This window comes from Streptomyces sp. NPDC058691 (assembly GCF_042714775.1).
Classification (GTDB): domain Bacteria; phylum Actinomycetota; class Actinomycetes; order Streptomycetales; family Streptomycetaceae; genus Actinacidiphila.
The window spans coordinates 55,349-165,524 of record NZ_JBHXSO010000004.1 but is presented as its reverse complement, the minus strand read 5'-3'; the positions used below and the strand labels follow the sequence as shown (position 1 = coordinate 165,524).

The 110,176-nt window shown below is 73.5% G+C and carries 112 protein-coding genes and 1 riboswitch (2 of these 113 cut by a window edge); of the genes, 47 read left to right on the top strand and 65 right to left on the bottom strand.

Going from position 1 to position 110,176, the window contains the following annotated elements; translation table 11 throughout:
* The 3 genes from ACFWVC_RS04850 to ACFWVC_RS04840 all read right to left on the bottom strand — a co-directional run.
* Positions 1-273 carry the 5' portion of a GNAT family N-acetyltransferase gene (locus tag ACFWVC_RS04850; RefSeq protein WP_384277355.1) on the bottom strand. It extends 258 nt beyond the left edge of the window, so the window shows 273 of its 531 coding nt (coding positions 1-273); the start codon lies at positions 271-273; the stop codon falls past the left edge of the window.
* 359 nt (positions 274-632) lie between these two features.
* The gene (locus ACFWVC_RS04845; RefSeq protein ID WP_384277353.1) at positions 633-2,306 is read right to left on the bottom strand and encodes a DUF885 domain-containing protein; all 1,674 of its coding nucleotides are present in this window, start codon (positions 2,304-2,306) and stop codon (positions 633-635) included.
* A 48-nt stretch (positions 2,307-2,354) separates the two neighbouring features.
* Positions 2,355-2,837, bottom strand: coding sequence for an Lrp/AsnC family transcriptional regulator (locus ACFWVC_RS04840; protein WP_319660717.1), 483 nt, complete (start codon positions 2,835-2,837; stop codon positions 2,355-2,357).
* Positions 2,838-2,896: 59 nt separating this feature from the next.
* Between ACFWVC_RS04840 and ACFWVC_RS04835 the strand changes: the two genes are divergently transcribed.
* On the top strand, positions 2,897-4,078 hold the full coding sequence (locus ACFWVC_RS04835; protein ID WP_384277350.1) for a trans-sulfuration enzyme family protein: 1,182 nt from the start codon (positions 2,897-2,899) through the stop codon (positions 4,076-4,078).
* Here ACFWVC_RS04835 and ACFWVC_RS04830 read toward each other — a convergent pair.
* The 3 genes from ACFWVC_RS04830 to ACFWVC_RS04820 all read right to left on the bottom strand — a co-directional run bounded on the left by ACFWVC_RS04830 (position 4,032) and on the right by ACFWVC_RS04820 (position 7,765).
* A complete protein-coding gene (locus ACFWVC_RS04830; RefSeq protein ID WP_384277347.1) occupies positions 4,032-5,390 on the bottom strand; it encodes a GNAT family N-acetyltransferase in 1,359 nt (452 codons plus the stop codon). The genes ACFWVC_RS04835 and ACFWVC_RS04830 overlap by 47 nt on opposite strands.
* A 76-nt stretch (positions 5,391-5,466) precedes the next feature.
* Complete coding sequence (locus ACFWVC_RS04825; RefSeq protein WP_384277344.1) at positions 5,467-6,000, bottom strand: DUF1990 family protein; 534 nt, start codon at positions 5,998-6,000, stop codon at positions 5,467-5,469.
* A 178-nt stretch (positions 6,001-6,178) separates the two neighbouring features.
* Positions 6,179-7,765, bottom strand: a complete 1,587-nt coding sequence (locus ACFWVC_RS04820) for an alkaline phosphatase D family protein (protein WP_384277341.1) — start codon at positions 7,763-7,765, stop codon at positions 6,179-6,181.
* 306 nt (positions 7,766-8,071) lie between these two features.
* On the opposite strand from ACFWVC_RS04820, the gene ACFWVC_RS04815 reads away from it, so the two are divergent.
* From ACFWVC_RS04815 to ACFWVC_RS04805, 3 genes are all read left to right on the top strand, one after another.
* On the top strand, positions 8,072-9,910 hold the full coding sequence (locus tag ACFWVC_RS04815) for an HSP90 family protein (RefSeq protein ID WP_384277337.1): 1,839 nt from the start codon (positions 8,072-8,074) through the stop codon (positions 9,908-9,910).
* A complete protein-coding gene (locus ACFWVC_RS04810) occupies positions 9,907-12,855 on the top strand; it encodes a tetratricopeptide repeat protein (RefSeq protein ID WP_384277330.1) in 2,949 nt (982 codons plus the stop codon). The genes ACFWVC_RS04815 and ACFWVC_RS04810 overlap by 4 nt, the downstream gene beginning before the upstream one ends.
* Positions 12,856-13,007: 152 nt before the next feature.
* The gene (locus ACFWVC_RS04805) at positions 13,008-14,864 is read left to right on the top strand and encodes a glycoside hydrolase family 15 protein (protein WP_384277325.1); all 1,857 of its coding nucleotides are present in this window, start codon (positions 13,008-13,010) and stop codon (positions 14,862-14,864) included.
* Between the two features lie 51 nt (positions 14,865-14,915).
* Here the strand turns inward: ACFWVC_RS04805 and ACFWVC_RS04800 are convergent, their stop codons facing one another.
* Together ACFWVC_RS04800 and ACFWVC_RS04795 are read right to left on the bottom strand one after the other, a co-directional pair.
* The gene (locus ACFWVC_RS04800) at positions 14,916-16,130 is read right to left on the bottom strand and encodes an MFS transporter (RefSeq protein WP_384277318.1); all 1,215 of its coding nucleotides are present in this window, start codon (positions 16,128-16,130) and stop codon (positions 14,916-14,918) included.
* Positions 16,131-16,531: 401 nt separating this feature from the next.
* Complete coding sequence (locus tag ACFWVC_RS04795; RefSeq protein ID WP_384277314.1) at positions 16,532-17,980, bottom strand: NCS2 family permease; 1,449 nt, start codon at positions 17,978-17,980, stop codon at positions 16,532-16,534.
* A gap of 262 nt (positions 17,981-18,242) precedes the next feature.
* Between ACFWVC_RS04795 and sigJ the strand changes: the two genes are divergently transcribed.
* Positions 18,243-19,160 (top strand): RNA polymerase sigma factor SigJ, encoded by a 918-nt coding sequence (gene sigJ / locus ACFWVC_RS04790; protein ID WP_384277308.1) that lies wholly within the window; start codon positions 18,243-18,245, stop codon positions 19,158-19,160.
* An 80-nt stretch (positions 19,161-19,240) separates the two neighbouring features.
* Positions 19,241-21,052 (top strand): tetratricopeptide repeat protein, encoded by a 1,812-nt coding sequence (locus tag ACFWVC_RS04785; RefSeq protein ID WP_384277302.1) that lies wholly within the window; start codon positions 19,241-19,243, stop codon positions 21,050-21,052.
* Between the two features lie 16 nt (positions 21,053-21,068).
* On the opposite strand, the gene ACFWVC_RS04780 is transcribed toward ACFWVC_RS04785, so the two are convergent.
* Positions 21,069-21,815, bottom strand: a complete 747-nt coding sequence (locus ACFWVC_RS04780; protein WP_384277297.1) for an SDR family oxidoreductase — start codon at positions 21,813-21,815, stop codon at positions 21,069-21,071.
* Between the two features lie 283 nt (positions 21,816-22,098).
* Here ACFWVC_RS04780 and ACFWVC_RS04775 point away from each other — a divergent pair, with 283 nt between their 5' ends.
* The gene (locus ACFWVC_RS04775; RefSeq protein ID WP_384277290.1) at positions 22,099-22,863 is read left to right on the top strand and encodes a GntR family transcriptional regulator; all 765 of its coding nucleotides are present in this window, start codon (positions 22,099-22,101) and stop codon (positions 22,861-22,863) included.
* A gap of 22 nt (positions 22,864-22,885) precedes the next feature.
* Here the strand turns inward: ACFWVC_RS04775 and ACFWVC_RS04770 are convergent, their stop codons facing one another.
* The gene (locus ACFWVC_RS04770) at positions 22,886-24,508 is read right to left on the bottom strand and encodes an alpha/beta hydrolase (protein ID WP_384277282.1); all 1,623 of its coding nucleotides are present in this window, start codon (positions 24,506-24,508) and stop codon (positions 22,886-22,888) included.
* Positions 24,509-24,720: 212 nt separating this feature from the next.
* Positions 24,721-25,878, bottom strand: coding sequence for an ROK family transcriptional regulator (locus ACFWVC_RS04765; RefSeq protein ID WP_384277276.1), 1,158 nt, complete (start codon positions 25,876-25,878; stop codon positions 24,721-24,723).
* A gap of 128 nt (positions 25,879-26,006) precedes the next feature.
* Here ACFWVC_RS04765 and ACFWVC_RS04760 point away from each other — a divergent pair, with 128 nt between their 5' ends.
* The gene (locus ACFWVC_RS04760; protein ID WP_384277271.1) at positions 26,007-26,405 is read left to right on the top strand and encodes a hypothetical protein; all 399 of its coding nucleotides are present in this window, start codon (positions 26,007-26,009) and stop codon (positions 26,403-26,405) included.
* Between the two features lie 214 nt (positions 26,406-26,619).
* Complete coding sequence (locus tag ACFWVC_RS04755) at positions 26,620-27,978, top strand: glycoside hydrolase domain-containing protein (RefSeq protein WP_384277267.1); 1,359 nt, start codon at positions 26,620-26,622, stop codon at positions 27,976-27,978.
* A 16-nt stretch (positions 27,979-27,994) separates the two neighbouring features.
* On the opposite strand, the gene mug is transcribed toward ACFWVC_RS04755, so the two are convergent.
* From mug to ACFWVC_RS04725, 6 genes are all read right to left on the bottom strand, one after another.
* Complete coding sequence (gene mug / locus ACFWVC_RS04750) at positions 27,995-28,483, bottom strand: G/U mismatch-specific DNA glycosylase (RefSeq protein ID WP_384277263.1); 489 nt, start codon at positions 28,481-28,483, stop codon at positions 27,995-27,997.
* A gap of 59 nt (positions 28,484-28,542) precedes the next feature.
* Positions 28,543-29,985 (bottom strand): adenylosuccinate lyase, encoded by a 1,443-nt coding sequence (gene purB / locus ACFWVC_RS04745; RefSeq protein ID WP_384277257.1) that lies wholly within the window; start codon positions 29,983-29,985, stop codon positions 28,543-28,545.
* Between the two features lie 88 nt (positions 29,986-30,073).
* Positions 30,074-30,853: an SGNH/GDSL hydrolase family protein gene (locus ACFWVC_RS04740; RefSeq protein ID WP_384277250.1), complete on the bottom strand. Its 780-nt coding sequence runs from the start codon at positions 30,851-30,853 to the stop codon at positions 30,074-30,076.
* Positions 30,854-30,890: 37 nt separating this feature from the next.
* Positions 30,891-31,916 (bottom strand): hemolysin family protein, encoded by a 1,026-nt coding sequence (locus ACFWVC_RS04735; protein WP_384277242.1) that lies wholly within the window; start codon positions 31,914-31,916, stop codon positions 30,891-30,893.
* Entirely contained in the window at positions 31,913-33,286 is a 1,374-nt protein-coding gene (locus tag ACFWVC_RS04730) for a hemolysin family protein (RefSeq protein WP_384277236.1), read from the bottom strand. The genes ACFWVC_RS04735 and ACFWVC_RS04730 overlap by 4 nt, the downstream gene beginning before the upstream one ends.
* A gap of 108 nt (positions 33,287-33,394) precedes the next feature.
* On the bottom strand, positions 33,395-33,850 hold the full coding sequence (locus ACFWVC_RS04725; protein WP_384277230.1) for a GNAT family N-acetyltransferase: 456 nt from the start codon (positions 33,848-33,850) through the stop codon (positions 33,395-33,397).
* 298 nt (positions 33,851-34,148) lie between these two features.
* On the opposite strand from ACFWVC_RS04725, the gene nagB reads away from it, so the two are divergent.
* A complete protein-coding gene (nagB, locus tag ACFWVC_RS04720) occupies positions 34,149-34,931 on the top strand; it encodes a glucosamine-6-phosphate deaminase (protein WP_384277222.1) in 783 nt (260 codons plus the stop codon).
* A 92-nt stretch (positions 34,932-35,023) separates the two neighbouring features.
* On the opposite strand, the gene ACFWVC_RS04715 is transcribed toward nagB, so the two are convergent.
* Together ACFWVC_RS04715 and ACFWVC_RS04710 are read right to left on the bottom strand one after the other, a co-directional pair.
* Positions 35,024-37,591, bottom strand: a complete 2,568-nt coding sequence (locus ACFWVC_RS04715) for an ABC transporter permease (protein WP_384277215.1) — start codon at positions 37,589-37,591, stop codon at positions 35,024-35,026.
* 9 nt (positions 37,592-37,600) lie between these two features.
* Positions 37,601-38,386 carry an ABC transporter ATP-binding protein gene (locus tag ACFWVC_RS04710; RefSeq protein ID WP_384277208.1) on the bottom strand — a complete coding sequence of 262 codons (786 nt, stop codon included), beginning with the start codon at positions 38,384-38,386 and terminating at the stop codon, positions 37,601-37,603.
* Positions 38,387-38,543: 157 nt separating this feature from the next.
* On the opposite strand from ACFWVC_RS04710, the gene ACFWVC_RS04705 reads away from it, so the two are divergent.
* Positions 38,544-38,771 (top strand): toxin-antitoxin system HicB family antitoxin, encoded by a 228-nt coding sequence (locus ACFWVC_RS04705; RefSeq protein ID WP_384277203.1) that lies wholly within the window; start codon positions 38,544-38,546, stop codon positions 38,769-38,771.
* Positions 38,768-39,139 (top strand): fic family toxin-antitoxin system, toxin component, encoded by a 372-nt coding sequence (locus tag ACFWVC_RS04700; RefSeq protein WP_384277198.1) that lies wholly within the window; start codon positions 38,768-38,770, stop codon positions 39,137-39,139. Before ACFWVC_RS04705 ends, ACFWVC_RS04700 begins: the two co-directional genes overlap by 4 nt.
* A gap of 31 nt (positions 39,140-39,170) precedes the next feature.
* Here ACFWVC_RS04700 and ACFWVC_RS04695 read toward each other — a convergent pair whose 3' ends face one another.
* From ACFWVC_RS04695 to bioB, 6 genes are all read right to left on the bottom strand, one after another.
* Positions 39,171-39,761, bottom strand: a complete 591-nt coding sequence (locus ACFWVC_RS04695) for a DUF4865 family protein (RefSeq protein ID WP_384277193.1) — start codon at positions 39,759-39,761, stop codon at positions 39,171-39,173.
* Between the two features lie 19 nt (positions 39,762-39,780).
* Positions 39,781-40,356, bottom strand: coding sequence for a TetR/AcrR family transcriptional regulator (locus ACFWVC_RS04690; RefSeq protein WP_384277186.1), 576 nt, complete (start codon positions 40,354-40,356; stop codon positions 39,781-39,783).
* Between the two features lie 22 nt (positions 40,357-40,378).
* Positions 40,379-41,044: a class I SAM-dependent methyltransferase gene (locus ACFWVC_RS04685; RefSeq protein WP_384277180.1), complete on the bottom strand. Its 666-nt coding sequence runs from the start codon at positions 41,042-41,044 to the stop codon at positions 40,379-40,381.
* Positions 41,045-41,178: 134 nt separating this feature from the next.
* Positions 41,179-41,904 (bottom strand): dethiobiotin synthase, encoded by a 726-nt coding sequence (gene bioD / locus ACFWVC_RS04680; protein WP_384277172.1) that lies wholly within the window; start codon positions 41,902-41,904, stop codon positions 41,179-41,181.
* Positions 41,901-43,202 (bottom strand): adenosylmethionine--8-amino-7-oxononanoate transaminase, encoded by a 1,302-nt coding sequence (locus tag ACFWVC_RS04675; RefSeq protein WP_384277166.1) that lies wholly within the window; start codon positions 43,200-43,202, stop codon positions 41,901-41,903. The genes bioD and ACFWVC_RS04675 overlap by 4 nt, the downstream gene beginning before the upstream one ends.
* A complete protein-coding gene (bioB, locus tag ACFWVC_RS04670; protein WP_384277159.1) occupies positions 43,195-44,436 on the bottom strand; it encodes a biotin synthase BioB in 1,242 nt (413 codons plus the stop codon). The genes ACFWVC_RS04675 and bioB overlap by 8 nt, the downstream gene beginning before the upstream one ends.
* Positions 44,437-44,583: 147 nt before the next feature.
* Here bioB and ACFWVC_RS04665 point away from each other — a divergent pair, with 147 nt between their 5' ends.
* A complete protein-coding gene (locus ACFWVC_RS04665) occupies positions 44,584-45,732 on the top strand; it encodes an 8-amino-7-oxononanoate synthase (protein ID WP_384277151.1) in 1,149 nt (382 codons plus the stop codon).
* A gap of 2 nt (positions 45,733-45,734) precedes the next feature.
* Here the strand turns inward: ACFWVC_RS04665 and ACFWVC_RS04660 are convergent, their stop codons facing one another.
* Together ACFWVC_RS04660 and ACFWVC_RS04655 are read right to left on the bottom strand one after the other, a co-directional pair.
* Complete coding sequence (locus ACFWVC_RS04660) at positions 45,735-45,986, bottom strand: DUF397 domain-containing protein (RefSeq protein WP_384277142.1); 252 nt, start codon at positions 45,984-45,986, stop codon at positions 45,735-45,737.
* 14 nt (positions 45,987-46,000) lie between these two features.
* Positions 46,001-46,855: a helix-turn-helix domain-containing protein gene (locus ACFWVC_RS04655; RefSeq protein WP_384277135.1), complete on the bottom strand. Its 855-nt coding sequence runs from the start codon at positions 46,853-46,855 to the stop codon at positions 46,001-46,003.
* Positions 46,856-47,130: 275 nt separating this feature from the next.
* Between ACFWVC_RS04655 and ACFWVC_RS04650 the strand changes: the two genes are divergently transcribed.
* Positions 47,131-47,568, top strand: coding sequence for an ATP-binding protein (locus tag ACFWVC_RS04650; RefSeq protein WP_384277131.1), 438 nt, complete (start codon positions 47,131-47,133; stop codon positions 47,566-47,568).
* Positions 47,569-47,716: 148 nt separating this feature from the next.
* Here ACFWVC_RS04650 and ACFWVC_RS04645 read toward each other — a convergent pair whose 3' ends face one another.
* The 4 genes from ACFWVC_RS04645 to ACFWVC_RS04630 all read right to left on the bottom strand — a co-directional run bounded on the left by ACFWVC_RS04645 (position 47,717) and on the right by ACFWVC_RS04630 (position 50,405).
* Entirely contained in the window at positions 47,717-48,358 is a 642-nt protein-coding gene (locus ACFWVC_RS04645; RefSeq protein WP_384277126.1) for a GNAT family N-acetyltransferase, read from the bottom strand.
* Positions 48,359-48,429: 71 nt separating this feature from the next.
* A complete protein-coding gene (locus tag ACFWVC_RS04640; RefSeq protein ID WP_384277120.1) occupies positions 48,430-48,903 on the bottom strand; it encodes a C40 family peptidase in 474 nt (157 codons plus the stop codon).
* A 4-nt stretch (positions 48,904-48,907) separates the two neighbouring features.
* Positions 48,908-49,067: riboswitch (cyclic di-AMP (ydaO/yuaA leader) on the bottom strand.
* Between the two features lie 384 nt (positions 49,068-49,451).
* On the bottom strand, positions 49,452-49,757 hold the full coding sequence (locus ACFWVC_RS04635) for a hypothetical protein (protein ID WP_384277114.1): 306 nt from the start codon (positions 49,755-49,757) through the stop codon (positions 49,452-49,454).
* Between the two features lie 6 nt (positions 49,758-49,763).
* Positions 49,764-50,405 (bottom strand): ATP-dependent Clp protease proteolytic subunit, encoded by a 642-nt coding sequence (locus ACFWVC_RS04630; RefSeq protein ID WP_384277110.1) that lies wholly within the window; start codon positions 50,403-50,405, stop codon positions 49,764-49,766.
* A gap of 78 nt (positions 50,406-50,483) precedes the next feature.
* Between ACFWVC_RS04630 and ACFWVC_RS04625 the strand changes: the two genes are divergently transcribed.
* The 8 genes from ACFWVC_RS04625 (at position 50,484) to ACFWVC_RS04590 (ending at position 56,028) form a co-directional block, all read left to right on the top strand.
* Positions 50,484-50,777, top strand: coding sequence for a type II toxin-antitoxin system Phd/YefM family antitoxin (locus ACFWVC_RS04625; protein ID WP_384277105.1), 294 nt, complete (start codon positions 50,484-50,486; stop codon positions 50,775-50,777).
* Positions 50,778-51,033: 256 nt separating this feature from the next.
* Positions 51,034-51,336: an urease subunit gamma gene (locus ACFWVC_RS04620; protein WP_384277099.1), complete on the top strand. Its 303-nt coding sequence runs from the start codon at positions 51,034-51,036 to the stop codon at positions 51,334-51,336.
* Between the two features lie 8 nt (positions 51,337-51,344).
* Entirely contained in the window at positions 51,345-51,656 is a 312-nt protein-coding gene (locus ACFWVC_RS04615) for an urease subunit beta (protein WP_384277092.1), read from the top strand.
* The gene (locus ACFWVC_RS04610) at positions 51,649-53,370 is read left to right on the top strand and encodes an urease subunit alpha (RefSeq protein WP_384277085.1); all 1,722 of its coding nucleotides are present in this window, start codon (positions 51,649-51,651) and stop codon (positions 53,368-53,370) included. The genes ACFWVC_RS04615 and ACFWVC_RS04610 overlap by 8 nt, the downstream gene beginning before the upstream one ends.
* 11 nt (positions 53,371-53,381) lie before the next feature.
* A complete protein-coding gene (locus tag ACFWVC_RS04605) occupies positions 53,382-54,110 on the top strand; it encodes an urease accessory protein UreF (protein ID WP_384277079.1) in 729 nt (242 codons plus the stop codon).
* A 9-nt stretch (positions 54,111-54,119) separates the two neighbouring features.
* Entirely contained in the window at positions 54,120-54,821 is a 702-nt protein-coding gene (ureG, locus tag ACFWVC_RS04600; protein ID WP_384277073.1) for an urease accessory protein UreG, read from the top strand.
* Positions 54,818-55,579, top strand: a complete 762-nt coding sequence (locus ACFWVC_RS04595; protein WP_384277066.1) for an urease accessory protein UreD — start codon at positions 54,818-54,820, stop codon at positions 55,577-55,579. The genes ureG and ACFWVC_RS04595 overlap by 4 nt, the downstream gene beginning before the upstream one ends.
* A 5-nt stretch (positions 55,580-55,584) precedes the next feature.
* Complete coding sequence (locus tag ACFWVC_RS04590) at positions 55,585-56,028, top strand: type II toxin-antitoxin system PemK/MazF family toxin (RefSeq protein WP_319660749.1); 444 nt, start codon at positions 55,585-55,587, stop codon at positions 56,026-56,028.
* Positions 56,029-56,119: 91 nt separating this feature from the next.
* Here ACFWVC_RS04590 and ACFWVC_RS04585 read toward each other — a convergent pair whose 3' ends face one another.
* Both ACFWVC_RS04585 and ACFWVC_RS04580 read right to left on the bottom strand, forming a co-directional pair.
* A complete protein-coding gene (locus ACFWVC_RS04585; RefSeq protein WP_384277061.1) occupies positions 56,120-56,437 on the bottom strand; it encodes an antibiotic biosynthesis monooxygenase family protein in 318 nt (105 codons plus the stop codon).
* Positions 56,438-56,729: 292 nt separating this feature from the next.
* Entirely contained in the window at positions 56,730-57,638 is a 909-nt protein-coding gene (locus tag ACFWVC_RS04580; RefSeq protein ID WP_384277053.1) for a LysR family transcriptional regulator, read from the bottom strand.
* Positions 57,639-57,716: 78 nt separating this feature from the next.
* Here ACFWVC_RS04580 and ACFWVC_RS04575 point away from each other — a divergent pair, with 78 nt between their 5' ends.
* Complete coding sequence (locus tag ACFWVC_RS04575) at positions 57,717-58,481, top strand: hypothetical protein (RefSeq protein WP_384277047.1); 765 nt, start codon at positions 57,717-57,719, stop codon at positions 58,479-58,481.
* 107 nt (positions 58,482-58,588) lie between these two features.
* Entirely contained in the window at positions 58,589-60,181 is a 1,593-nt protein-coding gene (locus ACFWVC_RS04570; protein ID WP_384277040.1) for an alpha/beta hydrolase, read from the top strand.
* A gap of 78 nt (positions 60,182-60,259) precedes the next feature.
* Here ACFWVC_RS04570 and ACFWVC_RS04565 read toward each other — a convergent pair whose 3' ends face one another.
* From ACFWVC_RS04565 to ACFWVC_RS04550, 4 genes are all read right to left on the bottom strand, one after another.
* Positions 60,260-60,415: a hypothetical protein gene (locus ACFWVC_RS04565; RefSeq protein ID WP_384277037.1), complete on the bottom strand. Its 156-nt coding sequence runs from the start codon at positions 60,413-60,415 to the stop codon at positions 60,260-60,262.
* Between the two features lie 9 nt (positions 60,416-60,424).
* Positions 60,425-61,252, bottom strand: coding sequence for a TIGR02452 family protein (locus tag ACFWVC_RS04560; protein WP_384277031.1), 828 nt, complete (start codon positions 61,250-61,252; stop codon positions 60,425-60,427).
* 26 nt (positions 61,253-61,278) lie between these two features.
* Positions 61,279-62,352: an NAD-dependent epimerase/dehydratase family protein gene (locus tag ACFWVC_RS04555; RefSeq protein WP_384277025.1), complete on the bottom strand. Its 1,074-nt coding sequence runs from the start codon at positions 62,350-62,352 to the stop codon at positions 61,279-61,281.
* Positions 62,353-62,480: 128 nt separating this feature from the next.
* Entirely contained in the window at positions 62,481-63,200 is a 720-nt protein-coding gene (locus ACFWVC_RS04550) for a lysophospholipid acyltransferase family protein (protein WP_384277019.1), read from the bottom strand.
* Positions 63,201-63,474: 274 nt separating this feature from the next.
* Here ACFWVC_RS04550 and ACFWVC_RS04545 point away from each other — a divergent pair, with 274 nt between their 5' ends.
* A complete protein-coding gene (locus ACFWVC_RS04545) occupies positions 63,475-64,680 on the top strand; it encodes a S1 family peptidase (RefSeq protein WP_384277014.1) in 1,206 nt (401 codons plus the stop codon).
* A gap of 10 nt (positions 64,681-64,690) precedes the next feature.
* Here ACFWVC_RS04545 and ACFWVC_RS04540 read toward each other — a convergent pair whose 3' ends face one another.
* On the bottom strand, positions 64,691-66,148 hold the full coding sequence (locus ACFWVC_RS04540) for an MFS transporter (protein WP_384277007.1): 1,458 nt from the start codon (positions 66,146-66,148) through the stop codon (positions 64,691-64,693).
* Between the two features lie 134 nt (positions 66,149-66,282).
* On the opposite strand from ACFWVC_RS04540, the gene ACFWVC_RS04535 reads away from it, so the two are divergent.
* Positions 66,283-66,987, top strand: a complete 705-nt coding sequence (locus tag ACFWVC_RS04535) for a TetR/AcrR family transcriptional regulator (RefSeq protein WP_384277001.1) — start codon at positions 66,283-66,285, stop codon at positions 66,985-66,987.
* Positions 66,988-67,014: 27 nt separating this feature from the next.
* Here ACFWVC_RS04535 and ACFWVC_RS04530 read toward each other — a convergent pair whose 3' ends face one another.
* The 6 genes from ACFWVC_RS04530 to ACFWVC_RS04505 all read right to left on the bottom strand — a co-directional run bounded on the left by ACFWVC_RS04530 (position 67,015) and on the right by ACFWVC_RS04505 (position 72,614).
* Positions 67,015-67,176, bottom strand: coding sequence for a hypothetical protein (locus tag ACFWVC_RS04530; protein ID WP_384276995.1), 162 nt, complete (start codon positions 67,174-67,176; stop codon positions 67,015-67,017).
* Positions 67,177-67,247: 71 nt separating this feature from the next.
* Positions 67,248-68,294, bottom strand: a complete 1,047-nt coding sequence (locus tag ACFWVC_RS04525) for a hypothetical protein (protein ID WP_384276991.1) — start codon at positions 68,292-68,294, stop codon at positions 67,248-67,250.
* Between the two features lie 32 nt (positions 68,295-68,326).
* Complete coding sequence (locus ACFWVC_RS04520) at positions 68,327-69,280, bottom strand: cytochrome c oxidase assembly protein (RefSeq protein ID WP_384276985.1); 954 nt, start codon at positions 69,278-69,280, stop codon at positions 68,327-68,329.
* Positions 69,281-69,421: 141 nt separating this feature from the next.
* Positions 69,422-70,447, bottom strand: coding sequence for a 6-phosphofructokinase (locus tag ACFWVC_RS04515; RefSeq protein WP_384276980.1), 1,026 nt, complete (start codon positions 70,445-70,447; stop codon positions 69,422-69,424).
* 168 nt (positions 70,448-70,615) lie between these two features.
* On the bottom strand, positions 70,616-71,344 hold the full coding sequence (locus ACFWVC_RS04510; protein WP_384276976.1) for a type 1 glutamine amidotransferase: 729 nt from the start codon (positions 71,342-71,344) through the stop codon (positions 70,616-70,618).
* 31 nt (positions 71,345-71,375) lie between these two features.
* Positions 71,376-72,614, bottom strand: coding sequence for a MurT ligase domain-containing protein (locus ACFWVC_RS04505; protein WP_384276971.1), 1,239 nt, complete (start codon positions 72,612-72,614; stop codon positions 71,376-71,378).
* A 163-nt stretch (positions 72,615-72,777) separates the two neighbouring features.
* Here ACFWVC_RS04505 and def point away from each other — a divergent pair, with 163 nt between their 5' ends.
* Positions 72,778-73,323, top strand: coding sequence for a peptide deformylase (gene def, locus ACFWVC_RS04500; protein ID WP_384276967.1), 546 nt, complete (start codon positions 72,778-72,780; stop codon positions 73,321-73,323).
* Positions 73,324-73,337: 14 nt separating this feature from the next.
* Here def and ACFWVC_RS04495 read toward each other — a convergent pair whose 3' ends face one another.
* Positions 73,338-73,988 carry a TetR family transcriptional regulator gene (locus tag ACFWVC_RS04495; RefSeq protein WP_384276962.1) on the bottom strand — a complete coding sequence of 217 codons (651 nt, stop codon included), beginning with the start codon at positions 73,986-73,988 and terminating at the stop codon, positions 73,338-73,340.
* Between the two features lie 125 nt (positions 73,989-74,113).
* On the opposite strand from ACFWVC_RS04495, the gene ACFWVC_RS04490 reads away from it, so the two are divergent.
* Together ACFWVC_RS04490 and ACFWVC_RS04485 are read left to right on the top strand one after the other, a co-directional pair.
* Entirely contained in the window at positions 74,114-75,337 is a 1,224-nt protein-coding gene (locus tag ACFWVC_RS04490) for an acyl-CoA dehydrogenase family protein (protein WP_384276959.1), read from the top strand.
* 143 nt (positions 75,338-75,480) lie between these two features.
* A complete protein-coding gene (locus ACFWVC_RS04485) occupies positions 75,481-75,627 on the top strand; it encodes a hypothetical protein (RefSeq protein ID WP_384276954.1) in 147 nt (48 codons plus the stop codon).
* A gap of 372 nt (positions 75,628-75,999) precedes the next feature.
* On the opposite strand, the gene ACFWVC_RS04480 is transcribed toward ACFWVC_RS04485, so the two are convergent.
* A complete protein-coding gene (locus ACFWVC_RS04480) occupies positions 76,000-78,087 on the bottom strand; it encodes an FUSC family protein (protein WP_384276949.1) in 2,088 nt (695 codons plus the stop codon).
* Positions 78,088-78,666: 579 nt separating this feature from the next.
* On the opposite strand from ACFWVC_RS04480, the gene ACFWVC_RS04475 reads away from it, so the two are divergent.
* From ACFWVC_RS04475 to ACFWVC_RS04445, 7 genes are all read left to right on the top strand, one after another.
* Complete coding sequence (locus ACFWVC_RS04475) at positions 78,667-79,203, top strand: winged helix-turn-helix domain-containing protein (RefSeq protein ID WP_384276942.1); 537 nt, start codon at positions 78,667-78,669, stop codon at positions 79,201-79,203.
* A 187-nt stretch (positions 79,204-79,390) separates the two neighbouring features.
* Positions 79,391-81,559, top strand: a complete 2,169-nt coding sequence (locus tag ACFWVC_RS04470) for a SpoIIE family protein phosphatase (protein WP_384276935.1) — start codon at positions 79,391-79,393, stop codon at positions 81,557-81,559.
* A gap of 137 nt (positions 81,560-81,696) precedes the next feature.
* Complete coding sequence (locus tag ACFWVC_RS04465) at positions 81,697-82,320, top strand: SRPBCC family protein (protein ID WP_384276929.1); 624 nt, start codon at positions 81,697-81,699, stop codon at positions 82,318-82,320.
* Positions 82,321-82,418: 98 nt separating this feature from the next.
* On the top strand, positions 82,419-83,858 hold the full coding sequence (gndA, locus tag ACFWVC_RS04460; RefSeq protein ID WP_384276923.1) for an NADP-dependent phosphogluconate dehydrogenase: 1,440 nt from the start codon (positions 82,419-82,421) through the stop codon (positions 83,856-83,858).
* Between the two features lie 81 nt (positions 83,859-83,939).
* A complete protein-coding gene (locus tag ACFWVC_RS04455; RefSeq protein WP_384276917.1) occupies positions 83,940-84,572 on the top strand; it encodes a uridine kinase in 633 nt (210 codons plus the stop codon).
* 52 nt (positions 84,573-84,624) lie between these two features.
* Positions 84,625-85,653, top strand: coding sequence for a GNAT family N-acetyltransferase (locus tag ACFWVC_RS04450; RefSeq protein WP_384276910.1), 1,029 nt, complete (start codon positions 84,625-84,627; stop codon positions 85,651-85,653).
* A gap of 252 nt (positions 85,654-85,905) precedes the next feature.
* The gene (locus ACFWVC_RS04445; protein WP_384276904.1) at positions 85,906-86,499 is read left to right on the top strand and encodes a lytic polysaccharide monooxygenase; all 594 of its coding nucleotides are present in this window, start codon (positions 85,906-85,908) and stop codon (positions 86,497-86,499) included.
* A gap of 119 nt (positions 86,500-86,618) precedes the next feature.
* On the opposite strand, the gene ACFWVC_RS04440 is transcribed toward ACFWVC_RS04445, so the two are convergent.
* The 3 genes from ACFWVC_RS04440 to ltaE all read right to left on the bottom strand — a co-directional run bounded on the left by ACFWVC_RS04440 (position 86,619) and on the right by ltaE (position 90,097).
* Entirely contained in the window at positions 86,619-87,854 is a 1,236-nt protein-coding gene (locus ACFWVC_RS04440) for a ricin-type beta-trefoil lectin domain protein (protein ID WP_384277684.1), read from the bottom strand.
* A gap of 316 nt (positions 87,855-88,170) precedes the next feature.
* Positions 88,171-88,818: a L,D-transpeptidase family protein gene (locus ACFWVC_RS04435; protein ID WP_384277677.1), complete on the bottom strand. Its 648-nt coding sequence runs from the start codon at positions 88,816-88,818 to the stop codon at positions 88,171-88,173.
* Between the two features lie 169 nt (positions 88,819-88,987).
* Positions 88,988-90,097, bottom strand: a complete 1,110-nt coding sequence (ltaE, locus tag ACFWVC_RS04430) for a low-specificity L-threonine aldolase (RefSeq protein WP_384276897.1) — start codon at positions 90,095-90,097, stop codon at positions 88,988-88,990.
* A gap of 295 nt (positions 90,098-90,392) precedes the next feature.
* Between ltaE and ACFWVC_RS04425 the strand changes: the two genes are divergently transcribed.
* Positions 90,393-91,361 (top strand): DMT family transporter, encoded by a 969-nt coding sequence (locus ACFWVC_RS04425; protein ID WP_384276891.1) that lies wholly within the window; start codon positions 90,393-90,395, stop codon positions 91,359-91,361.
* 19 nt (positions 91,362-91,380) lie between these two features.
* On the opposite strand, the gene ACFWVC_RS04420 is transcribed toward ACFWVC_RS04425, so the two are convergent.
* From ACFWVC_RS04420 to ACFWVC_RS04410, 3 genes are all read right to left on the bottom strand, one after another.
* Positions 91,381-92,166 carry a hypothetical protein gene (locus ACFWVC_RS04420; RefSeq protein ID WP_384276884.1) on the bottom strand — a complete coding sequence of 262 codons (786 nt, stop codon included), beginning with the start codon at positions 92,164-92,166 and terminating at the stop codon, positions 91,381-91,383.
* Positions 92,167-92,286: 120 nt separating this feature from the next.
* Positions 92,287-92,475, bottom strand: a complete 189-nt coding sequence (locus ACFWVC_RS04415) for a hypothetical protein (RefSeq protein ID WP_384276880.1) — start codon at positions 92,473-92,475, stop codon at positions 92,287-92,289.
* A 38-nt stretch (positions 92,476-92,513) separates the two neighbouring features.
* Entirely contained in the window at positions 92,514-93,239 is a 726-nt protein-coding gene (locus ACFWVC_RS04410; RefSeq protein WP_384276873.1) for a hypothetical protein, read from the bottom strand.
* A gap of 96 nt (positions 93,240-93,335) precedes the next feature.
* Between ACFWVC_RS04410 and ACFWVC_RS04405 the strand changes: the two genes are divergently transcribed.
* Positions 93,336-94,325 carry a hypothetical protein gene (locus tag ACFWVC_RS04405; RefSeq protein WP_384276868.1) on the top strand — a complete coding sequence of 330 codons (990 nt, stop codon included), beginning with the start codon at positions 93,336-93,338 and terminating at the stop codon, positions 94,323-94,325.
* Here ACFWVC_RS04405 and ACFWVC_RS04400 read toward each other — a convergent pair.
* Positions 94,298-94,513 carry a hypothetical protein gene (locus ACFWVC_RS04400; protein WP_384276863.1) on the bottom strand — a complete coding sequence of 72 codons (216 nt, stop codon included), beginning with the start codon at positions 94,511-94,513 and terminating at the stop codon, positions 94,298-94,300. The genes ACFWVC_RS04405 and ACFWVC_RS04400 overlap by 28 nt on opposite strands.
* 112 nt (positions 94,514-94,625) lie before the next feature.
* Positions 94,626-94,835, bottom strand: a complete 210-nt coding sequence (locus ACFWVC_RS04395) for a hypothetical protein (RefSeq protein ID WP_384276856.1) — start codon at positions 94,833-94,835, stop codon at positions 94,626-94,628.
* A 166-nt stretch (positions 94,836-95,001) separates the two neighbouring features.
* Here ACFWVC_RS04395 and ACFWVC_RS04390 point away from each other — a divergent pair, with 166 nt between their 5' ends.
* Complete coding sequence (locus ACFWVC_RS04390) at positions 95,002-96,039, top strand: CobW family GTP-binding protein (protein ID WP_384276849.1); 1,038 nt, start codon at positions 95,002-95,004, stop codon at positions 96,037-96,039.
* Here the strand turns inward: ACFWVC_RS04390 and ACFWVC_RS04385 are convergent.
* Positions 96,024-96,485, bottom strand: coding sequence for a hypothetical protein (locus tag ACFWVC_RS04385; RefSeq protein WP_384276843.1), 462 nt, complete (start codon positions 96,483-96,485; stop codon positions 96,024-96,026). The two genes, ACFWVC_RS04390 and ACFWVC_RS04385, sit on opposite strands and share 16 nt — an antisense overlap.
* Before the next feature lie 102 nt (positions 96,486-96,587).
* Entirely contained in the window at positions 96,588-97,547 is a 960-nt protein-coding gene (locus ACFWVC_RS04380; protein ID WP_384276837.1) for a GlxA family transcriptional regulator, read from the bottom strand.
* Between the two features lie 119 nt (positions 97,548-97,666).
* Here ACFWVC_RS04380 and ACFWVC_RS04375 point away from each other — a divergent pair, with 119 nt between their 5' ends.
* From ACFWVC_RS04375 to ACFWVC_RS04365, 3 genes are all read left to right on the top strand, one after another.
* A complete protein-coding gene (locus ACFWVC_RS04375) occupies positions 97,667-97,966 on the top strand; it encodes a putative quinol monooxygenase (RefSeq protein ID WP_384276831.1) in 300 nt (99 codons plus the stop codon).
* A gap of 4 nt (positions 97,967-97,970) precedes the next feature.
* Positions 97,971-98,279, top strand: a complete 309-nt coding sequence (locus ACFWVC_RS04370) for a DUF4326 domain-containing protein (RefSeq protein ID WP_384276825.1) — start codon at positions 97,971-97,973, stop codon at positions 98,277-98,279.
* 150 nt (positions 98,280-98,429) lie between these two features.
* Positions 98,430-99,068, top strand: a complete 639-nt coding sequence (locus tag ACFWVC_RS04365; RefSeq protein WP_384276820.1) for an HD domain-containing protein — start codon at positions 98,430-98,432, stop codon at positions 99,066-99,068.
* Between the two features lie 26 nt (positions 99,069-99,094).
* Here ACFWVC_RS04365 and ACFWVC_RS04360 read toward each other — a convergent pair whose 3' ends face one another.
* Together ACFWVC_RS04360 and ACFWVC_RS04355 are read right to left on the bottom strand one after the other, a co-directional pair.
* On the bottom strand, positions 99,095-100,111 hold the full coding sequence (locus ACFWVC_RS04360) for a GlxA family transcriptional regulator (RefSeq protein WP_384276812.1): 1,017 nt from the start codon (positions 100,109-100,111) through the stop codon (positions 99,095-99,097).
* 105 nt (positions 100,112-100,216) lie between these two features.
* A complete protein-coding gene (locus tag ACFWVC_RS04355) occupies positions 100,217-100,666 on the bottom strand; it encodes an ATP-binding protein (protein ID WP_384276805.1) in 450 nt (149 codons plus the stop codon).
* 110 nt (positions 100,667-100,776) lie between these two features.
* On the opposite strand from ACFWVC_RS04355, the gene ACFWVC_RS04350 reads away from it, so the two are divergent.
* Complete coding sequence (locus tag ACFWVC_RS04350; protein ID WP_384276798.1) at positions 100,777-101,280, top strand: metallophosphoesterase family protein; 504 nt, start codon at positions 100,777-100,779, stop codon at positions 101,278-101,280.
* 28 nt (positions 101,281-101,308) lie between these two features.
* Here the strand turns inward: ACFWVC_RS04350 and ACFWVC_RS04345 are convergent, their stop codons facing one another.
* The gene (locus tag ACFWVC_RS04345; protein ID WP_384276792.1) at positions 101,309-102,898 is read right to left on the bottom strand and encodes a hypothetical protein; all 1,590 of its coding nucleotides are present in this window, start codon (positions 102,896-102,898) and stop codon (positions 101,309-101,311) included.
* 97 nt (positions 102,899-102,995) lie between these two features.
* Complete coding sequence (locus ACFWVC_RS04340) at positions 102,996-103,190, bottom strand: hypothetical protein (RefSeq protein ID WP_018534760.1); 195 nt, start codon at positions 103,188-103,190, stop codon at positions 102,996-102,998.
* Positions 103,191-103,560: 370 nt separating this feature from the next.
* Here ACFWVC_RS04340 and ACFWVC_RS04335 point away from each other — a divergent pair, with 370 nt between their 5' ends.
* From ACFWVC_RS04335 to ACFWVC_RS04320, 4 genes are read left to right on the top strand one after another with little or no spacing between them, the layout of a single operon-like run.
* On the top strand, positions 103,561-103,974 hold the full coding sequence (locus ACFWVC_RS04335; protein WP_384276780.1) for an ankyrin repeat domain-containing protein: 414 nt from the start codon (positions 103,561-103,563) through the stop codon (positions 103,972-103,974).
* 47 nt (positions 103,975-104,021) lie between these two features.
* Positions 104,022-105,557: a glucose-6-phosphate dehydrogenase gene (gene zwf, locus ACFWVC_RS04330; RefSeq protein WP_384276776.1), complete on the top strand. Its 1,536-nt coding sequence runs from the start codon at positions 104,022-104,024 to the stop codon at positions 105,555-105,557.
* Positions 105,554-106,549, top strand: coding sequence for a glucose-6-phosphate dehydrogenase assembly protein OpcA (gene opcA / locus ACFWVC_RS04325; protein ID WP_384276770.1), 996 nt, complete (start codon positions 105,554-105,556; stop codon positions 106,547-106,549). The genes zwf and opcA overlap by 4 nt, the downstream gene beginning before the upstream one ends.
* 30 nt (positions 106,550-106,579) lie before the next feature.
* Complete coding sequence (locus ACFWVC_RS04320; protein WP_384276763.1) at positions 106,580-106,972, top strand: hypothetical protein; 393 nt, start codon at positions 106,580-106,582, stop codon at positions 106,970-106,972.
* Positions 106,973-107,005: 33 nt separating this feature from the next.
* Here the strand turns inward: ACFWVC_RS04320 and ACFWVC_RS04315 are convergent, their stop codons facing one another.
* The 5 genes from ACFWVC_RS04315 to ACFWVC_RS04295 form a co-directional block, all read right to left on the bottom strand.
* The gene (locus tag ACFWVC_RS04315) at positions 107,006-107,629 is read right to left on the bottom strand and encodes a TetR/AcrR family transcriptional regulator (protein WP_384276757.1); all 624 of its coding nucleotides are present in this window, start codon (positions 107,627-107,629) and stop codon (positions 107,006-107,008) included.
* Positions 107,610-108,458 (bottom strand): oxidoreductase, encoded by an 849-nt coding sequence (locus ACFWVC_RS04310; protein WP_384276750.1) that lies wholly within the window; start codon positions 108,456-108,458, stop codon positions 107,610-107,612. The genes ACFWVC_RS04315 and ACFWVC_RS04310 overlap by 20 nt, the downstream gene beginning before the upstream one ends.
* Before the next feature lie 27 nt (positions 108,459-108,485).
* Complete coding sequence (locus ACFWVC_RS04305; RefSeq protein WP_384276743.1) at positions 108,486-109,358, bottom strand: aldo/keto reductase; 873 nt, start codon at positions 109,356-109,358, stop codon at positions 108,486-108,488.
* Positions 109,359-109,521: 163 nt separating this feature from the next.
* Entirely contained in the window at positions 109,522-110,058 is a 537-nt protein-coding gene (locus tag ACFWVC_RS04300) for a GNAT family N-acetyltransferase (RefSeq protein ID WP_384276737.1), read from the bottom strand.
* Between the two features lie 14 nt (positions 110,059-110,072).
* On the bottom strand, positions 110,073-110,176 hold the 3' end of the coding sequence (locus ACFWVC_RS04295) for a helix-turn-helix domain-containing protein (RefSeq protein ID WP_384276733.1). It continues 475 nt past the right edge of the window; the window shows 104 of its 579 coding nt (coding positions 476-579); the start codon falls outside the window, past its right edge; the stop codon is at positions 110,073-110,075.

The window sequence follows — 110,176 nt, the reverse complement described above, 5'->3', positions numbered from 1 at the left end:
GTGGAAGCCTATGCCGCCGAGAGCGAGGCCGTCCCCGGACCGCTGGATCACGAACAGGCCCCACCCGGGTGCGTACACCCCGGCGGCAGCGGCGATCGTGAGCATCCCCGCGGCGATGATCGTGCCCTCGCCGGGGCCGCCGTCGATCCAGGACAGGCCGGCCGGTTTGCCGTCGGCGAGCCGGGCCGCCTCCTGGGGGAGCTGTTCGCGCAGGACGATCCGGCCGTGCGTGAGCACCAGGCGGCCCTCGTCATGGCAGGCGTGCGGGATCATCGGGTGGCACCGTTCTTTCGGGGACCGGGAGTGCCGCGGAGGTGGCGCGGGCGGCGCTGACGCGGGCCGGACGGCCCATGGCGCCCGCCCCGGCCGGGCGGCCGGGATGTCCCGGGGATCCCGCGGATCCCGTGCACCCGCACGGTGTCCGTCCGCGCCGCCGGGGTCACGTGGCGACGGCACGCCGGATCCGCACAGAAGTCGAGCAACACCCCCATATGTGCAGCCTATCCGCCCCGCGTACCGTCAACAGGGCGTTACCGGACAGTCACTCGAAGGAACCCGCCACTCCGTCGCCGGCCGCCGTCCGGTGGCTGTCCGGTGGGGAACCGCCAACGGACAGCCACCGGAAGGCGCGGTCAGAGCCGGGACAGCTCGTCGACCAGGTCGTCCAGGCCCAGGGAGCCCTGGGACAGGGCGGCCATGTGCCAGGCCTTGGCGTCGAAGGCGTCGCCGTGGGCCGCGCGGGCGGCCTCCCGGCCCGCGAGCCAGGAGCGCTCGCCGAGCTTGTAGCCGATGGCCTGGCCGGGCATGCCGAGGTAGCGGATGATCTCGCTGTCGAGCATGGCGGCGCTGAGGCCGTTGTACGCGCCGAAGAAGTCGCGGCCGAGCTCCGGGGTCCAGGTCTCGCCGGGCCGGTACGGGCTGTCGTCCGGGATGCGCAGTTCCAGGTGCATGCCGATGTCGAGGATCACGCGGGTGGCGCGCAGCATCTGGGCGTTGAGGTAGCCGAGGCGGCGGCCCGGGTCGGTGAGGAAGCCGAGCTCGTCCATGAGGCGCTCGGCGTACAGGGCCCAGCCCTCGGCGTTGGCGCTGACCTGGCCGAGGGTGGCCTGGTAGCGGGAGAGCCGGTCGGCGACGTAGGCCCACTGCGCGAGCTGGAGGTGGTGGCCGGGCACACCCTCGTGGTACCAGGTGCTGACCAGGTCCCAGACCGGGAAGCGCTCCCGGCCCAGCGTCGGCAGCCAGGTGCGGCCGGGCCGGGAGAAGTCGAGCGACGGCGCGGTGTAGTAGGGCGCGGCGGCGCTGCCGGGCGGGGCGATGCGGGACTCGACCTGCTTCACCGGATCGGCGAGGTCGAAGTGCGTGCCGTCGAGCGCGCTCATGGCCTCGTCCATCAGGGCCTGCAGCCACTCGCGGACCGCCTCGACGCCCTCGATGGCCTCGCCGTGCTCGTCGAGGTGGGCGAGCGCCTCCATGGGGGTGGAGCCGGGCAGCACCTTCTCCGCCTCGGTGCGCATCTCGGCCTCGATGCGGCGGAACTCCTCCCAGCCCCAGGCGTACGCCTCGTCCAGGTCGAGGTCCGAGCCGGTCCAGTAGCGCGCCCAGGTCGCGTAGCGCTCCCGGCCGACCGCGTCGGAGGTGCCCTCGACGGCGGGGGCATAGGAGTCGCGCAGCCAGTCGCGCAGCGCGGCCACGGCGCCGGTCGCCAGGGCGGCGCCCGCGTCCAGGTCGGTGCGCAGCGACTGCGGGCCGTCCTTGACGAACTGGGTGAACCAGCTGCCCGCCTCGTCCTCCAGCCACTCGCCGAGCTGGACGACGACGGTGGCGACCTGGCGAGGCCCGGCAGGCAGCTTGCGGTCCAGGCCCTCCTCCAAGGAGGCCCGGTAGCCCGCCAGGGCCTCCGGGACCGCGCGCAGCCGGGCGGCGACGGCGGCCCAGTCCTCGTCGGTCTCCGTGGGCATCAGCATGAAGACGCCGCGGACGGAGTGCACAGGGGAATGCAGGTTGCTGACGGCGCGCAGGCCTTCGCCCGCCTCGTGGACCGCCAGTTCCGCGGTGAGCCGCTCGCGCAGCAACCGGGCGCAGCGGCGCTCGTCGTCGTCCGGCACCTCGGCGGCATCGAGGGCGGCCAGGGTGCGCCGGGCAAGGTCCGCCTGGGCCTCCAGGCCCGCCGGCGAGAAGTCCGGTAGCCGGTCCTCGCCGGTCCGGACGCCCAGGTACGTGGCGGTGATGGGGTCGAGTTCGGCGGCCGCGTCGACGTAGGCGTCGGCGACCGTGCGGGGCAGCGCGCTGCCGGTGGTGTCGGACATGGTGACATCCTGGTACGGAGCGCCGTGCCGCGTCATCACCATTGCGGATCATATTGCTGACGCGGGCGGGAGCAGCGGCCCGCAGTCCCAGTGCTGGAAGATCAACCGGGTCTCGACGCGGGCGACTTCGGGCCGCGAGGTGAACTCGTCGACGACCAGGCGCTGCAGATCGCCGGTGCTCGCGACGGCGACGTGGACGAGGTAGTCGTCCGGGCCGGTGAGGTGGAAGAGCGACCGGGACTCGGCCAGCGCCCGCACCCGGTCCACGAAGGGGCCGATCAGCTCCCTGCGGTGCGGCCGTACCTGGACGGACAGCAGCGCCTCCAGCGGCCGTCCGAGCCGCGCGGGGTCGACCCGCAGCTCGTGGCCGAGGATCACCCCGGTGCGGCGCAGCCGGTTGACCCGGTCCAGGCAGGTGGACGGAGCGACCCCGCAGGCGGCGGCGAGGTCCCGGTAGGTCGTCCGGGCATCGTTCTGCAGGAGGCGCAGAATCTCGAGGTCGACCGGATCCAGAAGCACAGAATCGGACACCGGCCGAAATTAACACGGGCGATCACCACTACGGACCGGTAGCTGTTCAGCATCGGGCCATGGACACGACAGCCCAGCACCCATCCCGTTCCCGTGCCCTCGCCACCGAGGCCGTGCACGCGGGCCGCGAGGACCTCACGGACCTCGGCCTGCACGCGGTCCCCTTGGACCTGTCCACCACCTACCCCTCCCGGGACAGCCGCGCCGAGGCCGCGCGGCTGGACGACTTCGCCGCCACGGGCGCCGCGTTGCAGGGTTCGCCGGTCTACTCGCGCCTGGACAACCCCACCGTCGCCCGCTTCGAGACCGCGCTGGCCCGCCTGGAGGGTGCCGAGGCGGCCGTCGCCTTCGCCAGCGGCATGGCCGCGCTCACCGCCACGCTGCTGGCCCGCGCCGCCATGGGCCTGCGCCACGTGGTGGCCGTCCGCCCGCTGTACGGGTGCAGCGACCACTTGCTGACGGGCGGGCTGCTGGGCACCGAGGTGACCTGGACCGACCCGGCCGGCATCGCCGACGCCATCCGGCCCGACACCGGCCTGGTGCTGGTGGAGACCCCGGCCAACCCGACCCTCGCCGAGGTCGATCTGCGGGCCGTCGCCCACTCCTGCGGCACGGTGCCGCTGCTCGTCGACAACACTTTCGCGACGCCCGTCCTGCAGCGCCCGCTGGAGAGCGGAGCCCGGATCGTGCTGCACAGCGCCACCAAGTACCTCGGCGGGCACGGGGACGTGCTGGGCGGGGTCGTCGCCTGCGACGAGGAGTTCGCGCGCGTGCTGCGCAAGGTGCGCTTCGCGACCGGCGGCGTGCTCCATCCGCTCGCCGGGTACCTGCTGCTGCGCGGCCTGTCGACGCTGCCGGTACGGGTGCGGGCCGCGTCGGCGACGGCGGCCGCGCTGGTGGAGCGGCTGGCCGCGGACCCGCGGGTGGCACGGGTGCACTACCCGCGGATCGGCGGCGCCATGGTCGCGTTCGAGGTGCACGGCGACCCGCACGAGGTGATCGCCGGGGTGCGGCTGATCACCCCGGCGGTCAGCCTCGGCAGCGTCGACACGCTGATCCAGCATCCGGCCTCGATCAGCCACCGCATCGTGGACGAGGGCGACCGGCACGGCGCGGGCGTCAGCGACCGGCTGCTGCGGTTGTCGGTGGGCCTGGAGGACGCCGACGACCTCTGGGACGACCTGGACCGGGCGCTCAGCGCAGCGGAGCGCTCGCCTCGGCCGGCGACAGCGTCGCGGTGATGACCAGCGTGCCGTCCTCGACCTGGTAGTCCAGCGGCAGTCCCAGGCGGCGCATCATCGCGATCATCCCGGTGTTGGTCGCCCGGGTCACCGCGTACACGCTCTCGCAGTCGGCCTCGACGGCCTGGGCGACGAGTCGGCGCAGCAGTTCCAGCCCGATGCCGCGGCGCTGCCAGGCGTCCTCGACGAGCAGCGCGACCTCGGTCTCGTCGCCGTCCCACAGCAGGTGGGCGAGGGCGACGACGCGGCCGGAGACCGTCTCGACGGCGAGGGTCTGGCCGAACCGCGGGCTGAGCAGGTGGTTGAGGTAGCGGTCCACATCGGCCACCGGACCGTGGTATCGGTGGGCCAGTGTGGCCGGTGAGCAGCGCCGGTGCAGGTCCCGGGCGGCCGCGAGGTCCTCGGGGCCGGCCCGGCGGACGGTGATCTCGTTGCCCTCGGGCAGGGTCAGGACGTCCCGGTGCTCCGGGACCCGGACGCCCAGCCGGTCGTCCAGCTCGACCAGGGCGCGGGCGCGGGCGAACTCGGTCGGGGTGAACGGCAGATAGGCGCGTTCCACGGTGATCGTCCCTCCGGCGGGGTCGCGCAGCCGCATGACGGTCTCCTCCAGCGCGTCCTCGGCGATGTCGCCGCCGGGCCGGCCGGAAGGGATGGACCTTATGGTGCAGCGGCCGAACAACTGGCGCAGTGCCAGGGGGAGTTCGGCGGCGTCCATCGCGGTGCGGGTGGCCAGGGTCAGCATCCGGGTCGGGGTGTCGACGAGGTCGTGGGCGTCGGCCCGCTCGATCCAGGTGTCGCGGCCGCCCGCGGCGCCGGCCGCGCGGGTCAGTTCCCCGGCGGGCAGGCCCGCCGGGGCGCGCAGCAGGAACTCGTCGACGGTCCCGTCGGTCAGCGGGTGCGTCTGGAGGGTGAGGATGTCCACGCCGCGGGCGGCCAGTGCCGTGGTCACGGCGGCGAGGCTGCCGGGCGTGTCGCGCACGGTGGTCCGCATGCGCCACAGCGTCGTTCCGGCGTCCGGACCGGTGGCGGCGGAGCTTTCCCCCGGCTCCGCCGCCTCGGTGCCGATGGCGCCGCTCACGGGTGGCGAATGGCTGTGGTGGCGTGCCCACCATGTGTGGAAGCCGGCCGTGGCGATCAGGGCGGCGGCCGAGGCGCACAGCAGGACAGGGCCGTCCGGGCCGTGCCCGACAAGGTTGGCGATCAGGTCGGCGGTCGCGACCGCGACGAAGAGCGCGGCGAGCTCGACGACGTCGCGACGCCAATGGTGGCGTTGCCGACGGGAGTTGGTCGTGGCAGACGTCAGATCTGGCATGCAAACACCATGCCGAACACGTGTTGCGCGATCACGAACGCGCTGTGACCGACGGGTAAAGGGTGTCCCATGTCGGTTAACTCCCCTTTTCAATAGTTTCGTCCTGCGACAATCGGCGTAGGCATCGTCCGTACCGGCGAGCGACGACACGCTGAGTGACGCGTCCCAAAGGGCCCAGTAGACGCACGTACCACGCGGCGGGTCCACTGAAGGCCGTGACATCAAGCCACACGGAGCCGTCCGGCTCCCGGCTGACGACGAACGACTCCTCGCCGCGCTCCGGGTGCCCGGGGAGCGTCCCGTACGCGAAACCGGCCCGTTCCGGGCCGAGTTCGGCCCACACCACCTCGCACGGCGCGCTCAAGGGGCCGATCCGCAGCGGCACGCGTACCCCCGGGGCGGCGTCCGGGGTGTCCGCGGGCACCTGCAGCCCCGTCGCGCGGTGCATGCGCCAGCCGAGCAGGGCGCGCACGGCCGCCGTCTGGACGTCAGGGCCCTCGCCGAGCCGTACGCGTTCGTGCAGCCGGTGGAACCCGGGCGGCGGCGCCGCGCCGGGGTCCCGGGTGATGCCGGCGTGGTCGTAGGTCAGTCCGTCCGTCACGACTCGCATGTGTACCGCCCGGCGGGGACGTACGGCCCCAACGAGGCGCGAATTCGCCCTCTTGCCTGGGGGATTTGCGAATGCTAAGCCCAGGGGTGCAGGTCGGCCGCGGTCGCCGGTCCCGGCGGCGGGCGGGACGGCCGCCGCCGGGACGCTCCTCGCTGCCGGCCTGCTCCTGCCCGGCCCGCTACTGCCCGACCAGGCCCGGCCGGAGCACCTTGGTGAACAGCACGCTGCCGTCCTGCTCCCGCAGACGGACCGTCAGGTCCCCGGAGTGGCCGTCGATGTCGACCTCGCCGAAGAACTGGTAGCCCTCGGCCGGGGAGACGTTCGAGGCCGTAGGCGCCTTCACGAAGACCCGCTCCGGGCCGAAGGTGCCGTCCAGAGCGCTCGCCGGGAAGGCGCCCGCGTTGAGCGGGCCGGACACGAACTCCCAGAAGGGCTCGAAGTCGGAGAACGCGGCACGCGAGGGCTGGTAGTGCTGCGCCGAGGTGTGGTGGACGTCAGCGGTCAGCCACACCGTGCCCGTGATCCGGCGGTGCTTGACGAAGCGCAGCAGCTCGGCGATCTGCAGCTCGCGCCCCAGCGGCGCGCCCGGGTCGCCCTGCGCCACGGCCTCGATGTTCGGCAGCCCCTCGGTGGTGTCCGGGACGACCAGGCCGATCGGCATGTCGGCGGCGATGACCTTCCACACCGCGCGCGACCGCGACAGCTCGCGCTTGAGCCACTCCAGCTGCTCACGGCCGAGGATGCCCTGCGGGTCGTGGGCCTGATCGTCGGAGGAGTTGGCGTTGCGGTAGGTGCGCATGTCGAGCACGAAGACGTCCAGCAGCGGGCCGTGCCGCAGCACGCGGTTGACGCGGCCGTCGGAACCCGGGCGCAGCGTCGAGATGGGGAAGTACTCGCTGAAGGCGCGGCGGGCGCGGGTCGCGAGGACGTCCACGCTCTTCTCGGTGTAGCGGGGGTCGGAGGCCGCGATGACCTCGCCCGGGTACCAGTTGTTGCGCACCTCGTGGTCGTCCCACTGGATGACCGAGGGCACCTGGGCGTTGAACCGCCGCAGGTTCTCGTCCAGCAGGTTGTAGCGGAAGTTGCCGCGGAACTCGGCCAGGGTCTCGGCGACCTTGGACTTCTCCACCGTGGTGACGTTCCGGTAGGCGCGGCCGTCGGGGAGCGCCTGGGTCGCGGCGATCGGCCCGTCCGCGTAGATGTTGTCGCCGCTGCACAGGAAGAAGTCGGGGTCCAGCGCGCCCATCGCGTCGAAGATGCGGTAGCCGCCGATGTCGGGGTTGATGCCCCAGCCCTGTCCGGCCAGGTCGCCGGACCACACGAAGCGCACCCCGGCCCGCCGGCCCTGCGGCGTGGTCCGGAAGGTGCCGGTGACCGGCTCGCCGGTGCGGCGCGGGTCGTGCGGGTCGGCCAGCACCACCCGGTAGTGGATCTGCTCGCCCGGCGGCAGGCCGTGCAGCCGGGTCACGCCCGTGAAGTCGGTGTCCGGGCCGACCAGCGGGCCGGTCCAGCGGCGCGCGTGGCGGAACGACCCGGTCGCGGAGGTCTCCACGACCATGCGCGCCGGACGGTCCGAGCGCACCCACACCAGGCCGCCCGTCGCCGTCACGTCACCGCTCTGCACACCGGACGTCGCCGTCGGCCGCCCCGACAGGGCCAGCGCGGGAGCGGCCACCGCGGCCGGCACCAGAAGCGCCCCCGAGGCGGCGAGACCGCCCCGCAGCACCGCGCGCCGCCCGACGCCGCTCTCCGTTCCGTTTGCCATTGTGACCTCCAAAGTCCGCAACCGAGTGGGCCGTTGAGTGTCCGCCACCGTTCCTACTCGCGCCGTGTGCCATCGGCTCGAACGACCGGTGAACAACCGGCCGGCGCCTCGCCGCGGGCGGCGACCGGCGACGCCCCCCACTGCCCTCCCACCGGCCCCCCACCGGCCCCCTCAAGTCCCGCCGCGCACGCGGAATCCGCTGGTCGCCCCGGACCGCACAGACGTACGATGTCCGGCATTCGGCCGCCGCGATCACCGGATCGCCCTACCCGCGCCGCCCCCCGGGGCCTTGCCGGCGCAGACGCGATGACTGCAGACGAGACACCGCACACCTTCCAGGTCGACCTGCGCGGCCTGGTGGACCTCCTCTCCCACCACCTCTACTCCAGTCCCAAGGTGTACCTGCGGGAACTGCTCCAGAACGGCGTCGACGCGATCACCGCGCGGCGTGCCGAGCAGCCCGGGGCACCCGCGCGCGTCGAGCTGTTCGCCGACGGCGAGCGGCTGCGCGTGGAGGACACGGGCATCGGCCTGACCGAGGCCGATGTGCACAATCTGCTCGCCACCATCGGCCGCAGCTCCAAGCGCGACGGACTGGAGTCCGCCCGGGCCGAGTTCCTGGGCCAGTTCGGCATCGGCCTGCTCGCCTGCTTCGTGGTCGCCGAGCGGATCCGGGTCGTCAGCCGCGCCGCCTGCACGCCGGACGCGCCGCCCGTGGAGTGGACCGCCCGCGACGACGGCTCGTACACCGTCCGCACGCTGCCCGACGAGGCCCGCCCCGAGCCCGGCACCACCGTGCACCTCACCGCCCGTCCCGGCAGCGGCGAATGGCTCACCGAGGAGCGCGTGCTCGCGCTCGCCAAGGACTTCGGATCGCTGCTGCCCTACGACGTACGGGTCGGCGGCGCCCCCGTCACCGAACGGCCCCCGGTGTGGGAGGCCCCGCACCCCGGCCCCGCCGCGCGCCGGGTGGCGCTCGCCCGGCACTGCCACGAGCGGTTCGGCTTCAGCCCGCTGGACGTCATCGACCTCGACGTCCCGCTCGCCGGGGTGCGCGGTGTCGCCTTCGTGCTGCCCGCGGCCGTCAGCCCCGCCCAGCGCGCCGGGCACCGCGTGCACCTGAAGGGCATGCTGCTCACCGACCGGGCCGAGGACCTCCTGCCCGACTGGGCGTTCTTCGTCCGGTGCGTCATCGACACCGACAGCCTGCGGCCGACCGCCTCCCGCGAGAGCCTGTACGCCGACGAGACCCTGGCCGCCGTCCGCGAGGCGCTGGGCGAGCACATCCGCGCCTGGCTGACCGGCCTGGCCGCCGGGGACCCCGCGCGGCTCGCCCAGTTCCTGGCCGTGCACCACCTCGGCGTGAAGTCGCTGGCCCGGCACGACCCGGACATGCTGCGCACGATGCTGCCGTGGCTGCCGTTCGAGACCACCGACGGACAGCTGTCGCTGGAGGAGTTCGCCCGCCGCCACCCCGTCGTCCACTTCACCCGCACCGTCGAGGAGTTCCGCCAGGTCGCGCCGATCGCGGCGGCCCAGGGCATCGGCGTCGTCAACGGCGGCTACACCTACGACGCCGACCTGCTGGAACTGCTCCCCACCGTCCGGCCCGGCACCGCCGTCGCCGAACTCGACGCCGACACCGTCACGGCCCACCTCGACGCCGTCGACCCGGCCGAGGAACTGGCCCTGTCCGGCTTCCTGACCGCCGCCCGCGCCCGGCTCGACGCGCTCGGCTGCGATGTGAGCCTGCGCGCCTTCCACCCCGTCACCGTCCCCGCCCTGCACCTGGACGACCGGTCCGCCCGGCACGAACGCGCCCGCGCCGAGGAGGAGGAGCAGGCCGACGACCTGTGGGCCGGCATCCTCGGCGCCCTGCGCGGCGGCGCGCCCCGTGCCCGTCTCGTGCTCAACCACCTCAACCCGCTGGTCCGGCGCATCAGCGCCTTCGGCGACGCCGAACTCGCCGGCACCGCCGCCGAGGCGCTGTACGGGCAGGCGCTGCTGATGGCCCAGCGCCCGCTGCGGCCGGCCGACTCCGCGCTGCTCAACCGCGCCTTCCTCGGGCTGCTCCAATGGGCCGCCCAGGCCACGCACGACTCAGACCCCGACGCCGCCGACAGCGAACAGGAGGACGGCCGATGAGCACCCAGGACCCGGCGGTCACGGCCGTGCGCCGCTCCCTGGCCCAGAACCGCGACGAGCCCGAGGGCCGAGCCCGCAACGCGGGCGCCGAGCGCCTGGTCGCCGAGGCCGAGGCCACCGGCGACACCCCGCTGCTCCTCGACGCCCTCTTCAACCTCGCGAGCGCCTACGCGTACAGCAGCGAGAAGAACAAGTTCTTCGTGCCCTTCGCCCGGCTGCTGCGCATGTGGGACGAGCGGCCCGGCGACTTCGACGGCGCGAACACGAGCCAACTGCACTGGATCTTCAAGTGGGTCGCCAACGGGATGCTCGACCAGCCCGACGTCCCGCTGGCCTCCATCGAGAAGTGGCAGCGCGAGATGGAGCACCGGTACCGGCTCGCCGGGCACTCCGAACGCGCCGTGCGCCAGGGCGACTTCCGTATCGCGCGGCATCTGGGCGACACCGTGCGGGCGACGGCCGCCTTCGCCGCCTGGCTCGCCGCGGACCGCGACGCCATGGCCGACTGCCACGCCTGCGAGCTGCACAGTCAGGGCATCTGGCAGGTGGACCGCGGGCAGGACGCGGAGGCCCTGGCCACCTGGGGGCCCGTCCTCCAGGGCCAGTACACCTGCGCCCACGAACCGCACAACGTACTGGCCTCGTCCCTGCTGCCCATGGTCCGGCTCGGCCGGCTCGACGAGGCGCGCGCCCACCATCTGCGCGGCTACCGCATGGCACGGTCCATGGAGAGCATGCGCGGCGCGGTCAGCGGTCACGTCGAGTTCTGCGCGCTGACCGGCAACGAGGCCCGTGGCCTGGAGATCCTCGCCGAGCACCCCGCGTACTTCACCGACATCGGCGACCCCGACACGCACATGGAGTTCCTGGCGGCCACCGCGCTCCTGATGCGCCGCCTCGTGGACCTCGGCCACGCGGACCGTCCCGTCCCGGGCCCGGCCGGCACCTCCTGGACCGCCGGCGAACTGCTCGCCCACGCCGAGCGCGAGGCCGGTGCGATCGCCGCGCGCTTCGACGCCCGCAACGGCACCGACGCCGTGAGCCGCCGGCTGCGCGAGCGTCTCGACGGGCGCCCGCTCGTGGACCGGCTCCCGCTGGGCGTACGGGCGCAGCGCCTGACGACGCCCGGCCGGCCGCTGACCGCCGCGGCTCCCGAGTCGCCGGCGGCCGTCCCCGGCGACGTGCCCGCGCTGCTCGCCGAGGCGCGACGGCTCACCCGGACCCAGCACCCGGGGGCGGGCGCCGCGTGGGCGGCCCTGTCCCGCGCCGCCGAGCGCACCGGGACGGAACTCGACACCCGCACCCGCGCGGAGATCGCCGACCACGCCGGTATCGACGCCTTCGAGGACCCCGCCGCGGCCGTGCCGCTCTTCGGTACCGCGGCCGCGCTCTTCGAGTCCGCCGGTGATCCCGGCGAGGCCGCCGCCTGCCGTGCCCGGGCCGCCTGCGCCGCCGCGCTCGCGGACCCGGGCGACGAGACGCTGGCGGCCTTCGACGCCGCCTGCGACGCCTTGCGCGCGCTGCACGCCGCCGGGCGGGCGACCCCGCGCCAGCTCAGCGGGGCGCTGCTGGCCCGCGTCCGGCTGCGGGACCCCGGCCCGGACGGGGGGACGGAGGAGGAGGTGGCCCGGATCGTCGCGTTCGCCGAGGAGCACGGCGACGCGGAGCGCATGGCCTCCCGGCTCGCGGACGCCGTCTTCCTGCAGGCCCGGCTGACCGCCTCGCGCGGCGACGCGGAGAGTGCCGCGGCGCTGTTCGCCCGGGCCGCGCGCATCCGGCACGAGGCCGGACTGCCCTGGTACGCGGCCGAGGCGGAGGCGATGCTCGCCGACCTCTCCCTGCACTGCGACGACCACGCCACCGCCGAATCGGCGGCCCGCGCCGCGCTCGACCACGGCGAGTCCTTTTTCGAACCCGTGCAGCGCGCCCATCTGCACACCGTCCTCGCCGCGGCGCTCGCCGCCGGCGAACGGGACGCCGAGGCCGCCGAGCACGCCCTGGAGGGCGCCCACTGGGCGGACGAGGCCGGGCAGGCCGAGGGCCTGGGCGCCTGGGCACGGCTCGTGCTGGGCGGCGCGCAACTGCGCCAGGGCCGGGCCGCCGAGGCGGCCACCGTCCTGGAGACCGCGCTGCCCGACCTGGAGGCCCTGCACCACGAGGGCCGCGTCGTCCAGGCCCGCTGGTGGCTCGGGGAGTGCCTGCAGGACCTGGGCGAGCCGCGGGCGGCCGCGGAGCAGTTCCTGCTCGCCGCGGAGATCGCCAAGGGCTGGGAGGAGCAGCGGGACCACGCCGTCCTCGCCCATCTCGCCGCGGACTGCCTGGAACGGGCCGGCCTGACCGGCGAGGCGGTGCGCGCCTACGCCCGGGCCGAGGAGCTGTGGCGCGGCCTGGAGCGCCCCGCGCAGGTGGTCAGGACACTGCGGGCCCGTGCCTGGATCACCCTGCGCGACGGGCAGGGCGGCGTCGCCGAGGGGCGTCGCCTGATGGCGCTGGCCGCCGCCGAGGGCGAGGCGGCGCTGGCGGCCGCCACGGCGGCCGGCGACCAGGGCGAGGCACGCCATCTGCGCACGGAGCTGGCCGGCACGTACCGGCAGAGCGGTGAGCTGGTCGTGCGTGCCTGCGCCCACGAGCCGGGAGACGAGGACGAGGACGACGACGGCTCGGCCCGCGCCGCGTACGAGGAGGGCGTGGCCTTCGCCGACCGCGCCGCGGCGACCTTCGGGCCGGGCGACGACCGCAGCGCCGTCCAGCTCATGGCGGCCTGGCTGGAGGTCGATCTGGGCCTGCCCGAGCGGGCGGTGGCCCGCGCCGGGGAGGTGCTGGCCGCGTACGAGGGGCAGGAGGGCGCCGTCGCCGAACGCCGGGTCGCCGAGGCACGCGCGGTCGTCGAGTACGCGGAGCCCGACGAGGCGGCCGGTCCCGCGGGCGCCCCGGAGCCGGCGTAGGGCCTGGGGCACGCGGAGGACCTGGCGCACGCGGAAAACCCGGCGCACACGGAGGCCGGGGAGCACAGCGAGAGCGGAGACGTCCAGGGGGACTAGTCTGAATGGTGGCTTTTGTCGCTTAATCCGGTTCGCCGGCGACCGAGGAGGCCACCGTGACAGCAGAAGCCCTCGCGTCCCCGTCCGCAGCCGCGGGCGGCGACCGGTACCTGCCGATCGCCGCCCACGGACTCATCGGCGACCTGCGCAGCGCCGCCCTGGTCGGCACCAACGGCACGATCGACTGGTACTGCTGCGGCCGGTTCGACGCGCCCAGCATCTTCGCCTCGATCCTGGACGCCGACCGCGGCGGCAGCTTCGAGCTGGCCGCCGACGTGCCCGCGATGACCAAGCAGTTCTACTTCCCGGACACCAACGTCCTCATCACCCGCTTCTTCGCCGAGGAGGGCATGGGCGAGGTCCAGGACTTCATGCCGGTCATCGACGACTCCGACGACGAGGGCCGCCACCGGCTGATCCGCCGGGTGGTCTGCGTCCGCGGGATGCTGCCGTTCCGGGTGCGCGTCGCCCCGCGCTTCGTCTACGGCACGGTGCCGCACACCACGCACATCCACGGCGTGCAGGCGATCTTCGAATCCGCCGTCCAGACGCTCTCGCTGACCTCGGGAGTGCAGATGGAGACCGACGGCACCGACGTGTGGGCGCAGTTCAAGCTCGCCGAGGGCGAGACCGCGGTCTTCGCACTGGACCAGATCGCCGAGGGCGTCGAACTGCGCGGCTGCCCGCTGACCGAGGCCGAGGACCAGTTCGAGGCCACCGTCCGCTACTGGCGGCGCTGGCTCGCCAAGTCCCGCTACCGGGGCCGCTGGCGGGAGATGGTCCACCGCTCGGCGCTGACGCTCAAGCTGCTCACGTACGCGCCCACCGGGGCCATCGTGGCCGCGCCCACCACCAGCCTGCCCGAGCGCATCGGCGGCGAGCGCAACTGGGACTACCGCTACGTGTGGATCCGCGACGCCGCCTTCTGCGTCTACGCCCTGCTGCGGCTGGGGTTCACCGACGAGGCCGAGGCCTTCATGGGCTTCCTGTCCGAGCGGGTGGCCCTCGGTCCCTGCGACGGCACGGCCGGGCCGTGCGACGGCCCGCTGCAGATCATGTACGGCATCGACGGCCGCACCGAACTGCCCGAGCACGAGCTCCCGCACCTGGAGGGCTACCGGGGCTCGGCGCCGGTCCGGATCGGCAACAGCGCGGTCGGCCAGCTCCAGCTGGACATCTACGGAGAGCTGATCGACTCGCTCTACCTCTACGACAAGTGGGGCGCGCCGATCTCCAGCGCCCACTGGGACACCGTCTGCGGCATCGTCGACTGGGTCGTGAAGAACTGGGACCAGCCCGACGAGGGCATCTGGGAGACTCGCGGCGGCCGCAAGAACTTCCTCTACTCGCGCGTGATGTGCTGGGTGGCGATCGAGCGGGCCATCCGCATCGCCAACCACCGCGGGCTGCCCGCCAACCACGTCCGCTGGTGCGGGGCCCGGGACGCGATCTACCGGCGGATCATGAGCGAGGGCTGGTCCGAGAAGCGCGGCGCCTTCACCCAGAGCGAGGGCGAGGACGTGCTCGACGCGTCCGTGCTGATGATGCCGCTCGCGAAGTTCATCTCGCCGACCGACCCCAAGTGGCTGTCCACCCTCGACGCGCTCGGCAAGGACCTCGTGTCGGACTCCCTGGTCTACCGGTACGACCCCATGGCGAGCCCGGACGGACTGCGCGGCGAGGAGGGCACGTTCTCCATCTGCTCGTTCTGGTACGTGGAGGCCCTCACCCGCGCCGGCCGCGCCGACGACGCGCGCCTGGCCTTCGAGAAGATGCTCACGTACGCCAACCACGTGGGCCTGTACGCCGAGGAGATCGACCGCACGGGCGAGCAGCGCGGCAACTTCCCGCAGGCCTTCACCCACCTCGCCCTGATCAGCGCGGCCTTCAACCTCGACAAGGCGCTGGGCTGACCGGGCCGCGGCGCCCGGAGCCGACGGTGCCGAGCCGGTCGGCGCTGCCCGTCAGGCGGCCCGGCCGAGTTCGGAACGGGCCGCGACCGCCGCGCTCCTGCGGCGGCGAACGGCCACCGCGACGCGCCCGCGGCCACCCGCGGCGGAGCCGAGGGCGACGGCGGTGAGCGGCACGGCCGTGACCAGGAGCAGGCCGGCCAGCACGCCGCCCATGGCCGGGAATCCGAGCCGCGCGCCGAGCAGGGCACCGGTGAGCGGGCCGCAGGCCACCCCGAGGGACGAGGCGGATCCGGCGTACACAGCCCACCGGCCGCGGCCGTCCAGCGCGGCGGCCAGGCCGATCGCGTACGAGAGCACGACCGGGTAGAACGTGTTCCACAGCACCTCGCCCGAGGCGAAGGCCGTCGCGTCGCGCGCCGAGGAACTGACCGCCACACACGCGGCGATCAGTGCCGTCCCCGCGCCGACCGGCAGCGCGCGACCGAGCCGCGGGCCGAGCGCGCCCGCCGCGGTGACCCCGAGGAGGCCGCCGCCGAGCGCCACCGCGAAGACCGCCCCGAGCGCCGCCTCCGACAGCCCGACCCGGTCCAGCCCGATGCGCCCGCTCACGCCCCACAGCGCGTTCTGCGCCAGCGACCAGCACAGCATCGACGCCGCCAGCACCATGCCGGATCGCCGGTGCGGCAGCGGTCCGCAGGTCCCGGACCGCGACGGTACGACGGGCGCGGCCGGCAGCCACCGGGTGAGCGGGAGGACGAGCAGGGCCGCCCCCGCGATGGCCGCGAACGGCAGGGCGTGGCCGCCGCCGAGCGCGGGCAGCACGAGGTAGAGCGCCCCGGCCACCGCGGACGTGGTCAGCAGGCCGAGCACGGTCACCCGGTGCGGTTCCCGCTGCCCGGCGATGCCCACGGCGGCCACGGCCGTCGCCGTGCCGGAGCCGAAGCCTCCGGCGACGCAGCCGGCCACCACCAGGGCGACGTGATGCGTGGCCGCGGCCGTCGTGAAACCGCCGGCGACGAGCAGCAGGCCGCGCCTCGCCAGCCGTGCCCGGCCGATCCGGTCGACCCTCGACGCCAGCACGAACCCGGCGCAGGCGGAGGCCAGCAGCAGGGCGCTGCCGACGGCCCCGGCCCGCGAACCGCTCAGGGCGAGCCCGGTGGAGAGCCGGCCCACGACGGTCGGCATCAGGTACGGGGCGAGGTAACCGGCGCAGAAGAGGCCGACGAGCGGCAGCAGGGCGCGCGAGGGCGCGGTCCGCGAAGACATGGGCGTTCCTGATGGACGGCCGAGGACTCGGCGAGCAAGCGTGGGGGAGGGGCGACCGTCGACGGACAGGAACGCGCAACCATGTGTATCAAGCATCTAGGCGCGCCGTTAAGGGGGCGTATGCAACTCAAACCTGTCGTTGCCGAATTGAGATCAAACGCTCGCGTGAACCGCACGCACGCAAACCGCCCGCGGCGGGGTGCGGCACCTCACACCGCACCCCGGGTCTCGGCGGGAACTACGGCGGTCCGCCCGTAGTTCGAACAGATACGGGCCGTCGCGCAAAGCGCCGGCCCGGCCAGCGGCCCCGACCGGGGGCCCCCGTCCCGGTCGGGGTCAACACCCGCCGCGACCGCCGCGCGGCCCTGCCGCGCGACGGCCGCCCCGCGGTCGCCGGACGATCACTTCACGCCGAGCAGCTGCTCCAGCGGATCGATCGCGAAGTAGACCGCGAAGAGCGCCGAGACCGCCCACAGCAGCCAGTGCACCTGCTTCGCCTTGCCCAGCACGGTCTTCAGCACGACGTAGGCGATGAAGCCGGCGCCGATGCCATTGGTGATCGAGTACGTGAAGGGCATCACGGCGATCGTGAGGAACGCGGGGAGGGCGATCTCGAAGTCGTCCCAGCCGATGTTCTTGACCTGCGTCATCATCAGGAAGCCGACCGCGACCAGCGCGGGCGCGGCCGCCTGGAGCGGCACGATGGTCAGCAGCGGGCTGAGGAAGAGGGCCACCGCGAACAGTCCGCCGGTGACGAGGTTGGCGAAGCCCGTGCGCGCCCCCTCGCCGACACCGGCCGCCGACTCGATGTAGGCGGTGTTGGAGGAGGCGGAGGCCGCGCCGCCGGCGACCGCCGCGGCGCCGTCGATCAGCAGCACCCGGCCCAGGTTCGGGACCCTGCCCTCCTCGTCCAGCAGCCCCGCCTCGGCGGTGATGCCGACGACCGTGCCCATGGTGTCGAAGAAGTCGGACAGGATGAGGGTGAAGACCAGCAGCACGACGGTGATCGCGCTGATCTCGCCGAAGGCCCCGAAGAGACTGAAGTGGCCGAGCAGCCCGAAGTCCGGCGCCGAGAACACGTCGTCCGGCACCTTGGGCGTGGTCAGGCCCCAGCTCTTGATGTCCGCCACCGCGTCGATGACGATCGCGATCACGGTCATCGTCACGATGCTGATGAGGATGGCGCCCTTCACCTTCCGCGCCAGCAGTGCGACCGTCAGCAGCACGCCGAGGCAGAAGACCAGCACCGGCCAGCCCGACAGCGCTCCGGTGCCGCCCAGTTGCACCGGGACCGTGGTGTTGGCGGCGTCCGGGATGCGGCTGACGAAACCGGCGTCGACGAAGCCGATGAAGGCGATGAACAGACCGATGCCGACGCTGATCGCCTGTTTCAGCGGCTGGGGTATCGCGTGCATCACCGCCTCGCGCAGTCCCGTGACCACCAGGACGCAGATCAGCAGACCCTCCAGGACCACCAGGCCCATGGCGTCGTCCCAGCTCATCAGGGGCGCGATCTGGAAGGCCACCACCGCGTTCAGACCGAGGCCGGCCGCGATGGCCAGCGGCAGATTGCCGCCGACGCCCATGATCACGGTCATCACCGCGGCCACCAGGGCGGTGGCGGTGACCAGCTGACCTGTGGACAGGGCGTGGCCGAACTTGTCCTTCGCGCTGCCCAGGATGATCGGGTTGAGGACGAGGATGTATGCCATCGTGAAGAAGGTGGCGAAGCCGCCGCGGATCTCCCTGCCGAAGGTCGACCCGCGCTCCCCGATGCGGAAATAGCGGTCAAGAGGGTTGCTCGGTGCGGGCGGTGAGCCCTTCGCCACGTCGGTGGCCTGCGCGGACATGGTGCCTCCTCGGAGTGTGGCAATCGGTCGGGCCTGCTGATGGTTGGGGGGATTGTGTACGCCGGGAGGACGGTTCGGGTTTTGGAATTGTTTCCTTGCGCTAACGAATGTGTACCGCTCAACGAGCTGCTCGCGGTGGGAGGTTGACCTCGTGTACCCGGTGTCCGGATCGTGCGGTACCGCCGCGCGGTCACGGGTGCGGGCCGGGCCCGGAGGACACCCGCGGTGTCGCTCTCGAACACGGCCCGGGACAATGGGGAGGGTGGGAGACGACACCGCCGCGGCAGCGGTCTTCGAGGAGCACCGGCCGGTCCTGACCGGCGTGGCCTACCGCATGCTCGGCCGCTTCGCCGACGCCGAGGACGTCGTGCAGGACGCCTGGCTGCGCTGGGCCGGCGCCGATCGGGACGCGGTGCGCGACCCACGCGGCTTCCTGGTGACCGTCACCACCCGGCTCGCCATCGACCGCTTGCGGCAACTGGGGTCACGGCGCGAGGCGTACGTCGGGCCGTGGCTGCCCGAGCCCGTCGCCACCGACTTCGCGCACACCGTGCCCGACACCGCCGAACGCGTCGTCCTCGCGGAGTCCGTCTCCCTCGCCGTCCTCGTCCTGCTGGAGTCGCTGTCGCCCCTGGAGCGCGCCGTCTTCGTCCTGCGTGAGGCGTTCGACTACCCGTACGCCCGGATCGCCGCCGTCCTCGACCGCGCCGAGCCCGCCGTGCGGCAGCTGGCCGGACGCGCCCGGCGGCACGTCGAGGAGAAGCGCGCCCGCTACGACGCCGACCCGGCCGAGACCGCCAGGATCACCGAGCGCTTCCTCGCCGCCGCCGTCGGCGGCGACATCGACGGACTGCTCGCCCTCCTCGCCCCCGACGTGCGCCTCATCGGCGACGGCGGCGGTGTGCAGAAGGCCCCGCGGCGCGTCATCGAGACCGCCGGGAAGGTCGCCCGGTTCCTCCACGCGATCGCGCCCACCCCGGTCCCCGACCCCGCCTTCACCCTCCGCGAGGTCAACGGCGTCCCGTCCCTCGTCCTCACCTCCCGGGGCCTGCCCCACACCGTCATCTCCCTCGAACTCACCGACGGCCTGGTCACGACCGTCTATGTGCTCACCAACCCCGGCAAGCTGACCGGCGTCGCATCCCCGGGCCCCGTCCTGAGCGAAAGCGACCGCCTCTGACCACCCCCGCGCGCCGGGAGGGGGAGAACGGCCGGTTAGGGTGCCGGAGTCGGCGCAGGGGCGAGGGTGGGGAGCTGGCGGTGGCAGATCGGTCCGGGGAGCGCGGGGACGCCGAGCGGCTGGAGGCCGAGGGGGAGGTGGCGACCGCCCGGATCGCGCTGGCGGACGGTGATCTGACGCACGCGGCACGCCACTTGGAGGACGCCCTCGCCCGGGACCCCGGGCTGCCGGAGACGCACGAGGCGCTGGCGGAGTTCGCCGCCCTCGCCGGGGGCGCCGAGAAGGCCCTGGACTGGTTCGAGCCGGCGGAGCGGGCGTACATCGGGACGGTCGCCGCGCGCGGCCACCTGTGCGCGGTCGCGGGCCGGTGGGACGAGGCCGTCGCCCTGCTCGCCCAGTGCGCGGGCCACGAGCCGGACCGGCCGTGGCTGGACGTCGCCTGGCTGCGCCGCCCCGGCATCGCGGAGCTCGTCGAGCCGGACACCGTCGCCCGCGCCGCGGCCGGCGTGGCCCCGCGGCTGCCGGACCCGGTCGACGAGGCGCACCGCGCGCCCCTGAGGCCGCTGCTCGACCTCGTCAGCGCGAGCGTCGGCCGCCATCCCGACCACACCATGCTGCTGTGGTGCGGCTCCACACTCGCCCGCCGCATGGGCCGCGCCGAGGACGCCGTCGCGTGGGCCGAGCGCTCGTACGCGCTGGAGCCCTGCCATCCCGCCGCGGTGATGCTGGGTTACGCGCTGCGCAGCGCGGGCCGCCCCGAGCGGGCACTGGAGGTGTGGCTGCGCGAGGTACGGCGCGACCCCTCCGACCTCGACCTGTACGTGGACATCGCCGAGCTGCTGCAGACGCTGGGCCGGCCGGCCGAAGGCCTGGAGTGGGCGGAGCGCGCCGTCGCGGCCGACCCCGCCCACCCCAAGGCCGGCCCGGCCACGCACGCCCTGCGTCACGCGCTCGACGGCGACACCCGCCATCTCGTCGCGCTCGCCGACCACCTGCGCGGCGCGCCGGACCACGAGTACGCCGGCGAACTGCTGGCCCGGCTCGGCCGCGGCCGCCCCTGGCTGAACTGGATACCCGGCGGCAGCGAGGCGATCGTCAGCCTGCTCCACCAGGCCCTGCGGCAGTCGGTCGCCGCCGACGCGGAACTCGGCCTGACCGTCTCCGCCCTGGAGCCCCCGAGCGCGCTGCTCGCCCTGCGCACGGCCTTCCCCCGCGCTTCCCTCGATGTCGAGGACGTCCCCGCGCCGGACCTGCGGGTGCCGCCCCGCCCGGTGGCCACACCGCTGTGGGCGTACGAGGACACCACCGCGCGCCCCGCCGTACCACCCCCCTCACCCGAGGCCGCCGAGGCGGTGCGCCGGGTGGCGTGGCACGGCTGGCAGCACCTGCCCGCCGCCTACGACGACGCGGTGGTGCTGTCCGGCCTCGACCCGCGGGACCTGCTGGGCGTCCTGGTCCACCCGCCCGCCCCGCGCGAGGACGAGCTCGGCCGGGCGCTCGCGGCCCAGGCACCCGACCTGTGGATCCGCGCCGCGCAGGTCTGGGCGTGCCTGGGGCTCGCCCACCACCGCACCGACGAGCCGTGGGCGGTGTCCCGGCGCCGCGCGCTCCTGGCGGACGTGCTGGGCAACGCCGAGGACTGGGTGTGCGAGGCGGCCGCGCTCGCGATCGTCGCCACCGCCTGGGTCGACCCCGCGGCCCGCGAGGACGCCGCGCAGTTGGTCTCCCGCCGTCTCCTGGACGCCCTGGAGGCCCGCAAAACCCGTGTGGTGACGCTCACTTGGTCGCTGTGCCACCTCGCCCTCGCCACCCCGGGCGTCATCCCCGAGGTCGCGGCGCTGGCGTCCGACGTGATCCGCGCCATCGAGGCCGAGACGGCGGCGGACGCCTAAGCCGTCCAGCCGGTCCTTACAGCCCGCCCGTGACGCGCAGCACCGCGCCGGTGGTGTACGACGCCTCGGGCGACATCAGCCACGCCACCGCGCCGGCCACCTCCTCCGGCTCCCCGGGCCGCCGCATGGGCACGCGGTCCGGGTTCCGCCACGGCCGCTCGGGGTCGCCCATGGCCGCGTGGATCCCGGTCACGATCATGCCGGGCTGCACCGAGTTGACCCGCACGCCGTCCGGGGCGAGCTCCTTGGCCAGGCCCACCGTGAGCGCGTCCACGGCGGCCTTGCTGGCCGCGTAGTGCACGTACTCCCCGGGGCTGCCCAGCGTCGCGGCGCCCGAGGAGATGTTGACGATGGCGCCGCCTCCGCCCCCGTACCGCGTGGACATCTCCCGCGCGGCCCGGCGCGCGCACAGGATCGCGCCCATCACGTTGACGTCGACGACCCGGCGGATCTCCTCCACCGGCGTCTCGGTGAAGCGGCCGAGCGGCCCGGTGACGCCCGCGTTGTTGACCAGCCCGGTGATGGCGCCCAGCCGCTCCCGCACGGTGTCGAACAGCCGCTCCACCTGGGCCTCGTCACTGGTGTCGGCCTGCACGGCGACGCACTCGGCGCCCGCCTCGCGCACCTTCCGGACGACCTCCTCGGCCGCCTCGCGCGCCCGCTCGTAGCCGATGCCCACGGCGTGCCCGTCCCGAGCCAGCCGCAGCGCCACGGCGGCGCCGATGCCGCGCCCGCCGCCGGTGACCAGCGTGACGCCCGCCATGAACCGCTCCCCCGCTCGTCGGGCCGTGTACCCGTGTGTCCGTGTACCCCGTGTCGATCACGAACGCTACCAGCGTGCGAACGGCCCGTGACGGGCGCGAACACCTTGTGAACGCTGCGCGGCGACCGCGGCCGGATCGCGACCGGGCGGCGAGCATTGGTCTTGACCAGGCCGCAGGGGCGGCCCTATCGTCCCCTAGTAGTGCAAGAACCTTTAATAAAGAGCCGTTCGGAAACAAGGCTGAACAAACCCCGGTGGGGTCAGGCCGATTGCGGAGGACAGGGTGGGGACCACGCAGCTCGAGAAGGTGCCGGAGCCCAAGTACTGGCACCTCAAGACCGTGCTCGTCGACGCCCTCGACTCGGAGTTCGCGGTGGGGGAGATCCTGCCGAACGAGCGCGACCTCGCCGCCCGCTTCGGCGTCGCCAGGGCCACCTTGCGCCAGGCGCTGGAGCAGCTGGAGCTGGAAGGCCGCCTGCAGCGCCGCCGTGGCGTCGGCACCACCGTCGCGCCGCCGCGCGTAGGTGTCTCCGTCGGCCCCTCGCACGGCACCTGGCCGGGCGCCGCGGGTGACGCGTGGCGCACCGTCGGCTGCGCCGAGGCCGCCGCGCCCGCCGCGGTCGCCACCGCGCTGGGCATCACGGCGGAGGAGCCGGTCCACACCGTCCGCCGGGTCCGCGCGATGGGCGGCCAGTCCGTCGCCACCGAGTTGCTGTACGTGCCGCGGGCCTCCGTCCCCGGCCTCGGCGACGACCTGACGCCCGCCGGACACGCCCCGGCCGTGCTGCGCGCACTGCACTCCCTGGAACTCGACGGCGACGACCGCGCGGTGGAGCTGGGCTCCGCCCGCGCCGAGGACGCCAAGCAGCTCGACCGGCTGCCCGGCGCCCCCGTCCTCGTCGTCACCACCCGGTACTTCTGCGGCGGCCGCGTCGCCGCCGTGGCGGTCGCCACCTACCGGGCCGACACCTGCCGGCTCACCTTCGGCGACAGCGGTGCCATGGAGATCACCCACCACGAGAGCGAGCGGCACGCGGCCGCCTCCTGAGGCACGGCCGCGGCCCGTCGGCTCAGTAGTAGCGGCCCGTGTTGGCGTCCTTCGCGCCCAGCGTGCCGGACGGCACGGGCACCGGGTGCCCCGCGCAGCGCACGTCCGCGTCGCCTGTGTCGCCCGACGTCAGGTAGCGGTCGACGCGTGAGACCAGGCACGGGTTCCAGATGCTGACCAGGCCGTGCGAACCGCGCCCCACCTCGGTGACCAGCCGCGAGCCCTGAAGCCTGCGGTGCAGCTCCAGTGCGCCTTCGTACGGCGTGGCGGCGTCCCGCTCGGACTGCACCAGGAGCACGGGCGGCAGTTCGGCGGCCCAGGCGCCGACGTCCACCGGCTCGCCGGCCTGTGCGGGCCAGGTGGCGCACGGCAGGTTCATCCAGGCGTTGGGCCAGGTCTCGAAGGGGTGCCGGAGCGCCAGCCGCGAGTTGTCCCGGTCCCAGACCCCCCAGTCCCGCGGCCAGGCGGCATCCGAGCACTGCACCGCCAGGTAGACCGCGTCGCCGTTCTCCGCGGCCTTCGCCCCGGACCGGTCCGGCGCCTCCGCGGCGACCAGGGGCTTGTCGTCGCCGTGCAGATAGCGCGACAGCTGGTGGGCGAAGGTCACCCAACGCTGGTCGTAGTAGGCCGCGTTCTCCGCGGCCGAGTGCAGCTCGCCGGGGCCGACCGAGCCTCCGGCGGGCTTCTTGGCCAGCTTCCGCATCGCGAGGTCGAACGACGCCTGCACCCGGGCGGCCGTGGAGCCGAGCTTGTACACGGAGTCGTAACGGGCGGCCCAGGCACGCCAGTCGGCCCAGCGGCCCTCGAAGGCGACGTCCTGGTTGAGGTTGGCGCCGTACCAGACACCCTGCGGGTCAGGGTTGACGACGCTGTCGAGCACCATCCGGCGCACATGGCGGGGGAAGAGCGTCGCGTACACCGCGCCCAGGTAGGTGCCGTAGGAGACGCCGTAGTAGTTCAGCCGGGTCTCGTGCAGGGCGGCGCGGATGACGTCGAGGTCGCGCGCCATGTCCGCGCTCGTCATGTGGTCGAGCATGGCCCCCGAGCGCTTTCGGCAGCCGTCCGCGGTGGTGCGGGCCTTGGTCCGCTCCCGGTTCTTGGTGGCCGGTGACGGGTGGCGCGGGTCGGGGGAGGGGGCGTGGATGTAGGTCTCGGGGCGCACACAGGAGATGGGCGCCGAGTGGCCGACCCCGCGCGGGTCGAAGCCGATCAGGTCGTACGTCTTGGCGGACGTCGTCCACAGCTTGCGGGTCACCGGGCCGGCGCTCTTCAGCCCGACGGCGGGGAACCACAGCCCCGGGGAGCCCGGGCCGCCCGGGTTGAAGACCAGCGCGCCCTGCCGCCCGGAGGCCGGGCCGGTGGCGCGCAGCCGGCTCACCAGCAGATTGATCCGCCGGCCGCCCGGATCGGCGTAGTCCACCGGCACCGCGACCTTGCCGCACTGCACCGGCGCGGTCAGGCCGCTGTCCTTGGGGCAGGTGCCGAAGGTGATTCCCGCGTCCGCGGCGGCGTCGGCGGCCAGGGCGACACCCGCCGTCCGCAACGGGTCGTCCACAGGACCGGGCACGTAGGCCGAGGCGGGTGCCGCGGCAAGCGCCCCCGCCGCCAGGACCACGGACACACCCAGGATCACAGCTCGCCGCACGCGGGACGCCCTTCCACCGGCCGCGCCACCGCGGCGCGGCGTCAACTGCCGATGACAGGGATCGTCGGCTGGTCGGACAAACCGGCAAAACAGGCAGGCCGATGCGTCATGATTTTTCCCCCGAATTGCCCTCGAATCGCCCCCGCATTGTCCTCGAGTCGGCTTCGAATCGGCTTCGAATCGGTCGGACAGCTCCGGCCCCCGGTCGTCGCTCAGCGATTGAGCCGGGAGGTGCGCGCCACCGCGAAAAGCTGCTCCTCGACGTGGTCCAGGGCCAGCCGCAGCGCGCCGGTCGCCACCGCCTCCTGCCCCAGTGCCGACAGCGCCACCTCGGGCGGCCGCAGGCAGTATCGGGCCAACTCGGCGCGCAGCGGCTCCAGCACGCCGTCCAGCCCAGCCGCCCAGCCGCCGATCACCACGAGTTCGGGGTCGATGGCCAGCACGAGCGCCGCCACGTCGTGCACCAGGCGGTGCAGGAAACGGTCGAAGGCCTCGCGGGCCTGCAGGTCGCCCGCCTTGGCCAGCGCGAAGACCTCGGCCACCGCGGGCTCGTCCAGCGGGTGCAGCGGCGTTCCGGTCGTCGACAGCAGGCGTTCCGGCGTCGCCTCGCGGCCGAGCAGGTGGAGGGCGCCGATCTCGCCGGCCGCCCCGCCGAAACCCCGGTGCAGCCGGCCGCCGATCAGCGAGCCGGCACCCGGGCTGAGCCCGGCCAGTACGAAGACGACGTCGTCCGTGCCGACGGCCGCGCCTTTCCAGTGCTCCGCCACCGCCGCCGCGTTCGCGTCGTTCTCCACCAGCACGGGGCAGCGGAAGGACCGGCGCAGGCGCTCGCCCAGCGGCAGGCCCGTCCACCCCGGAAGGGCCGTGCTCAGCCGCACCGCGCCGTCCGTCTCCACGATCCCCGGGCTGCCCACGCCGACCGCCCACAGCGTGCTGCGCGCCACTCCCGCCTTGCGCAGCAGTTCGGCGACCGCGCCGCGGACCCGCTCCAGCCGCTCCTCCGCGGGGGTCGCGTCGGCCACGTCGTGCGCCAGGGAACCCAGGACCCGGCCGCTGAGATCCGACAGCAGTGCCCGAACCTGGCGGGCCCCGATCTCGATGCCCAGCAGATGCCCCGCCTCGGCGTGGAACCGGAACCTGCGCGCGGGCCGCCCCTGTTTGCGTGCGTCCCCCGGCTCCTGCGGCGCCTCGACCACCAGGCCCGACTCCATCAGACCCTCGATGACGCCCTCGACCGTCGGCCGCGACAACCCGGTGCTGTGCACCAGTTCGGTCAGGCTCGGCCCGGGGGCGCCACGCAGCGCGTGCAGCACCACAGCGGAATTGATCCGCCGGAGCAGGGACGGATCCCCGCCGGTGAGCCGCCCCAACGTACGTCCTCCCAGCTTGTGCGCGTGTTGGCCGGATCGTACCCGTCCCGGCCGTCCGCGGCGAGTGGCCCGGCGGTGGCTTCCGTGACAGGACGTCAAGTGTCAGAGCCGGGGAGTTTACTGTTCCCATGGATCTCGTACGTCACCTCGCCGCCGTGGAGGCGCTGCGCGCCCGCCTCGACGCGGCGGGCGGCCCCGGATTCCACCTCGCGGACCTCGCCGCCTCGGACGGCTGCCACGACCCCGACGAGGGGCTGCTCCCGCAGTGGGAGGACGATGTCGGGGCGGCCTGCGAGTCCCTCGTGGGGGCCCTCACCACCCGTTACGGCATGCCGCCGTTGACGGTCGACCTCGGGCCCTACCTGGAGCGTTCCGCGCTGGGCGAGCCCGTCCCGGCGCCGCTCGCGGCCCTGAGCGGCCACGCCGACGAGGCCTTCACCTGGCGGGTCGGCGGGCACTGGATAGCGATAGCCGACGCCGCGCCCCATCTGCTCGTCGCCGTCGCCGGCACGGATCTCGTCCCTTAGCGCGGCTTCTTGCCCGCAGTGCTCGACGGCGGGGTGAGCCGACGATTACGCTGCGTGCAGGACAGTCTGACGCGAGATCATGCGCGACGGCACGCGTCCGGAGGGTCCCGGAGCCGATCCGGGGAGTCCGTCCGGCGAGCCGGTCGTCCCGGCGGGCGGACGGCCGGACGCCCACCGAGCCCGACGCCGCGTCGCGCCACCCAGGGGGACCACCATGCCGCACCCGCGCCGCTTCGTTCACCGCCCGCCCCACCGTGCCCTGCGACGTCTGTTCGCCGCGTCGTCGGCCGGCGTCCTCGCCGCCGTCACCGCTCTGGCGCTCGCCCCGGCCGCCGTCGCCGAACCCGCCACCAGCGCCGGCTATCCGGCCGGAGCCACCGCGACCCGCTACTCCGGACTCGCCTTCGACGCCTGCACCGCCCCGCCGCTGACGACCATCCAGGCGTGGAGCGCTTCTCCGTACCGCGCCCTCGGCGTGTACATCAGCGGCGTCAACCGCACCTGCGCGCAGCCGCAGCTGACGGCAGCGTGGGTCACCTCCGTGTCCCGGCTGAAGTGGCGTCTGCTGCCCATCCACAAGGGCCTTCAGCCGCCGTGCGGCGGACGTCCCACCGACGCGAAGATCAGCCGTACCGCCGCGACCGCCCGCGCCCAGGGGATCGCCGCGGCCGGGGACGCCATCGCCGCGGCCAAGGCGCTCGGCATGCGGCCCGGCAGCGCCTTCTACAACGACATCGAGAACTACACGCAGACCGACACCGGATGCCGCACCGCCGTGCTGAGCTATCTGTCCGCCTGGACCAAGGAGTTGCACCGCCTCGGCTACGTCTCCGGTGTCTACATGAACCTCAATCTCGGGGCGCAGCAGCTGTCCGACGTCTTCACCTCGGCCTCCTACGCCCGTCCCGACGCCCTGTGGATCGCGCGCTACGACGGTACCGACACCCTCAAGGGCTGGGCCGGCGTCGCGGACACCAAGTGGGCCGTCCACCAGCGGGCCAAGCAGTACCGCGGCAGCCACGACGAGACCTACGGCGGCGTCACCGTGAACATCGACAACGACCGCCTCGACGCCCCGGTCGCCACCGTCGCGCACGCCTACTCCGTGACCAGCCCCCGCGCGCTCAACGCCCGCTCCGGGCCGTCCGGCAGCCACCCCGTCGTGCGGACCCACCCCTCCGGCTCCACGCTCCAGGTCGTCTGCCAGACGCCCGGCGCGAAGGTCGGCGCCACCACGGTCTGGGACAAGCTCAGCGACGGCACCTACGTGACCGACCACTATGTGAGCACGCCCTCGTCCACCGGCTACAGCGCCCCCGTCCCGCGCTGCGCCTACCCCTACCAGGTCACCGCGAGCGGCGGCCTGACCGAACGCAGCGGCCCCGGCGCCTCGTTCGCCGTGCGGGGCAAGTCGCCGAACGGGGCGCTGGCCTGGGTGGTGTGCCAGAAGAGCGGTTCCACGGTCGGCACCACGAAGATCTGGGACCGGCTCGACAACGGCCACTACGTCTCGGACCACTACGTGGCCACCCCGAGCGGCACCACGTACAGCAAGCCGGTGCCGCGCTGCTGAGCCGCGCTGCTGAGACTCAGTCGCCCGCCGCGGCCCGCAGGCGCCCGAACTCCTCGACCATCGCCTCGGTCGTCCATCCGGCGTTGAGCCCGCTGGGATTGGGAAGCGCCCAGATCCGCGTGTCGCCGATCGTCCGCTCCTGCGAACCGATCACGGCACGCGGATCGGCGAACGCGACGCGGTAGGCGGTGACGCCCACCACGGCCAGCCAACGCGGCCGGTGAAGAAGCACCCGCTTGGTCAACAGCGCGCCGCCCTCGACCAGTTCGGCCCGGCTGAGCTCGTCCGCCCGGGCCGACGCCCGCGCCGCGACATTGGTGATCCCGAGCCCGTACGACAGCAACTCCGCCTGCTCGGACGGGTCCAGACGGCGCGGGGTGAACCCGGAGCCGTGCAGGACCGGCCAGAACCTGTTGCCCGGACGGGCGAAGTGGTGGCCGGTGGCGGCGGACATCAGCCCGGGGTTGATGCCGCAGAAGAGCACGCGCAGGCCGTCCGCGATCACATCCGGGACGGTGCGGTCGCGGGCGGCCTCCAGTTCGTCGTGCGTGGGCCTGTGCGTGGTCAGAGGATGGCCCCGGGCCGGTAGGAGGCCGCCAGCGGATGACGCTCCGTGACCTCCTGCACGCGGCGGACGACCTCGGCGACCTGCGCGGACGCGGCACCGGTGAAGGAGAGCCGGTCGGCCATCAGTGCGTCCAGCTGCGCGCGGTCCAGCGGGATGCGCTCGTCCTCGGCGAGCCGGTCCAGCAGCTCGTTGCGGTCGGCCCCCTTCTCGCGCATCGCCAGCGCGGACGCCACCGCGTGCTCCTTGATGACCTCGTGCGCGACCTCGCGGCCGACCCCGGCGCGGACGGAGGCCATCAGCACCTTCGTGGTCGCCAGGAACGGTAGGTAGCGGTCGAGCTCGCGGGCGATGACGGCCGGGAAGGCGCCGAACTCGTCCAGCACGGTCAGGAAGGTCTCCATCAGCCCGTCCAGCGCGAAGAACGCGTCCGGCACCGCCACTCGCCGCACCACCGAGCAGGAGACGTCCCCCTCGTTCCACTGGTCGCCGGCCAGCTCGCCGACCATCGAGGCGTAGCCCCGCAGGACGACGGCGAGGCCGTTGACGCGCTCGCAGGAGCGGGTGTTCATCTTGTGCGGCATGGCCGAGGAACCGACCTGCCCGGGCTGGAAGCCCTCGGTGACCAGCTCGTTGCCGGCCATCAGCCGGATCGTCTTGGCCAGCGACGAGGGCGCGGCGGCCAGCTGCACCAGCGCGGTGACGGCGTCGTAGTCCAGCGAGCGCGGATAGACCTGGCCCACCGAGGTGAACTCGTGCGAGAAGCCCAGGTGCTGCGCGACCCGCCGCTCCAGCTCCGCGAGCCGGGCCTCGCCCTCGGATCCGCCGCCCAGCAGGTCCAGCATGTCCTGCGCGGTGCCGACCGGGCCCTTGATGCCGCGCAGCGGGTACCGGCCGAGCAGGTCCTCGACGCGGGCGAAGGCGACCAGCAGCTCGTCGGCGGCGGTCGCGAAGCGCTTGCCGAGCGTGGTGGCCTGGGCGGCGACGTTGTGGGACCGCCCGGCCATGACCAGCTCGCCGTACTCCGCGGCCAGCCGGCCCAGGCGGGCGAGCACGGCCACCGAGCGGTCGCGCACGAGCTCCAGCGACAGCCGGATCTGCAGCTGCTCCACGTTCTCCGTGAGGTCGCGCGAGGTCATGCCCTTGTGGACCTGCTCGTGGCCCGCGAGCGCGTTGAACTCCTCGATACGGGCCTTCACGTCGTGCCGCGTGACCTTCTCGCGCTGCGCGATGGACGCGAGGTCCACCTGCTCCAGCACCCGCTCGTAGTCCGCGATCGCCTCGTCCGGCACCTCGATCCCGAGGTCCTTCTGCGCCCGCAGCACCGCCAGCCACAGACGGCGCTCCAGCACCACCTTCTGCTCGGGGGACCACAGGGTGGCGAGTTCCACGGAGGCGTAGCGGCCGGCCAGGACGTCGGGAATGCGGGGCTTGGAAGTCACGTAGCGAGATTCTACTGCGCGTCCGCGCAGGTCAGCGTCCCGTGTGGTCTATGCGCGTAGCGCGTGGCCCCGCCCCGGGGGCCCGGGCTCAGGCCTCCACGGGAGGCAGTGGCAGCAACTCCGCCCGCTTGGGCGCCAGCCCGTCGCCGGAGGAGCGCCCGGTGAGCCGGCGGCCGATCCACGGCACCAGGTGCTGCCGGGTGAAGCGCAGGTCGGACGCGCGCCGGGCGGCCCAGGGCAGGGGCATGCCGGCGGGCAGGGCCTCGGTCCAGTCGAACCCCGGGGTGTGGCCGAGGGTCTGCCAGACCGCCTCGGCGACCCGGCGGTGGCCCTCCTCGTCCAGGTGCAGCCGGTCGTCCGCCCACAGCCGCGGGTCACCGAGCACATCCGCGCCGTACAGGTCCACGACGAGGGCTCCGTGCCGGGCGGCCAGCTTGTCGATGAAGCCGAACAGCTCCTCCATGCGGGGCAGGAAGCGCACCGCGACCGGGCCCCGGCGGGCGGGGCTGCGCATGAGGACGAGCTGCTGGCAGTTCGGCGCCAGCCGCTCGACGGCCTCCTCCAGGAGCGCGCACACCCGCGGGACGTCGCACTTGGGCCGCAGTACGTCGTTCAGCCCGCCGACCAGGGTCACCAGGTCCGCGCCCATCGAGGCCGCGGTCTCCACCTGCTCGTCGACGATCTGCTGGATGAGCTTGCCGCGCACGGCCAGATTGGCGTAGCGGAAGTCCGGGCTGTGGGCGGCGAGCCGGCTCGCGAGGAGGTCGGCCCAGCCGCGGTAGGTGCCGTTGGGCAGCGCGTCCGACATGCCTTCGGTGAAGGAGTCGCCGAGCGCGACGAAGCTGGTGTGGGTGGCGTTCATCTCCATGGCGGCCGTGATCCTACCGGGCGGCCTCGCGGGTGCCTCAGGCGGCCGGTGTGCGCCCCACCAGCTCCTTGAGCACGTCCTCCATGGTCACCAGACCCATGCCGCGCCCCTCGTCGTCGACCACCGCCGCCAGATGCGCGCCGCTGGCCCGCATCGCGGCCAGGACGTCGTCCAGCGGGGTCGCCGCGCCCACGCGGGTGATGCGCCGCAGCGCGCCGCGCGGGAACGGCAGGTCGCGGTGGTCCACGCCGGAGGCGAGGGCGTCCTTGACGTGGAGGTAGCCCAGGATGCGGCCGGATTCGTCGGTGACGGGGAAGCGGGAGAACCCCGATCGCGCGCTCAGCCGCTCCAGGCCCTCGGGGGTGATGCCCGAGTGCGCCGTCACCACCCGGTCCGCGGGCACCACGACCTCGCCCACCGGGCGCCGGCTCAGTTCGAGGGCGTCCTGCAGGCGGGTCGCGGCCCGTTCGTCCAGCAGCCCGGCGGCCCCGGCGTCGGTGACCATCCGCGCCAGTTCGTCGTCGGAGAACACGGCGGCGACCTCGTCCTTCGGCTCCACCCGCAGCAGCTTCAGCAGGCCGTTCGCGAACGCGTTGATCGCGAAGATCACCGGGCGCAGCGCCCGGGCCAGCGTCACCAGCGGCGGCCCGAGCGCCAGCGCGGTGCGCTCGGGCGCGGCGAGCGCGATGTTCTTGGGCACCATCTCGCCCAGCAGCATGTGCGCGTAGGTGGCCAGGGCCAGGGCGATGGCGAAGGACGCCACGTGGATCGCGTTCTCCGGGACGTGCAGCGCGTGGAAGAGCGGCTCCAGCAGGTGCTCGATCGCGGGCTCGGCCACGATGCCGAGCACCAGGGTGCACAGCGTGATCCCCAGCTGCGCCGCGGCCAGCAGCGGCGAGAGGTGTTGCAGGCCCCACAGGACGTGGCGCGCGCCGCGCTCCCCGGCCTCGGCGCGGGGCTCGATCTGACTGCGCCGGACGGAGATCATGGCGAACTCGGCGCCGACGAAGAACGCGTTCACCACCAGCGTCAGCAGCCCGACGAGGATCTGCAGGAAGGTCATCGCACCTCCGCCGCGCCGTCGCCGGTCCCGTCCTCCGCCGCCGGACCGGTCGGCGCGTCCTCGCCCGGCGGCGGCGAGATCAGCCGCACATGCGCGGCCCGGTGCCCGGAGTCGTCGGTGACCTCCAGCACCCACCCGGCGGCCTCGGCGATGTCCCCGGTGACGGGGATCCGGCCGAGCCGTTCCGCGATCAGGCCGGCCAGCGTCTCGTACGGGCCCTCGGGCGCCCGCAGCCCGATCTCGGCCAGCTGGTCGGTGCGGGCGGCGCCGTCGGCGTCGTAGACGCGGCGGCCGGTGCGGTCCTGGTGGATGAAGGCGAGATCGGGCGTCTCCTGAGGGTCGTGCTCGTCCCGCACCTCGCCGACGACCTCCTCGACGATGTCCTCCAGGGTGACGACGCCGGCCGTGCCCCCGTACTCGTCGATGACCACGGCCATGCCGGTGTCGCCGGAGAGCCGGTCCAGCAGCCGGTCCACGGTCAGCGACTCGGGCACCAGCAGCGGTTCGCGCAGCAGTGGGGTCAGCGGATGACCCGGCCGGCGCTCGGCCGGCACGGCCAGCACGTCCTTGATGTGGACGATGCCGATCACGTCGTCCAGGCCGCCCCGGTGCACGGGGAAACGGGACAGCCCGGTCGTCCGCGTCGCGTCGGCGACGTCCTGGCAGCTCGCGCGCTCGTCCAGGGAGGTCACCTGGACGCGGGGCGTCATCACGTTCTCCGCGGTCAGTTCCTTCAGGCCCAGGGTGCGGACGAACAGTTCCGCGGTGTCCGCCTCCAGGGCGCCGGCCCGTGCCGAGTGCCGGGCCAGCGCGACCAGCTCCTCCGGGCTGCGGGCGGACACGAGCTCTTCCGCGGGCTCCATCCCGAGGCGGCGCAGAATGCGGTTCGCGGCGTTGTTCAGATGCCTGATGAGCGGCCCGAAGGTGGCGGTGAACGCCCGTTGCGCCGGGGCGACCGTCTTGGCGACCGGCAACGGGCTGGAGATCGCCCAGTTCTTCGGGACCAGCTCCCCGACCACCATCAGCACGACCGTCGAGACGGCCGTGCCCAGGACCAGCGCCAGTGACGCCGCCGCCGGCCGCGGCATTCCGAGCGCCCGCAGCGGCCCGGCCAGCAGCTTCGCGATGGAGCCCTCGGCGAGCATGCCGATCACCAGGCCCGTGACGGTGATCCCGAGCTGGGCCCCGGACAACTGCAGCGTCAGGGTGCGCACGGCACGCAGCGCGGCCGACGCCCCCCGCTCACCGGCCCGCGCGGCGCGTTCCAGGTCGGTGCGCTCGACGGTGGTCAGCGAGAACTCCGCGGCGACGAAGACCGCGCACGCAAGGGTGAGCAGCAGCGCGACGGCCAGCAGGAGCACTTCGGTCATCGGGACACCTCGATCCCATGATCGGTCAGCGGGCGGTGGCGCGCGCGATTTTGCTGCCGTCGGTGGAGCGGTCGCGTGCTCGTGCCGTCGCCGGCGACACCGGGCCCGCTACCCGGCGGCCGGAGGGCCGGGCGGGCGTACGTCGACCAGCGGCTTGGTCCAGCGCCGCCATTGCTCGTTCGGCAGGTAGCCCGCCGACCGCCAGGCGTGGTGGGCCCGCTCGTTGCGCACGAGCACCATGGCGTCCCCGCGGCGGCCGCCGAGCGCGGCGAAGCGGCGCTCGGCCGCGGCCAGCAGTGCGGTGGCGACGCCCTCGCGGCGCCGCCCAGGGTGCACGGCGAGGCGGTAGAGGTGGCAGCGCCAGCCGTCGAATCCGGCGATGACGGTGCCGACGAGTTCCCCGCCGCGCTCGGCGAGGAGCAGCGCCTCGGGGTCCCGGGCGATGAGGCCGCTCACCCCGGCCAGATCGTCGCTGACGGTGGTGCCCTCGGCGGCGTCCTTCCAGAACGCCAGTACCGCTTCGGCGTCGGCAGGTGCGGCGCCGCGTATCCGCAGATCGTTCACGGCCCCCACCCAAGCAGGCCGGCGGTGCGCAGGTCGAGGGGTTTACGGATCGTTCCGGCGCAGTTCCGCGATCACCTCGGCGAAGTCCTCCATCGCGGGCTCCAGCACGGTGACGTAGCCGAAGCCGAGGCGTTCCCGGCCACGCCGCAGCGGCCGTCCAGCCCGCCTTCCCGTTGGCCCGGACGGATGTTCGGTCCCTGCTGATCTCGCCTGTGCCATCCAGCCGGGCACGGACGCCGGCGCCCTTGGTAAATTGGTCTATACCGCTAGTGACCCTCTTTTGATCGGCAGGCCCAGCGTGGAAGTTGTCATCGTTCCGGATGCCGTCGCGGGCGGCGAAACCGTCGCCGAGACGATCGCCGTCCTGCTGAGGCGCAAACCCGACGCCTTGCTCGGCGTGGCCACCGGATCAAGCCCGCTGCCTGTCTACCAGGCGCTGGCGGCCAAGGTCCGTGCCTCGACCGTGGACGCTTCGCGGGCCCGGATATGCCAGCTCGACGAGTACGTCGGACTGCCCGCAGGGCACCCCGAGTCCTACCGCTCGGTGGTGCTCCGTGAGGTCGTCGAGCCACTCGGCCTGACCGAGGAGTCCTTCATGGGGCCCGACGGCTCCGCCGAGGACATTGCCGCCGCCTGTGCTGAGTACGACCGCGCGCTGGCCGAGGCCGGGGGTGTGGACCTGCAGCTGCTCGGCATCGGCACCGACGGGCACATCGGCTTCAACGAGCCCTGCTCCTCGTTCGCCTCCCGTACCCGGATCAAGACCCTGACGAGGCGGACCCGGGAGGACAACGCCCGGTTCTTCGACAGCCCCGACGCGGTGCCTCACCATGTCATCACCCAGGGCATCGGCACCATCCTCGACGCGCGTCACCTGGTGCTCCTGGCCACGGGCGAGGCCAAGGCCGAAGCCGTGGCGTTGGCGGTCGAGGGGGCGCTCTCCGCGCTGGTACCGGCCTCGGCGCTGCAGCTGCACCCGCACGCCACGGTCGTCGTCGACGAGGCGGCGGCGTCCCATCTCAAGCTCGCCGACTACTTCCGCGCCACATACGCCGCCAAGCCCGCTTGGCAAGGGCTCTAGAAGCCCGGCCACGTGGCAGCGGTGGGGCGATCCCGCCCGGGGTGCCGACGAGGGGGGCGGTGGGCACGACCCGCTGGACGAGCACCCGGGCGTCATTCGTGCGCGATGGCCGCCAGCACGTTCATCCGCGACGCGCGCAGCGCCGGCAGCAGGGCCGCGACCAGGCCGACGACCACCGAGCCTGCCATGACCGCCCCGACCGTCGTCCAGGGGATCGTGAGCGCCCGGATGCCCTCCAGGGCGAGCACCTCGTGCGCCACCAGCCCCCACACGAGCCCGAGACCGAGGCCCAGCACCGCGCCGAAGACGGCGATCACCACCGACTCCAGGCGGATCATGCGGCGGAGCTGGAGGCGTGACAGGCCGATGGCCCGCAGCAGGCCGATCTCGCGGGTGCGCTCGACCACGGACAGGGCGAGGGTGTTGACGACGCCGAGGACCGCGATGAGGATCGCCAGCCCCAGCAGCGCGTAGACGAGGGTGAGGAGCACGGAGATCTGGGTGCGCACCAGCTTCTTGTAGTCGGCCTGGTCGCGGACCTCGACCTGGGGATAGGGCCTCAGCGCCTTCTCCAGCCCGGCGCGGAGCGCCGCCTTTGCCGTGCCGGGTGCGGCGTTGACGTACAGCGCGGCGTCCTGGCTCCGCGGCAGATGACGCTCGGCGGTGACGAGGCCCATGGTCAAGGTGGCGTCGTCACCGAAGAGGGTGCTTTGGCTGGTGGTCAGGGCCCGCAGGGTGAACGTGGCCCCGCGCGCGTCGGCGAACCGCACGGGCAGCCTGCTGCCGACCCGCAGTCCGTGCCGGGCCGCGTACTCCTGGGAGAGCGAGACGCTGTCCGGGGCGAGCGCCTGGGCGGTGTCGCCGCGGGCGTAGTCGAGGTTGAGCACATCGTCGGCGCCGGGGCCGATGGCGGCGCCGGTGAGCTTGACCGTGCGGCCGCCGGGCAGGGTGACGAGGAGCGGCACGTAGCGCATCGGGACGACCTGGCCGGCGCCCCGCACCTTGCGCACCGCATTGCCGACGGCGGGGGAGAAGGGCGCGAAATGGTCGCCCTGGACCACGAAGTCGGCGCCGAGCGCCTTGTCGATCTCGTGGTCGAAGGAGCTGGCCATCGAGGTCCCCGCCATCGACATGCCGGTCACCAGGGCGAGCCCGATCATGAGCGCCGAGGCCGTCGCGCCCGTACGCCGCGGATTGCGCAGCGCGTTGCGCTGGCTCATCCGTCCCACCGGGCCGAACACCCGCGGCAGCGCCCCGCCCACCACGCGGATGACCGGGCGGACCAGCAGGGGGCCCGCCACCACCGCGGCGATCAGCGAGAGCCCGATGCCCAGGCCCAGGAGGGACGCGGCGGCACCGATCGACCCCGCGGCCGAGGCGCCCGCGAGCGCGCCCGCCGCCGGCAGCGTGAGGAGCCCGCCCGCGATCGCCCGCCCGCGCAGCGACCTGTCGCCGTCCGTGACCTCGACGTCGGCCAGCGCGGCCATGGGCGAGACCCGCGAGGCCCGGCGCGCCGGCAGATAGGCCGCGACGAGGGTCACCACCAGCCCGACCGCGTACGCCGCCACCGGTACCAGCGCGCGCAGCACCATCTGCGAGGCGTCGACGTTCATGCCGAACGCGCCCAGCAGCCGGATCAGCCCGGACGCCAACCCGATCCCGCACAGCAGCCCCACGGTGGAGCCGGCCAGCCCGAGGAGCGCCGCCTCCACCAGCACCGAGCGCCGCACCTGCCGCCGGTCCGCGCCCAGCGCCCGCAGCAGCCCGAGTTCGCGGGTGCGCTGCGCGATGAGCATGGAGAAGGTGTTGACGATCAGGAAGACGCCGACGAGGACCGCGACCCCGGCGAAGCCCAGCATCACGTACTTGATCACGTCGAGGACGGTGGCCAGTGACTCGGCGGCCGACTTCGCCTGCTCGGCCTGGGTCGTGTACGTGTAGCGGGGACCCAGTTCGGCGGCGATCCGCCGCTTCAGCACCGCGTCGGACACGCCGGGCGCGGCGTCGGCCTGCACCGAGGTCGCGACGCCGGCCCGGCCGACGAGGCGGGTCTGCGCGGTGGGCGTGTCCACGAACAGCAGGGCCGCGCCGGGGTTGGTGGTGGTGAACGTGGCGATGCCGACGAGCCGCACGGGGAAGGCGCCCGGCTGCGCGAGCACGCGCAGGGTGTCGCCGATCCGCAGCCCGCGGTTCGCGGCGGTGTCGGCGTCGATCAGCGCCTCGCGGTCGCCGTGCGGCGCGTGGCCGCTCGTCAGCCGCACCGAACTGCGTGCGCCGCCGGACCAGTTGGTGGCCAGGGTCGGTGCCCCGGTCGTCGGCCCGACGGGGCGGTTCCGGGCGTCGACGACGGTGACGTTCTGGACGGTGACGTCGATGCGCGCGCCGGCGACCCCCGGCACTGCTTTGACCCGGGTCAGCAGCGACGCCGGAAGCGTCCCCACCTGCCCCGAGGCGTAGTTCTGGTTCTCGGCGAAGGCCTCGGGCGGACCCACCGTCACATCGGCCGCCGTCGAGGCGAAGAGCCGGTCGAACGTGTGGTTGACGGTGTCGGAGAAGATCATGCTGCCGGTGACGAAGGCCACCGACAGCAGGACGGCGAGCGCGGACAGCAGCAGCCGGCCCTTGTGGGCCAGGAAGCTGCGCAGCGTCGCCCGGAGCACGGGACGGGCCTAGCCCTGCTTCCGCAGCGCGTCGAAGCGCTTGAGCCGTTCCAGCACGCCGTCGGCCGTGGGCTGGGAGAGTTCGTCGACGATGCGCCCGTCGTTGAGGAAAAGCACCAGGTCCGAGTGCGCGGCCGCGGTGGGGTCGTGGGTCACCATCACCACCGTCTGGCTCAACCGGTCCACGGCCTCCCGCAGGAAGCGCAGTACCTCCGCACCGGACTGCGAGTCCAGGTTGCCGGTGGGTTCGTCGGCGAAGATCAGCTGCGGGCGGGACGCGAGCGCGCGGGCGCACGCGACGCGCTGCTGCTGTCCGCCGGACAACTGCGACGGGCGGTGCCGGAGCCGGTCGCGCAGGCCGAGGGTGTCGATGACACGGTCCAGCCACTCCTGGTCGGGCTTGCGGCCGGCGATGTCCATCGGCAGCGTGATGTTCTCCGCGGCGGTCAGTGTCGGCAGCAGGTTGAAGGCCTGGAAGACGAAGCCGACCTGGTCCCGGCGCAGACGCGTCAGCTGCCGTTCGCCCAGGCGCGTGATCTCGGTGTCGCCGATCCACACCTGGCCGGAGGTGACGGAGTCCAGCCCCGCCAGGCAGTGCATCAGCGTGGACTTGCCGGAGCCCGACGGCCCCATGACCGCCGTGAACCGCCCCCGTGCGATGTCCACGTCCACCGCGTCCAGTGCCACCACGCGGGTCTCGCCCGTACCGTACGCCTTGGTCAGCGCCAGGGCCCGGGCGGCGACCTCGGCGCCCACCACGGCGTCCTCCGGGTCTGTTGTGGCCGGTGTCGACACGTTTGTCCCCCATCGTCGTGATGTGCGCGCAACCGTATGGGGCGAGGGTAGGTCGTCGTGGGCCCGACTGCATCGTCCGGCGGTCGGGCTCCGGATCGTCCGTGTAAGGGGCACTTGTCACTTGTCGCTGCTAGCACCTGAGCGCTAGCCTGGCGGTATGGCCAAGACCCAGTTGAACGTGCGGGTCGACGAGACCACCGCCGCGACCGCCCGGGAACGGGCCGCGCAGCGGGGGATCAGTGTGAACCGCTACATAGAGGAACTCGTCCAGCAGGACGCCGGCGAGAACGGCCGCGCCTTCGTCGAGGCGGCCGCCGATTTCATGAAGCAGTACGAGTCCGTCTTCGCCGAGGAGTTCGGCGCGGAGCACGAAGGCCGTCGTTGACCCTGCGGATCGATCTCGCCTGGCTTCTCATGGTCGCCGAGCACAACACCCCCGGTGACCCCCAGGTCGCCGACTGGGGCGCGCTCGTCGCCGCCGTCAGTCGGCACCAGGCCGAGATATTCGGCGTGCCCGTGTACGGCGACCCGTACGAGTGCGCAGCGTCCCTCATGCAGTTGCTGGTGCACGTCCCCGCCCTGGAGCGGTCCAACGTCATGTTCGCCTCGGCCGTGGCCTACGCCTATCTGGTCGCGAGCGGGCTGAAGGTCGCCACCTCGCCGGAGCGGGTGCGCGAACTGGCCCGGCTGGTCAAGGGCGGCACTGCCGACGTGCTGGAGATCGCCGAGGTACTGCGCGGCTGGAGCGCCTGAACGGGGGTGCCCGGCGCCGCCGGACCCGCGGCTACGGCCACCGCCGGCCGACGGGGAGTTCGTCCCAGTGCGGCGTGGACAGGTGCAGGAGCGCGTAGCGGTCGGGGTCGTCGCCCGCCGCCGCGTCCGCCCACAGGGTGAGGCGGACGATCTCCCAGTGCCGCGGGTCGACCGCGAGCACGGTCGCGTGCACGCCCGGGGCCGCCGCGCGCTCCTCCCAGCGTTCCAGGGCACGGGCCACCGGCTCACGCGGGTCGGCGCCCGCCGGCAGGGGCTCACGCAGGCGAGTGGCCGCCCGGGGCGCGGAGCCGTGCGCCGGACCGGGCCGGAAGGCGGCACCGGTCCAGTGGTGCACGGACGGGCGGCCGAAGTCGCCGACGATCCCCCCGAAACCGCCGCCGCCCCACAGGAAGCGGTTCATCCCGCCGGTGTCGCCCCAGAGGTAGAAGGGCGCGTACTGGTTGACCGGCGACCCGTCACTGCCGCGCTCCCGCACGAGATAGGCCTTGAAGCCGAGGCCCTCGTAGGCGTCGGTGAGATGGCCGCGGTTCGCGACACGGTCGTGGACGATCTTCATGTCGTAGTCGGCGGGCAGAGTGATCTCGTACTGCATCGCGTACACGGTTCCCCCCGGATGCGGCCTAGGCGTGATGGGACAGCAGCGCCAGCACTCCGCTGACGGCCTGGTCGAACGGGGCGGCCGAGCCGGCCGCGCGGGCGAGGACGTAGCCGCCCTGGAGCACGGCGACGACGGTCGCCGCGATGTCGTCGGTGTCGAGCCCGAGGGCGAGTTCGCCGCTCGCCTGGCCGTCGGCGAGGACGTCGGCGAGCCGGCCGCGCAGCCATTCGAAGGTCTCGTCCACCGGCGCGCGCAGCAGCGGGCTGGAGACGATCTCCGGGTCCTGGGTGAGCCCGCCCACCGGGCAGCCGCGCAACACCTCCCGCTCGCGGCGCAGATAGCGGGTGATCCGCTCGACCGCCGTACCGGGCACGGCCAACTGCTCCTCGGCCGCGGCCCGCATCTCCATCGCGGTACGCCGCACCGCGGCGAGGGCGAGCTCCGGCTTGCCGGAGAAGTGGTGGTACATGCTGCCCTGGCCGACACCGGAGCGCTGCTGGATGGCCTTGGGGCTGGTGCCGACGTATCCGCGCTCCCAGAGCAGCTCGCGGGTGCTCTCGATCAACCGGTCGGGGGTGTCCACGCGCCGACTGTACATACCAGTAGGTACAACGGCAAGATCAGTCCGGACGGCGCGCCACGGCCAGCACGTGCGGGGAGCTCGGAAGCGGCAGTCCGCGCTCCGGGATGCGGAAACGGCGCAGTTCCAGCAGTTCGAAGCCGCTCGCCGCCACCGCCGCCGGCGTGTCACGTCCGGTGCGGCAGCCCCCGAAGAGCAGAGGCCAGAGCGTGTGGTCCGCCGCCCACTGCACCGCCGCCGCCCTGCGGCCCGGGGCCCGGCAGTGCTCCAGCAGCCGCAGTTCACCGCCGGGCCGCAGCACCCGCAGCAACTCGCCGAGCGCCCGCGCCTGGTCCCGCACGGAGCACATCACCAGCGAGGACACCGCCGCGTCGAAGCCCTCGGTCTTGACCGGCAGGGCCTCCGCCACGCCCGGCACCACGTCCACCGGCACCTGCGCGTGCCGCGCCTCGTCCACGGCGAGCCGGCGCAGGCGCCGTTCGGGTTCGATGGCGACCACTTCGGCGACCGTGTGCGGATAGTGACGGAAGTTCAGCCCCGGGCCGGCGCCGATCTCGATCACCCTGCCGGACAGTCCGGCCAGGAGTTCCCTCCGCAGCTCCGCCAGGCCCAGGCGGTTCTCGGCGCTCTGGGCGCAGCGGGCGTAGAAGCGGGCGAACACCGGGTGGCTGACGGGTTCGCGCGTGACGCTGGAACGGATGGGCATGGCAGGCCCCTTGCCTCGTCGTGCCCCCCTCTTCCGGAGTGTGCCGCCGGGGCGGGGCCGCCATGCCTCCTGGCGCGTATTTCCCGCCGCGGGGCGGCCCCGCCGGCGCGTCTCCTCGCCGTACTGATGAGGTGTCAGATGACGGACGTCCAGATCGCGGTGAAGGCGTCCGCGTCCCACAGGCCGCCGATGCGGGGCGCGAGCCACCCCGGTGCGGCCTGCCGGAAGGCGTCCGGCGTGAGCGCCGAGGCCCCCGCGGGGACGGCACCGAGCAGCGGGTTGCGGGTGTAGGCGGGGAGGTCGGCCAGGTTGCTGCGGGCCGGCATGTCCGGGTTGTCGGGCCAGCTGCCGATGACGAAGCCGGCGCACGAGAGCGCCCGGGCCCGCAGCGCGTCGGCCGTGAGGGCGGCCGTGTTGAGCGCGCCGAGCCCGGCCGGCGTGACGACGAGGACCGGCGAGCCCAGCATCTTCGCCGCGTCCGCGAGCGTCGAGCCCTCCTCGTCGAAGCGGACCAGGAGTCCGCCCGCGCCCTCGACCAGGACGATGTCGTGGACGGCGGCGAGCTTCGCGGCGGCCTCGGCGATCTCGGCGGGGCCCACGGTGGGCAGGCCGGCGCGCCGGGCCGCCGTGGCCGGGGCCAGGGGGTCGGGGTAACGGGCCAGCTCGACGCCGGTGAGCTCGAACCCGACCAGCCGCGACACCTCGTCGGCGTCGCCCGGCTCGTCGGGGCCGATCCCGGTCTGGGCGGGCTTGAGATAGGCCACGCTGAACCCCACCGTGAGCGAGGTCGCCGCGATGGCGGCCGTGACCACCGTCTTGCCGATCTCCGTGCCCGTACCGGTCACGAACAACACCGTCATGCCGCCTCCGCCGCCGCACACACCGCCGCGCAGATGCGCGCGACGTCCTCGTCCCCCGTCACGTAGGGGGGCATCGTGTAGATCAAGTCCCGGAACGGCCGCAACCATACCCCCTCGCGTACGGCGGCCCGTGTGGCGGCCGCCATCGCGTCCGGGCCCAGGGCGGCGCCGAGCTGGACGACCCCGATCGCGCCCAGAACCCGTACGTCCCGCACCCCGGGAAGGGCGGCCGCGGGTGCCAGCCCGTCCCGCAGGCCGGCCCCGATGCGCTTGACCTCCTGTGCCCAGTCCTGCCCGAGCAGCAGGTCGATCGAGGCGCAGGCGACGGCCGCGGCCAGCGGGTTTCCCATGAAGGTCGGCCCGTGGGCGAGGACGGGGACCTCGCCCTGGGAGATGCCGTCGGCGACCCGCGCGGTGCACAGCGTCGCGGCCATCGTCAGATAGCCGCCCGTCAGGGCCTTGCCGACGCACATGACGTCGGGGGAGACGCCCGCCTGCTCGGCGGCGAAGAGCGTGCCCGTCCGTCCGAAGCCGGTGGCGATCTCGTCGAAGACGAGCAGGACGTCGTGCTCGTCGCACGCCTCGCGCAGCACCCGCAGATATGCGGGGGAGTGGAAGGACATGCCGCCCGCGCCCTGCACGACGGGCTCCACGACGACGGCGGCGAGTTCGTGCGCGTGCCGGGCCACGGTCTCCCGCAGATGGTCGGCGTACGCCTCCTCGTAGGCGGCCGGTGGGGCGTCGGCGAAGACCTGACGGGGCAGCACCCCGGACCACAGCCCGTGCATGCCCCCCTCGGGGTCGCACACGGACATCGGCTGCCAGGTGTCGCCGTGGTAGCCGCCGCGCCAGGTCATCAGGCGCTGCTTGGCCGGCCGCCCGAGGGAGCGCCAGTACTGCAGGCACATCTTGACGGCGACCTCGACCGACACGGAGCCGGAGTCGGCGAGGAAGACGTGCCGCAGCGGCTCCGGGGTGATCTCCACTAGGCGGGCGGCGAGCCGGACGGCGGGCTCGTGCGTGAGCCCGCCGAACATGACGTGGCTCATGCGGTCCAACTGGCCGCGCGCCGCCTCGTTGAGCACCGGGTGGTTGTAGCCGTGGATCGCCGACCACCACGAGGACATGCCGTCGACGAGTTCGGTCCTCCCCTCGACCGGTTCGGCGAGCCGCAGCCGGACCCCGGCCGCGGACTCGACGACCAGGGGTTCCTGGCGGCCCGGCATGGGCCCGTACGGATGCCAGACGTGCTCCCGGTCCAGCGCCAGGAGCTCTGCCGGGGTGAGCGGATCAGGCATTGGGCGGCAGGTCCGTCCCGGCGCCGCGGCGGCGCACCGCCACCAGGTCCGTACGCGCGGCACCCGCCGTGGCCGACGCGGCCGCCGGGATCGCAGTGCCCGCCGGGACCGGGGCGGACGCGGTGTGGCCGCCGCAGGGCCCGCAGCCGCCGCCGTCCCCGGCTCCGTGCGAGCCGCAGCCGCCGGTGTGCGAGCCGCATCCCGCGGCCGCCACGGCGTCCGCGACGTCGGCCCGGTGCTCGGGGAGCGTGACCGTGCCGGCGCCCTCCACCTCGAAGCCGGCGTCCGCGATCATGTCGAGGTCGGCCTTGCCGGCCTGGCCCTCACTGGTGAGGTAGTCGCCCAGGAAGATGGAGTTGGCCAGGTGCAGCGCCAGCGGCTGCAGGGTGCGCAGGTGCACCTCGCGGCCGCCCGCGATACGGACCTCCACGTCGGGGCAGACGAAGCGCACCATCGCCAGGATGCGCAGGCACCGCTGCGGGGTGAGGTTCCACTCATCGGCCAGCGGTGTGCCCTCGAAGGGGATGAGGAAGTTGACGGGCACCGAGTCCGGGTCCAGCTCCCGCAGGGCGAACACGACGTCGACCAGGTCCTCGTCGCTCTCGCCCATGCCCGCGATCAGGCCGGAGCAGGCGGACAGGCCCGCGGCCTGGGCCTGTTGCACCGTGTCGACGCGGTCGGCGTAGGTGTGCGTGGTGGTGATGTCCCCGTAGACCGCCTCGGAGGTGTTGAGATTGTGGTTGTACGCGTCGGCGCCCGCGCCGCGCAGCCGGCCCGCCTGTCCCTCGGAGAGCAGGCCGAGGCAGGCGCAGACCTCCACGCCCTCGTTCTGGTCCTTGATGGCCTCGATGGTCTTCGAGACCCGGTCCACGTCGCGGTCGGTCGGGCCGCGTCCGCTGGCCACCAGGCACACCCGCTTGGCACCGCCGGCGACCCCCGCCGCCGCGGCGGCCGCCGCCTGTTCGGGCTTCAGCCAGGTGTACTTGAGGACGCCGGCCTCCGAACCGAGCCGCTGCGAGCAGTACGAGCAGTCCTCGGGGCACAGCCCCGACTTGAGATTGACCAGGTAGTTCAGCTTCACCCGGCGGCCGAACCAGGCGCGGCGCACCTTGCCGGCCGCGGCCACCACGTCGAGCAGCTCGTCGTCGGAGCCGGCCAGCACGGCGAGGGCCTCCTCGCGCGTGGGCAGCTCACGGCGCAGCCCCTTCTCCACCAACCCATTGAGCAGATCCATGCGGCGATCCTGACGCACACGGCGACCGTGAGCCAATGAGGCACCCCACAAGACCGCTCGCGCAGGGTGTGTGGATCACCACACCGTGCGAAGCGGCGAGGCAGACTACGGTGCTGAGGACATCCGACACCGACCCCGGGGACGACCATGGCCCGCGACCCGTTCGACTGGATCGACGCGCACGCCGAACGGCGCGACGCGGCGGGGCTGGTACGCACCCTGCGGCCCCGGCCCTCGGACTCGGCCCTGCTCGACCTCGCCTCCAACGACTACCTGGGCCTGGCCCGGCACCCGGAGGTCACCCGTGCGGGTGCCGACGCCTGCCTGCGCTGGGGTGCCGGGTCCACCGGTTCGCGGCTCGTCACCGGCAGCACCGAACTGCACGCGGAACTGGAGGCCGAACTGGCCGCCTTCTGCGGCTTCGAGGCGGCTTTGGTCCTCGCCTCGGGGTACGCCGCCAACCTCGCCGCGGTGACCGCGCTGACCACCGAGCCCGGCACCCTGATCGTCTCCGACGCGGGCAACCACGCCTCGCTCATCGACGGCTGCCGGCTCTCCCGGGCGGCCACCGAGGTCGTCCCCCACGCCGACCTGGGCGCCGTGCGCAAGGCGCTGTCCGGGCACGACGGGCCGGCCGTGGCCGTCACCGACTCGGTCTTCTCGGTGGACGGCGACGCGGCACCGCTCGGTGAACTGGCGGCGGCGTGCGCCGAGGCGGGGGCCGCACTGCTGGTCGACGACGCGCACGGGCTCGGCGTCCTCGGTGACGGCGGCCGGGGAGCGGCGGCGGCCGCAGGGCTCGCGGGGGCGCCGGGGCTGGTGTGCACGGCCACGCTGTCCAAGGCGCTGGGCAGCCAGGGCGGCGTGGTGCTCGGCCCGGCCCGGGTCATCGGGCATCTGGTCAACGCGGCGCGGACGTTCATCTTCGACACCGGCCTCGCGCCCGCCGCCACGGGTGCCGCGCTGGGGGCGCTGCGGCTGCTGCGCCGGGAGCCGGACCGCGCCGGGCGGGCCCGGGAGGTGGCCGGTGAACTCCACAAACGGCTGGCGGCCGCGGGGCTGGACGCCACCGCGCCGGACGCGTGCGTGGTGTCGGTGCGGGCGCCCTCGCCGGAGGCGGCGGTCCAGTGGGCCGCGGACTGCCGGGAGGCGGGGCTCGCCGTCGGCTGTTTCCGGCCGCCGTCGGTGCCGGACGGGATCTCCCGCCTGCGGCTCACCGCGCGCGCCGACCTGACGGACCGGGAGATCGGCGACGCCGTCGGGACGATCGTCCGTACGGCGCCGCCACGCCGCTGAGCTCAGGGGCGTTCGGTGAGGGTTCCCGTCCGCACGGCGGTCAGGAACGCGTTCCATTCGGTGGGGGAGAAGAGCAGGGCCGGGCCGCGCACATCCTTGGAGTCGCGGACGGCGAGCTGTCCCGAGAGCGGCCCCGAGGGGACGAGTGCCGTCTCGACACAGTTGTTCGCCGCCGTGCTGTAGCTGCTGCGTCGCCAATTCACGCCGAAGAGGGACGCACTGGAGGAAACGTACTGAGGCAGTGCGCTGGACATGGGGGTGTGCCTCCTTACGCGCCTTTGCCGATACCGGTGATGAAGGACAGCGACTGTTCACTCGACAGGGCATGGGAGCGCAATCGATTGAAGGCAGCACCGTACGCCCTGATGTCCTCTTCCTGATCCAGATAGAGACTACTCGTCAACTGGTCGAGAACGACAACATCCAGATCAGCAATGCGCGGAAACGAGAAGATGACGAAAGGCCCCGTGACGCCGATATGGCCCCCGGCCGAGAAAGGCAGTACCTGCAGATGCACATGAGGCAGGGAACCGAGCTCCACAAGATGGCTTAATTGCGCCGCCATCACTTCCGGGCCCCCCACCCTGCGCCGCAGCACCGCCTCGTCGAGCACCGCCCACAGCTCCAGCGGCGGCGACGCCCGCAACACCGCCTGACGCGTCATGCGGACGTCCACCAGCGTCGCGATCTGCCGCGGACCCAGCTGGGGCAGCACCGAACGGGTCAGCTCACGGGCGTAGTCCGGGGTCTGCAGCAGCCCCGGCACGACGGTGGTCTCCAGGGTGCGGGCGCGGCAGGCGTCGGTCTCCAGACTGATGAAGTCCCGGTAGGTGGAGGGCAGTTCCTCGCGGTACTCGTGCCACCAGCCGCGCCGGACGCCCTCGCCGCCGGCCAGCGCCGCCAGCATGTCGCGCAGTCGCTGATCGCGGACGCCGTACGCGTCCAGCAACGCGGTCACGTCCTCCGGGCGCACGCCGCTGCGACCCGTCTCGATGCGGCTCACCTTGGACTGATGCCAGCCCACCCGGAGGGCGACCTCGCCGCTCGTCAGTCCGGCCGTGTCCCTGAGACGGCGCAATTCGGAGCCGATCTTGCGGCGGCGGACCGCCGGCACCTGCTGCATGACTGTGTACCTCCTGGTTCCCCGGCAGCCCTCGCCGGTCCCCGGGCGAAGTCTGCCGCGCAAATACGTTCTCTCGTAGCAGAGTTCACCGCTTTGAGCGACAGATATATGCATATAGCTGTGGTGGCACCTGTTTAACGGCACGATGAGTGGCACTCTGGCGCGTGGAAGCCGGTGGGCCCGTATGGGAAGTACGGGCCGCCGGCGGCCGGGCGCGCGGCCCGGACAGGCGCGCGCCGGAGTCCCGGTCACGGCGGGAAAGGGACAGCGTCGCCATGGCAGACCACCAGGAAGCATCCGTCACCCTGCCGAGCGACCCTGCCTCGGTACCCACGGCCCGTCGTTATGTGCGCGACCTGTTGGCGGAGTGGGGGATGACGGAGGACTCGTCGCCCGCCGACGCCGTCCGGCTGATCGTCTCCGAACTCGCCACCAACGCCGTGCTGCACACCCTCGGCCAGTCGCCCACCTTCACCCTCGACGTCCGGCTCGACCGCGACGAGCAGTTGCGGATCGGGGTCACCGACAGCCACCCCCGCTGGCCCCAGCGGCTGCCGGCCGCCGTCCAGCAGGACAACGGCCGCGGCATGGTGATCATCCGTCATCTCACGGCCGAGGCCGGGGGCCGGCTCCATGTCACGCCCACCGTCGATGGCGGCAAGACCGTCTGGATCACCCTGCCGTGGGTGGCGGCTGCCGCCCCGGTGGAGTGAACGCCGCGCCCCGAGGGGCACCACCGGGGACTCCGCCGTCATCCTGGGCACCAGACCCACCCGAGCCCCGCACTGACCAGGGCGCCGGCGGCGGCATGCGGGCGGCCCTGGGCGCGGAGCTGCCGGCCGGTGCCCGGCCCTGAGGCGCTCAGTCGTGTGCGGGCACCAGCAGCGCCTCGGCGCCGACGGGCGTGAAGCCGGCCGCCAGCAGTGCCCGTACGCTCGCCGCGTTGCCCGGGGCGATCTGCGCCCACAGCGTCTCGCCGCCCGGCACCAGACGGCGCGCCTCCAAGGCCAGCCGGCGGCCGAGCCCGGCGCCGCGTGCCGCGGGCTCGACCTCGACGGCCATCTCCCACCGGCCCGCCACTCCGCGCCCGATGAGCACCGTGCCGCCCGGGACCGTCCACACGCGTACCTCGTCCCGGTGCCGCAGCGCCCGCGCGGCGCGGGGATGCTCGCGGCCGGTGGTCTCCCGCAGGGCGAGCGGGGGTCCGGCCGGCGGGCCGGGCAGGGCGGTGGCCGTCGCCAGCAGGTCGATGTTGTTCACCCGGCGCCCGAGCAGCCCGCACAGGGCGGTCAGGAACGGCGGGTTGAGCGGTGCCGACAGGTCGCCGGGCGGGAGCAGCTCCCGGATGCGCCCGGGGTCGGCGTCGGCGAAGACCACGGAATGCGCCGTGAAGGCCAGGACGCCCGCGTCGCGTGCCGAGGGCTGCGGCACGATCGTCACCGAGCCGTCGGCGGGCGGGAGGACGCCCTTGGCGGCATCGGCGAGCAACTGCTGCAGCGTCATGGCCCCACGCTAGCCGGGCCGGTACGCCGCGGGGCCCCCGGGTGGGCGGCCCGGGACCCCGCGGCGCCGGGTCACTTCACACGGCCGTACCAGACGCTGCGGGTCCAGATCTTCTCCAGCCGCACCCGGCCGCCGGGTTTGGGGGAGTGCCAGATCCGCCCGTGCCCCGCGTATATCCCGACGTGGTAGATGCTGCTCCCGTAGTGGAAGAACACCAGGTCACCGCGGGTGCGGTCGGAACGGTGGATGTGGCGTGTGCTGTTGTACTGCGCGGCGGCGGTGCGGGGCAGTTTCCTGCCCACCTTCTTGAAGGAGTAGAGCGTCAGGCCGGAGCAGTCGAAACTGCGGGGGCCGGTGGCCCCGTACCGGTAGGGGGAGCCCTTCTTCGACGCCGCGACCTTCAGTGCCTTGGCCCGGATCGTCACGGCTTCGGCGTGCTGGGCCATGTCCGGCAGGACCGCGGGACCGGCGACGGCGGCCGCCGTGAGGGCGGAGACCGCCCCGAGCCGGGAGAGAACCGCGGACATGGCTGATGGCGCGATCATGCGCAAACCCTTCGTCGTCCGCCTGCGAAGGATGACCTGTCGGGTTCGGGCAGGCGAAGATGCCCGGCCGCTGGTGCGGCTTCACCCCAAGGAATCGGCCCGTGGGCCGGTCCCGTCGTACTCGGGTCCTCCGCTCCTGCCGTTGCGTTCGGTGTCGACCTGGCGTCCGCGACGGCGGCAGGACTCGGCGTCCGCGCGGACCGCCCCGCCGGATGACGGGGGCTTGTCGTCGAAGGGATGGTTACTCACAGAACTGGTCAGGACATAGCTCATCCGGTCGAATGTGAGTCTCTTCACGACTCACCTATTCGGGTGGACTCGGGTCTCAGGAGTGCCGTCTGACGACTCGAAACCAGTCGAACACCTGCGATGGAGCGTCAGATTCCGGTTGTGTGCGGCCGAAGCGCGCAAGTCGGGACCGTTCGCGTGTCGACGTGACGTACAACGATCGGGCGAGTCCATTCGGTGCTACTTCGTGTCGAGCCTGTGGCGCCGCGTGACAGACCGGTGGATGACCCGATCTGACGTCGACTCAAGATGACGGTCCGTCAGTGCGACGGTGGAAGGGGCAGGGTGACCAGCCGGGTACGCCGCTCCCCGTCGAGCACGCGCAGGGCGCGCTCGATCGTCGTGGTGTGCAGCTCGCTCTCCCCCCGCAGGTGCATCGTGGTCAGCGCGTCGCGCAGCTCCGCCGCGCGTCCCGCCAGGGCCTGGGCGGCCCGCAGCGCGCCGTAGGTGTCCCGGACGCGGGCGGGGTTGATCCTCCCCAGCAGATCCACGACCTCCAGATATGTGTCGATGAGTTCGCCCTCCGCGCGGGTCAGGGCGGGCAGCGGCGGCAGTTCGGGCAGCACGGCCGGTCACCGCACGGCGCGCGGGCCGGTCCCGCCGTCGCCCTTGCGGCTGACGGTGAGCCGGTCCACCAGTCCGTACGCGAGCGCGGACGGGGCGTCGAGGATCATGTCGCGCTCGATGTCGGCCCGGATCCGCTCCGCGTCCCGTCCGGTGTGCCGAACCAGCAGTTCCTCCAACTGGTCACGACTGCGCAGTAGTTCCCTGGCCTGGATTTCGAGGTCGGCGGTGGTGCCCTGGACGGCCTCCGGGAAGGAGGGCTGATGGATCAGTACCCGCGAGTGGGGAGTCGCCAGCCGCTTGCCCGGAGTCCCGGCCGCCAGTAGCACGGCCGCGGCCGACGCGGCCTGGCCGACGCACACGGTCGAGACGTCGCAGTTGACGAACTGCATGGTGTCGTAGATCGCCGTCATGGCGGTGAGCGACCCGCCGGGGGAGTTGATGTAGAGCGAGATGTCCTGCTCCGGGGCGGCGCTCTCGAGGTGGATCAGCTGGGCGATGACGTCGTTGGCGGACGTGTCGTCGATGGGCGTGCCCAGCAGCACGATCCGTTCCCGGAGCAGCTTGGAGTACGGATCCAGGGAGTGCACACCCTCACTGGTGCGCTCGGTGAACTCGGGCAGGACGTGGCGGGCGGTCGGTCGAAGCATGGCGGCACCTCCGTCGGGGCACGGGTCCCCGTCTCTGTAAAAAATGTACAGGACGTACATCCCGTTATGATGGGGAGCATGGCCCATGAAGTCCCCGTGACACAAGCGAGAGCGGAGCTCGCCGAGCTCATCAACCGCGTCGTGTACGGCGGTGAACGCGTGGTCGTAACGCGTCACGGCAAGCCGCTCGTCGCCCTTGTCTCCGCCGCTGACCTGCAACGACTCCAGGAACTCGACGAGGCCGCGGACGAGGCCGTGGTCAGTACGGTCTCCTCGGTGCGGCCCACGGTGTCCGCCACGGGCGAACGGCGCCGCTTCGGCATCGCGGCCGAGCACCGCGGCACGACGAACGCGCGCCACGACGGAGCCTGAGCGGCCGTCGCGCCGGGCGCCCGCTCGTGTCGCGCATCGAGGGCCCGCGCCCCCGTGGCATGCTGCCGGGGCGGCGGGCCGGAGCAGGGCGCCCATACCCGATCCCCCGCGCTGACGGGCTTCCGATCCGGGGCGGCGAGTTAACGCGGACGAAACGCCGCCGAACTAGCCTGCGACTTCCGGCAGACGGAGAACGGAGTCGCAGGTCAGGACGCCCTGCGGACCCGCTCACCCGGGACGACTGCGAGGTGTGGCCATGCAACTGACCCCTCATGAGCAGGAACGCCTGCTCATCCATGTCGCCGCCGACGTGGCGGAGAAGAGGCGGGCCCGGGGCCTCCGGCTGAACCATCCCGAGGCCATCGCCCTGATCACCTCTCACATCCTGGAGGGCGCCCGCGACGGCCGGACCGTCGCCGACCTCATGGCCTCCGGCCGCAAGGTCCTCTCCCGTGCCGACGTCATGGACGGCGTGCCCGAGATGATCCACGACGTCCAGGTCGAGGCCACCTTCCCGGACGGCACCAAGCTCGTCACCGTCCACGAGCCGATCGCATAGGGGCCCGCGTGATTCCCGGAGAGATCCTGTACGGCGACGAACCGGTCGAGCTCAACGCGGGCCGGCCGGTCACCCGGCTGGTCGTGCTCAACGCCGCGGACCGCCCGGTCCAGGTCGGCTCCCACTACCACTTCGCCGAGGCCAATCCCGGCCTCCGCTTCGACCGCGCCGCCGCCCGGGGCAAGCGGCTGTCGGTCGCGGCCGGTACCGCGGTCCGCTTCGAGCCGGGCATCCCCGTCGAGGTGGACCTCGTGCCGATCGGCGGCGCGCGCGTGGTCGAGGGGCTGCGCGGAGAGACCGGAGGTGCCCTCGATGGCTGAGATCTCCCGCGCCGTCTACGCGGACCTGTTCGGCCCGACCACCGGTGACCGTATACGACTCGCCGACACCGACCTGCTCGTCGAGGTGGAGAAGGACCTGTCCGGCGGTCCCGGCAACTCCGGGGACGAGGTCGTCTTCGGCGGCGGCAAGGTGATCCGCGAGTCGATGGGGCAGTCCCGGGCCACCCGCGCCGAGGGCACCCCCGACACCGTCGTCACCGGCGCGGTGATCCTCGACCACTGGGGTGTGGTCAAGGCCGACATCGGCATCCGGGACGGCCGCATCGCCGCGATCGGCAAGGCGGGCAACCCCGAGACCATGGACGGGGTGCACCCGGACCTGGTCATCGGCCCGGAGACCGAGGTCATCGCCGGCAACGGCAAAATCGTGACCGCGGGCGCCATCGACGCGCACGTCCACTTCATCTCCCCGACGATCGCCGACGAGGCTCTGGCGTCGGGGATCACCACCCTCGTCGGCGGCGGCACCGGCCCCGCCGAGGGCACCAAGGCCACCACGATCACCCCGGGACCCTGGCATCTGGCCCGGATGTTCGCCGCGCTGGAGCACTACCCGGTCAACATCGGCCTGCTGGGCAAGGGGAACACCGTCTCGCACGAGGCGATGCACTCGCAGCTGCGCGGCGGGGCGCTCGGCTTCAAGATCCACGAGGACTGGGGCGCCACGCCTGCCGCGATCGACGCCTGCCTCACGGTGTGCGAGGCCACCGGCGCACAGCTCGCGCTCCACACCGACACGCTCAACGAGGCCGGTTTCGTCGAGGACACCCTCGCCGCGATCGCCGGGCGCGGCATCCACGCGTACCACACCGAGGGAGCGGGCGGCGGTCACGCGCCGGACATCATGACGGTGGTGGCGCACCCCAACGTCCTGCCCTCGTCGACGAACCCGACCCGGCCGCACACCGTCAACACCGTCGAGGAACACCTCGACATGCTGATGGTCTGCCACCACCTCAACCCCTCCGTGCCGGAGGACCTGGCCTTCGCCGAGTCCCGGATCCGGCCCGGCACCATCGCGGCCGAGGACTTCCTGCACGACATGGGCGCGATCTCGATCATCTCCTCGGACTCGCAGGCGATGGGCCGGGTCGGCGAGGTCGTACTGCGGACCTGGCAGACCGCGCACGTGATGAAGAAGCGGCGCGGCGCGCTGCCCGGTGACGGACGGGCCGACAACCTCCGCGCGCGTCGCTATGTCGCCAAATACACGATCAACCCGGCGGTCGCCCAGGGCCTCGACGGCGAGATCGGCTCCGTCGAACCCGGCAAGCTCGCCGACCTCGTCCTGTGGGACCCCGCGTTCTTCGGCGTCAAGCCCCAACTGGTGATCAAGGGCGGCCAGATCGCCTACGCGCAGATGGGTGACGCCAACGCCTCCATCCCGACCCCCCAACCCGTCCTGCCCCGGCCGATGTTCGGGGCGCTCGGCCGGGCGCCCGGCCTGAACTCCGTCAACTTCGCCACCGGCATCGCGCTGGAGGACGGCCTGCCGGAACGGCTGGGCCTGTCCAAGGAGTTCGTCGCCATCCGCAACACGCGGCGGATCACCAAGGCCGACATGCGCGAGAACGACGCCATGCCCCGGGTCGAGGTCGACCCCGACACCTTCACCGTCCGCATCGACGGCGACGTCGTCGAGCCCGCCCCGGCCACGGAACTCCCCATGGCCCAGCGCTACTTCCTGTTCTGAGCACGGCTGCCATGACCACGACCACGACCACGACCCAGGCGACGGCGCCCGGTGCCGTCGCCACCGCGACCCGGGCCGCCCTGCTGGTGCTGGCCGACGGCCGCTTCCCCGCCGGCGGGCACGCCCACTCCGGTGGCGCGGAGGCGGCCGTCAAGGCGGGGCGCATCCGCTGCCCCGCCACGCTGGAGTCCTTCTGCCGAGGCCGGCTGCACACCTCAGGACTGGTCGCGGCGGCACTGGCCGCCGCCGCGGCCGCCGGCCTCGACCCGCTCGCGCTGGACGAGGCCGCCGACGCGCGGACCCCCTCGCCCGCGCTGCGCGCCACCGCGCGCCGGCTCGGCCGGCAACTCACCCGGGCCGCCCGCGCGGCCTGGCCGTCGGACGCCCTCGACGCGCTCGCCGCCGCCCGGCCCCGGGGCGCCCACCAGCCCGTCGTCCTCGGCCTGACCGCCCGCGGCGCGGGCCTCACTCCGCTGGACGCCGCCCACGCGGCGGCCTACGAGTCCGTGACCGGCCCGGCGACCGCCGCCGTACGCCTGCTGAGTCTCGACCCGTTCGCCGTCACCGCCGTGCTCGCCCGGCTCGCCCCCGACCTGGACGAGGTCGCACGGCAGGCCGGCGCCGCGGCGCGGGCCGCCCTGACCGAGGGCACCGGCGCGCTGCCCGCCGCGAGCGCGCCCCTGCTGGACGTGTACGCCGAGCAGCACGCCACCTGGCCCGTACGCCTCTTCGCCTCCTAGGACGCCGCCATGCACCTCGACCACGACCACCACGACCGCGAGTTCCCCGAGCGCCACGCGTACACCACGCCCGCCACCCGTCTCGACGGCAGCCGCCGCGCGCTGCGCGTGGGGCTCGGGGGCCCCGTCGGCTCCGGCAAGACGGCCACGGTGGCCGCCCTGTGCCGGGCGCTGCGCGACCGGCTGTCCCTCGCCGTCGTCACCAACGACATCTACACCCGCGAGGACGCCGACTTCCTGCTCCGCAACGCCGTCCTGCCGCCCGAGCGGATCACGGCCGTGGAGACGGGCGCCTGCCCGCACACCGCGATCCGCGACGACATCTCCGCCAACCTCGAGGCCGTCGAGGAGCTGGAGGAACGTCTCGGCCCGCTCGACCTCGTGCTCGTCGAGTCCGGCGGCGACAACCTCACCGCGACCTTCTCCAAGGGCCTGGTGGACGCCCAGATCTTCGTCATCGACGTGGCCGGCGGCGACGACATCCCGCGCAAGGGCGGCCCGGGTGTGACCACCGCCGACCTGCTCGTGGTCAACAAGACCGACCTCGCCCCCTACGTCGGTTCCGACCTCGGCCGGATGGCCCGCGACGCCAAGGCGCAACGCGGCGAGCTGCCCGTCGTCTTCACCTCTCTCGTCGCGGAGAACGGAGTGGCCCCCGTCGCCGAGTGGATCGGCGCCCGCATCGCCGCCTGGACCGCGGTCCCGGCGTGACCGGTGTCCGCGCCACCGCCCGGATCACCGCCGCCCCCGACGGCCGCGGCGGCACCGCGCTCCCCGAACTCGTCGGGGACGGCCCGCTCGCGCTGCGCCGCACCCGGTCGTCCGGGGCCGGCACGGCACGGGTCACCGTCGTCGGCGCCATGAGCGCGCCGCTCGGTGGCGACCGCCTGGCGATCCACGCGACGGTGCTGCCCGGCGCCGCGCTGCGCGTGGACGCCGCGGCGGCGACGGTGTCCCTGCCCGGGCGGTCCGGGGAGCCGGCCCATTACGAGGTGCGGCTGACCGTCGGCGAGGACGCCGAACTGCACTGGCTCCCCGAGCCCCTCATCGCCGCCGAGGGCAGCGACCTGCGGATGACGACCACGGCCGAACTCGCCCCCGGCGCCCGGCTCGTGCTGCGCGAGGAGCAGATCCTCGGCCGGGCCGGGGAACGCCCCGGGCGGCTCGTCTCCCGGCTGGTCGTACGGGTCGGCGGACGGCCGCTGCTCGACCAGGAACTGTCCTTCGGCCCCGGCGCGCCGGGCTGGTCGGGCCCCGCGGTGCTGCACACGCACCGGGCGGTGGGTCAACTGCTCGTCGTGGACCCTGCGTTCGAGGAGAAGCCGGCGGCCGCGCGGGTCCTGGGTGAGGACCCGGAGCGGGGCGAGGCCGTGCTCACCCCGCTGGCGGGTCCGGCCGCCCTGCTCACCGCGGCCGCGCCGGACGGGCTGGCCCTGCGGGGGCTGTTGTCGGCTAGCGTGGGTCCGTGAGTTCGATAGACACCGATGACACCGAGAGCCCGGGCCGCTACGGCCCCGGCGCGACCACCGAGGCCGAGCCCGAGCAGGTCGGTCCCGTCCGCACCGAGTACTCCCCGGACCACGACGGCGACCCCGACCCCGGGGAGATCGTGTGGACCTGGGTCCCGTTCGAGGAGAACGACGGCCGCGGCAAGGACCGCCCGGTCCTGGTCGTGGCCCGCGAGCCGGCCGGAACCCTGCTCGCCGTCCAGCTCTCCAGCAAGGAGCACAACGACGACCGCGAATGGGTGCCCATCGGCTCCGGCCCCTGGGACAAGTCCGGCCGTGCCTCCTGGGTCAACGTCGACCGCGTCCTGCGGGTGCACGACGAGGGCATGCGGCGTGAGGCGTGCGCGCTGGACCGCGGCCGTTTCAACATCGTGGTGAACCGGCTCAAGGAGCTGTACCGCTGGCGCTGAGCCCGGCGGCGACGCGAGGCGAGGGCCCCCGGGCGGTCATGCCGCCCGGGGGCCCTCGTGTGCGCGGTCTCCGCGCGGCTGCGTCAGCGGGTCACTCCGCGACGATCGAGTACTGCGAGGAGTCGTGCTCCAGCACGCACTTGCGCATGCCGGCGCGGCGCGCCGTGAACTCCTCGCTCGCGACGAACGCGAGGTACTGCTCCATGGACGCCCATTCGCTGGTCACGATCCAGCAGTCGGGGTCCTTGACGGATTTGCACAGCTGCGAGCTGATGTACCCGTCGGCCTTGGCGATGTCGTGGTGCACGAGGTCGTATGCCGCCGCATACTGGTCGCCCATGCCCTCGTGCAGCTGAATGCGCAGGACGACGCGCGTTTTCGTGGGTGAAGTCTTCGGTGAAGTGCTCATGACCCTCGACCTCCCGTGGGACAACGAGGACGCTGTTGCTTCGCCGGATGCTCACTCTGCGGGGCCGTCAGGCCACGATGCGGGACGGCGGCGGGTCCGGCGGGCCGGGACCGCGAGGCGCGGATCCCCGGCGGGTCGGTGACGTGACGAGAGGGTGTCCTGCCCCGCGTTTCCCATGAGCGGACTCCCATGGGGCGCGGGCACCCCGAATGCCGCCGTCCCACGACTGTGAACCCCTCACCCGGGCGGCGCATTACCGATGAGCCGAACGGGTGAGGGGGCCCTTGGGGCGTCAGGCCGCCGGCCCCGGCGGCGCGGACGCCGTCAGCAGCGTGGCGAGCACCCCCGCGGCCTCACCGGGACCGCCGCGGCGGTGCAGGAGCTCGGTGCGGTGCACCAGCCGCGGGACCGCCAACGGCACCGCCGCGACGCCCTGCCGGCCCGCCACGGCCGACCTGGGCAGGAGTACGGGACCGAGTCCGGCCCGCACCAGTTCGAGCACCCCGCGCACGTCCGGTCCCTCGTAGCGCACGCCGCTGCGGAAGCCCTCACCGGCCGCCGCCGGGTGGAGTGCCGCGGGCGGCACGGCGGCGTCGGGCGCGTCCACCCACAGGGCGTCGGCGAGGTCGGCCAGCCGCAGTCCGGACCTGCCCGCCAGCGGATGGTCCGCGGCCAGGGCGACGACCAGCTCCTCCTCGGCGCACCGCACGGCCCGCAGGCCGCCGGCACCGGAGACCGTCAGCGGATCGCTCGGCGCGGCGGCTCCGTCCACCAGGCCGAGGTCCAGCTCCCCGGCCGTGACCCCGGCCACCACCGCCGCCCGGTCCAGGACCCGCAGTGTCACCTCCGCGCGCGGCCGCTCCGCCCGCAGCCGGGCCACCGCGAGAGCCACCCGGCTCCCCATGGCCGACGGCGACACCCCGGCGGTGATCCGCGCCGCCGGGGCTCCCGCCGCGCGGGCGACCTCGGCGCGCGCAGCCGCCAGGCGCAGCAGCAGCGGCCCGGCGTGCTCCAGCAGCCGCGCGCCCGCCTCCGTCGGCGCCACCGGGCGCCGGCGCAGCAATTCCACCCCGAGATCGGCCTCCAGGGCCGCGATGTGCTGGGAGACCGCGGACTGGGTGTAGCCGAGCTCCCGGGCGGCGGCCGAGAAGGAGGCGCACCGGACCACCTCGGTGAAGGTGCGCAGGAGATGAGGGTCCATAGCCGATCAGTATCGCTTATCGAAGATGCGCGAATCATCGTTGGACGTGATGTGAGGCGGGCCCCGAGGATGGTGCGCATGACCACGACCACCGGAAGTCCGCAGGCCGCCGCCCGGCTGGCCCTCGTCGGCGACCGCTCCGAGTCCGTGCGTTCGCACCGGCGCATCCCGCGGCTGCTGGAAGCGCTCCGCGTACGCGACGGACTGCTCCTGGACGCCTACTGGATCCCCACCGAGGAGGCCGAGGCCGCGGGGGAGACCGGCGGAGTCGAGGGCTTCGACGCGGTGTGGACGGTGCCGGGCAGCCCTTACCGCAGCGAGGCCGGGGCCCTGGCCGCGATCCGGACCGCCCGCGAGCGGGGCCTGCCGTTCCTCGGCACCTGCGCCGGCTTCCAGCACGCGCTGCTGGAGTTCGCCCGGAACGTCTGCGGCGTCGCCGGCGCCCGGCACGGCGAGAACGAACCGGACGCGGGGGACGACGCGTTGATCGTGCCGCTCGCCTGCTCCCTCGTGGGGCACGAGGGGCCGCTGCTGGTGACACCCGGCTCGCGCGCCGAGGTACTGCTCGGTGCCTCACGGACCGTCGAGCGGTACCACTGCTCCTTCGGGCTCAACCGCGACCGCCTCGGCGAACTCACCGGCCACGGGCTGGCCTTCACCGGCCACGACCCGGACGGTGAACCCCGGATCGCCGAACTCCCGGGCCACCCCTTCTATATGGCGGCCCTCTTCCAGCCGGAGCTGGCGGGGGACGGTTCGGTCCCGCATCCCTTCGTCCGCGCGTTCGCCGCGGCGGCCGTCAGCCGGGCCGCCAACCGCCGCCCGAAGCTTACGGCTTGGTAAAGATACGCCCGTACGATCTTCTCCCGGGCGCCATCCGGGCGAAAGGATCCCCCTGCAGTTCTGTGCTCGCGCCGCCACAAGCGGCTCAACAGCAGGGGGACGTCATCGTGAGACGCACAGCCGTGCTCGGGCTCACCGGAGCCCTGATAGCCGGCACCGTCGTCGCCGCCGCGCCGCAGACCGCGGTGGCCGGGGGTGCCGGCTACGGACACCACGTGAACGCGGAGGACGCCGGGGTGCGCGTCGCCGCGGCCCGCGCCGCCAAGGCGGGCATCGACTGGGCGGCCTGCCCGGCCGACTGGGGCATCGCCGCGCCCGTCCAGTGCGGCTGGGTCACCGTGCCGGTCGACTACGCCAAGCCGCACGGCAGGACGATCAAGATCGCCGTGGACCGCATCGGCAACACCGGCACCGCCGCCGAGCGGCAGGGCGCCCTGATCTACAACCCCGGCGGCCCCGGCGGCTCCGGCATGCGCTTCCCGCTCCGCGTCACCGCCAAGAACCCCATCTGGACGGCCACCGCCAAGGCGTACGACTTCGTGGGCTTCGACCCGCGCGGCGTCGGCCACTCGGCGCCCATCTCCTGCGCCGACCCTCAGGAGTTCGTGAAGGCCCCCAAGGCCGACCCGGTCCCGGACAGCGAGGCCGACAAGCGGGCGCAGCGCAAGCTCGCGGCGGAGTACGCCGAGGGCTGCAAGGAGCGCACCGGTGCGGCGATGCTCTCCCAGATGACCACGCCCAACACCGCCCGCGACCTCGACGTCATCCGTGCCGCGCTGGGCGAGCGGAAGCTCAACTACCTGGGCGTCTCCTACGGCACCTATCTCGGCGCCGTGTACGCCACCCTCTTCCCGTCGCACGTGCGGCGCATGGTCGTCGACAGCGTCGTCAACCCGGCCCGCGACCAGATCTGGTACCAGAACAACCTGGACCAGGACGTGGCCTTCCAGGGCCGCTGGGACGACTGGAATGCGTGGGTCGCGAAGTACGACTCCGTCTACCACATCGGCAGCACGCCGGCGAAGGTCCAGGCGCAGTGGGAGCGGCTGCGCGCCACCGCCAAGGCCCACCCCATCGGGGGCCTCGTGGGCCCGAACGAACTGCTCGGGCTCTTCCAGACCGCCCCGTACTACGACTCGTCGTGGGCGACCGTGGCCGGGGTCTGGAGCAAGTACCTCGCCGGTGACACCCAGGCGCTGGTCGACGCCGCGGCCCCGGACCTGTCCGACACCGCGGGCAACATCGCCGCGGAGAACGGCAACGCGGTCTACACGGCGGTGGAGTGCACCGACGCCAAGTGGCCGCGCGACTGGCGCACCTGGGACCGCGACAACACCCGGCTGCACGCCAAGTACCCGTTCCTCACCTGGGCCAACGCGTGGCTGAACCTCCCCTGCGCCACCTGGGGAGTCCCGCAGCAGAAGCCGGTGGAGGTGCGGACCGGCCACGGCCTGCCGCGCGTCATGATCGTCCAGAGCACCCGTGACGCGGCGACCCCGTTCCCCGGGGCCGTCGAGCTGCACCAGCGGTTCAAGGGCTCGCTCATGATCACGGAGAAGGGCGCCGGCTCGCACGGCGTCACCGGTCTGGTCAACCCCTGCATCAACGACCGGGTCACCGGCTACTTCGTGAACGGTTCGCTGGACCGCCACGACGTCACGTGCGCCCCGCACGCGGCGCCGGTCCCGGCCACCAGCTGACCCCCGCACCACCCCGCGCGAACGGTCCCGGCCCCCGGTCGAGGGGGGCCGGGACCGTTTGCTTTGGTACGGGGCCGCTCAGGCCGGGTGCACGCCCGTCGTGCCCTCGTTGCCGTCGCCGGTGTCGACCGTGCCGCGCGGCCGGTGCGGAACGCCCTTGGGCACCGTGGACACCTCGTGCGGGCCGAGCGTCACGGTGCCGTCCGGCAGGTCCAGATGCAGCCGGCCGGCCATGGTCTCTCCCTACCCGGGGAACGCGGCGGCGAAGGCCGCACGGGTGGGCGCGTCCCGCTGCCGGTCCAGAACGGCGAAGACGACCCGCTCGAAGCGCTCCGCGAAGCGCCCGCCGGGCCCGAGCAGCCCGCGGAACGCCCCGGCGACCTGTGCCGGGTCGTTGCGGAACACCCCGCAGCCCCACGCGCCCAGCACCAGCGCCCGGTAGCCCTCGGCGGCCGCGACCTCCAGCACCCGGCCGGCCCGGGCGTCGATCGCGGCGGGCAGCCGGACGGCGGCCGGCGGGTCGCGGAGTTCGATGACCCCGGCATTGGGCGCGGCGCAGGTGAGGAAGCCCGCCTCGAACGGATCCTCCAGCAGTTCGCCGCGCGGGTCGCGGAACACCGGGACGGCGGGGGAGTGGATGACGCGGTCGCTGTAGAAGGGACTTCCGTCGGTGCGGTGCCAGGTGTAGAAGTCCCGCGCGGCGAGCAGTGTCGTGTACAGCGCCGAGGAGCGGCACAGCGCCTCCTCCTGGGCCTGCGCGCCGTTGACGTAGCCGCCGCCGGGATTGCGGGCAGAGGCGAAGTTGAGGACCGCGACCGGGCCTGCGGCCTCGCGCACGAGCCGTCCGGCCGCCTGGAGGCTGTCCTCGCCGGTCACCTCGAAGGCGGTCGGTGCCGCCAGGGCCCGGGCGGCGCCGGGGTCGACGGGTGCCGGCCCGTGGATCCGGGTCCCCGCGACCGCCCTTTGCACCGCCGCGCCGATCGACACCTCGGTCCCCCGCGCCGTGCGGTAGCCGCCCACGGCGACGACGGCCTCCGTCGCCTGGGCGATGGCCCGCAGACGGGCGCTCACGACTGGTCCCTTGCCACGCCTGAAGGCTAGTTGGGGCCCGTCCGGGGAGCGAGGGATTTTCCCACGCCCAGCCAGCGGTCCTCGGCCGCGTAGTCGAAGAGGTCGCCGAAACGGTCGTACGTCGTGGCCAGCACGGGGAACGCGGCACGCCAGTCACGGTCGCCGAGCCGCGCCACGAGCCCGTCCACGGTCTCGGGCAGCGACTCCGAGTATCCCGTCACGGCCCGGTAGCCCAGTTCGCTTTCGGCGGCCGCCATGTCGAGCACGAAGGGATGCGCCGCGCTCCACGGGGTGTCGCCGACGTTCGGGGCCGGGGGCGGTCCGTCCACGAGGACCGTGTCGCAGTCGTGGCCCAGCAGCCCGCCGATCGCGGTGGCGATCTCCGCGACCGTCGGGGCGTACGGATCACCGGCGTTGAGGACGCGCGAGCCGGGGCGGCGGGCGGCGAGGCGCACGAGCTCGGCCAGATTGGCGGTGTGCACCGGGTGGAAGCGGCTCGCGCCGTTGTGGGCCAGGATCCGGACCGGCCGCTTGTCCAAGGCGCGCTTGACGAAGTACAGCTCGCGCGGGCGCAGGTTGTGCGCGCCGTGGATCGCGCCCGCCCTCAGCAGTGTGGTGGGCAACCGGTCGCCCGCGGCGAGGAGTTCGCGTTCCAGCGCCACCTTCCGGGCGGCGTAGCCGCTCGGGCCCGCGGCCACGGAGGACTGGGTCTCGGGCACCGGGACGGGCAGCACCGGGGCGCCGTCCGGCTCGACCTGGGTCTCCAGGCTGCGCCCCTGGTCGTCCGCGTAGACCGAGCAGCTGGAGACCACGACGGCGGAGCCGATCCGCCCGGCCAGGTCCAGCAACTGGCGTGCGTGCTCGGTCCCGTACGCCACGCAGTCCAGCAGCACGTCGCATCCGTCGCCGATGGCGGCGGCCAGCGCCGCGTCGTCCTCGCGGTCCACCGCGACGGGCCGTACGCCCTCGGGCCAGGGCACATCGCCGCCGCCCCCGCGCGAGGCCGCGCGCACCTCCCAGCCGTCCTCGGCGAGCGCGCGCACCGCCGCCCGCCCGATCTGCCCCGTCGCCCCGATCACGAATGCGCTTCCCGTCGTCATGGGGCGACGCTAAGAGGCCGTGCGGGGCCATGGCCAGGCGGGTTCGCCCTGCGCGGATCCGCCGAGGGCGCAAACGCGGGGCGCGGAAGCGGGGGCGCGGTCCAGCGGCGCGGCCGCGGGGCGGCGGCTCAGGCGCCGCGCCGCAGCCGGGAGCCGACGCCGCGCCCCGGGCCCTGCTGCTCGGCCTTGACGTCCGCGGCGTAGCGGTCGACGTACTCCTGACCGGACAGCTCCAGGATGGCGTACATGATCTCGTCGGTCACGGAGCGCACCACGAACCGCTCGTGGTCCATCCCCTCGAAGCGGGAGAACTCCAGCGGTTCGCCGAAGCGGATGGTCACCGGCTTGATGCGCGGCAGGCGGCGCCCGGCGGGCTGGATCTCGTACGTGCCGATCATCGCGCACGGGATCACCTTGACCTTCGCGCGCAGGGCCATCGTCGCCACGCCCACCTTGCCCTTGTACAGCCGTCCGTCGTGCGAGCGGGTGCCCTCGGGGTAGATGCCGAGCAACTCGTCCCGGGCCAGCACCTTCAGCCCTTCCCGGATCGCCGACTCGCCCGCTTTGCCGCCCGAGCGGTCGACTGGGATCTGTCCCGCGCTCCGGAAGAACGCCGCGGTCAGGCGGCCCTTGACGCCGGGTCCGGTGAAGTACTCCGCCTTGGCCAGGAACGTGATGCGGCGCGGCAGGATCGCCGGCATCAGGAAGTGGTCGGAGAACGACAGGTGGTTCCCGGCGACGATCGCCGCCCCCTCCTCCGGGATGTTCTCCATGCCTTCGATCCGCGGGCGGAACAGCAGTCTGAGGAGCGGGCCGAGGAGCACGTACTTGAGCACGTAGTAGAACACGGTGCGACTCCCAACCGAACTGCTCGACCTCGGGGCAGCGTTCCGCCACGTCGGAAGGCGTGTCGGGGACGGCCAGTGTAGGTCCCCGCCTCGCTGTCCGTCACCGGTCGCGGACGGCCGTCGTGCCGATCTGGCGCGAAGTTGATATGGACATGACCAAGCGGTCAGACCTATGCTCGCGCCGACGTCGTGGATGAGAGCGCTCTCATGAACCGCCTGGTACCCCATCGCACCCCCTGTACGACCTCCTCCCACAACAGTTAGGGGAACCGCCATGAGACGCAGCATCCGTGCGCGCATGGGCTTGTCCGCCCTCCTCGCGCTGGCCGGCCTGGGCGGCACGCTCACCTCGCTCGCGCCCGCCGCCGCCTCGCCCGCCTCCGCCGCCACCGCCCGCACCTCCGCCCGTGCCACCGCGCCCGCCTCCGCGGAGCTGGTCGGGGTCATGGCGCGCGACCTGGGGCTGACCCGCGGTCAGGCCCGCGAGCGACTCCGGGACGAGGCCGCCGCGACGCGCCTGGAGCCGGCGGCCCGGCGCGCGGCCGGCGCCGCGTACGGCGGTTCCTGGTACGACGCGGAAAGCGGCCGGCTCGTCGTCGCCGTCGTGGGCACCCGTGGAGCCGAGGCCGTGCGCGGCACCGGGGCGGCGGTCCGGGTCGTCCGGCACACCGCCAGGGAACTCGACGCGGTCAAGGCCGGGTTGGACCGCACGGCCCGGGCGGCAGCCGCCCCGGCCGGGGTGACGGGGTGGCGCGTCGACCCGCGTGCCAACCGCGTCGTGGTCGACGTCCGGGCCGGAGCGGAGCACGCCGCCGCCACCGAGGCGTTCGTGGCCCGCGCCCGCCGGGCCGCCCCGGGCGCCGGTGTCGTCGTCGTCTCGGTGCGGGCGGCCGACCGGGCCCCGGCGACGTTCGCGGCGGGCACGGTCGGCGGCGACCCGTACTACAGCCACAACATCCGCTGCTCGATCGGCTTCTCCGTCTACGGCGGATTCGTGACCGCGGGCCACTGCGCCCAGCTCGGTGCCGCCGTGTACGGGTGGGACGGATCGTACGTGGGCAACTTCCAGGGCGGTACGTTCCCCGGCAACGACTACGGCTGGGTCAACGTCGGCAGCGGCTGGTGGACGGTCCCGGTGGTGCTGGGCTGGGGCACCGTCCCCGACGCCCTGGTCCGCGGTTCGGCCGAGGCGCCGGTCGGTGCCTCGGTCTGCCGCTCGGGCTCGACGACCCACTGGCACTGCGGCACGGTCCTGGCGAAGAACGAGACCGTCAACTACAGCCAGGGCAGCGTGTTCGGCCTGACCAAGACGAACGTGTGCGCCGAACCGGGCGACTCCGGCGGCTCGTTCATCAGCGGCGACCAGGCGCAGGGCGTCACCTCCGGCGGCTGGGGCAACTGCTCCTCCGGCGGCGAGACCTGGTTCCAGCCCGTGAACCCGATCCTGTCCCGGTACGGTCTGACCCTCCAGACCGCCTGACGCCACGCGGTCAGTGCCCCGTCGCGCCCTCCCGGGCGTGACGGGGCATCAGGAAGGTGGCCGCCAGCGCCGCGACGAAGGCCGCCGCCGCCATGAGCGCCGTCCACTGGGCGGCGTTCACGGTGTCCCCGCCGGCCGCGTACGAGAAGAAGGCCGTGCCGAGCACCGCCACACCGACGGAACCGCCGAGCTGCTGCACGGCGTTGAGGGCGCCGGAGGCCGAGCCGTTCTCGTGCTCCTCGACGTCGGCGAGGGCGATGTCGAAGAACGGCGCCATGACCAGGCCCATCGCGAAGCCGTTCAGCAACAGCGCGGGCAGCAGCTGCCATGTGGTCGCCCCGTGACCGGCCAGGTGCACGGTGAGGGCCAGTGCGGCGACCCCGACGGCGGACAGGGCGAAGCCCGCCTGGATGGTGAGCCGGCCGTACTTCGGGCCGAGTACCGCTCCGGAGAGGACCGCGCCGATCACGGTGCCGGCGGACCAGGGGATCATCGAGGCCCCCGCGTGCAGGGCGCTGTAGCCGAGGCCGACCTGCAGGTGCAGTGTGAGCACGAGCATCAGCCCGCTGATCGCGGCGAAGAAGACGACGCCCACGACGAGCGCGGCGCTGAAGCCGCGGTGCCGGAACAGACCGGGCTCCACCAGCGGTGAACCGCCTCGCGCCACCACCCGGCGCTGGTAGCGGGCGAAGAGCCAGAAGACCGGGACCGCGCCCGCCATCGACAGGTATGTCCACAGCGGCCAGCCCAGGTCGCGGCCCTGCACCAGCGGGTACACGAGCATGAGCACACCGAGGCTGACCAGCGCCGACCCGAGGAGGTCCAGTCGTGGCGCGTGCGGCGCGCGGCCCTCGGGCAGGATGCGCAGCGCGGCGACGAAGGCGACGACGCCGATCGGGACGTTGATCAGGAAGACCGCGCGCCAGCCGGAGCCGAAAAGGTCCGCGTCGGTGAGGAATCCGCCGAGCACCGGGCCCGCGACCGCGGCCAGCCCCATGACCGGCCCGAAGGCGCCGAAGGCCGCTCCTTGCTCCTGCGGCGGGAACATCTGGCGCAGGATGCCGAGACCCTGCGGGACCAGCATCGCTGCGAACGCCCCCTGGGCGGCCCGCCCGCCGATCAGCATCCCGGCCGAGCCCGCGGCCGCGCACAGCGCGGAGCAGACCGTGAACCCGGCGAGTCCGGCCAGGAACATCCGGCGGCGGCCGACGATGTCCCCGAGCCGGGCCCCGGTGATCATCAGCACGGAGAACGTGAGGGTGTAGGCGGCGGTGATCCACTGGATCTGCGTGGAGCTGCCGCCGAAGTCGGCGCGGATCGAGGGTGAGGCGACGCCGACGATCGTGGCGTCGAGCAGATCCATGATCTCGACGGCCAGGACCACGGCGAGCCCGAGCTTGCGCAGCGGGTGGCCGCCGGCCGCGGGGGCCTCGGGCGTCGGCGGGGAAAGGGCTGCTTCGGTGCTCACGAGAGGGGCCTCCTGGCCGGGGTGCGACGGAGATGGGCGAACGGCGTTCGTTCGGTACGAACAGTGTTCTAGAAGGCGAACGGCGTTCGTGTCAAGTACGCTGTTCGTGTTCCGCTCCCGGAGGTACGCAGCCCGTGACATCGGTCCCCACCCCGCCCTGGCGCCCCGAGCGCAAGAAGGTGTCCCGCCGCACGCTCAGCCAGGAGGCGGTCGTCACCGCCGCCCTGCGGATCGTCGACACCGAGGGCCTCGACGCGCTGAGCATGCGCCGGGTCGCCCAGGAGCTGGACACCGGCGCCGCGTCGCTCTATGCGCACGTCGCCAACAAGGAGGAGCTGCTGGAACTCCTCCTGGACCTGATCCAGGCCGATGTGACGCGCCCGGAGCCCGACCCCGAGCGGTGGCAGGAGCAGATCAAGGAGATGGCCCGCGAAGGCCGCCGGGTCCTCGTCACCCACCGCGACCTCTCGCGGGCAGCGTTGGGCCAGGGCATCCCCTCGGGCCCCAACGCTTTGCTCAACGCCGAGGCCATGCTCGGCATCTTCAAGTCCGGCGGCCTGTCCGACCGGGTCTGCTCCTACGGGGTGGACGCCCTGGCGCTGTTCATCACCGCGACCGCCGTGGAGGATTCGCAGCGTGCACAGGGCTTCGGCGCGCCCGAGGTGAGCCTGGAGGAACAGGTGGCCCGCGCCCGCGAGTACTTCGCCGCGCTGCCGCCCGATCGGTTCCCGCACATCACGGGCATGGTCGACGCGCTCACCCGCAGCGAGGGCGACGAGCGCTTCGAGTTCGGCCTCGACCTCCTCGTCTCCGGCCTCGCCCGGCACGCCCCGGCCTGACGGCGCCGCCCCGGTACGGGGCCGCCGTCACCGGGGCGTGCGGATCGCGAACATGCCGATCGTCGAGAGACCGAGTACGACCCAGGCGAACCAGAGCCAGCCGCTCGGCCCGAGGGCCACCGTGTACGCGGTCACGGCCACCAGGCAGGCCACCGTGAGCGCGATCATCGCCTTCGCAGGTGCGGGCATGACGCCCTCCTCCCCGGGCGGCGCACAGCGGCGGCCCGGACACCATGGTCGCCCGGGCATGCCCCCCGGCGCTACCAGTCGCCGTCCGTGACCGTTCCGTCACCTTTGAGTTGCTGCACCTGTCCCGGCGCCGGGGGCACCCAGGGAGACTCGTCCTCGCCCAGCCAGTCCCCGACCGGCTGCACCTGGGTGAGGGTGTCCGGAGCCGCGAGATCCTCGGCGTCGGCGTCGTAGTAGTCGAACCACGGCAGCCCGGCCGCCGTGTAGGCCGCCCGGTTCACCGGGGACGGCGGTGGCTCTTCGCCCGTGATGCGGCGCCACTCGGGAGGGGTCGTCAGATGGACGAAGATCCGGCCCGACGGCTCGTCCCGCCAGTCCGAGGGCTTGCGGTCGTCGCGGTACACCTCCTGCCGCATCCGCCCGCCGGCGCCCAGCCCCATCGCGGGCGCGGACCGCGCCGGCCCGCGCGTCCGCCCGGCGGGCGCCGCCCCCGGGGCGGGTGCCGCCATCGGCGCCATCGGCATCGCGCCCACGGGGCCGCCGTACCCGCCGAAGGCCGCCCGCGGCGGCCCGTCCCGGCGCCGCTGTTCGGCCTGCCAGGCCGCCAGCGGCTCCTCGCCGAGCTCGAAGACCTGGAGCTGCACCCCGCCCCAGACCTCCTCGCCGGTGACCTGGCCCTCGACGGTCGCACCGAGGCCCAGCGGCACGGCGACGAACTGCCGGATCGTGCCGGAGCCGGAGTTGATGCCGTCGAGCCACGGCTGGCGGGGCAGTACGACGTAGTTCTGCGGGTGCTGGGTCAGCCGGTCGTTCCACGGTGTGCCCGACACCGCGCAGACCTTGCCGACGCCCACCTGAAGCGCGGCCGGCACCGCGGCCGAGAAGCTCAGCCACATCGCCTCGCGCTGGTAGACCGGCAGCATGACGCCGCCGCGCGCGAGCCACTGCTCGGGCGCGCGGTCGGGGAAGTCCGCGACGCGGCGCAGCGGGAAGGTGCCGAGCCCTGGTGGCAGGGGGTGCGTGCCCGTCTCGGGCAGCCGCAGCGTGCGCATGAAGCGCACCGTCACACCGCCCGGCAGGAGCAGCGCGTCGCCCGATATCCGTACCTGGTCGCCCATCGAGGGCCTCCCTTCGCGGCGGGCGGCCCCGGTCAGCCGCGACCCCGCGCCTCCAAGGATGCCAAGTAGGCGTTGTACGCGGCCAGTTCCGCGTCACCGTCGCGGTCCGCCGCACGGTCCTTGCGGCGGGCGTGCCGCTGTTCCGAGGTGTACCACTGGATCAGCAGCGCCACCAGCACGAGGACCGAGGGGATCTCGCTGAACGCCCAGGCGATGCCGCCGGCGGCGGTCTGGTCGTCGAGGGCGTCGATCCCCAGCGAGGCCGACGGGTGCTGGAAGGTGCGGATCATGGGCTCGGAGGCCATCATCAGCGCGATGCCGAAGAAGGCGTGGAAGGGCATGCCCGCGAACAGCTCCAGCATTCGCATCACGTACCCCGGCCGGTGCGGCCCGGGGTCGACGCCCATGATCGGCCAGAAGAAGACCAGGCCCACGCCGAGGAAGTGCACCATCATCGCGATGTGCCCGGCCCGGCTGCCCATCAGGGTGTCGAACAGCGGGGTGAAGTAGAGCCCGTACAGGCTGGCGATGAACAGCGGGATGGTGAACGCGGGATGCGTGACCACCCGCATGTAGCGGCTGTGCAGCAGCGCGACCAGCAGCTCCCGCGGCCCCTTGCGGCCGCGCCCGGCCGCGGGCAGCGCGCGCAGCGCCAGCGTCACCGGGGCGCCGAGCAGCAGCAGGATCGGGGCGACCATGGAGAGGACCATGTGCTGCACCATGTGGACGCTGAACATGACCATGCCGTAGTCGTTCAGCCCGGTGCACATCGCCAGCGCGATGGACAGCACCCCGGCGGCGAAGGCGACCGTGCGTCCGGCCGGCCAGCGGTCGCCGCGGCTCCGCAGGCGGACGACGGCGAGGCCGTACAGGGCCAGCGCCACCAGGCAGCCGGCGAGGAACACCGGGTCCCCGCTGAAGGCGAGCCCCCGGCCGAGGGTGAACGGCGGGAGCTCCGTCAGCATGCCGTGTCCGCCGTGGTCCATCCGTCACTCTCCTGTCGTGCCCGTCCGCACGTACCGCGCCGTCGGCAATGTGCCGGTTGGGGCGGGTGCGCCCGCACCAGACTAGAACCGCCCCCGGGCGCGTTCGCGGCCGGGGGCGGTTCCAGGAGGGTGATCAGCGCGTCACAGCACGCACTCGGCCTCGACGTAGCGCTCGGCCGGCACCGTCTTGAGGTGCTCGACGGCCTCCGCCAGCGGGACCAGGGTGATGTCGGTGCCGCGCAGCGCCGTCATCATGCCGAAGTCGTCGTTGTGCGCGGCCTCCACGGCGTGCCAGCCGAAACGGGTGGCCAGCACGCGGTCGTACGCGGTCGGCGTGCCGCCGCGCTGCACGTGGCCGAGGATCACCGGACGGGCCTCCTTGCCCAGCCGCTCCTCCAGCTCGATGGAGAGCCGGGTGGCGATGCCGGTGAAGCGCTCGTGGCCGTAGGCGTCCTTGACGCCGGCCTCGAACTGCATGGTGCCCTCGCGCGGCTTGGCGCCCTCCGAGACCACCACGATCGCGAACTTCTTGCCCGCGGAGAAGCGGTCGCCGACCATCTTGGTCAGCTCCTCGATGTCGAAGGGACGCTCCGGCACCACGATGGCGTGCGCGCCGGCCGCCATGCCGGAGTGCAGCGCGATCCAGCCCGTGTGGCGCCCCATGACCTCGACGATCAGCACGCGCTGGTGCGACTCGGCGGTGGTCTTGAGGCGGTCCAGCGCCTCGGTGGCGACGGTCACGGCGGTGTCGAAGCCGAAGGTGACGTCGGTGGAGGCGATGTCGTTGTCGATGGTCTTGGGCACGCCCACGATCGGCAGCCCGTTGTCCGACAGCAGTCGGGCGGCCTTGAGTGTGCCCTCACCGCCGATCGGGATGATCGCGTCGAGGCCCAGGTCGGCGACGTGTCCCTTGGCCCGCTCCACGCCGTCCCGCAGGTGCTCGGGACGGACCCGGGAGGAGCCGAGGATCGTGCCGCCGCGGGCCAGGATGCCGCCCACCGCGTCGAGGTCGAGCTTGCGGTAGTCGCATTCGAGGAGGCCCTTCCACCCGTCGTGGAAACCTATGACCTCGTCCCCGTGGTCGACGACCGCGCGGTGCACGACCGACCGGATGACGGCGTTCAGGCCGGGGCAGTCGCCGCCGCTCGTCAGCACACCAATACGCATTGCTCGTTACTCCTGGAAGATCGATCCGGGCGCCGGACGCCGTCGTCCGGATGGACCCGCGGCGCGAGCGCCGCAACACCTACGTTATCGAGCCGGGCGCGGACGACGGAAACGCCGCCCGCACTGCGGACACTCCCGGCCCGGGCCCCCGCTCCCGGTACCGCTGCTTCAGGAAGGCTGCGTGGCGGAGGCGATCCGCTCCGCGCGCAGCGCCTCGTACCACTGGTCGTCGACGGGCGGCAGCGCCCTGACGTCCATCGCGAGCTTGATCAGCATGTCCGCGATCTGGGGATTGCGGGCCATGACCGGGCCGTGCATGTAGGTGCCGAAGACGGTGTCGTTGTACGCGCCCTCGGTGCCGTCGCCCGTGCCGTTGCCGTTGCCGAACCGGGTGCGGGCCAGCGGCCGGGCGTGCTCGCCGACGTGCGTGATGCCCTGGTGGTTCTCGAAGCCGGTCAGCGGCGGCAGGCCGAGCGCGGGGTCGATGTCGGCCAGGACGTCGCCGACGCACCGCTCGCCCTCGCCGCGGACGCTGATCACGTCGAGCAGGCCGAGGCCGGGCTCGGGGCGGCCGAGGTCGTTGACGAACTCGTGGCCGAGGATCTGGTAGCCCGCGCAGACCGAGAACACGATGGCACCGTTGTCGACCGCCCGGTTCAGCCCGCCGTCACGGCGCAGCCGCTCGGCGGCCAGCCGCTGCGGCCGGTCCTCGCCTCCGCCGATCAGATAGATGTCGCCGGAGGTCGGGATCGGCTGGTCGGACCGGACGTCGATGCGGGTGACCGGGACCCGGCGCTGTCGCGCCCGGCGCTCGGTGACCAGCACGTTGCCCTGGTCGCCGTAGGTGCTGAGCAGGTCGGGGTAGACCCACACCAGGCGCAGGCTGGAGTCGCTCATGGCGTGTTCTCCTGTCGAAACGGGTCTTCGGTCAGTTGCCGACGCGGCGGCGCAGGTCCTGGAACGCGGTGTAGTTGGCGATGGCCTCGATCCGGCCCTGCGGCGATGTGCGCACCGCCTCGTCGAAGTCCGCGCACACCTGGAACCGCAGCCCGGCGACCTCCAGCCGGACCGCCAGGTCCAGCTTGCGGTCGCCGATCACGCTGATCGGGTGCCCGGCCAGCCGGGTGTAGTCCACGTCCCACAGCCAGGAGGTGTCGGTGCCGTCGGCGCCGCGGGCGTTCACCGAGAGGATCACCGGCGTGGGCGGCCCGTCGATGAGCGAGAAGGTCTCCAGCCAGCCGGCCGGGTTCTTCGCCAGCAGCAGCCGCACGTCGCGGCCCTGGAACTGCACCACGTCGTAGCGTCCGGCCACCGCCTGGACCTTGTACATCCGCTCCAGGGCGACCTTGGGGTCCACGCCGAAGGCGGCCGCCGCGGCGGCCGAGACGGTGGCGTTGGACTTGTTGGCGCGGCCGGGCAGCTGCAGCTGGATCGGCCAGGCCGAGCCGTACGGGTCGATCACGTGGTCGCCGGACAGGGCCCACGTCGGGGTGGGGCGGCGGAAGCCGCACTCGCCGCAGAACCAGTCCTCGGAGGGGCGCTGGAGCACACCGCCGCAGGAGGGGCAGGACCAGGCGTCGTCCTTCCACTCCTGGCCGGCCGCGACCCACACCACGGTCGGGCAGGAGGAGGCCGCCCAGGTGATCAGCGGGTCGTCGGCGTTCGCGATGATGATCGCGTCGGTGCCGGCCAGGCCCTCACGCCACTTCTCGGCCAGCATGCGCGTCTCGGCGGCCCGGTCGAGCTGGTCGCGGGAGAGGTTCAGCAGGGCGATGGCCTTGGGGCGTACGTCCCGGGCGACACCGGCCAGGTACTTCTCGTCGACCTCGATCACGCCGTAGCGGGCCTCGGAGCCGCCCGCCAGGGCCGAGGTGATACCGGCCGGCATGTTGGCGCCGAGCGCGTTGGAGACGACCTCCCCGTTGGCGCGCAGGGCCTCGGCGAGCAGCCGCGTGGTGGTGGTCTTGCCGTTGGTGGCCGAGACGAGCACGACGTCGAGGTGGGTCGCCAACCGGGCCAGCAGGTCCGGGTCGAGTTTGAGCGCCACCCGGCCGCCGATCACCGATCCGCTGCCGCGTCCCGCCGCCCGCGATACCGCCGCCGCGGCCTTGCCCGCCGTCACGGCCAGCTTCGCCCGCGGCGACAGTGGCTCCGCGTTGCCTGCCATCGTCTCCACCATCCTCCTCGCGTCCGGCCCCGGTCGCCCTCCCCGGCGGTCCGCCGGGGCGCGCGCCCCGGCCTTCGCACCGGCCGGAAGGCATCGGTCGCCGATCAGCCTATCCACTTCCCCTACCGGCGCTGAAACGAGCCGCCCCCGTACGCTGGCCCGCATGCCACATGTCACCATCCCCGGCAGCTCCGGGACCGTCCGTCCGATGCGGCTGCTGGGGGATCCCGAGCTTGCCGCGCCCTGTCGCGAGGTGACCGCTTTCGACGCCGAACTCGCCACGCTCGTCGAGGACTTGTTCGCCACGATGTACTCGCACGACGGGGTCGGACTGGCCGCGAACCAGATCGGTGTCCCGGTCCGGGTGTTCGTCTGGGACTGCCCGGACGACGAGGAGACCCGCCACCTCGGCCATGTGGTGAATCCGCGGGTGACGCACATCGGCGGCGTCACCGTGACCGGCCACGAGGGCTGTCTGTCGCTTCCGGGCGTGCACGCGCCCACGCCCCGGCACGACGAGACCGTCGTCGAGGGCTTCGACCTGCACGGCCGGCCGGTGCGCGTGGAGGGCACCGGATTCTTCGCCCGCTGCCTGCAGCACGAGTGCGACCACCTCGACGGCGGCCTCTTCACCGACCGGCTCACCGGCCTGCGCCTCCGGCGGACGCTGCGCGCCGCCCGCCGTGCCCCGTGGGCGGTGTCCCGCTGACGCCGCCGGGGGGCTTAGAGCAGCGGTGCGCCCGGGCGGTCGCCCACCGCGGCCAGCCGGCCCCACAGCAGGTCCGCCAGGTGGCGCACCAGCACATCCCGCGAGCAGGGGCGTTCGCCGAGCCACCAGTCGCCGGCGGCGTGCATCATGCCGACGATGCCGTGGCCCCAGACCCGGGCCGCCACCTGGCCCTCGGGGCCCAGGTCCAGCCGTTCGGCGATGAAGCGGGCGAGCTCCTCGCCCATGCGGCGCAGCACCGGGGCCGAATGGCGGCCGACGTCGAAGCCGCGCTCGCCCTCGCCGGGGTTCTCCGCCGGGTGCATCAGGAAGCGGTAGACCTGGGGCCGGGCCTCGATCGCGCCGAGGTACGCGTGCAGGGTCGCCTCGACCCGGTCGCGGCGCTCGTTGGGCGCGTCCAACGCGGCCCGCAGGTTGGCGAGCAGCGCGTCGGTGTGACGGATGGCCAGGGCACGGTAAAGACCGCTCTTGTCGCCGAAGTGCCGGTACAGAATGGGCTTGGTGATGCCCGCCTCGGCGGCGATCGCGTTCATGGACGCCTCCGGGCCGTCCCGCAGCACGACGCGGTCCGCGGCCTCCAGCAGCTCCCTGCGGCGTTCCTCCGCCGCGGTGGCCGTTCGCTGGTCCTGCCGCTGGCTGGTACCCACCCGAGCCTCCCCGCCCGTTCGATTTCTCCCGTCTGCGCAACGTAACACCCCAGGTCCGGTTGACATTGCTTACCGGCCGGTAACACACTGGCGTTACCGCAAGTAACCAGCACGTGGAGGGGACGATGGGCGAGTTCACGCTCGAACTCAACGACGACCAGAAATCGGTGCGCGACTGGGTCCACGGCTTCGCGGCCGACGTCATGCGCCCGGCTGCGGCGGAGTGGGACGAGCGCGAGGAGACGCCCTGGCCGGTGATCCAGGAAGCCGCGAAGATCGGCCTGTACTCGCTGGACTTCTACGCCCAGCAGTACTTCGACCCCACCGGTCTGGGCATCCCGGTCGCCATGGAGGAGCTCTTCTGGGGCGACGCGGGCATCGGCCTGTCCATCGCCGGTACCGGGCTCGCGGCGGTCGGCGTCCTCGCCAACGGCACCGAGGAGCAGATCGGCACCTGGATCCCGCAGATGTACGGCGACGTCGACGACGTCAAGGTCGCCGCCTTCTGCTCGTCCGAACCGGACGCGGGCTCCGACGTCAGCGCCCTGCGGACCACCGCGGTGTACGACGGGGCCAAGGACGAGTGGGTCATCAACGGCACCAAGACCTGGGCGACCAACGGGGGCATAGCCAACGTCCACGTCGTGGTCGCGGTCGTCGACCCCGCGCTGGGGTCCAAGGGCCACGCCTCCTTCATCATCCCGCCGAACACCCCCGGGCTCTCGCAGGGGCAGAAGTTCAAGAAGCACGGCATCCGCGCCTCCCACACCGCCGAGGTCGTCCTCGACGGCGTCCGCGTCCCCGGGCACTGCCTGCTCGGCGGAAAGGAGCGGCTCGACGAGCGCCTCGCCCGGGCCCGGGAGCGCGCCGCGGGCGGAAAGCGCGTCAAGAACGCCGCCATGGCCACGTTCGAGGCCTCCCGGCCCGCGGTCGGCGCGATGGCGGTGGGCACCGCCCGCGCCGCGTACGAGGTCGCCCTCGACTACGCCACGACCCGCACCCAGTTCGGCCGCCCCATCATCGACAACCAGGGCGTCGCCTTCCAACTCGCCGACATGCGCACGCAGATCGACGCCGCCCGCCTCCTGGTGTGGCGCGCCTCCTGGATGGCGATCGCCGGCAAGCCCTTCACGTCGGCCGAGGGCTCGATGTCCAAGCTCTTCGCCAGCGAGACGGCCAAGAAGGTCACCGGCCAGGCCATCCAGATCCTCGGCGGCAACGGCTACACCCGCGAGTACCCGGTGGAGCGCATGCACCGGGACGCGGCTATTTACACCATCTTCGAGGGCACCAGCGAGATCCAGCGCCTCGTCATCGCCCGCACGCTCTCGGGCGTGCCCATCCGCTGACGAGCCGCTCCGCGGAGGTACCCCGACGCGGCGCTCGGGGGCGTCACCGCGGCCTTCGGTGGCGCCCCGCTGCGCGTAATTTCGCCCGACGCGAGGGTCAGTTGTGGGGTCAACCGGTCGCCGCGGAGGTCAGGACGGGGCGGATGGGCATGACCGTGGTGGCGGTGGGCGCGGTCGTCAGCGGCGCGGGATCGAAGGGCGTCAGCGGTCGTGGCGCGATCGGCGCCCGCCTGCCGCCCGGGATCGCGGCAACGCGTCGCACGCGCCGGCTGCTCTTCTCCGTCCTGTAGGGACGGCGAGCGGCAGGCCGGCGCTTTGGTGCCGTGCCGCCGTTCGCTCCCGCGCCGCAGGCTGTCGCTGTGCCGCCGCGAGCCGTATGCCCGCCTTCCGCCGCCAGTGGCTGACGGCGACGGTCGCCTCGGGTCCCTCGTCGGCCGTATGCCGCGCCTACCGCGGGGTCCGTCGGCGGCGGGCCGGGTGGGGCACCGTGGTGTGGCGGTGGGCGCGGTCGGCGCCCGCCTGCCGCCCGGGATCGTGGCACCGCGTCGACGCGCTTCCGCTGCCCTTGTCCGTCCTGTAGGGGCGGCGAGCGGCAGGCCGGCGCTGGTGCCGTGTCGCTGTGCGTCGCGTACCGGCGCGGGCCTCACCTGGGTCACGCGCCCCTACGGGGCGCTTCGGCGGCGGGACGGGCGGGGGCGGGGGAGGGGGCGGAAGGCGGCTTCGAGGTCGTCGAGGGTTTCGACGAGGAGTTCGGCGCTGCGGCGCACCACGCGGTCCTCCGCCGACGGCGACCAGCGGTCCAGCGCCGTCCGCATGCCGGAGAAGTCCGGCGGGCGCCGGGCGCGGACCGCGGCGGCGCCCTCGGCCGTGGCGTCGCGCAGCGCGGCGGCGAAAGGGACGGCGTCCGGTACCGGGGGAGCGTCCGGCGCGGGGATGTGGGCCTCCATGAGCATCGGGACGCGGCCCAGGGCCGAGAGCGCGGCGTCCGCGGCGTCCGCGGAGCGCCGGGACAGACCGCGGCCGCGGACCGGCTCGGCGTTCGCGCGGGCCACGGCCTGGTCCCACGCGAGGGCGGCGGCACGGGCGTCCAGTAGCGCGGAGCGCACGGCCTCACGGCGGCCGCTCGCCGGAGCGCCGTGCGCGTCGAGGGCCGCGGCGGCGTAGCGCCCGGTCGCCTCGATGCGCTCCGCGAGCCGGTCCCGCAGCCGGGGCGTCTCCCACGCGGGGAAGACCGCGTACCCCGCCATCGCCAGCAGCCCGCCGAGCAGGGTCAGCAGGACCCGCTCCGGCACGGTCTGCGTCCACTGGACGCCGGCCATGCCGAGCAGGAACACCACGTACGAGGAGACCGCCACCTGGGAGACCAGGTAACCCGTGCGCATCAGCAGGTACAGCAGGGCGACCGAGAGCAGCGCCAGGGCCGCGCACAGGTACGTCCCCGGGGAGAACGCCTGCATCACGCCGGTCGCCACGGTCACCCCCGCCAGCGTGCCGACGAAGCGCGCCACGCCGCGCGCGTACGTCTGCGAGAAGTCCGGCCGCATCACCATCACCGAGGTCATCGGCGCCCAGTAGCCGTGGCCGAGCGGCAGCGCGGCTCCCAGGGCGTAGCCGGCCGGGGTGACCGCCGCGAGCCGGATCGCGTGCCGGAGGACGGGGGAGTCCAGGCGCAGCTCCCGGCGTACCGTGCGGACGGTCAGCGGTACGAGTTCCCGCAGCGAGGGGCGCCGCAGGTGCGCGGTGTCCACGCCGACGGAGCCCTCGCGGCCGGTCGCGGAGGACACGGCCTCGCTGAGCAGCGTGATCAGCCGCAGGCCGGTACGCCGGGCGGGCCCGGTGAGCCGATCCTCGGGTCCGGGGTCGACCAGCACCACGGCCTCGGCCTCCGCCGGCACCCGTACCGGCTCGGCCTTGCGCACCGCCCGCGCCACCGCGTCCAGCACATCCGCGGCGGCCGCCAGCAGCTGACGGGCCCGGTCGCGTTCGGGCCCCTCGGCGGCCGCGCCGACCGCCGGGTCCGCCAGCGAGGCCAGGACCGGGCGGATGCGCTCGGCCAGTACGCGTTTGCCCCGCAGCGCCGCCGGCCGGCGGCGGGCCTGGCGGGGCGTCACCGTGGCGGCGCTGCGCGCGGTCATCAGCGGCACGGGATCGAACGGCGCGACCGGGTCGTGCCGCAGCCGGCGTGCGTAGTCCGCCTCCGCCGCGAAGGCATCGGCCAGGGCGTCGCGCTGCGGGCCCCACCGCCGCAGGGGGAAGATGACGATCAGCGCGGCCTGCACCGCGCCGCCGGCCGCGATCACCGCCGCGTGGCCCAGTGCCGACTCCGCCGACGTGGGCAGCGTGATGACGACCAGCATCACCGCGACCGTCAGCGACGACACCAGGCCCGCCGTCGGGCCCAGCGCCCACGCCGTGCCCGACAGGAACGCCCAGACCGCGAGCAGCACCACGAACAGGGCCCAGTGCGCGCCCGCGAGGTAGCCCAGGAAGGTGCTCACCGCCAGCCCGGCACCGGTCACCAGCGCCAGCACCGGCCGCGGGCGCCAGCTGCGCTGGAAGGTCGCCATGCCGGAGGCGAAGGCCCCGAAGGCGGAGGCCGCGGCGACCACCGGCGAGGCCAGCCACAGCGTCACGCCGACCACGACGGCGACGCCCGCCGCGCCGCGCAGGGCGATCAGCGGCTCCAGCCTGGCGCGCTCCGGCCGCAGCCCCGCACGGGCGGCACGGCCCACCGCGCGTAACCAGCTCATGATCCGAAGGATAGGACCGGGAGCGCCGGGTAAGCGCAGCGCAAGATCGGTTCCGGCGAGTCCCGAGGAGGAAGATCTGCCATGACCGCCCTTGCCCGCGCACCCCGCGCGACCGTGCCTCCTGTGCCGTCCCCGAACCCCGTGCCGCCCTTCCCGCCCGATCCGTTGCCGCCCTCGCCACACCCGGTGCCCGGCCCCGCGCCGGACCCGCTGCCCGAGCCGCCGTCGCGGCCGGATCCCGATCCCGCGCCCGAACCGCAGCCGGAGCCTCAGCCGCTGTGACGAAGGGGGCCGAACGGCCGGGGTCGCGTAATCGCGTTCACGGTGGGCGGGGCCCGTGGTTCAATGGTTTGCATGGCCAGCCTCACTGACACCGCGACAGGTCGCAGCGACCTCGAGCCGTTCTGGCCGTCTCGGCAGCAGTATCAGTTCGACCGGGAGTGTTGTCGCGCGGTTCCCGCGCGGACCCCGGCCCACAGCTGACGCCCCCGATCCACGGCTGCCGCCCGCTGTCGGTGTCCCGGTCGTCCCGCGCAAGACGTCGTCCCTGACTCCTTCGCGCGAAAGAACCGAGACCCCATGTCCCTCACTCCTTCCGTTCCCGTGCCGGCACCCGGCCGCCAGCGTCTGCGCGCCGTCCGTCCCGGCGAGGTCCCGCCGCCCGTTCCCGACTTCCTGCCGCCCGGCGCCACCTGGCTGCCCGCCCCGGGGCATGTGATCCCCGAACTGGCTGGGCAGCCCCCGATGGTCGGCTATCTCGTCCTCGTCCCCGCCGAGCAGGTGGTCCCCGCGCCCGAGCCGCCCGCCACGACCACCGCGGCGGCGCCGCTGGTGCGCGTCGACACCGAGCGGCGGGTCGCCCAGGTGCGCGGCCGCACCCTCGACCTCACGTATCTGGAGTTCGAGTTGCTCGCCCACCTGGTCGCCCACCCGCACCGGGTGCACACCCGCGACCAGCTCGTCACCACCGTCTGGGGCTACGGCCATGTGGGTGACGGTCGCACCGTCGACGTGCATATCGCCCGGCTGCGCCGCAAGCTCGGGCCCGGCCACCGCGACAGCATCGTCACCGTGCGCCGGGTCGGCTACAAGTACGCCCCGCCCGCGGCCGGCTGAGGCACCGGGAGCCGCGCGGGCCGGTCCCGCGGCCGGCCCGTGACGCCGCCGGGAGCCCCCGTGGCCCCCGGCGGCGTCCTCTTTTCGCACGCGTAACGTCCGCGGCATGTCACCCCACCGGACTATGGGTACGCTGTCCCCATTTCCGGCGCGGCCCGGCGCGGCGGAGGCGGGTCCGGAGGGCGTGATGGCTGAGTCTCGGGAGTGGGCGCCCCCGGCATCCGGGATACCCGTGCCGGCCGGCTGGCCGGCCTCCGCGGCCACGCACATGGCGCTCAACGGCGTGGGCGGTTTCGACTGGGACCTGGACCGCGACCGGGTGCATCTGGACGCCCAGGCGCTGCGCGTACTCGACGTGCTCCCCGAGGAGTTCGACGGCGGCCCGCGGGCCATGCTGTCCCGGCTGGCGCCGGACGAGGCCGCCGCCGTCGACCGCACGGTCAAGCAGGCGCTCGCCGAGGGCCACGCGTCCTGGGGCGTCTACAGCCGGCTCACCCGGCGTGACGGGTGCCGAGGCTGGATCCGCCTGCGGGGGCGCGTCGTGCGCGACGACGCGGGCCGGGCCGGCCGCGTGATCGGCGTCGTCATCGACGCCACCGACGAACTCGCCCAGGCCGCGGCCTGTCTGCGCGAGGAGGAGGACCGGCCGACCGAGAGCAACCTCGTCGTGGAGGTGACCGCCTCCCTGGCCCGGGCCGTGACCGTCCGCGATGTGACCGCCGCCCTGACCGGCAACCGCAGGATGGACCGCCTCGGCATCGCCAGCCTCTTCCTCGGCCAGGTCGAGGGCGGCCGGGTGCACGTGGTGAGCGACGCCAAGGAGACCAGCTGGGTCCCCGAACTCCAGTACACCCGCATCGACGACGACTACCCGATGAGCGAGGTCGTCCGCACACTGACGCCGCGCTTCATCACCTCGCCCGAGGAATTCGCCCGGCGCTACCCGGGGTTGTGGCCGCACATCGAGCCGCTCGGCCCCTCCGCCGCGGCCTATCTGCCGCTCATCGCGCAGGGCAAGCCGATCGGCGCGCTGGGGCTGCTCTACCGGCACAAGAGCACGTTCTCCCCGCAGGAGCGCGACCTGCTCATCGCACTCGGCGGCAGCATCGCCCAGAGCCTCCAGCGGGCGATGCTGTTCGACCAGGAGCACGACATCGCGCAGGGCCTGCAGACCGCCATGCTGCCGCGCACGATCCCGGACGTCCCGGGCGCCGGGATAGCCGTGCGCTACCGCTCCGCGCGGCTGGCCCGGGACATCGGCGGCGACTGGTACGACGTCGTGGCCGTCCCCGGGGGCAAGGTCGCCGTCGTCATCGGCGACGTCCAAGGGCACGACACCCACGCCGCCGCCGTCATGGGGCAGTTGCGGATAGCGCTGCGCGCCTACGCCGCCGAGGGCCACCCGCCGGCCAGCGTCATGGCCCGCGCCTCCGCCTTCCTGCACGAGCTGGACACCGACCGCTTCGCCACCTGCCTGTACGCCCAGGCCGACCCCGCCACCGGCGCCACCCTCGTGGTCCGCGCCGGGCACATCGACCCGCTCGTGCGGCAGGCCGACGGCTCCGTCCGAGTGCTGCCCACCTCCGGCGGGCTCCCGCTCGGCCTCTCCGCCCAGTTCGGCCTGCCCGAGTACCCGGTGACCGCGGCCGAACTCGCTCCGGGCGAGACGCTTCTGATGTTCAGTGACGGACTCGTCGAGCGGCCCGGCGCCGACCTCGACGACGGTGTGCGGCTGCTGGCCGGGGCGCTGCGCGACGGACCGAGCGGTTTGCAGAACCTCGCCGACCACCTGACCACCGTCATGGGCGAGCCGGCCACCGAGGACGACATGGCGCTGCTCCTGCTGCGCCGGGAGGGCGACGTCGCCCAGCCCCCGGCCCGCCGGCGGCACCAGCACGTCGCCCCCGGGGACCCGCGGGCGCTCGCCGAGGCCCGCGCCATGGTCCGTGACGCCATGGCGGAGTGGGACATGTCCGACCGGGCCGACGAGGCCGAGCTCGCAGCGGACGAACTGATCACCAACGCCCTGGTGCACACCGACGGCGGCGCCGTGCTCACCCTGCGTCTGCTCCCCGACCCCGACCCTGACCCCGACCCGGCCTCGGTCACAGCCCCGGCCGCGGCCCCGGCGCACGACGACGCCGGCCCCACCCGGCGGGTGCGGGTCGAGGTGCACGACCTGGCCGCCAACTGGCCGCGTCGTCGCCGGCCCGGCGACGACGAGCTGTCCGGCCGCGGGCTGCTGCTGGTGGACCGGCTCGCCGATGCCTGGGGCGTGGAACCGCACGGCTCCGGAAAGTCCGTGTGGTGCGAGTTCCACGGCCCGCTGCGGCCCTCGGATACCCCGGCTGGCTGAAAGCACGCCCCGATGTCCTCCCCGAGGACGTTTTGGCCGGTCACGGGCCCCGGATTCACCCGTACGGCTCACCCGCCACGACACGCCGCCGTTTCCGCCGCACGCTGTCGGTGAGGAGCCAAGAGGGAACTGCTCACATGCTGGCCGCGCCGGCACCGGGGAGGTCTGCGATGCCGACGGTGTCTACAAGCGTGATCGTCACCCGAACCGTGGAAGAGGTTTTCGACTTCCTGGCCGACGCTCGCAACCTCCAGGTGTGGAGTTCGGGCGTGGCCGCCGTCTCGACGGAGTGCGTGGCACCGGGGGAGCGGGCCGTCTACCGCTACCACTACCCGGGCCGCCACCGCGAACACCGCCTGGTCTGCTCGGTCTACCAGCCCTGCCGCAAGATCACCTACCGCGGACGGCGGATGTGGAGCCCCCTGGGCACCCAGGTCCCCGAGTACGCCTTTCGCATGCTGCCCCACACACAGGGTTCGTTCGTGCAGCTCAGCGTCACCAGTACGCTCGGTGGGGGCATGTTGCTGCTGGCCCCCTTTCTCGGCTGGGCATGGCGACGCGACCTCCCGGAGGACGCGCGCCGGCTCCGCGAGGCGCTGGGCAGCCCCATGGTGGCGCCCCCGCAGCCGCCCCCGCCGGCCGGGCAGGTACGTGCGGGCGCCCCGCGCGCGCCGGCTGCCGCGGCGGTGCTCCCGGCGGCCGCCCTGCGTCCCGCGCTCCCGCGCGTAGCAGGTCAGGACCGCATAGGTACGGGCACCTGACGGATCCGCCCGAAGTTCCCTCGATCCGGGTACTTCGCTGACAGGCTGGACGCCGTAGGTGCCCCACCCCCGCACGACAGAACAGAGAGGACCCGCAGATGGCGGAGCAGGCCCGCATCGGCGTCACCGGACTGGCGGTCATGGGCCGCAACCTGGCCAGGAACCTCGCGCGGCACGGTCACCCGGTGGCCCTGCACAACCGCACCCCGGCGAGGACGCGGTCCCTGGTCGAGGAGTTCGGCGGCGAGGGCGAATTCCACCCCGCGGAGACCCTCAAGGAGTTCGTCGACTCCCTCGAACGCCCACGGCGCATCATCATCATGGTCAAGGCCGGTGCCCCCACCGACGCCGTGATCGACGAACTGGTGCCGCTGCTCGAACCGGGCGACATGGTCGTCGACGGCGGCAACGCCGACTACCGCGACACCCGGCGCCGGGAGAAGGCGCTGCGCGAGCAGGGTCTGCACTTCGTCGGCACCGGCATCTCCGGCGGCGAGGAGGGCGCGCTCAACGGCCCCTCGATCATGCCGGGCGGTTCGGCCGAGTCGTACGAGTCCCTCGGCCCGATCCTGGAGGACATCGCCGCCAAGGTCGACGGCGTCCCGTGCTGCACGCACGTGGGCCCCGACGGCGCCGGGCACTTCGTGAAGATGGTGCACAACGGCATCGAGTACGCCGACATGCAGCTCATCGCCGAGGCGTACGACCTGCTGCGGCACGCCGCGGGCAAGCGGCCGGGGGAGATCGCGGAGATCTTCCGGACCTGGAACTCCGGGCGTCTGGAGTCGTACCTCGTGGAGATCACCGCCGAAGTGCTGGCGCACACCGACGCGGAGACCGGCAAGCCGTTCGTCGACGTCGTCCTTGACCGCGCCGAGCAGAAGGGCACCGGTCGCTGGACCGTGCAGAACGCGCTCGACTTCGGCGTCCCGGCGTCCGGCATCGCCGAGGCCGTGTTCGCGCGCTCGTTGTCCGGCAGCACCGAACTGCGCGAGGCCAGCGGCGGACTGCCCGGACCGGGCGAGACCTGGCTCGACAGCGCGGCGAGCGACCGCTTCGCCGACGACGTCGAGGAGGCGCTGTACGCCTCGAAGATCGTCGCGTACGCCCAGGGCTTCAACCTCATCCAGGCCGGCAGCGCGGAGTTCGGCTGGGAGGTCGACCCGGGCGCCATGGCCACCATCTGGCGCGGCGGCTGCATCATCCGGGCCCGCTTCCTCAACCGGATCAAGGAGGCGTACGACTCGGAGCCCGGCCGCGCCACGCTGCTGACGGACTCCCACTTCGCCGACGCGCTCGGCTCCGCCCAGGACGCCTGGCGCCGCGTCGTCACCACCGCCGCCCAACTGGGCGTCCCCGCACCCGGGTTCTCCGCCGCGCTCGCGTACTACGACGCGCTGCGCGCGGACCGGCTGCCCGCCGCGCTCGTCCAGGGGCTGCGGGACTTCTTCGGGGCGCACACCTACGGCCGCGTCGACAAGCCGGGCGCGTTCCACACGCTGTGGGGCGGCGACCGCTCGGAGATCTCCGCCGGCTGACCCCCAGCCTGCCGATCGGACCTGCCTGTCCACCCGCCCCCGCGAGGGCGGGTGGACAGGCAGGCCCGGCACAATGGGGGCGTGCGACTGACCCCCGTGAGCTGGGAACGGCTGACCGAAGCGCTGGCCGACCGCGTGGCGCAACTGAAGCCCCAGGACGGGGGAGAACGCCCGCGCGTGGCGGTCGACGGAGCTCCCGCGGCGCGCCCCGAGGCTCTGGCGGAAGCCCTCGCGGACGCCCTGCGGCTGCGCGGGCGCCCCGTGCTGCGGGTCGGCGCGCGCACGTACTGGCGGCCCGCGTCGCAGCGCTACGAGCTCGGGCGCCGGGACCCGGACGCCTACTACGACCGCTGGCTCGACACCGGCGCGCTGTGGCGCGAGGTGTTCGACCCGCTCGCGCCCGGTGGCAGCGGCCGGGTACTGCCCTCGCGCTGGAACCCGGAGACGGACCGCGCGACCCGCGCGGCGTACGAGGAACTGCCGCCCGGCGGCGTGCTGCTCCTGGAGGGCGCGCTGCTCCAGGGGTACGGGTTCCCGTTCGACCTGAGCGTGCACCTGCGGATGTCGCAGGCGGCGCTGGCCCGCCGGACCCCGGAGGAGGAGCGCTGGACGCTCCCGGCGTACGAGCGGTACGAGCGGGAGGCAGCGCCGGGCGAGACCGCGGACATCCTCGTCCATACCGACGACCCCCGGCATCCGGCGTGGACGGGCTGACCGGGCGTCGCTTGCAGCCGCCCCACGGCGACCGTTAGCGTCCCGGAGCACCATGACTGTCGCCATAGCTCCGCTGACCACCGAGCACGTTCCTGAGGCCGCCGCACTGCTGGACCGCTGGTACGGGAAGGCGAGAAGAGGGCTGCCGCTCCAGCCCGGACGGGCCGCGGCCTCGCCGGGCGGCGAGGAACTGCTCGGGAAGATCCTCGCCGGGCCGGGCACGGAGGCGGTCGCCTCGCGCGGCGGCGACGGGGCCATGACCGGGTACCTCGCGGCGACCCCACTGGATCTCGCGGACGACGACCGCGCGGCGCTGCGCGCCTACCCCCGCTCGGCGCTGGTGGGGTACGGCGGGCACGCCCTGCGCGGCGGCCGGGAGGGACAGGGGCTGCGGGACGACGTGCTGCGCGGGCTGTACGCGACGGTGGCGCAGCGGCTGGTCGCGGACCGCCGGTATGTGCACTACGTCGACCTGCCCGCGGACGACGAGGCGGCGCTCGCCTGGTTCCGGTGCGGTTTCGGGCTGGAACGGGTCCGCGGCTTGATGGCGGTGCGGCCCAAGGGCCGCCAACCGCGCGGTGTGGACGCGCTGTCGGTGCGCCGGGCGGGGCCGGGGGACCTGGACCGGATCGGCCGGATGGCGGTCGAGGCGGCCCGCGCCGACCGGGGCTCCGCGGTGTTCCGCCCGCAGCCGGAGCCCGCGCTCGCCACGCTGCGCACCCACTACGCGGGCGCGCTGGCCGATTCCCGCAGCGGCGCGTGGGTCGCGCTCCGGCGGGGCGAGGAGATCGGCATGGTCGTGCTGATCCCGGCGGAGCCGGGCCCGGTGGTGCCGGAGGGCTGCGTCGAGTTGGTCGAGGCGTACGTGACGCACGTCGCCCGCGGCGAGGGCATCAGCCGGGTGCTGCTGGCCACCGCGCTGGCGTGGGCGTACGACCACGGGTACCGGCACATCACGGCGAGCTGGTCCGCGGGATCGCCGGTGTCGGCGGCGAACTGGCCGGCGGTGGGGTTCCGCCCCGTGGGGTACCGGCTGCAGCGGGTGCTCGACCCGAGGATGTGGGCGACCCCACACCGCTGAGGAATTCGGTGGTTCGGGGCACCCTCCTTGACTGTTAAACTATCTTTGGATCGCGCAGCGAGGAGAATCGTTTCCGCTGACGCACCCCCGTGACTGCCCCGGCCAGATCCCCCCGTCCTGGCCGGGGCTTCTCTTTTTGGTCTGGACATGACCAACTCTTCAGAGTAACTTCACTATTGGTCCAGACCAAGTCGGTCCTGCAGGCTCCGCAACTGCTCTCAGAACTCCCCCACGTTCTCCGAGGAGCGAAGCATGCCCAGAAAACTCGGCGCGGCCGTTGTCGGCCTCGCCCTCGCCGGACTGTCCGTCCTGGCCACCGGCAGCGCCTACAGCCACGGCTACACGGATTCCCCGATCAGCCGTCAGAAACTGTGCGCCAACGGCACGGTGACCAACTGCGGCGACATCCAGTGGGAGCCGCAGAGTGTCGAGGGCCCCAAGGGCTTCCCGTCGCTCGGCCCCTCCGACGGCACCATCTGCGCGGGCGGCAACAGCCGGTTCGCCCAGCTCGACAACCCGCGCGGTGGTACCGGCTGGCCCACCACCAAGGTGACGGGCGGCCAGAACTACAGCTTCCGCTGGCAGTTCACCGCCTCGCACGCGACCGCCGACTTCAAGTACTACATCACCAAGCAGGGCTTCGACCCGAGCCGGCCGCTGACCCGCTCCGCGCTCACGCTGACGCCCTTCCTGACGGTCAACTACAACGGGGCCCGTCCCCCGGCGACCGTCACCCACCAGGGCACGATCCCGACCGGCCGCACCGGGCGCCACATCGTGCTCGCGGTGTGGACCATCGCGGACACGGGCAACGCCTTCTACGCCTGCTCCGACGTGCAGTTCTGATCCCCCCACGGTCGCGCCGCCGGGTTCGCCGATCCCCCCTCGGCGGCCCGGCGGCGTCGGTGTTCCCGGGGTCCTGCCGTGCGGAGCACCGGTGACCGGCGCTCCGCACGTTCAGGGGGTCAGCCCAGCGTCCACTTCTGGTTCGCGCCGCCGGTGCACGTCCACAGTTGCAGCCGGGCGCCGTTGGCGGAGCTGTTGCCCGTGACGTCCACGCACTTGTTCGCCTGCGGGTTGACGAGGTCGTGGGCGGCGGACAGGGTCCACTTCTGGTTGGTGCTGCCGGCGCAGTCCCACAACTGGAGCTGGGAACCGTCCGCGGTGCCGAAGTCCTTCACGTCCAGGCACTTGCCGAGGGCTCGCAGGGTGCCGTCCGCGGCGGCCGTCCACTGCTGGGCGGCCGAGCCGTTGCAGTCGTAGAGCTGGACGGGAGTGCCGTTGGCCGGGTTGGCGCCGGCGACGTCGACGCACTTGCCGGCCAGGCCCGTGATGCGCCCGGTGCCGCCGCCGCCTCCGCTGTCCGCGGTGGTGACGCGCACGTAGTCCACGACGAGCTGCTGCGGGAACGAGGTGCTGCCGTCCGGGTCGCCCGGCCAGTAGCCGCCCACCGCGAGGTTGAGGATGACGAAGAACGGCTTGTTGAACACCCACTGCCGGCCACCCAGGTCGGCGGGGGTCCGGCGCTGATAGACGGTGCCGTCGACCGACCAGGTGATGGAGTCGGGGCTCCAGTCGATGGCGAAGGTGTGGAAGGCGTCGGCGAAGGCCTGGCCGCCCGGGAGGGTGTAGCCGGCGCCGATGCCTCCGGACCCGGAGTAGCCGGGGCCGTGGAGCGTGCCGTGGACGGAGCCGGGCTCGAAGCCGACGTTCTCCATGATGTCGATCTCGCCGCTGGCCGGCCAGCCCACGTTGCCGATGTCGTTGCCCAGCATCCAGAACGCGGGCCACATGCCCTGGCCGCGGGGGAGCTTCATCCGGCTCTCGACATGCCCGTACGTGGTGGTGAAGTGGCCGGAGGTGTTCAGCCGGGCCGAGGTGTACTGACAACTGCCGTACCAGCACTGGTATCCGGCGGGGTTCTCCTTGCGGGCGGTGATGACCAGGTGGCCCTGGCCGTCGAGGGCGGCGTTGCGGTTGCCCGCGGTGTAGTACTGCCGCTCGTGGTTGTTGACGTTGTCGCCGGTCTCGGTCTGCCACTTGCCGCCGTCGACGCCGCCTCCCGCCGGGCCGTCGAACTCGTCGGCGAAGGTGGTGACGGCCGCCGCGGCGGCGGGGGCGGGCGCCGGGGCACCGCTCGCGGGGCCCGCGGTGGTGAGGGCGGCGAGGGCGAGGAGGCCGGCGGTGGCGGTGGCGAGCAGGCCGCGGACGCGCGGGCGTCGTCGCGGGCGTGGGGGGAGTGCCTTCACGGGCGCTGCCTTTCGTACTGCTGTGGGGGAGTCATGCACCTGACATGTGAACGGAGGGAGAGGGGCCCGGCCGGGTGGGGCATGGGGGAATGCGGGAGGCCCATCCGCCTTTGTTCAAGGCTTAGTTCACGCCGTGATTGAACTGCCGGGTCAAGAGCCCGTCAAGAGGTCTGGACCAAGAAGAACGGGCCCGCGCGGGAATCCCCGCACGAGCCCGCCGCCCGCCGCTACCATGCCCCGGCGTGCGCCCGCTCTGGTCCGGCGTCCGTCAGGTGCCGGGCTTGCGCCCGTACACGTACACGTCGTCACCGGTCTTGAGCATGCTCCAGTACTTCTTCGCGTCCCCCGAGCGCATGTTCACGCAGCCGTGCGAACCCGGCGGGGACCACACGCTCCCCGCGATCGAGTGGAACGCCTCGCCGCCGTCGAAGAACTGGCTGTACGGCATGGCGACGTGGTAGATCGTCGAATAGTGGTCGATGTGCCGCCAGTAGATCTTCTTCAGGCCGGTCCGCGTCTCGTAGCCGTTGCGGCCCGTGCGGACCGGCACCGGCCCGAACTTGAGGGTCTTGCCGTCCTGTATCCAGCTCAGCTGCCGGGTCAGGTCGACGCAGGCGATGCGCCCCTTGTTCGTCGGGCACTTGCCCGCCTTGTTCGGCGTGTGGCCGGCCGCCTTCTGGGCGTTCATGATCTTCATGACGCCCCAGGTGATCGGCCCCGCGTAGCCCGCGTTCGGGTAGATGCCGTACTTCGTCTGGAAGGCGCGGATCGCCTTGCAGTCCGCCGACGACTGCTTCCCGTCCACGGGACGCCCGAGGAACTTCTCCACTTGCTTCTGGTACGGCCCCTTGCTCGCCGTGCAGGCCGAGGCGGCGTGCGCCGTGCCGCCCCCCGCGACGACCGGAGTCACCGCCATCACGGCCACCGCGAGGGCCGCCCCCGCGCGCCGTCCCGCTGACGCTCCCATTCTCATGGTTCCCCTTCCCCACGTGACCGCCATGCGGCGGCCTCACTCCTTAGGACATCCGGGAGCGGGGGGAGGTTGCGGTGACGGGACGACGTTCCACGTCAACTGCGTTGGGTGCTCAGCGGGTTGGGGTCCCCTCCAGTGCCTCGCGCACCATGCGCACCGCCCGCTCCGTGTCCTCGCGGGTGATGTCCAGATGGAACACGAAGCGCAGCCGCCCCGGGTAGGCGCCGCACAGCACTCCGCGTCGCGCGAGGCGGGCTCGTACCTCGTCGGCGGTCAGCCCCGGCGCGGGCTCGGCGAAGACCATGTTGGTCTGCGCGGGTTCGACGACCAGCCCCGGAACGTCCTTCAGGCCCTCCGCGAACAGTGCGGCGTGCGCGTGGTCGTCGGCCAGTCGCGGCACGTGGTGCTCCAGCGCGTACAGCGCCCCCGCCGCCACGACGCCCGCCTGCCGCATGCCCCCGCCCAGCGCCTTGCGCCAGCGCACGGCGCGCCCGATGAACTCCCGTGAGCCCAGCAGCGTGGAACCGACCGGGGCCCCAAGGCCCTTGCTGAAGCAGACCGAGACGCTGTCGAAGTTCCCCGCGATCAGCCGCGCCTGCTCGAACGGGTCACCGCCCGCGGCCACCGCGGCGTTGAACAGCCGTGCCCCGTCCAGGTGCGTGGACAGCCCGTGGTCCCGCGCGAGGCCGGTGGCCGCCCGCAGGTAGTCCAGCGGGATGGGACGGCCGCCGATGGTGTTCTCCAGGCAGAGGAGGCGGGTGCGCGGGAAGTGGGGGTCGTCCGGCTTGACCGCCGCCGCGATGTCCGCCAGGTCCAGCGTGCCGTCCGCGCGGTGCGCCAGCGGGTTCGGCTGGATGCCGCCCAGCACGGCCGCGCCGCCGCCCTCCCAGCGGTAGACGTGGGCCGACTCCCCGGCGATGTACTCGTCCCCGCGACCGCAGTGGGTCAGCATCGCGATCAGGTTGCTCTGCGTACCGGAGGACACGAACAGCGCGGCCTCGAAGCCCAGGCGTTCGGCGATCCGCTCCTGCAGGGCGTTGACGGTGGGGTCCTCCTTGAAGACGTCGTCGCCCACCGGGGCCTCGGCCATGGCCTGGCGCATCGCGTCGCCCGGCCGGGTGACGGTGTCGCTGCGCAGGTCCACGACCCTGGCGGGGGCATCTCCGCTGAATTCACTGAATTCGCTGACTTCACTCACATCGGTGGCATCGGTGATCGGCATGCGCTCAGCCTGCCATGCCCGTCGCGCAGGTCAGCGGCCGGTCCGGGGCCTGCCCCGGACCGGCCGGAGACCGGCCGGAGACCGGCCAGAGACCGGCCAGGGACTGGCTCGGAGCCGGTACGATCGCCGGGTGAATCCCTACTGGCACGTCGTCCTGCCGCCGCTGTGCGCCTGACCGGGCGCACTCACTGAGGCTTTTGACCCGCGCCCCCGGCAGGCCACGCGCCACCCGGGGCCGCACCGGTGCGCCCGCTGCGAATCCGCTCGTTCCGATTCGTGACGAAAGGCCGCATCCGTGCCTGATCTCCCTTCCACCGTCCCCTCCGCCCCCGCACGCCCGCCCGCGGTCCGGCCGCCCGTCGGCCGTGACCGGTTCACCCAGGGCGTCCTGCCGATCCTGACCGCCGCTCTGCTGTGGGGCACCACCGGGACCGCCGCCTCCTTCGCACCCGCCGGCGCGCCTCCGGCGGCGGTCGGCGGCGCCGGTCTCGTCCTCGGCGGGCTGCTCCTGCCGGCCGGCGCCCGGGGCGTCCCGGCGCTGCTGCGCTCCACCGGGCGCAACCGCCTGCCGCTGCTCGCCGTCGGCGCCCTCGCCGTGGCCGGGTATCCGCTCGCCTTCTACCCCGCGGTCTCCCGCACCGGCGTGGCCGTCGCCACCGTGATCGCGCTCGGCAGCGCTCCGGTCTTCACCGGACTGCTGGCCTGGGCGGCCCGCCTCCACCGCCCGGGCCCGCGATGGACGGCCGCCACCGCGACGGCGGTGCTCGCCTGCGCCCTGCTGGTCCTCGGCGGGAGCGGCGGCACCGATGGCATCGGTGGCGGGGCCACCCGCACCGATGCCGTGGGTGTCGCCCTCGCGGCCCTGGCCGGGCTGTCGTACGCCGTCTACTCACTCGTCGGCGGCCGGCTCATCGGGGCCGGCCAAGCCCCCGGCGCGGTGATGGGCGTCCTCTTCGGCGCGGCGGCGGTCCTCACGCTGCCGGTCGTCCTGGCGTCGGGGGCGATGACGTGGCTGCCGACCATGCGCGGCGCGGCGGTCGTGCTGCACCTCGCGCTGCTCACCACGTTCCTCGCCTACCGCCTCTTCGGCCACGGTCTGCGCCGTACCCCCGTCGCCGCGGCCACCACCCTCACGCTCGCCGAGCCCGCGGTCGCCGCCCTCCTGGGCGTCGCCGTGCTGGGCGAGCGGCTCGGCCCGCTGTCCTGGACGGGCCTCGGTGTGCTCGGCCTGGCCCTGGCGGTGCTCTCCCGCGGGGAAGGATGAGGGCCGGCCGGCGGCGGCGTCAGGAGGAGTGCTGGAGTGCCTGCGGCCCGGCGTACAGCGCCGCGAAGGGGTGGCTCGACGCCGCGCCGCCCGCCTTCCGCGACAGCGGCAGCCACAGGGAGAGGTTCAGGCTCGTCCGGTCGAACACCTTGCGCGCGCCGAGTTCGCCGCCGGCGCGGCCCGCCTCGCCGGCGTCGAGACGTTCCAGCGCGGCGAGGGCGTCGTGCACCGCGGCCTTGGCCGACGTGGAGTCCGCCGTGCCGACGCGGAGCAGTCCCATCTGCCGTTCGTCCGGCTGGTGCAGCAGCCAGACGCTCGCCAGTCCGTGCGCGGAGGACTCCTCCAGGACGGCCGGCCACACACCCTCCAGGACCCGGTCCGCGCCCTCCTGGCCGGGGTACGCCCAGCGTTCCAGCCGGCTCACGTGGTGTGCCGAGGCGAGCGGCCGGAGATCGTGGGCGCCGGCCACCCGCCAGACGTGGCGGTCGACGTGGGAGAAGAACGGCCGGTTCCAGAAGGTGACACCGGGCTCCAGTTCGAGCTCGTCGGTGAAGCGTCCGTACGCGACGGCGTTCTCCCAGGTGTCGAAGAGATAGCGGCCGCCGACCTGGTTGACGCCGAGGGCCTCGTCCGTTCGCAGGGGCAGGTATTTGTGGTGCATGCCGGGGCGGCCGTCCATGGCGGGACGGTCGCCCTCCGCCAAGCCGGCGATCTGCTGGACCGACAGGTCGCCGGGGAGGTCGAAGTCGGACGTGAAGGCGGCTTCGGCGGCGATCCGTCCGGTGGGGTAGTCGCGTATGTCCACGAGTGTCCTTTCGCGTCCCGCCGGGCGTGACGGCCGCGGACCGCATGGCGCGCCTGTCCGCCCGTGCGGGCGGGTCACTCGGGCCTTCGGTACGGGCGGTCCTTCAGGCGCCGCCGCGCCTCACTCCGGCGTCGGCGGGAGATCGTCCTCCACGCGTTCGCCCTCCGCCTGGGAAGGGGTGGTGTGGGGGACGTCGGGGTGGATTTCCATCGTGCTGCGTTCAGCGGGGTCGTACTCCCGCTCGCCCTCCGCCTGGGAGGGGGTCTGCAGGTAGACGCGGGGATCGGTTTCGGAAGTCCCGGAGCTCATGGCGCTCCTCCTTCTCCGGATCCCTCCATCGTGCTCCTTCAGGCGCGGCGGGGCGAAACCAGCAGGAAGGAGGCCCGGCCGCCGCGGTCGCGGTGGAGCGTGCACTGCCACCCATGGCGTTCCAGCGGCACGCGGCACCCCTCCAGCGCGGCCTCGGCGGGGTCGTCGCCGGGGGAGGGCCAGGAGACCTCGGCGACACCGTCCTGCGCGGCGGCGGGGGTCACGGCGTAGCCGGGCCGCGCCGGGCGGCCGGAGTCGTCGCGGGCCGCCGGCGGGAGGCCGGCGGCCTCCAGGGCGAGGGCGACGGCGTGGACGTACCGGTCGCGTTCCCAGGGCGCCGGGCGGCCGGTGTCCCCGTCCAGCAGGACGCGCCGGATCTCCAGCAGGCCGGACCAGGCCGCCGCGACCTCGGCGGCGCGCCCGGGGCCGCCGGTGCCGGGCCTGCCGGTCCCGGGACCGAGTCCGTCGTCGGCGGTGAAGCCGGACGGCGCGGCCCCTTGTTCGCGTTGTTCGCGCGGTTCGTGTTGTTCGTGTGCCGGGCCGCCGGCCTCCTGCACGGGCCGCGCCGCCGGGAGTTCGGTGCGGGCCAGTCCGGCGCGGACGCGCAGGCCCTCCGGGGTGAGGTAGTGGCCGCCGGTGCGCCCGTACCGGACGGCGAGGCCCTGCTTGGCCAGTGCCTCGCAGGTGGCCTCCCGCGCGTCCAGCAGCCCGGTGTTCGGGTCGGACTCCAGGAGGGCTCTGCGCTGCGCGGCGGTCAGGGGCATGAACCGCAGCCTATGTGCCTCACATAGGCCCCTGGAATGCCCTACACTCGAAATTCGAGCAGACGTTCGAACGGAACGGTGGAGGCGGGCGCGACCATGGTCGAACCGGAGCGGTACCAGGACCAGGACCCGGGGCCCTGCGTGCTCTACATCCGCTGCGGCGGCACGGACCCCGCGACGCTCACCGCACTGGCCGGGCTGGTCGGCCAGTTCACCCCGATCGTGCGCGTCGAGCGGCCGGACGCGGTCGTGGCCGATGTGCGCCCCGCGGTGGGCTTCTACGGGCTGCTGCCGGAACAGCTCGCCCTCATGATCAGCACCCGCGCCTCCGCGCTGTACGACGGGGGTCTCACGATCGGCGTCGCAGGCAGCCGCACCGTGGCGTACATGGCCGCGTACGCCATCCTGACCGGCCGCATCCGTGCCGTGGGCGCCGATCCCGGGGCCGTCGCCGACTTCCTGCGCCCCCAGCCCGTCGCGGCCCTTCCCGGGATCACCGCCGACACCGTCCGCGCCCTGGTCGCGGCCGGGCTGGGCACCGTCGGCCGGGTGGCCGCCGCCCCGCTGCCCGAGGTGCAGCGGATCCTCGGCGCCGGCCCCGGGCGCGCGGTGTGGGACCGCGCCCACGGCGTCGACGAGGGCCCCCTCACCCCGGAGTCGCCGCCCGGCTCGCTCGCCGCCGACCGCCTCTTCACGGCCGACGCCACCGACCGGGGCGCGCTCAGCCGGGCCGTCATCGAACTCGGCCTCGGCCTCGGCGACCGGCTGCGCGGCACCGGCCGTACGGCGACCGGCCTCACCCTCACCGTCCGGCTGGGCGGCGGGTCCTCGGTCAGCCGCAGCCGTACCCTGCCCGCCCCTACCTCGGACCCTGGCGAGCTGGCGGAGGCCGCCTTCGCGATGCACGAGGCACTCGGCGCGCACCAGGGTCCCGTGCGCGCGGTGGCACTGCGGGCGGAAGGGCTGTCGGCCGACGGGGCCGCGCCCGCCCGTCCCGTGCCCGCGGGCGCCGCACGGGGCCGTGCCGTCCTGCCGTCCGCCTTCGCGGTGCACCCCGGTCAGGAGGAGCGCCGGATGTCCTCCTGAACCGCCGCCTCCAGGAGGGCGGCCATCAACTCGCGGCCGTCCAGCGGCCTCGGCTGCGGGGACCGCCGGGCCCTCGCCATGTCCGCGAAGCACGGGTCGCAGACGGCGAGCGGGACGTGCGGGATGCCGCAGTCACGGACGGTGTCGTCCCCCCGCCCGCAGACATCGCAACGCCAAAATGCCGCCACATGTTCGATGGTGCCCCGTCGGGACGCTTCGCAACAGTGCGCGACCGGCCCGCGACGCGACGTCAACCGCCTTAGCATCGCGGGCCGTTGGCCTCCGCGGTGTCATGCCGCGCTATTCGTCACCGATCACCCGCAGCGTGTGCGCCCGCAGCGCGCAGGCCACCATCCCGTCGGGCGTGTGCCGCAGTTGCGGTTCGGTGGCCGGGTGGTGCCCGGAGATCAGGTCGACGATGCGGTAGGCGGCCTCCTCGTCCTCCGCCGCTATGCACACCAGCACCGTGCCGTGCCCCGCACCGGGCGTGGCGTCCGTTCCCTGTGCCATGCGTCCCCTCCGTCCGTCTCGGTCCGTCGCCGTCACGGTGGACGCGTCGGAAGACAGCGGCGCCGGTGCCCCGGTTCTCCTGCCGCGGGCCGTTCACCCACACGAAGCACCGTGCGGTGCGCGGGGCTTACGATGAGTGGCCGCAGCCGTACCCGGAGAGGAAGCCTTGGCCAAGCAACGGATTCCGGTCGTCGTCCTCGCGGGATTCCTGGGTTCGGGAAAGACCACGCTCCTCAACCACCTGCTGCGCACCAGCGGCGGGACCCGCATCGGCGCGATCGTCAACGACTTCGGCAGCATCAACATCGACGCCCTGTCGGTGGCGGGCCAGGTGGACTCCATGGTCGCCCTCGACAACGGCTGTCTGTGCTGCGCGGTCGACGCGACCGAGATGGACGACATGCTCGCCCGGCTCGCCCGCCCCCAGGCCCGGATCGACGTCATCGTCATCGAGGCCAGCGGGCTCGCCGAACCCCAGGGCATGATCCGGCTGCTCCTGGCCAGCACGAACACCGCCATCACCTACGGCGGCCTCGTGGAGGTCGTCGACGCCGCCGAGTTCGAGGCCGTCCGGGCCCGCCATCCCGAACTCGACCGCCATGTGCGCGCGGCCGACCTCGTCGTCCTCAACAAGACCGACCGCGTGGACGCGGAGGCGCTCGGCCGGGTCCGCGACACCCTCACCGCGCTCGCCCCTGACACCCCGCTGGTCGAGGCCGCCCACGGCCGCGTCGAACCGGACCTGCTCTTCGACCCGCGGCCGCGCCCGGCGGACGACGCGCCCGCGCGTCAGCTCTCCTTCGAGGAGCTGTCCGCCGACCACCACCCGGGCGGCGACCACGAGGGACACCTCCACGCCGCCTACGAGAGCGTCGAGTTCACCTCCGAGGCGCCGCTGCACCCGCGCCGCCTGACGGAGTTCCTCGACAGCCGCCCCGCCGGACTGTTCCGGATGAAGGGCTTCATCCGCTTCGCCGCGGCCGGTCACCCGCAGAAGTTCACCCTGCACGCCGTGGGCGGCTTCCTGCGTTTCACGTCCTCCGCGTGGACCCGCGGGGAGCCCCGGGCCACCCGCATCGTCATGATCGGTTCCGGGCTGGACGCGGGCAGCCTGCGCGAGCGGCTCGACGCCTGTGTCGCCGACCCGGCGACCGAGGTCCCCGAGGACGCCATGCTCGGCGTGCTGCGCTACGTCCGTCCTTGAGGCGGCGGCCGCCGCAGCGCCTCCCGGCACGCCATGCGGGCGCACAGCGCGGCGCCCGTGAGCGGCAGCAGCGTGAGGAAGACCCCGGTCGCCCAGGTCATGACGCTGTGATTGGTGGCCTCGTGGGTACCCCACCAGGTGCGCACCACGGACACCACCTGTCCCGGCTTGCCCGGATACCGCACCGACACCGGATCGTGGGCCGAGGCCGGGGGCGCCGCCGGCCCGATCGGCCGGCCGGTGCACGCGGCCGGCGACCGCCCTCGCTCCCCGTTGCGCTTCTCGCACTCCAGAAGCACGACGCGCTCCTCCCGGCCCAGCGCCCCGGACTCGAACGCCCCATGGGCGGCCGTGAAGGCCGTCACCGCCAGCAGCAGCGCGGTGAGCAGCGACCACACCAGGCAGACGTTCATTGTGCTGCCACGCCTGCGCCGCTTCACGAGCACACCATCAGCGTAGGCCGTGTGCCCGGGCCTGGCCCGGGTCACAGGAACCCGGCGGAGGTGCGCACCCCGCACAGCGGGCCGAAGGCCGCGTAGTCCCGCCCGTCAGCGGCCGCGCAGGGCACCGGCCGTCGTGCCCGCGCGTTCGCGCAGGAGTACGCGCAGGGTGTTGGCGTGCTCGTAGCCGACGCGGCGTGCGACGGCCTCCACGGGGAGGTCGGTGGTGCGCAGGAGGTGGGAGGCCTGTTCCACGCGGAGGTCCTGGACGAAGCGGACGGGGGAGACGCCGAGCACGCGGCGCACCGCGCGCTGGAGGGTGCGTTCACCGACGCCGAGGGCCCGCGCGGCCTCGGCGATGCCGATCGGCTCGCCGAGCCGGTCCCGCACCCAGCGCTCGAAGGCGGCGACGGTCGGGTCGCTCTGGGCCAGCGCGCTCGGGATGATGTACGCGGACTGGGACGGCCGGTGGTCGACGACGAGGTAGCGGGCGACCAGGTCGGCGAGGGCCGGGCTGCTCATGCGGACGACGGCGAGGGCCAGGTCGACATGGCCGAAGGCGGCGCCCGCGGTGGTCACGCCCTCGCATGTGGTGACCATGCGGGTCTCGTCGACGGTGACGGCGGGGTAGCGCTGCCGGAAGACCGGCGCGAGCCACCAGCTGGTGGTCGCGCGCAGCCCGTCCAGGACGCCGGACTCGGCCAGCAGGAAGGTCCCCGTGCACGCCGAGGCGATCGGCCGGCCCTCCTGCCGGGTACGGGCCACCAGCCGCCGCACCGGGGCCGTCCCGCTCCCCGACACGCGCTCCAGCAGGGCGTCCGGGCGGCGCTCCGCGAGGGCCGGTACGAGCAGCAGGTCCGCCCCCGCGGCCGCCGCGAGCGGTGCCGCGGCGACGGCGTGCCCGGCCCCGGTGCGCACCCGGCGGCGGAAGCCGACGGTCGTCACGTTCCACTCCGGCGGGGGCTGGGGCAGCTCCCCGCGCATGGCGTTGGCCGCCTGCAGCACGTCGAGGATCGCGGAGAGCCCCGAGTCGAAGACCCCGTCGTAGGCCACCACTGCTATGTCCATGACGGGAATGCTATCGAACACGCCGTTTCCGACACTGGGGGAGAACGGCCCGGCGCCCTAGCGTTCTCGGTGTCCGGACGCACGCCTTCCCCACGGAACCGCAGGAATCGGAGCACGTGATGACGAAGATCGGATTGCTGGTCCGCATCGAGGCCAGGCCCGAGCATGCCGGTGAGGTCGAGGCGATGCTGCGCGGCGCCCTGGAGCTCGCGCAGGCGGAGGAGGGGACCGTCACCTGGTTCTCGTTCCGCGAGAGCCCCACCGTCTTCGGGGTCTTCGACTCCTTCGCGGACGAGACCGGCCGCACCGCCCACCTCCAGGGACGTATCGCCGAGGCGCTGAAGGAGGCGACGGGCACGATGCTCGCGTCCCCGCCCGACATCCGCCGGGTGGACGTGCTCGCGGCCAAGCTGCCCTGACGCCATGACCGGAACCACGGTCGTCAATCTCAAGGGCCACCGCGACGACCCCGACTACGCGGACGTCGTCTACGTCGGCCGCCCGGCCCACCGCGGCGGCTGGCATCTGCCGGGCTCTCCGCTGGCCAGCCCGTTCCGGCCGGGGCCGGACGGCACCCGTGAGGAGGTCCTCGACATGTATCGGGACTACCTGCTCTCGCGGCCGGAGCTGCTCGCGATGCTGCCCGACTTGCGCGGCCGGCGACTGGGCTGCTGGTGCGTGCCCGAGCCGTGCCACGCCCAGGTCATCGCCGAACTGGCCGACCGCGGCTGACGGTTGGCGCGGGCGCGCCGGCGATGTCCCGATCCGTGGGTCATGTGTCCCCACGAGCCCGGGCCGGCGCGCCCCGCGCGACGCAGACTGGACCTGTCGGTGCCCCGGGCCCCCGCCGGGGCGACACCACGAACCCCCTGGAGACACGCCATGGCCGAGATCATCGCGGACGTCGAGGTGCCCGAGACCAAGCTGGTGCACGAGGCCACCGAACTCGTACGGGACGCGGCGTCGCCGGTCGTCTTCCACCACTCGCGCCGCGTCTATTTCTGGGCCTCGATGCGCGGCCGCCTGCGCGGCTGGGACTACGACCCCGAACTGCTCTACGTCGGCGCCCTCTTCCACGACCTCGGGCTGACCGAGCGCTTCGCCAGGACGGACCAGCGCTTCGAGATCGACGGTGCCGACGAGGCCCGCCGCTTCCTGCTGGAGCACGGTGCCGGCGAGGACCGCGCCCGCCTGGTGTGGGAGGGGATCGCCCTGCACACCACGCCGGAGATCCCCTGGCACATGGCGCCGGAGATCGCCCTGGTCACCTCCGGGGTCGAGGTGGACGTCCTCGGCATCGGCTACGACGAGATCCCGGCGGAGCAGCGGGAGGCGGTCGTCGCCGTCCACCCGCGGCCGGACTTCAAGAACAACATCCTGAAGGAGTTCACCCACGGCATCGCGCCCCGCCCTGACACCACCTTCGGCAATGTCAAGGCCGACGTCCTGGAGCGCTTCGTGCCCGGCTACGTCCGCGGCAACTTCGTGGACACCATCCTGGAGTCGCCCTGGCCGGAGTGAGCCGAAAGCCTGGTGCCCTTCCCCGCTCAACCCCGGTTGGGCGAGGCCCCGTTGGGGTGGGTCGTACGGAAACGCTCCCGGTACGCTCCCGGGCTGACGCCCAGCCTGCGGCGGAAGGCACGCCGCATGGTCTCCTCCGACCGGAACCCGCTGCGCCGGGCGACGGTGTCCAGGGCGTCGGCGCCCGCCTCCAGCAGGGCCTGGGCGGCCTCCACGCGGACGCGCTCCACGTACTCCGCGGCGGTTCCGCCGGTCTCGTTGCGGAACAGCCGGGTCAGGTGACGCGGCGACACCCCCGCCCGCGCGGCGAGCGCCGGGAGGCTGTGGTCGCCCACCGGATCGGCCGCCACCTCGTCCAGCACGTCGCGCAGCACCGAGTGCGCGGCGTGCCTCGACGTCTGGCGCACGCTGAACTGCGACTGCCCGCCGGGCCGCGCCATGAAGACCACCAGGTACTTGGCGGCGGCGCGGGCGACCTCCGCCCCGTGGTCGGACTCCACGAGCGCCAGCGTCAGGTCGATGCCGGCGCTGATCCCCGCCGAGGTGATGAAGCGGCCGTCGCGCACGAAGATCGCGTCGGAGTCCACCGTGACGGCGGGGTAGCGGGCGGCCAGGTCGGCGGCGAGCCGCCAGTGCGTCGCGGCCCGGCGCCCGTCCAGCAGCCCGGTCGCCGCCAGCGGGAACGCCCCCGCGCACACGGCGGCGACGGTGCGGGCGCGCACCGCGAGCCGGGTGACGGCCTCGATGAGCGGAGTGTCGGAGACCGCCGCCCACCAGTCCGAACGCCCGGGGACCACGAGGGTGTCCACGGCGAAGTCCACGGCGTCCAGCGCCATGTCGGGCATCAGCGGCAGTCCGGCCGTGCTGGTCACCGGCTTGCCGTCGAGCGAGGCCGTGTACGTCCGGTACGCCGCGCCGTACTCGTTGGCGGCGGTGTAGACCTCCAGGGGCCCGGCGACGTCCATCAGCTGCACCCCGTCGAAGAGCACGACCAGGACGCGGTGCGGTGCCGTCCGGCCGGGGGACGTGGTGCCGGTGTTCACGCCGAATGCCTCTCCGTCGGTCGCTCCGGGGCCGGCCGTGCCGGACCGGAAAAGGTCCCGGCCATCATCACCCCGTGGCCGGACCGCCGATGAGGGCGGTGCGTGTCACACCGGCTGGGCGGACCCGGCCGGCGTGACGGGCCGGTGGAGCGGCGCCAGGCACCGCGTGGTCACGACCCGGTGGGTGTGCTCGTCGTCGTGGATGGCGGTCGAACCGGCGAGCCGCCGCACGATGTCCAGACCGCGCCCGTGCTCGTCCGGCGGGGTGCCGTCGACCTGCCCGGGCGACTCCGCCTTGACGTCACCGGTGTCGGTCACGGTGATCACCAGGCCCCGCCCGCAGATGGTCAGCCGCACCGACATCTCGGCGCGGCCGTACCGCGCCGCGTTGGCGGCGAGTTCATCGACGATCAGCTCGGCGCAGTCCCGGTCCTCCCTGGCCAGCCCCCACATCACCAGCATCTCGGAGGTGAAGTGCCGGGCGGTGCTCACATTGGCGGGCTCGGCCGGCTGCACCAGTTCCGCCGATTGTGTGGAGAGGATGTCTGCGGACATGACCCCGGCCCTTCAGCGATGAGATCCGCGCGTCCCGCGACAGCGGGGACGCGCCGCCCACACCATGCGCGTGTCGAGCCCCGGCGTCCCCGGCCGGTTAGCGTGGACGGGTGCGTCTACTTGTGATGTCCGATACGCACGTGCCCAAACGTGCCAAGGAGCTGCCGTCCGAACTCGTGGCTCTGATCGCCCACGCGGACGTCGTCCTCCACGCGGGCGACTGGGTCGACGAGGCCACCCTCGATCTGCTCCTGGCGCGCGCCCGGCGCGTGATCGGCGTCCACGGGAACAACGACGGCCCCGGGCTGCGGGCCCGGCTGCCCGAGGTCGCGCACGCGGAGCTCGGCGGCCTGCGCTTCGCCGTCGTCCACGAGACCGGGCCGGCGCAGGGGCGGGAGCGGCGCTGCGAGGAGCGCTTCCCGGGCGTGGACGTGCTCGTCTTCGGCCACAGTCACATCCCCTGGGACTCCACGGCGCCCGGCGGCATGCGGCTGCTCAACCCCGGTTCGCCGACCGACCGCAGGCGGCAGCCGTACTGCACCTATCTGACCGCGGTGGTGGCGGGCGGCGCGCTGACGCAGGTCGTCCTGCACCGGCTGCCGCCGCGCCGCTGACGTCGTACGCCTCGCGGCCGGGCGGCCGTCAGTGCTCCAGCGCCGGTCCGCCGGCCGGCCGCAGGTGCGCCCCGGCGGGGGCGTCCGGCACCGCCGGGGCGTCCTTGACGAAGGCGACGGCGGCCGTGGGCAGCAGGGACAGCACCGCCTGCCGGTGGGCGTCGCTGGTCTCCTCGTCGTACGGGTCCGGCGTGGCGGGCACCTGCATGCGCAGCACCGGACCCGAGCCCAGCCGCGCGTAGCCGCGTCCCGCGGGGACCTGCGCGGCGGACGTCGTGCTCTGGGGCGCGCCGAGCACCGCCTGCGTCTGGTCGGCGGTCACCGCCCCCAGCAGCACCCGTGCCCTGGTGTGCGCGACGACCATCTGGGACAGCGAGTCGGCGGTGTCCAGTTGGTCGGCGACGGCCACGGTGACCCCGGCCCCGCGGCCGTGGCGCAGCGGCACCTCCAGCAGATCCTGCGGATCGGGCCGGCCCTCGGCGTGCGCGAGCTGGGTCAGGGCGGTGGGCCCGTCGACCAGGATCCACAGCGGCCGCCGCACGTCGTCCGGCGCGCCCCGGCCGGCCTGCCGGGCCCGGTTGACGGCGATGAGGCGCCGCTCGGTCTCGTGCGCGGCCCACTCCAGGGTGGCCAGCGCGCCGGCGAGTCCGCTCTCCACCGCCAGTACGCCCGGCCGCCCGCTCAGGCACGCGTACTCACCGGTTCCGCTGCCGTCGATGACCACGAGGTCGCCGTCCGGCAGGGCCTGGAGCGCGATGGACCGCAGGAGCGTGGTGGTGCCCGTGCCCGGCTGGCCGAGCGCGAGCAGGTGCGGTTCGGTCGAACGCGGCCCGGTGCGCCAGACCACCGGCGGCGCGTCGTGGACCTCCTCGCCGTCGGTGACGGGCACGGTGCGCTGCACGGCCTCGGCGTCGGTGAAGCCGAGCACGGTCTCGCCGGGCGCGGTGACGAAGCGCTGGGCGGCGATGCCGGTGGGGAGCGGGGGGAGGGCGCTGAGGGTGAGGTGGTTCTCCTCCTCGTTCCAGTCGAAGCGGTACTCCCGGCCGCGCCCGGCCTTGGCGTGCAGGACGTGTTCGACGCGGGCCCGGGACACGGCCTCCCCGTCGGTGAAGTACGCGGGGTACTTCAGGTGCAGCCGGGTCAGCCGCCCGTCCTCGAACTCGTAGTCGCCGAAGACGTTCTCCCAGCTCCCGTCGTGCGCGTAGAGCGGGCTGGGGTCGCCCGCGTCCGACAGGTAGGGCACCAGCGACTCGTACAGCGCGGTCAGCCGGTCGTTCTCCGCGCCGCTGGGACCGCTCGGCGCCGGGGTACGGTCCCGGCCCATCCACGCCGCCGAGCCCATGAGCGCGGCGACGGCCAGGTAGGCGCCGTACGGCAGGAGCACCAGGAGCAGGAAGCCCGCCCCGACCGAGGCCATCAGGGCGGGGCCGCGGCGGTCCTGCGGGGTCTTGCCCCACCAGGCGCGCAGCCAGCCGAGCTGGCGGCGCATCCCGCGGGAGATCACGATCAGCGGATGGAGCACATCGGTGGCGCTGTCGGCGACGCCGCGCGCCATGTCGCGCCCGCGCGCGAGCGAGAGGCGGCTGCTCAGCAGGGTGGGGAGGGGGCGCCGGACCACGAGGAGCTCCAGAGGATGGTTGCGGGACGGGAACGGAGACGGGCCCGGTGCGAAGGCGCGCCGGGCCCGGTGCGTGGACCGTGCGGTGACGGCCCGGCTAGAACTTGATCCCGCCCAGCAGGCTCGCCAGGCTCGCCCCTCCGGCCTTGATGCTCGGGGCGATGGCGGTGCCCGCGAGGTAGAAACCGAAGAGGGCGCAGACGAGTGCGTGGGAGGCCTTGAGGCCGTCCTTGCGGAAGAACAGGAAGACGATGATGCCGAGCAGGACGACGCCTGAAATGGACAGGATCATGGGGCTACTCCTGTGTGATGGGGACTGTCACCATGAGTTGTTCCAGAATTACAGAAAGTAATAAGATCTGAAAACCAGCAAATGGGTGATTTGCTGGAGAATTCGCCTGATCGGCCCTGGGGGACGGTTTCTCCGGCGAGATCCTTGCCGGTCGCCCGGCGTGTCATGTGGCAGGCCCCGCCGACGGAGCAGCGAAGTCCCCCGAACGAGTGATCGTCACCCTTGTCGGGATTCGGCCATGGGTTCTCATGCGGTCGCCGCCGGGGAACCGTGCCGGCACCGGGCATGCGGCGGGTGTGAAGGTGGTTGACGCTGCATAAGGTGGATCCCACGGACCCCGCACAGCCCCCGTCCATTCGAGTGAGGAACGATGAGCGAGCCGACCCCGCAGGCCGAACCGGCGCACGACCCCGAGGTGCTGCAGCTGGCGGCCAAGGTCTTCGACCTCGCCCGCGAGGGCGGGACGGAGACCCTGGTGGCCTACGTGGACGCCGGCGTGCCCGCCAACCTCACCAACGACCGGGGCGACACGCTGGTGATGCTCGCCGCGTACCACGGCCACGCCGCCACCGTGGCCGCCCTGCTGCGGCACGGCGCCGACCCCGACCGTCCCAACGACCGCGGCCAGACCCCTCTGGCCGGTGCCGTGTTCAAGGGTGAGGACGAGGTCGTCCGGGCCCTGATCGACGCCGGCGCCGACCCGGCCGCCGGCACCCCCTCGGCCATCGACACCGCCCGCATGTTCGGCAAGACCGAGCTGCTCGAACTCTTCGGCGCCGCGTGATGCCGCGCGCCACGACGACCCGACGTACCGCGAAGAGAAGTGGACCCATGACGGAAACCGACAGCTGGATCAATCCGCTGCGCGATCCATCCGACCGGCGGCTGCCCCGCATCGCGGGCCCCTCCGGCCTGGTGATCTTCGGTGTGACCGGTGACCTGTCCCGCAAGAAACTGATGCCCGCCGTCTACGACCTCGCCAACCGCGGACTGCTGCCGCCGGGCTTCTCACTGGTCGGCTTCGCCCGCCGCGACTGGGCCCATCAGGACTTCGTCCAAGTCGTGCACGACGCCGTCAAGGAGCACGCCCGCACCCCCTTCCGTGAGGAGGTGTGGCAGGAGCTCTCGGCCGGTATGCGCTTCGTACCCGGTGACTTCGGTGACGACGAGGCGTTCGAGAAGCTCCGTGTCACCGTGGACGAGCTGGACAAGGCCCGTGGCACGAGCGGCAACTTCGCCTTCTACCTCTCCGTGCCGCCGAAGTTCTTCCCCCAGGTCGTACAGCAGTTGAAGAAGCACGGGCTGGCCGACGCGCCCGAGGGCTCCTGGCGGCGCGCCGTCATCGAGAAGCCCTTCGGGCACGACCTGGCCAGCGCGCAGGAGCTCAACCGCGTCGTCCACGAGGTCTTCCCGCCCGCCCAGGTGTTCCGGATCGACCACTACCTGGGCAAGGAGACGGTCCAGAACATCCTGGCGCTGCGCTTCGCCAACACGATGTTCGAGCCGCTGTGGAACCGGTCGTTCGTCGACCATGTGCAGATCACGATGGCCGAGGACATCGGCATCGGCGGCCGTGCCGGGTACTACGACGGGATCGGCGCCGCACGCGACGTCATCCAGAACCACTTGCTGCAACTCCTGGCGCTGACCACGATGGAGGAGCCCGCGGGCTTTGACGCCAAGGCCCTCCTCCGGGAGAAGCTCAAGGTGCTGCAGGCCGTCCGGCTCCCGGACGACCTGGGCGCCCACACGGTGCGCGGGCAGTACGCGCACGGCTGGCAGGGCGGCGAGGAGGTGCTCGGCTACCTGGAGGAGGAGGGCATCGACCCCAAGTCCAAGACCGACACCTACGCCGCCGTCAAGCTCGGCATCGACAACCGCCGTTGGGCGGGCGTGCCCTTCTACCTGCGCACCGGCAAGCGGCTCGGGCGCCGGGTCACGGAGATCGCGGTGGTCTTCCAGCGCGCCCCGCACCTGCCGTTCAGCCGTACCGACACCCAGGAGCTGGGGCAGAACGCCCTGGTCATCCGCGTGCAGCCGGACGAGGGCGTGACCGTGCGCTTCGGCTCGAAGGTGCCGGGCACCTCGATGGAGATCCGGGACGTGTCGATGGACTTCGCCTACGGCGAGTCCTTCACCGAGTCCAGCCCGGAGGCCTACGAGCGGCTCATCCTGGACGTGCTGCTCGGCGACGCGAACCTCTTCCCCCGCCCCCAGGAGGTCGAGGAGTCCTGGCGCATCCTCGACCCGGTCGAGGAGCACTGGGACAAGCACGGCAAGCCCGAGCAGTACACCGCCGGGACCTGGGGTCCCAAGGCGGCGGACGAGATGCTCGCACGAGACGGCAGGAGCTGGCGCCGGCCATGAACATCGACCTCACCAACACCACCTCGGCCAAGATCAATTCGGCCCTGGTGCGCGCCCGCAGGAGCGTGGGCAGCCCGGCCGTCGGCATGGTGCTGACCCTCGTCATCGTCACCGACGAGGGCAATCACTACGACGCCCTCAAGGCGGCCTCCGACGCCTCGCGCGAGCACCCCTCCCGCAACCTGGTGGTCATCAAGCGGCCCGGCCGCTCCCCGCGCGAGCGCAAGGACGCCCGGCTGGACGCCGAGGTGCGGGTCGGCGGCGAGTCCGGCACCGGTGAGACCGTGCTGCTGCGGCTGCACGGCGAACTCGCCGACCACGCCCACAGCGTGGTGCTGCCCCTGCTGCTGCCCGACGCGCCCGTCGTCGTCTGGTGGCCGGTCGACGCCCCCGAGCGCCCGGCCGAGGACCCGCTGGGCGCGCTGGCGCAGCGCCGCATCACCGACGCGTACGCCGTCGAGCGGCCCCTGCAGCAGATCGACGCCCGCGCCGCCTCCTACGCCCCCGGCGACACCGACCTGGCTTGGACCCGGCTGACGCCCTGGCGGTCCATGCTGGCCGCCGCGCTCGACCAGGCCCGCACCACGGTCACGTCCGCCGCGGTGGAGAGCGAGGCCGACAACCCCAGCGCCGAACTCCTCGCCCGCTGGCTCGGCAACCGCCTGCGGGTGCCGGTGGACCGCGTCGTCACCGACGGGCCGGTGGTCACGGCCGTACGGCTGCGCACCGCCGGCGGCGACATCCACATCGACCGTCCCGAGGGCCCGCTGGCCACCCTCTCCATCCCCGGGCAGCCGAGCCGGCACCTGGCGCTGAAGGTGCGCACCACGGCCGAGCTCATCGCCGAGGAACTGCGCCGCCTCGACCCGGACGAGATGTACGCCTCGGCCCTGCGCCACACCGAGGACGCCGAGCCGCCGCGCCCCGCGAAGACCACCGCCCGCAGCACCGCGAAGCGCGCGACCCCGGCGGCACCGGAGGCCGCCAAGTAGACCGACTGCCGCACGAGCACGCCGGGTGCCGTGCACACCGCCGCAAGCGCGAGCATCGCGGCCGTGGTGAACAGCCAGCACACCACGACCGTCAGCGCCGACTGCGCGTGTGCCCGCCACCCGGCGCGCCCGCTTCTGAAGGTGAACCGCGCGTGCAGTTCCGTCGCCAGCACGGTGGAGACCGCCGTCACCGCCGCGTTCGCGACCACGAAGTCCATCGGGCCGGACAGCAGTTCCAGCACCCCGGAGGATGCCAGGGCCACCGTCCCGCCGCTCAGGGTGAACCGTGCGAAGTCGCGCAGCGCGCCCGGCGCGCCGGCGCCGGCCTTCGGGCGCCGGCTGTGGCGGGTCAGGTCCCGGCTCATGGTGTCCATGCCCGGAAGGCTGCCCGTACCCGCTGACAGGGCGCTGACCGCGCGCTGACACGCCCCCGCCGCGCGCCGGTGCGCCCGCGCCTCAGGCCCCGTCCGCCAGCAGTCCGTGCAGCGCGGCGAGGGCGACGGCCTCGGCCTGCTCCTCGTCCAGCGGGGCGTGACCGGTCATCAGCCGGAAGACGAGAGGCCCGAAGAGCAGGTCCGTCGCGGTGCCGGCGGTGACCCCGGGCCGGGCCCTGCCCTCGGCGACGAGACGGTCCCACAGTTCGGCGACGGCTTCACGGCGGGCCTGCAGGAAGTAAGCGCGGAAATAGGGTGCCCCCCCGGCGTCGGTGGCGCACGCGGCCAGCAGCTGGCGGAAGACCCGGCCGCTGTCGCCGGCGAAGAACCCGCTGACGCGGCGCACCTGTTCGCGCAGATCGGCCACCGCGTCCCCGCTGTCGGGCAGCGGGATCGCGTCCGCCATCCGCCGGCCGAAGGCCTCGGCGGCGACGGCGGTGCGCGAGGGCCAGTGCTTGTAGATGGTCATCTTGCTGACGCCCGAGCGGGCGCTGACGGCGTCGACCGTGGCCGCCGCGAGCCCGCCCTCGGCGAGCAGGTCGGCGGCCGCGGACAGGACCGCCTCCCGCGCCCGCACGCTGCGCGGGTGCACCGAGGGGGCGGGGACGGCGCGGTGGGGGTGCGGCTCAGCCGGTGGCAGCGACATCGTCGTAGTCCGTGCCGGTGGCCACCGGGCGCCACCGTTCCAGCTCGTCCGTCATCGACCGCAGCTTGGCCTCGATCCGTTCCACGCTGTCCGCCCCCAACTGCAGCCGCAGCGGCGCCTTTTCGCTGCCGCCGAGGCCGACGATGATGCGGGCGGCCTTCACGGGGTCGCCGGGCTGGGTGTGGTTGTGCTCGGAGATCGCGTCGCGCGTGCCGCCGGCGGTGGGTGCGTAGTCCTCGATCAGCTTCGCCTCGGTGTGCAGGCTGGTGCTGTCGAGGAAGTCCGTCCGGAACCGGCCCGGTTCCACGATCGTCACCTGGATGCCCAGCGGCCCGACCTCGCCGGCCAGCGCCTCGGACAGGCCCTCCACGGCGAACTTCGTGGAGGCGTAGACACCCCAGCCCGGCGAGCCGGTGAAGCCGCCGACCGAACTGATGTTGACGATGTGCCCCGAGCGGCGTGCGCGCATCCCGGGCAGGGCCGCGCGCAGCACATTCAGGGTGCCGAACACATTGGTCTCGTAGACCGCCTTGGCCGCCGCGTCCGAGACCTCCTCCACCGCGCCGAGCACGCCCCGGCCCGCATTGTTGACCAGGACGTCGATGCCGCCGAAGCGGGTGGCCGCCGCCTCGACGGCCGTTCGCGCCTGCTCCTCGTCGGTGACGTCGAGCGGCAGCGCGAGGAGCGCGTCGCCCGCGTCGGGGAAGAGTGCCCGGACGGCCCGCGGATCGCGCGCGGTGGCCGCGACGACATGTCCCGCCTCCAGGGCGGCGCGGGTGATCTCCGCGCCGAAACCCCGCGAGGCGCCGGTGATGAACCAACTGCTCATGGGTTCCCGCTCTCTGGGCCGCGAGCGTCAGACGGCCGCGGTCAGTGCGTCGAACTGCGCATCGGTCAGGGTGAGTCCGGCCGCCGCGATGTTGTCCTCCAGATGGGCGACGCTGGACGTGCCCGGGATCGGCAGCATGTTGGGGGAGCGCTTGAGCAGCCACGCGAGCGCGAGCTGCGACGCGGACGCGCCCTGGTCGGCGGCGATCCGCTCCAGGGGGCCGCCCGGCTTGGCGAGTTCGCCGGTGGCGAGCGGGAACCAGGGGATGAAGGCCATGTCGTGCCGCTCCGCGTACGCGAGCACGTCCTCGGCGGCGCGGTCGGCCAGGTTGAAGCGGTTCTGCACGGACACGATCCGTGCCGTCCGAGCGGCCTCATCGATGTCGCCGGTGCTCACCTCGCTGAGCCCGATGTGCCGGATCTTGCCCTCCTGCTGGAGCGCGGCGAGCTCGCCGACCTGGTCGGCGACGGGGACCTCCGGGTCGATGCGGTGCAGCTGGAGCACGTCGATCCGCTCCACGCCGAGGTGGCGCAGGCTGAGCTCCACCTGCTGCCGCAGGTACGCGGGCCGGCCGACCGGGACCCACGCGCCCGGGCCGGTCCGCACGAACCCGACCTTCGTGGCGATCACCAGGTCCTCGGGGTAGGGGTGCAGCGCCTTGCGCAGCAGCAGGTCGGCGGTGAACGGCCCGTAGGCGTCCGCGGTGTCGATGAACGTGACGCCGAGTTCCACCGCGCGCCGCAGGACCCGCACGGCCTCCCCCGGGTCGCGCGGGTCGCCCCAGACCCCTTCGCCGGTGAGCTGCATGGTGCCGTACCCCAGGCGGTGCACCGGCAGGTCGCCGCCGATGCTGAAGGTGCCGGAGTCGCGGGCGCTGGTGTCCGCGCTGATCGATGTCATGAGGAACCTCCTGTGCGAACTATACGTACAGTATGGATCCGTGCCCCAGGTTCCGCGACGCTTGACGAGCCCGCCTTCGCCCGCATCAGGGAAGTGCGGGCGCAGGCCGTCCACCACGCCCGCCTCGCCAACCGGTTGCCGGCCGTCCCCGCCTCCTGAGGCCTCAGGCGCCGGGCGCGGCGTCCGCCAGGGACTTGAAGAAGAACGTCGTCGGGCGCGGCACCCCCGCGGGGTCGGTGGCGTGGCCCGGTACGACGCCGTAGGACGTCCAGCCCGCCGAGCGGTACAGGTGCTCGGCGGGGCTGCCGGTCTCCGTGTCGAGCAGCAGCAGGGTCGCGCCGCCCGCGGCCGCGGCCCGTTCGGCTGCGCCGAGCAGCGTGCGGCCGAGGCCCCGGCCGCGGGCCCGGCGGTGCACCATCAGCTTGACGACCTCCGCGCGGTGCCGGCCGTTCGCCTTCTCCTCGCGGAAGAGGCTCACCGTCCCGGTCACGCCTTCCGCGTCCCGGGCCGCCCAGACCGTCAGCCGGCCCTCCGCGACGGCGGTGCCGCGGCCGAGCCACCAGCGCAGCGCCTCCTCCTGGCCGAAGGGCGCGAGGAAGCCCAGCGAGGCGCCGCCGGCCACGGCGTCCACCAGCAGCGCCGCGAGGCCGGGCGCGGCGCCGGCCAACTGCCCTGCGGAGAGTGGGGCTATCGCGTCCACGGCGATCGCCTCCTTCACGGCAGTACGACGACGACGGCGTAACGGGCGGACTCCGGGCCCGGGCAGCGGTAGCGCGAGGGGCCCCAGAGCCGGAAGCGCAGGCAGTCCCCGGGACCGA

Bases quoted from the DNA above. Each gene is read 5' to 3' on its own strand.
- ACFWVC_RS04505 (WP_384276971.1), bottom strand. From the start codon at position 72,614: ATGGCAGGCAACGCGGAGCCACTGTCGCCGCGGGCGAAGCTGGCCGTG.
- ACFWVC_RS04315 (WP_384276757.1), bottom strand. From the start codon at position 107,629: ATGTCGCTGCCACCGGCTGAGCCGCACCCCCACCGCGCCGTCCCCGCC.
- ACFWVC_RS04605 (WP_384277079.1), top strand. From the start codon at position 53,382: ATGACCACGACCACGACCACGACCCAGGCGACGGCGCCCGGTGCCGTC.
- ACFWVC_RS04610 (WP_384277085.1), top strand. From the start codon at position 51,649: ATGGCTGAGATCTCCCGCGCCGTCTACGCGGACCTGTTCGGCCCGACC.
- ACFWVC_RS04815 (WP_384277337.1), top strand. From the start codon at position 8,072: ATGACTGCAGACGAGACACCGCACACCTTCCAGGTCGACCTGCGCGGC.
- ACFWVC_RS04340 (WP_018534760.1), bottom strand. From the start codon at position 103,190: ATGATCCTGTCCATTTCAGGCGTCGTCCTGCTCGGCATCATCGTCTTC.
- ACFWVC_RS04305 (WP_384276743.1), bottom strand. From the start codon at position 109,358: ATGACATCGATCAGCGCGGACACCAGCGCCCGCGACTCCGGCACCTTC.
- ACFWVC_RS04705 (WP_384277203.1), top strand. From the start codon at position 38,544: ATGGCCAAGACCCAGTTGAACGTGCGGGTCGACGAGACCACCGCCGCG.
- ACFWVC_RS04825 (WP_384277344.1), bottom strand. From the start codon at position 6,000: ATGCGAGTCGTGACGGACGGACTGACCTACGACCACGCCGGCATCACC.
- ACFWVC_RS04530 (WP_384276995.1), bottom strand. From the start codon at position 67,176: ATGCCCGCACCTGCGAAGGCGATGATCGCGCTCACGGTGGCCTGCCTG.
- ltaE (WP_384276897.1), bottom strand. From the start codon at position 90,097: ATGCCGATCACCGATGCCACCGATGTGAGTGAAGTCAGCGAATTCAGT.
- ACFWVC_RS04405 (WP_384276868.1), top strand. From the start codon at position 93,336: ATGGTCGAACCGGAGCGGTACCAGGACCAGGACCCGGGGCCCTGCGTG.
- ACFWVC_RS04520 (WP_384276985.1), bottom strand. From the start codon at position 69,280: ATGGACCACGGCGGACACGGCATGCTGACGGAGCTCCCGCCGTTCACC.
- ACFWVC_RS04655 (WP_384277135.1), bottom strand. From the start codon at position 46,855: ATGCAGCAGGTGCCGGCGGTCCGCCGCCGCAAGATCGGCTCCGAATTG.
- ACFWVC_RS04830 (WP_384277347.1), bottom strand. From the start codon at position 5,390: ATGCCAGATCTGACGTCTGCCACGACCAACTCCCGTCGGCAACGCCAC.
- opcA (WP_384276770.1), top strand. From the start codon at position 105,554: ATGAACATCGACCTCACCAACACCACCTCGGCCAAGATCAATTCGGCC.
- ACFWVC_RS04365 (WP_384276820.1), top strand. From the start codon at position 98,430: ATGGCCGAGATCATCGCGGACGTCGAGGTGCCCGAGACCAAGCTGGTG.
- ACFWVC_RS04565 (WP_384277037.1), bottom strand. From the start codon at position 60,415: ATGGCCGGCCGGCTGCATCTGGACCTGCCGGACGGCACCGTGACGCTC.
- def (WP_384276967.1), top strand. From the start codon at position 72,778: ATGCCACATGTCACCATCCCCGGCAGCTCCGGGACCGTCCGTCCGATG.
- ACFWVC_RS04845 (WP_384277353.1), bottom strand. From the start codon at position 2,306: ATGTCCGACACCACCGGCAGCGCGCTGCCCCGCACGGTCGCCGACGCC.
- zwf (WP_384276776.1), top strand. From the start codon at position 104,022: ATGACGGAAACCGACAGCTGGATCAATCCGCTGCGCGATCCATCCGAC.
- ACFWVC_RS04760 (WP_384277271.1), top strand. From the start codon at position 26,007: ATGGATCTCGTACGTCACCTCGCCGCCGTGGAGGCGCTGCGCGCCCGC.
- ACFWVC_RS04690 (WP_384277186.1), bottom strand. From the start codon at position 40,356: ATGTACAGTCGGCGCGTGGACACCCCCGACCGGTTGATCGAGAGCACC.
- ACFWVC_RS04630 (WP_384277110.1), bottom strand. From the start codon at position 50,405: ATGCTTCGACCGACCGCCCGCCACGTCCTGCCCGAGTTCACCGAGCGC.
- ACFWVC_RS04480 (WP_384276949.1), bottom strand. From the start codon at position 78,087: ATGAGCTGGTTACGCGCGGTGGGCCGTGCCGCCCGTGCGGGGCTGCGG.
- ACFWVC_RS04660 (WP_384277142.1), bottom strand. From the start codon at position 45,986: ATGTCCAGCGCACTGCCTCAGTACGTTTCCTCCAGTGCGTCCCTCTTC.
- ACFWVC_RS04545 (WP_384277014.1), top strand. From the start codon at position 63,475: ATGAGACGCAGCATCCGTGCGCGCATGGGCTTGTCCGCCCTCCTCGCG.
- ACFWVC_RS04780 (WP_384277297.1), bottom strand. From the start codon at position 21,815: ATGGCGGGCGTCACGCTGGTCACCGGCGGCGGGCGCGGCATCGGCGCC.
- ACFWVC_RS04355 (WP_384276805.1), bottom strand. From the start codon at position 100,666: ATGTCCGCAGACATCCTCTCCACACAATCGGCGGAACTGGTGCAGCCG.
- gndA (WP_384276923.1), top strand. From the start codon at position 82,419: ATGGCGGAGCAGGCCCGCATCGGCGTCACCGGACTGGCGGTCATGGGC.
- ACFWVC_RS04730 (WP_384277236.1), bottom strand. From the start codon at position 33,286: ATGACCGAAGTGCTCCTGCTGGCCGTCGCGCTGCTGCTCACCCTTGCG.
- ACFWVC_RS04800 (WP_384277318.1), bottom strand. From the start codon at position 16,130: ATGTCTTCGCGGACCGCGCCCTCGCGCGCCCTGCTGCCGCTCGTCGGC.
- ACFWVC_RS04820 (WP_384277341.1), bottom strand. From the start codon at position 7,765: ATGGCAAACGGAACGGAGAGCGGCGTCGGGCGGCGCGCGGTGCTGCGG.
- ACFWVC_RS04675 (WP_384277166.1), bottom strand. From the start codon at position 43,202: ATGCCTGATCCGCTCACCCCGGCAGAGCTCCTGGCGCTGGACCGGGAG.
- ACFWVC_RS04525 (WP_384276991.1), bottom strand. From the start codon at position 68,294: ATGGGCGACCAGGTACGGATATCGGGCGACGCGCTGCTCCTGCCGGGC.
- ACFWVC_RS04515 (WP_384276980.1), bottom strand. From the start codon at position 70,447: ATGCGTATTGGTGTGCTGACGAGCGGCGGCGACTGCCCCGGCCTGAAC.
- ACFWVC_RS04490 (WP_384276959.1), top strand. From the start codon at position 74,114: ATGGGCGAGTTCACGCTCGAACTCAACGACGACCAGAAATCGGTGCGC.
- ACFWVC_RS04755 (WP_384277267.1), top strand. From the start codon at position 26,620: ATGCCGCACCCGCGCCGCTTCGTTCACCGCCCGCCCCACCGTGCCCTG.
- ACFWVC_RS04310 (WP_384276750.1), bottom strand. From the start codon at position 108,458: ATGAGCAGTTGGTTCATCACCGGCGCCTCGCGGGGTTTCGGCGCGGAG.
- ureG (WP_384277073.1), top strand. From the start codon at position 54,120: ATGCACCTCGACCACGACCACCACGACCGCGAGTTCCCCGAGCGCCAC.
- ACFWVC_RS04640 (WP_384277120.1), bottom strand. From the start codon at position 48,903: ATGATCGCGCCATCAGCCATGTCCGCGGTTCTCTCCCGGCTCGGGGCG.
- ACFWVC_RS04375 (WP_384276831.1), top strand. From the start codon at position 97,667: ATGACGAAGATCGGATTGCTGGTCCGCATCGAGGCCAGGCCCGAGCAT.
- ACFWVC_RS04370 (WP_384276825.1), top strand. From the start codon at position 97,971: ATGACCGGAACCACGGTCGTCAATCTCAAGGGCCACCGCGACGACCCC.
- ACFWVC_RS04620 (WP_384277099.1), top strand. From the start codon at position 51,034: ATGCAACTGACCCCTCATGAGCAGGAACGCCTGCTCATCCATGTCGCC.
- ACFWVC_RS04645 (WP_384277126.1), bottom strand. From the start codon at position 48,358: ATGACGCTGCAGCAGTTGCTCGCCGATGCCGCCAAGGGCGTCCTCCCG.
- ACFWVC_RS04810 (WP_384277330.1), top strand. From the start codon at position 9,907: ATGAGCACCCAGGACCCGGCGGTCACGGCCGTGCGCCGCTCCCTGGCC.
- ACFWVC_RS04445 (WP_384276904.1), top strand. From the start codon at position 85,906: ATGCCCAGAAAACTCGGCGCGGCCGTTGTCGGCCTCGCCCTCGCCGGA.
- ACFWVC_RS04625 (WP_384277105.1), top strand. From the start codon at position 50,484: ATGGCCCATGAAGTCCCCGTGACACAAGCGAGAGCGGAGCTCGCCGAG.
- ACFWVC_RS04410 (WP_384276873.1), bottom strand. From the start codon at position 93,239: ATGCCCCTGACCGCCGCGCAGCGCAGAGCCCTCCTGGAGTCCGACCCG.
- ACFWVC_RS04475 (WP_384276942.1), top strand. From the start codon at position 78,667: ATGTCCCTCACTCCTTCCGTTCCCGTGCCGGCACCCGGCCGCCAGCGT.
- ACFWVC_RS04795 (WP_384277314.1), bottom strand. From the start codon at position 17,980: ATGTCCGCGCAGGCCACCGACGTGGCGAAGGGCTCACCGCCCGCACCG.
- ACFWVC_RS04450 (WP_384276910.1), top strand. From the start codon at position 84,625: ATGACTGTCGCCATAGCTCCGCTGACCACCGAGCACGTTCCTGAGGCC.
- ACFWVC_RS04335 (WP_384276780.1), top strand. From the start codon at position 103,561: ATGAGCGAGCCGACCCCGCAGGCCGAACCGGCGCACGACCCCGAGGTG.
- bioB (WP_384277159.1), bottom strand. From the start codon at position 44,436: ATGGATCTGCTCAATGGGTTGGTGGAGAAGGGGCTGCGCCGTGAGCTG.
- bioD (WP_384277172.1), bottom strand. From the start codon at position 41,904: ATGACGGTGTTGTTCGTGACCGGTACGGGCACGGAGATCGGCAAGACG.
- ACFWVC_RS04485 (WP_384276954.1), top strand. From the start codon at position 75,481: ATGGGCATGACCGTGGTGGCGGTGGGCGCGGTCGTCAGCGGCGCGGGA.
- ACFWVC_RS04435 (WP_384277677.1), bottom strand. From the start codon at position 88,818: ATGGCGGTGACTCCGGTCGTCGCGGGGGGCGGCACGGCGCACGCCGCC.
- ACFWVC_RS04510 (WP_384276976.1), bottom strand. From the start codon at position 71,344: ATGAGCGACTCCAGCCTGCGCCTGGTGTGGGTCTACCCCGACCTGCTC.
- ACFWVC_RS04465 (WP_384276929.1), top strand. From the start codon at position 81,697: ATGCTGGCCGCGCCGGCACCGGGGAGGTCTGCGATGCCGACGGTGTCT.
- ACFWVC_RS04650 (WP_384277131.1), top strand. From the start codon at position 47,131: ATGGCAGACCACCAGGAAGCATCCGTCACCCTGCCGAGCGACCCTGCC.
- ACFWVC_RS04575 (WP_384277047.1), top strand. From the start codon at position 57,717: ATGACCACGACCACCGGAAGTCCGCAGGCCGCCGCCCGGCTGGCCCTC.
- ACFWVC_RS04585 (WP_384277061.1), bottom strand. From the start codon at position 56,437: ATGAGCACTTCACCGAAGACTTCACCCACGAAAACGCGCGTCGTCCTG.
- ACFWVC_RS04395 (WP_384276856.1), bottom strand. From the start codon at position 94,835: ATGGCACAGGGAACGGACGCCACGCCCGGTGCGGGGCACGGCACGGTG.
- ACFWVC_RS04735 (WP_384277242.1), bottom strand. From the start codon at position 31,916: ATGACCTTCCTGCAGATCCTCGTCGGGCTGCTGACGCTGGTGGTGAAC.
- ACFWVC_RS04740 (WP_384277250.1), bottom strand. From the start codon at position 30,853: ATGGAGATGAACGCCACCCACACCAGCTTCGTCGCGCTCGGCGACTCC.
- ACFWVC_RS04685 (WP_384277180.1), bottom strand. From the start codon at position 41,044: ATGCCCATCCGTTCCAGCGTCACGCGCGAACCCGTCAGCCACCCGGTG.
- ACFWVC_RS04415 (WP_384276880.1), bottom strand. From the start codon at position 92,475: ATGAGCTCCGGGACTTCCGAAACCGATCCCCGCGTCTACCTGCAGACC.
- ACFWVC_RS04580 (WP_384277053.1), bottom strand. From the start codon at position 57,638: ATGGACCCTCATCTCCTGCGCACCTTCACCGAGGTGGTCCGGTGCGCC.
- ACFWVC_RS04555 (WP_384277025.1), bottom strand. From the start codon at position 62,352: ATGACGACGGGAAGCGCATTCGTGATCGGGGCGACGGGGCAGATCGGG.
- ACFWVC_RS04470 (WP_384276935.1), top strand. From the start codon at position 79,391: ATGGCTGAGTCTCGGGAGTGGGCGCCCCCGGCATCCGGGATACCCGTG.
- ACFWVC_RS04835 (WP_384277350.1), top strand. From the start codon at position 2,897: ATGGACACGACAGCCCAGCACCCATCCCGTTCCCGTGCCCTCGCCACC.
- ACFWVC_RS04380 (WP_384276837.1), bottom strand. From the start codon at position 97,547: ATGGACATAGCAGTGGTGGCCTACGACGGGGTCTTCGACTCGGGGCTC.
- ACFWVC_RS04665 (WP_384277151.1), top strand. From the start codon at position 44,584: ATGGCCCGCGACCCGTTCGACTGGATCGACGCGCACGCCGAACGGCGC.